This window comes from Arthrobacter sp. 05T444, assembly GCF_056395905.1.
Window position 1 is genome coordinate 1 of sequence record NZ_JBFTKK010000022.1, and the last position, 81,325, is coordinate 81,325.

Sequence of the window (81,325 nt, forward strand, 5' to 3'; positions counted from 1 at the left end):
GGCTGGGCGGCCGATGCGGCGGCTATGGCCTGCTCCAGGTCCTGGACGCTGTGGACCGGCGCCTCACCGACTGCTTCTCCGGTGGCGGGGTCAAGGATGGTCCGGGTTTCGCCGGACTCCGGGGTGATCGAGGCCAGCAGGGCATCGTAGGTTTCCATGGGGTACTCCACTTCGAGTAGGTCAGGGACCGCAGGCCGGTGTGGCCTGTCAGCGCTGCTTCAAGCGTGCTCCGCCGCACGCCGCGGGTCTTGTCTATCCGCGAAGGGCTGTTGTGCGGGAGCGAACGGAACGGGATCATATGGGTGTGATTGCGCTCAGGAACAAGAACTGATCGCTGCAAGACAAGCCGCAGCCGGAGGCGACTGCCATGCTGGATTTCACGGTGCAGCCCTTGCCAGGCCCCGGCACCCATCCCAAGTTTTGCAGCACATTCCCCCAGCACAATCCCAGCACTCATGACCGTTAAGAAGGATCCAATGAGTATTTCGAATCCCGAATCCCGGACCGCGGAACCCGGTTCCCGCCAGGAACACTCCACTGCACTGCGCGCAGGCAGCATCGGAGTCCTGGGCATTCTGTTCTTTGTCCTGTCCGCGCAGGCCCCGCTGACCGGAATCGTCGGAGCAGCACCCCTGGCTGCAGCGCTCGGCAACGGTGCCGGCGCCCCCGGCGCGTACCTCGTCGTCGGCATTGTCATTGTGATCTTCGCCGTCGGCTTTGTGGCCATGAGCCGGAAGGTGCAGACCAACGGCGCCTTTTACGCCTACGTCACGGCAGCGTTCGGACGCAAGGTCGGTGCCGGGGCGGCGTGGCTTGCCCTGCTGGCCTACAGCACGGTGCAGGCGGCAATGTACGGGCTGTACGGTGCCGCGTTCTCGGGCCTGCTGGCATCGGCCGGGGTGACGCTTCCATGGTGGCTGCTCGCTCTGGTCACCATGGCAGGCGTCCAGGTCCTGGGATCGAAGAACATCGAGCTGGGTGCCCGCGTGCTTGCGGTCCTGGTGGGTCTGGAGGTGGCCATCCTGTTGATGTTCGGATTCTCTGTCCTGTTCCACGGCGGCGGTCCCGAGGGGCTGAACATCGGCGCCTCGTTCGCACCGGAAGCCATCGCCAGCGGGGCTCCGGGAGTCGCCATTATGTTCGCGGTGGCCTCCATGTTCGGCTTCGAATCCACGGCCATCTACTCCGCCGAGGCGAAGGACCCGCACCGGACCGTTGCCCGGGCCACTTATCTCTCCGTAGGCATCATCGCCGTCTTCTTCTCCTTCATCACCTGGATGCTGGTCAGTTTCTACGGTCCGTCACGCGTCGCCGAAGCCGCAGGCGCCGCATTGGAGTCAGGCGACGCCACATCGTTCGTGATCGGCCCGATCGTGGAGATGTTCGGGCCATGGGCCGGGGTGACCGCCGGAGTCCTGCTGGTGACATCCCTGTTGGCCGGCATCATTGCGTTCCATAACGGCATCAACCGGTACCTTCACTCGCTGGCGCTCCGCGGCTCGATGCCCGCCGTCGTGGCCCGGACCAACAGGCACCGCGCCCCGGCCACCGCGGCCTGGATCCAGACCGCGGTCGCCGCCCTGCTCGTCGCGCCGTTTGCGCTGCTGGGAATGGACCCCGTCCTGACCCTTTTCTCGTGGTTCAGCGGCCTTGCCGTGGCAGCGCTGCTGGTGCTGTACATGCTGTGCTCACTCGCCGTCGTCGCCTATTTCCGCCGCGAACGGGTGACCGGACAGCACTGGCAGACACTGCTCGCCCCCGGGATCGCGTCCCTCCTCCTGGCCTGGGTGCTCTACCTGGTGGTCAGCAACTTCACGTCCCTCATCGGCGGAAGCGCCGAAACAGCCGTGGGGCTGCTGGTGGCCGTTCCCGTGATTTTCCTGGCCGGAGTGCTGGTGGAAGTCCGAGTGGAGAAGCGGGTCCGGATCCTAGAGCCTCAGCCCGCCGCGTAACGGGGGAGCGGGGGCGGCCGCGGGGACGGCAGCGGCGCGGGCGGATGGCTGGCGCCCGCGCCACCCGAGGCAGCCAGCCAGCAGCAAAAGCGCCACGATGAAGGCCGCCGCCCCCATCACCGCCTCGGGGTCGGTGGGCCAGTGCCCTGTGATGCCCATGAACGCCGGAACCGTGGCTGACGCCTGGCTGGTGAGGACGAGGGACCACCCAATGAGGGGCGTGAGGCGTTCGAACCCCAGCGCCAGTTGAAGGAAGAACAGCATCCACAGGTAGGTCCAGCAGAGCCAGAGAACGGCCAGAAGAGGATCCTCCCCGGACCAGGCCGCGGAGAGCAGGAGGCCGCATGCGCCCACCATCCCGCAGAACCAGCCGAGGCCTTTGGAGCCGAGCCCCAGCAGGAAATCCAGCCCCACATAGACGTACGTCAGGCCGAAGAGGAACATTCCGGCCGCGCCGAGCAGCAGGGGTGTTCCGCCGGCGTCACCACCGCGGCCGCCGGTAATCCCCAGGTACGTGATGCCCAGGATCAGCTGGATGCTGCCGATGACCAGGCTGAACACGGCGGCGTCCCTGCGGGGGAGCAGCTTCAGCGCTGCGAGCCCGTTGATCAGGAGCGCGGCCCCGGAGAGAAGCAGGCAAATATGGGCCATCAGAAGTCCCCCGCCGGGCCGCAACACCAGGCCATTGTTTTCGTTTCATGGAAATTAGATGTCACAATACGGAGGCTAGTCGAAGACCGATTGGCCATGCGCGGCCCGCGCAGTCACAATTGGATATGTTGAAGTTTCAATAAAAGGATGCCGGTCCGGCGTATGCCGGAGACTTCCCGCGCGCGGTTCGACGTAAGGAATCACCATGGATGCACGGCTCGAGGCCATCAGGGATACCGTCCTGGCCAGAAACCCGGGCGAAGCCGAGTTCCACCAGGCGGTGACCGAGGTGTTTGAAAGCCTGGGCCCCGTCCATGACCGGCACCCCGAGTTCCTCGAAGCCGCCATCCTGGAACGGCTCTGCGAGCCCGAGCGGCAGATCATCTTCCGCGTGCCGTGGACCGACGATGCCGGCCGCGTACAGATAAACCGCGGTTTCCGCGTGGAGTTCAACTCCGCGCTTGGCCCCTACAAGGGCGGTCTGCGCTTCCACCCGTCCGTCTATCTCGGCATCGTGAAGTTCCTCGGCTTCGAGCAGATCTTCAAGAACGCCCTCACCGGCATGCCCATCGGCGGCGGCAAGGGCGGCTCCGATTTCGATCCCCGCGGCCGCAGTGATGCCGAAGTGATGCGGTTCTGCCAGTCGTTCATGACCGAGCTGTACCGCCACATCGGCGAGTACACCGACGTGCCGGCGGGCGACATCGGCGTCGGCGGCCGCGAAATCGGTTATCTCTTCGGTCAGTACAAGCGGATCACCAACCGCTATGAATCAGGCGTCCTGACGGGCAAGGGCATCTCCTGGGGAGGCTCGCTGGTCAGGCCCGAAGCCACCGGTTTCGGCACGGTGATCTTCACCGGCGAGATGCTCAAGACCCGGGGAACGTCCTTCGACGGGCAGCGCGTGGTGGTATCCGGCTCCGGCAACGTGGCGATCAACGTGATCGCGAAAGCGCAGGCACTGGGCGCCGCAGTGGTGGCCTGCTCGGATTCCTCCGGCTACATCGTGGATGAGGCGGGAATAGACGTCGGCCTGCTCCGGCAGGTCAAGGAAGTGGAACGCGGACGCCTCAAGGACTACGTGCTGCGCCGTTCCGGCGTTTCCTACGTGGAGGCCGGCTCGGTGTGGGACGTCGACGCCACAGTCGCACTGCCGTGCGCCACGCAGAACGAGCTCGACGGCGATGCTGCCGCGAGGCTGGTCCGCAACGGGCTGCTCGCCGTCGGTGAGGGTGCCAACATGCCCTCAACCCGTGAAGCCGTGGCGGTGTTCCAGGATGCTGGCGTGCTGTTCGGCCCCGGCAAGGCCGCCAACGCGGGCGGCGTGGCCACGTCGGCGTTGGAGATGCAGCAGAACGCGAGCCGTGACTCGTGGTCCTTCGACCATACGGAACAGCGCCTCACGGACATCATGGTGGGCATTCACCACCGCTGCGCCGCGACTGCGGACGAGTACGGACAACCCGGCAATTACGTGCTGGGCGCGAACATTGCAGGCTTCGTCAAAGTGGCTGATGCCATGCTGGCCCAGGGGCTGATCTAGGGCCTGGGCAGGGTCCCGTATGCGGGACCCGACCGCTGAACCCCGTCCGCCGGGCCGGGAGTTCGGTGGGTCAGGCGCCGCGCCGCCAGTCGCTGGGGGATTCGCCGAAGGCGTCCCGGAAGGTGCGGCTAAAATGCGCTGCGTCCAGGAATCCCCAGCGCGCTGCCACTGCGCCCACTGAGGTTCCGGAATGCAGCGGGTCCCTGAGGTCGCGGCGAACCCGTTCAAGCCGCCGGCTCCGGATCCAGCTGGCAACTGTTGTGCCCGACTCGTGGAAGACGTTGTGCAGGTGGCGCGTCGAAATGAAATGGGCCGCCGCAATGCTGGCCGGTGACAGCTGCGGATCCGCGAGGTTCGTGTCGATGTATTCGCGGACCGATGTCGCCAGCACCATCTGGGGCTTCATGCTGTCCGCGGCCAGGTCCAGTTCCGAATGGAGCATCGTTGACACGAGGTCAAGGGTATTGGCGGCCAGCCGGGAACCGCTGGGGCCGCTGAGCGCCTCGAGATTGCCGGCGAGCTGCGCGATGAACGGTCCCACAATACTGGTCAGCCCGTGCCCGGCGGCCAAGCGGACCGCGGAAAGCTGCCCCACGTAGTCCGGCGGCAGGGACAGCGAGTCGTGCGGGAACATGACCACCATCATCCGGGCCTGCTCTTCGAACGCGAGGGTGTAGGGCCGGTTGGTGTCGTAGATGGCCAGGTCCCCGGGGCGCAGCACGGCCTCGCGGTTGTCCTGGATGAGGAGGCCGGTCCCCTCCAGCTGGAGGTTGAGCTTGAAATAGCGCTGGTCCGACTGCGCCAGGAGGGCCGGTGTGCGGTGGACGCTGTGGGACGTGGACGACACCTCCACGATGCACATGCGGTCCAGAACCCTGGACCGCATGCGGCCGCGGAAGGAGTCGGGGCGGTCCGTCTCCGCGGTCAGCGGCACGAAGGACTGCGCCACGAGATGTCGCCAGTGGTCAAACGACGCGGCCACGTTGGAGGTGAGGTCCTGGCCCACCGGGCGGACTGTTGTTGCAGACATTGGATGTTCCTGACGACGGACGGCCACCTGAATTTCGGTCCCCAGACTGTGTCCTGGAACACAGTCATTTCAGGTTAGCGCCGAAATTCCGCCGTGTCATCTTTTTTCGACGCATGTCGAAAAAAGATCAGTTCTTCGCCTCCAGGAGAGTCAGGAACGCCTCCAGCTGTTCGCTCAACCCCGGATCTACCTGCCCTTCGGGGGCCAGGGCGGCGGCGATCTGCGCGCCCAGCAGCATGTTCAGGAGGTGGCCGGCCACCGCCGCGTCGTCGACGGCGGCACTGACGGTTCCGTACTCCCGCGCCTGCGCCAGGTACTCCAGAATCGCCGCGTGCCACTGCTCCATGGACTCCCGGTGGATGGCGGCCTTTTCCGGATCGTTGATGGCTTTTTGCCAAAAGGGAATGACAATCCGCGCTTCACTGACGCGTTCGGAGTCCAGTGGCAGCACCTCAACACAGAAGGCCCGCAGCGCCGGGATGCCGGTCTTGCCTGCGGTCACTTCCCCGATGCGTTCATTGGTCCGGTTGAAGACGTGGCCGAAGGCGAACGTCAGCAGGGTGTCCTTGGTGGGGAAGTACGGTTTCAGGGCGCCGTTCGCGAACCCGGCCTCGAGTGCGATCTCCCTCATGGTGGCGCCTTCAATGCCCAGCCGGGCGATGATCCGCCAGGTCGCATCCACCAGCTCCAGACGCCGTTCATCATGGTCAACAATCTTTGGCACGCTGCCGCTCCCCGGAAATATGTGGCATCTGGCTATTGTGAGCCATCTTACGGACGGTTATTCTCTACAACTATAGAAAATAAAAATCCCGACCGAACCACGGTCCCGGACAAAGGTCGCTCATGACACTCGCACCAGCTGACACAGCCACCCAGTACCGCCTGGCAACGGGCACTGAAATCACCGACGTCCAGGGCATCCTCCGCGCCGGGGGACTTCTTGGTCCGGAGAAGCGCATAGCGTACCTCGGCCCGCTGGATCCGGCCCGGGGCGCGGCTCCGGATACCCAGGACCGGCGCTTCCGCGTCTTCATCCATGATGTGTCCGGCGGACGACCCCTGGATGTCACGGTCTCCGCCACGAGCGGCACGGTGACCGCCGCCGTCGAACTCGACACCGCCGCCACGGGCGAACTGCCCGTCCTGGAAGAGGAGTTTGAAGTCGTTGAGGAACTGCTGGCATCTGACGAGCGCTGGCTGGCCGCGCTTGCGGCCAGGGGCCTTGACGTCGCCAAGGTCCGCGTCGCGCCGCTCTCCGCAGGCGTCTTCGAGTACCCCGATGAAAAAGGACGCCGCATCCTCCGCGGCCTGGCTTTCGTGCAGGAGTTTCCGGAGGACAGCGCCTGGGCGCACCCCGTTGACGGACTGGTTGCCTACGTGGACGTCGTCAGCAAAACCGTGACGCAGGTGCTGGACACCGGAGTGGTCCCCGTTCCGGCAGAGCACGGCAACTTCACCGACCCGGAGCTCACCGGACCGCTTCGCACGTCCCAGAAACCCATCAGCATCACGCAGCCGGAGGGACCCAGCTTTACCGTCGCGGGCGGAAACCATGTTGAGTGGGAAAAGTGGAGCGTCGATGTCGGCTTCGATGTCCGCGAGGGCGTGGTGCTGCACAACATTGCGTTCCAGGATGGCGACCGCAAGCGGCCCATCATCAACCGCGCATCCATTGCCGAGATGGTGGTTCCCTACGGCGACCCGTCGCCCATCCGGTCCTGGCAGAACTACTTCGACACCGGTGAATACCTGGTGGGCCAGTACGCCAATTCGCTCGAACTGGGCTGTGACTGCCTCGGCGACATCACCTACCTCAGCCCCGTGATCAGCGACGCGTTCGGCAACCCGCGCGAAATCCGAAACGGCATCTGCATGCACGAGGAGGACTGGGGCATCCTGGCCAAGCACAGCGACCTTTGGTCAGGCATCAACTACACCCGCCGGAACCGCCGACTGGTCATTTCCTTCTTCACCACCATCGGCAACTACGATTACGGCTTCTACTGGTACCTCTACCTCGACGGCACCATCGAGTTCGAGGCCAAGGCCACCGGCGTCGTTTTCACGAGCGCGTACCCGGAGGGCGGCTCGGACAATATCTCGCAGCTGGCGCCGGGCCTGGGCGCCCCCTTCCACCAGCACCTTTTCAGCGCCCGGCTGGACATGGCAATCGACGGGTTCACCAACAGGGTGGAAGAAGAGGATGTAGTCCGTCAGGCCATCGGGGAGGGCAACGAGCGGGGCAACGCCTTCTCGCGGAGGCGGACCCTGCTGGCCCGGGAGTCCGAAGCCGCCCGTGAAGCTGACGCCCGCAGCGGCCGGACCTGGGTCATTTCCAACCCGGGCTCAAGGAACCGCCTGGGGGAGCCCGTGGGCTACAAGCTCCACACCGAGGCTCAGCCGACCCTCCTGGCTGATCGCGACTCCTCCATCGCCAAGCGTGCGGCATTTGCCACGAAGGACCTGTGGGTGACCCGCTTCGCGGAAGACGAGCGGTACCCCACCGGCGACTTCGTGAACCAGCATGCCGGAGGAGCGGGCCTGCCCGCCTACATTGCCCAGGATCGGGACATCGACGGCCAGGACATTGTTGTCTGGCACACCTTCGGACTTACCCATTTCCCGCGGCCCGAAGACTGGCCGATCATGCCCGTGGATACGGTGGGGTTCAAGCTGCGGCCGGAGGGCTTCTTCGACCGCAGCCCGGTCCTGGACGTTCCCGCTTCAGCCCAGGCAGCCGGCGGCCACTGCCATGGTTAGCAGCTAGCTCATGACACCGATTCAGGCATGGGGCCGGGCAGCCGGGCCCAGGCTCCACTCGCGGATGTGCGCCGCCGTGACGGCCGGCTCCTGCCTCCTCCACTCGCGGATGTGCGCCGCCGTGACGGCCGGCTCCTGCCTCCTCCACCTGTGGCTGGTCGCCGGCAACCACCATGCGCTGTGGCTGAACCTCTCGATGCTGGCCATGGTTGCCGTATGCCTGCCGTGTTCGGTGCACATCTGGCGACACGTCCGCGTCGGCACACTCCACCGCGTCATGGCCTCCGCCCTGGCGATGGCGCTCCTCCACGCTGTCCCGCTCCTCGCCGCGGGACCGGCCAGCCACAGCCACGGAACGGCGGCGGCCGTCGGAGCCGCCGGCATCGCCGGAACCGAGGCCTTTGCGGAAACTGCCGCAGCCCCCTCGGCTTCGCTGGGTGTCATCGCCCTGGAGATTACGACGGCGCTGCTCGCCGCCACCCTCGTCGCCCGGCTGCGCCGTGGTCAGGTCGCATGCGTTTAGGGTGCCAGGCGGTGGTACTGGGAGCCGAAATGGATGAGCGGATCCACGGCCTCGGCCGCTGCAGCATCACTGCCCATGGCCAGGACCTCGCCCACAACGAGCAGGTGCGTGGCGGCCGGATGGGTCGCAACAGTCCGCAGTTCGAAGTAGGCGAGCGCTCCGTTGAGGATCGCCGATCCGGTGGCGGGACCCCGGCGGTAGGGAACCTGGGCGAGCATCCCCTGTAGCGGAATCCCGGGACTGGCCAGCCAGTTCGCGGCGCCCTGATGCTTGCCGGACAGCAGGCTCAGTGCCCACGTTCCCGCCTCCGCCACCGCCTCGCCGATCCGGGACTCCGCATAGAGGCTGACCAGCAGGGTCGGCGGATCGTAGGAGACGGAGAGGAAGGCGCTCACCGTGGCTGCGTAATCGCGGTTCCGCAGGGACGTGGAAACGACGGCCACGCCGGCCGCGATGTCGGCGCTGAGCCTGCGGTACAGATCAATGTCCGCGTCCGACGGCGGCCCGCCGGCCAGGCGATGGGCGTCCAGGTCTCCGGGGGTCTCCATAACGCACATCGTGCCACGCGGCGGCCACGCCTGCACCCGTTCTCTGCAGGGAAGGCTGCTGATCACCAGAGCTGCATCTTTCACCGGCACGAGCACAGTGGGAGCATGCAACCATGAGCGAAAACACAGAACCCAGGCCGGAAAACCCCACTGCGGATCAGCCCAGCACTGAACGGCCAGGCACTGATCAGGCCGGTCCTGACGGCGAGGAAAAGAAGGCACCCGCCGAACGCCATGACGATCACAGCGCACCGTCCACGCACCAAACGCGCACCGTGGGCCAGCGGCGCCGGGATTCAGAAGAGAAGCTCCAGCAGCACCAGAAGGACGCCCGCGACAAGCCGGAACACTGAGCCCGGGCCCACGCTCCGGGCCGGCACGCCACTGCTGTACCTGCCCTGCATCACAAAACCCCTTCCCAAATTTAGCCGTGGCGCAATGCGACGCCCGACCCACTACGACTGAGGCGCGTCCAGCGCAATGGGGACCCTGCATGTGTAAGCCAATATGCCGCCGTCGTTAATCCTCCGTTCACCTTGGACCCCAATACTCGTTACCTGGGACCCCTAACTTCAATGAAGGTACACAACGTACGCAGCTCCCAATCCGAACGTCTCCGGTTCGGATCGCATCAGAAACCCTGGAAGGGGTACACCCAAGTGAAGGCACTCCGCTTCGGCCGCCACGCGGCAATCGCTGTCATCGCCGCTGGCGCACTCGCGCTCACAGCCTGCGGTTCAGACAACGCCACGAATTCCCCGGCAGGCACCCAGTCCGCTGCCGGCACCAAGGTCACCGGCACCCTGACCGGCATCGGCTCCTCCGCGCAGGGCGCGGCCATGGACGTCTGGAAGACCAACTTCGCCACCGCAAACCAGGGCGCCACCGTGCAGTACTCCCCGGACGGTTCCGGCGCAGGCCGCAAGGCCATCATTGACGGCTCGGCGCAGTTCGCCGGTTCCGATGCCTACCTTAAGGACGAGGAACTCACCAAGGCCAAGGACCAGTGCGGCCCGGACGGCGCCATCGAGGTCCCCGTCTACATCTCGCCGATCGCCATCGCCTTCAACGTGCCGGATGTTACGGACCTGAAGCTGGATGCCTCCACCGCGGCCAAGATCTTCCGCGGCGAGATCGCCAAGTGGAATGACCCGGCAATCGCCGCCATGAACCCGGACGCCAAGCTTCCGGACCTCAAGGTCACCCCGGTCAGCCGCTCTGACGACTCCGGCACCACCAAGAACTTCACCGAGTACCTCTCCGCTGCGGCTCCCGACGTCTGGAAAGACAAGGCTGACGGCGTGTGGCCCGCTTCGCTGAAGGGCGAGAACGCCAAGGGCACCTCCGGCGTCGTCAAGACCGTCACCGACACCCCCGGCGCTGTCACCTACGCCGATGACTCCGCTGTCGGCGGCAAGCTGGGCACCGCCGAGATGAAGGTCGGCTCCGAGTTCGTCAAGATCTCCCCGGAAGCCGCCTCCAAGGCTGTGGACCTCGGCAAGGCTGTCGAGGGCCGCGGGGCCAACGACGGTGCCATCAAGCTGGACCGCACCACCACGGAATCCGGCGCCTACCCGGTAGTCCTGGTGTCGTACCACATTCTCTGCAGCACCTACGCCAAGCAGGAAACCGTCGATCTGGTCAAGGCCTTCGAGAAGTACGTACTCTCCGAAGAGGGCCAGAAGGCCGCTGCCGAGTCCGCCAAGTCGGCTCCGCTGTCCTCCACCCTGGCCGAAAAGGCCGTCAAGTCGGTCGAGTCCATCAAGGTCAAGTCGTAAGGTTTGACCCAAACGGCCGAGTTCCCCGCCCCGCCGCAAGGCAGGGCGGGGAACTTAGCCGTGTAATCCGCAGCTTCGAAAAGTTCCGCACTCCCGCAACATCAACACCGAAGGGCCAGGTATGACCACCACCTCCCTGACCAACCCCCAGGGCGCAGGACGTGCCGGGGATAAAGTCTTCTCAGGGGCCGCCTTGGCAGCAGGGTGCCTGATCCTCGCCGTGCTGTTTGGCGTTGCGCTGTTCCTCGTCATCCAGGCCATCCCGGCGTTCACTGCCCCTGCGGAGGACATCCAGGGCGGCCAGGGGTTCTTCGCCTATATCTGGCCGATCGTCGTGGGCACCCTTATCGCCGCCATCATCGCCCTGGTCATCGCCACCCCCGTGGCCATCGGCGTCGCGCTCTTTATCTCGCACTATGCCCCGCGCAGACTGGCCTCGGGACTTGGCTATGTGGTGGACCTCCTGGCCGCCATTCCGTCGGTCATCTACGGCGCATGGGGTGCCGCCTTCCTGGCCAAGGAAATCGCGCCTGCCTACGACTGGCTCGCGAAAAACCTCGGCTGGCTGCCCATCTTCCACGGACCGGCTTCCTCCACAGGCAAGACCATCCTGACGGCGGGAATCGTGCTGTCCGTCATGGTCCTGCCCATCATCACGTCGCTGACCCGCGAGATCTTCCTGCAAACCCCCAAACTGCACGAAGAGGCCGCCCTTGCTTTGGGCGCCACGCGCTGGGAAATGATCAAGATGGCAGTCCTGCCCTTCGCCCGCCCCGGCATCATCAGCGCGGTTATGCTGGGCCTCGGACGCGCCCTCGGCGAGACCATGGCCGTTGCGCTGGTGCTCTCCTCCGGTGCTCTCACCGCCAGCCTGATCCAGTCCGGCAACCAGACCATCGCCGCCGAGATCGCGCTGAACTTCCCCGAAGCGGGAGGCCTGAAAGTCGCCACCCTGATCGCCGCCGGGCTGGTCCTGTTCGTGATCACCCTGGGCGTGAACATGGTTGCCCGCTGGATCATCACCCGGCACAAAGAATTCTCGGGAGCAAACTAAATGACCTCCACCCTGACCCCGGCCCGCAAGCGGTCCGCACTCACCAAGGGCCAGTTGCCAAAATTCGCCCCGTACGCCGTCCTGGCCGTAGCGCTGGTCCTCGGGGCGGCCATCCTCGCGCTGATCGGCTTCAACGCCTTCGGCTGGGGCATCGTCTCCGCCATCCTCTTCGCCGCTGGTCTGGTGGGCTGGAGCGCGGCCGTGGAAGGCTCCCGCAAGGCCAAGGACAAACTCGCCACATGCCTCGTGGTGGGCTCCTTCCTGATCGCGCTGCTCCCGCTCATCTCCGTCATCTGGACCGTCCTGGTCAACGGCATCCCGGGCATCATCACCCCCGGATTCCTCGGCACGTCGATGAACGGCGTCACCGGTGTCTATGACAACAAGGCCGTGGAGGGCGGCGCACCCGTCCTTGGCGGCATCTACCACGCGCTGCTCGGCACGGTGCAGATCACCCTGCTGGCCACGGTCATTTCCGTGCCGGTGGGCCTCCTCACCGCCATCTACCTCGTGGAGTACGGCAACGACCGTTCCGTGGCCCGCGCCATCACCTTCTTCGTAGACGTCATGACCGGCATCCCTTCGATCGTGGCAGGGCTCTTTGCCGCCGCCTTCTTCTTCGCCGTGGTAGGCCCCGGCACCAAAACCGGTGCCGTCGCCGCCGTCGCGCTTTCCGTGCTGATGATCCCCGTGGTGGTCCGCTCCAGCGAGGAAATGCTCAAGATCGTCCCCAACGAGCTCCGCGAGGCCGCCTACGCCCTCGGCGTCCGCAAATGGCGGACCATCCTCAAGGTGGTCATCCCGACGGCGATTTCCGGCATCGCATCCGGCGTCACCCTGGCGATCGCCCGCGTGATCGGCGAGACCGCCCCCATCCTGGTGACTGCAGGATTCGCCACCAGCATCAACAACAACGTGTTCGGCGGCTGGATGGCCTCCCTGCCCACGTTCATCTATACGCAGATCCTGAACCCCACCTCGCCGTCCAACCCGGACCCCTCCTCGCAGCGGGCCTGGGGCGCCGCCCTGGTGCTCATCATCCTGGTGATGCTCCTGAACCTCGGCGCGCGCCTGATTGCCAGGGTCTTCGCCCCGAAGACCGGCCGCTAGGCGGGCCTTCCGGCCATCCCGCCGCGGAGCTTTACCCTGCGAACCGTTCCCCGGCCGGCCGTTTCCCGCCGGGCCGCCGGGACCTAGACTTCAATCCATACCAGCAAGTTAAGGAACATCATGTCCAAGCGCATCGACGTCAAAGACCTGAACGTCTACTACGGCAACTTCCTGGCCGTCGAGGACGTCAGCATCAACATCGAAGCCAAGTCCGTTACGGCGTTCATCGGCCCCTCCGGCTGCGGCAAGTCCACCTTCCTGCGGACGCTCAACCGCATGCACGAGGTCCTTCCGGGTGCCCGCGTCGAGGGCGAAGTCCTGCTCGACGGCGACAACCTGTACGGCCCGGGCGTGGACCCCGTCACGGTGCGCTCCCAGATCGGCATGGTCTTCCAGCGGCCCAACCCGTTCCCCACCATGTCCATCCGGGACAATGTGCTGGCCGGCGTGAAGCTGAACAACCAGAAGATCTCCAAGGGCGAGGCTGATGCCCTCGTGGAACGCTCGCTCCAGGGCGCCAACCTGTGGAACGAAGTCAAGGACCGGCTGGAAAAACCCGGCTCGGGCCTGTCCGGCGGCCAGCAGCAGCGCCTGTGCATCGCCCGTGCCATCGCCGTGGAACCGCAGGTGATCCTCATGGATGAGCCGTGCTCCGCTCTGGATCCGATTTCCACCCTGGCCGTTGAGGACCTTATCAACGAGCTGAAGGACCAGTACACCGTGGTGATCGTGACCCACAACATGCAGCAGGCAGCGCGCGTGTCCGACCGGACGGCGTTCTTCAACATTGCCGGTACCGGCAAGCCGGGCAAGCTCATCGAGTTCGCCGAGACGAGCACCATCTTCAACAACCCCAGCAACAAGGCCACGGAAGACTACGTCTCCGGCCGCTTCGGATAAACCCCTTCGCGCAGCTAAGCGACTTCGCGGCGGCCACGCCGCCCGCTAAACACCCATCGGTTGTTCCGTGACTGGCCAAGTGAACAGTTACGGAGCAGCCGATGCGCGGTTAAGCCCCGGTGAGCGGAGAGAGCGCAAGCGCCAGCACGAATGCTCCGGCTGCCGTGGCAGCGGGGGTCAGGACCCACAGCGAGAGGATCTGCGCCACGAGCCTCCGGTGCGTTCCGGACACGTGCTGGTTTTCCCCTGCACCGAGCACCCCTGACGTGACGGTGTGCGTGGTGGAGATGGGCCAGTGGAGCCCGATAGCTCCGATGAAGAGCAGGATGGCGCTGAAGCCCTGCGCAACCACCCCGCGGAGCGGATCTATCCGAATGAGCTTGTATCCCACCGTGTGGCAGATCCGCCAGCCCCCGAACAGCGTGCCGACGGCGATCATGACCGCCGAGAGCATCACTACCCAGAACGGGACCGAACCGCCGTCGCCGTACCCCGCCGCCAGGGTGGCCAGGAGGAGGACGGCGCTGACACGCTGACCGTCCTGGAGTCCGTGGCCGAACGCGACGGCGCCCGCAGCTATTGACTGGGCAGCGCGGAAACGCTGATTGACGACGCTCGGCTGCGCATACCGGGCTGCCCACGTGACAGGGAAGACCAGCAGGTAGGCGCCAATGAACGCGATGACCGGGGAGAGGGCCAGCGGGAGCACCACCTGGAACAGGAGAGACTGATCCACGCCGCTTACGGAGTTTCCACCCACCAGCACACTCGCGGTTCCGGCGCCGGCCAACCCGCCAACCAGTGCATGGGTGGAGGACGAGGGCACACCCCGCCACCAAAGGAGCAGGCCCCAGATGCAGGCGCTGGCCAGCCCTGCCACGAGGACAGTGAGACCGCTGTCGCCCTGCGGCAGAGTTACCCAGTTTTGGCTGATGGCCACCGCCAGGCCGGCACTCAGCAAGGCGCCCACGAAGTTGAAGACGGCCGCCAGCAGCACCGCGACAGTTGGCGTCAGAGCACGGGTCCGGACGGCCACGGCCACGGAGTTGGAGACGTCCCTGAAGCCGTTAATGAAGGCGAAAGCCGCGGCAAGAACCACCACAAGCCCGAAGATGAACGCCGTCACCTTATGATTCCTTGACGATGATGCTGCCTACCTGGGTGGCGATGCGCCGCATGTCCTTGGTGACATCCACCAGCTGGTTGGCGATGTCCCTGTTCCGGGCATACTGCGCGGACTTCATGTCCTTCAGCATGTCCGCCACCCAGACCCGGTGCGTCCGTTCAGCACGTTTGGCCAGCCGCACGATCTCGATCCAGTAGTCCTCAAGTTCGTCCAGGTCATTCAGCCGGCGCATGGCGTCCGCTGTGAGCTCGGCCTGGCGGCTGATGATCTCCAGCTGATCCGCCGCGCGCTTCGGAAGCCGGTCCAGCTTGTACAGCGCCACCAGTTCAGCGGCGGCGTCCAGCCTCTCCATGGCCTCATTGAGGCACAGGGACAGCCCGTACATGTCCTCGCGCGGGAGCGGGTTTACAAAACTGGTCCGCATGTGGGTCAGCAGGGCGAAGTGCAGTTCGGCGGACTTGGCCTCGTGGTTGTGCATGTCGTCCACGAGCCGGTCATGCTCGCTGGCCGGCGCGCCCAGGATTTCCGCCATGGTGGCACTCGCGAAGACAATCTGCCGGGCCAGCTGCGAAAGGAGGTTCAGCCCCGCGGGCTCCTGGGGAAAAAGGCGCAGCTTCATGAGTACCGGTCTCCGGAGGATCGTCAGGGCGGGGAACCGCGGCCCGTATGACTTGACGCCGGCCCGCAGCTAGTCAGTACTTTACCGGCAGCTGCATCCGGGCATGAAAATGGTGCCGAACCGGATACGCCTCTCGGCGGTAGGCCGCTCTAGGCGGCTAAATGTTGAAGCCCGGGGGTTTCGCGGCTCGGCACCAGTTTCAGTGTTCTACTTTGGCGGGACCAAGTCAACATTGACAGATCCGGTCCGATGGGGTCAGTCCAGCTCGCCCAGCCGCCACGCATTGGCTGCATGTTCAAGATCCTCGGCGGTCTTCACCAGCAGGTGCGAATTCCGCGTCAGCTTGCGTGCGTGGCTCTCGTTGCTGTGGTCCGCACCGTCGGCCAGGGTGGCCTGTCCCAGCGCAACAACCCGGCAGAAGGCGGCCGAACGCTCCAGCGCGACATCGAAGTCGCCGTCGAATGCTCCGGACAAGATGGCATCAGCCATGGTCTTCATTTCGTCGGCCCCTGGCGGCTCAGCGGCTCCCGCCACGACGTTGGAGACCTGGGCCGTGTCCTTGCCTGCCTTGAAGTAGACCGAGATGCGTTCGGGGTCCTGGACCGTCGCCGCGCGTAGGGCGTACAGCCGCCACAGGGCGCCCGGCAGCGAGCGTGCAGGGCTTTCGGCCCACATCTCGGCGATGGCTTCGAGGCCCTGCTCGTCGGCCAGCTTCACGAGGCGGCTGGTGATGACGGGATCGTCGCTGTCGCGGCCGTGGCGCACCAGCGCCTGGGCCGCCAGGTGGGCCGCTTCGGAGACCCGTGCCGGATCCGCACCGCCCGCGAAAGGCTCAAAATCAATGGGCGCAAAAGGCTTCGGTTTGTGGTGCCGCTCCGCCCCGCCCGGACCGCTGGTTCCTGCTTTCTCGCTCATGGTCCCACGCTACTCCTGTGCCGGACGGTAATCGAGCGCGGGGTTTTGGCCCCCCGGGGGCAGCGTCGCGGCCGCAGGCGGGACAGAATTGAAAACGACGGCGGCGGCGGCAGGCCCGTCAGTAAGGCGCCGCGGACTGCGGTACAGTATTAAACGTCCAGAAATGGACTGGAACTGACACGCGTCTTGTGTGCCGCTGGCACGCGCTTCAACGGTCAGTTTGGGCCTTTAGCTCAGTTGGTAGAGCATCGGACTTTTAATCCGTGGGTCGTGGGTTCGAGCCCCACAGGGCCCACTCTTTTAGCGAAGAGTGGAAAGTCCCCGGTTCCCTGGCAACAGGAAACCGGGGACTTTTTGTTTGCCCTCTTTGTGCCTTCTTTCTGCCTTCGGCGGGTGCCTATTCGTGCTTGTGCCGCCGAGTCGCGCAGAATAAGCCCATGACGAAAAGCAACGCGCGGCTGCCGCGGCTTGAGGATGTGGCGGAACTCGCCGGGGTCTCGCACCAGACAGTGTCCCGCGTGATCAACAACCACCCCAACGTCAGCAAGGCCACGCGCGAGCGGGTCGAAGCGGCCGTTGCCGAACTGGGTTACCGGCGCAACACGGCGGCGCGGAGTCTGGTCACCCGACGCTCCCAGACCATCGGCGTCCTGGCCAGCGAGCTCTCCCAGTACGGTCCTGCCAATACGCTGCTGGGGGTTGAACAGGCGGCCCGGAACGCCGGCTACTTCGTCAGTATCGCGGCGCTGAAGTCCGTCAGCCGTGAATCCATTTTCGACGCCGTCAGGCACTTCATGGACCAGTCCGTCGACGGCATCGTGGTGAGCGTGCCCCACTCCGAAACCCTGCTCGCCCTCGCGGAACTGAAGCTCGGTGTACCGGTAGTGGCGGTCGGTTCGCTGGGAAACGACGCCGTGAGCGGCGCCATGGTGGACCAGACGCGGGGGGCCGAACTCGCCGTCGGGCATCTAATTGACCTGGGCCACCGGCGGATCGGGCACGTCGCCGGACCGCAGGACTGGATCGACGGTGTAGCGAGGGCCGAGGCCTGGAGCGCCGCCCTGCGTACCGCGGGCCTTGAGGACGATCTCCTGATGACTGGTGACTGGAGCGCCGGCAGCGGCTACGAGATCGGCAGGAAGCTCGCCGCGGAACGCACCGCCACCGCGATTTTCGTGGGGAACGACCAGATGGCGCTTGGCCTGCTGCGCGCCTTCAATGAGGCCGGAGTCCGCGTGCCCGAGGACGTCTCCGTGGTCGGCTTCGATGACCAGCCCGAGGCGGGCTACTTCACGCCGCCGCTCACCACGGTCCGCCAGGACTTCGAGGAGCTCGGCCGGCGCTGCATGGATCTGATGCTGACCGCTATCGGGGACGGCGACGGCGTAAGCGCCACGGTGGTGGAGCCCGAGTTGGTGGTGCGGCGCAGTACCTCTGCCCCCGCCTGATCGCCGCACTCCAGCCCAATCCGCCCGGCTGATCGCCCCCGTCTGATCCGCCCCGGCAGAAATTTCCGGCGTCCCAAATGCACCCGGGCTGGTAAGCTGATTGTTAGCGCTAACGTCGGGGGTGGGAATGTCACTGGGTTCAGAGATCAGGCGTCCCCCCGTGATGGAGGACGTGGCCAAACTGGCCGGCGTTTCACACCAGACTGTCTCGCGCGTCCTCAACGCCCATCCGAACGTCAGCACGGTAACCCGCGACCGGGTCGAAAAGGCCATCGCAGAGTTGGGCTATCGCCGCAACACGGCAGCGCGCAGCCTGGTCACGAGAAGGTCCCAGACCATCGGCGTTCTGGGCAGTGACATGTCCCATTACGGTCCGGCCAATACGCTCCTGGGGGTGCAGCAGGCAGCGCGGGACAAGGGCTATTTCGTCAGCATGGCCAGCCTTGACGAAGTCACTTCGGCCGCGATCAAGGACGCCCTCGAATACTTCATGATGCAGTCAGTGGACGGCATCGTCGTCATCGTGCCCCACGAGACAATGTTTGAATCGCTGAGCACCATCAGCATGGCTGTCCCGCTGGTGGCTGTGGGCTTCGGCGTTGGCGAGCGGCTGAGCGTCGCCGCGGTGAACCAGCGGATGGGTGCCAGCCTCGCCGTGCAGCACCTGATGGACCTTGGCCATACAGCCATCGCGCATGTTTGCGGGCCGCCGGACTGGATCGACGCAGCCGCCCGCATTGACGGCTGGCGGCGTACTCTGGCCCAGGCAGGGCTGCCCGACTCCGTGCTGATCCGAGGCGACTGGAGCGCCGAAAGCGGTTACCGGGCCGGGCTTGAACTTGCGGCCGCCGGCAACGTCACCGCCGTTTTCGCGGCCAATGACCAGATGGCGCTTGGCGCCCTGCGTGCCTTTAGCGAGGCCGGCCTTCGCGTACCGCTGGACATCAGTGTTGTGGGTTACGACGACCAGCCTGAGGCCGCCTATTTGGTCCCGCCCCTGACCACTGTCAATCAGGGGTTCAAGGAACTCGGAGCCCGCTGCATGCAGATGCTTCTCTTCGATATGGCCAACGGCCATTCCGGTGCGTCGTCAGTCGTGAGCCCAAGGCTTGTGGTTCGCTCCACCACTGCGTCACCGTCCGGACCGTGAGCGTCCGGCTGGATAGGCGCCGCCGATCCAGCTGATCAATTCCCGCCTTTGCTTCCCCAGCGTCAGGCCCGTCGCTCGATTTGCGTTGACGCAGGCCCGTCCCCCCGTTGCGTTGACGCTGGGTGGCAAACGCAGGGCCCGGCAGCGGGGAGCGTGCCGGGCCCTGCGGTGGAACCACCACATCACCAGTGATTCGTACCCTTACCGTGCGGTCAGGAGTCCAGAAGGAAAGTTGCGGCGGCCCTGTCGTTCTTGCCGACTTTGGCTACGGTCAGGACGCCTTGCCGGAGCAACAGATACGAACCGGGCAGGTCGACCGACTCGAATGAGGCTCCTGCCGGATCTGAAAGGCCACCCCGCCGGATGAACGCCGACGACGACCCCGCGGTGGAAGCGATCGCCACCGTTGAGCCCTGGATCCGAAGATAACGCCCCTTGGCCAGGACGGGTTCGATGACGACGGAGTTTTTCTTGGCGTAGCCGGGAGCAATCCGGAACTGGGACGCTCCCAGCGTCGGTGCCGACGAGGCGGTGACGGTTGTTCCGTCATGGACCAGGTAGGCGCCCGGGGCCGATGCGGGTTCCATTCTGACGGGCAGTTCGCCGTCCCCGACGGGAACGCCGAAATCGGGCGTTCCATCTGCGTTCCAGTACAGTCGCTGAACACGTGCATGCCTGTTGGGGTCAAAGAGCGGGTTGCCGATCGGGTCGCGGTAGGACCTGGCGTGGTAAACGAGAACGTCATTGCCTGCTTCATCCACCGTGAAGGAGTTATGACCGGGCCCGTACTGCTTTGACCCGTCGGACGTAGCCAGAACCGGCGTCGGGGCCTTGGTCCAGGAGGCCGCGTTAAGCAGATCGGCGTCTTCATTCGCCGTCAGCAGGCCTATGCAGTAGTTGGCGTCCGTCGCACTGGCGGAGAAGGTGACGAAGATGCGGCCGTTCCGTTTGATCACGGCGGGCCCTTCGTTCACCTTGTATCCCCGGGTTTCCCAGGCCAGGGTTGGCACTGCGATGCGGATCGGAGCGCTGGAGAGAGTGGACGGTGATGACATGGAAGCGATGAAGAGGCTCGAATTCACGCCGGTGTCGCTTTGGGCCCAGATCAGGTACCGCGTGCCGGCGTGCTCGAACGTGGTGGCGTCCAGTGAGAAAGAGTCGGCGTGCGTGTACACCCGGACTGGCGGCTCCCACACCGCAGTGGTCGGGTCCGCGGCGGCGGTAGATATCACGTAGATCCGCACCCGGAAAACGTCGTCGCTGTCGCCGGCGGCGAAGTAAATGTGCCATTTCCCGTCAAAGTGATGCAGCTCCGGTGCCCAGATGTAGCCTCCCATTGTCCCGGTGACAGGCCGTGTCCAGACCACAGCTTCCGGGGAGCCGCCCAGTCCTGAGATGGAGGATGAAGAGCGGAGGACGATCCGGTCGTATTCGGGCACAGAGCCGGTGAAGTAGTACTTGCCATCCGTGTGCTTCATGAGCCACGGGTCCGCCCGTTGCGGAACGATGGGGTTGATGACCGGTGCTGAACCGGCGGGGGCGGCAGCCGCGGCTGGTGCAGTCACCAGAGCGCCGGCGCCGGCGCCGGCGAGCAGCACAGCGGCAGCTGTGGCAGTCCCGGTGCCGAGGAACGAGCGGCGTGAAAACTGCGTGTTGATGGGAACATTCATGCTGAAGGCATCCTTCCTGGGTCCCCTTCGCAGCGTGCGGGCGGCAGCACTAATCGGCAGCCCGCGCGGCGCAGCAGCGAAGGGGTGAAATGGTTATGGAGCTGATGAATTGGTGTGTGAACAAATCCGGACAGCCACGGAGGGCTGGAAATGGCGTGGGACTGCCGCAGTTAGGCTCTTCTGGCGAATAGCCGCTGGAGCAGGATGAAAACGAGGAGCAGGCCTCCGATGACGATCTTGGTCCACCAGGAACTGAGGGTTCCGTCGTAGGCGATGAAGGTCTGGACAATTCCGAGTACGAGCACGCCCACCACAGATCCCAGGACGTAGCCGGTTCCGCCGGTCAGCAGGGTGCCGCCGATGACAACTGCGGCGATGGCGTCGAGTTCCATGCCCTGGGCTGCGAGGCTGTAGCCGGAGAGGCTGTAGAAGGAGAACAGGATTCCGGCGATGGCGGAGCAGAGGCCGCTGAGTGCGTAGACCAGGATTTTGGTCCTTGTGACCGCCAGTCCCATGAGCATCGCGGAGTGTTCGTTGCCCCCGATCGCATACACGGTCCGCCCGAAGCGGGTGTGGTGCAGGACGAAGAAGGCTATGGCCACAATCGCGAGGGCGAGGAGAACGCCGGGGGAGACGAAGAGGTCCCCCGGAAGCGGGATCTGGGCCTGGGCCATGTTCGTGAAGAATTCATCCGTGACCGGGATCGAGTCGAGGCTGATGACGTAGCAGAGGCCACGGGCGAGAAACATGCCGGCCAAGGTGACGATGAAGGGCTGGATGTCGAAGTATTGGATGATCAGCCCCATCAGCAGGCCCAGCCCGCCGCCGATAAGAAGCACCAGGATGATGACGGCGGCCGGATTCCAGCCGTGCTGGAGGAGGGTGGCGCTGACCATCATCGACAGTGCGACGACGGCTCCGACGGAGAGGTCGATGCCGCCGGTCAGGATCACGAACGTCATGCCGACGGCGAGCACGATCAGGAAGGTGTTGTCGATGAAGAGGTTTAGGAACACCTGGCCGGAGAGGAAGCTCGGGTACATCCCGGCGCCCACGGCGAACATGGCGATGAAGAGCCCGAGTGTTGCAAGGGTGGGCGCATAGCGGGCTCCTCCGCGAATGCGGCTGCGGGCGGGGGAGGGCTTCTTGACTGTCGGTGGCGTCAGCGTGGACAGGGGTGACATCAGACGGCGACCTTTTCCTTAGAGCCGAGTTCCTTCGAGTCGGGTTTCTTTGAGCCGGGCTTGGGGCCGGCTTTGAGGTTCCTGAGCAGGTTCCGTGCCTTTGGTGCCTGCAGCAGGCATACGGTGATGACGACGAGGGCTTTGAAGACCAGCGTCACTTCCGGCGGGATACCGAGGGTGTAAACGGTGGTGGTGAGGGTCTGGATGATGAAGGCTCCGACGACGGTTCCCACCAGCGTGTACCGGCCGCCGGCGAGTGAGGTGCCGCCGATGACCACGGCGAGGATGGCGTCCATTTCGATGTAGAGTCCGGCGTTGTTCGCGTCGGCGGCGGTGACGTTGGAGCTGATCATCAGGCCGGCGATTGCGGCGCAGGCGGCGCTGAAGACATAGACGATCCAGATGATGTTCCGTGCGCGGATACCGGCGAGCCGGCTGGCGACGGGATTGATGCCGACGGCTTCGATGAGGGTTCCCAGGGCCGTGCGCCGGGTGAGGACGGCGGCGAGCACAAAGACGGCGGCGGTGATCAGGATGGAGATCGGAAGGGTGAGGAGGTATCCGGCGCCGATGGACTTGTAGGAGTCGTTGGAGACGGAGATGATCTGGCCGCCGGTGATGAGCTGGGCGATGCCGCGTCCGGCGGTCATGAGGACCAGGGTTGCGATGATGGGCTGCACACCGATGGTGGAGACCAAGAAGCCGTTCCAGACCCCCAGTAGGAGCCCGGCGATTACTGCGATGAGAACGGCCGTGGCGGCCGTGACGGGAGAGGCCGGTTCCGGGGAGGCTACGATGTAGGCACAGGATGCTGCGCCGGCGATCGCCACGACGGCGCCGACCGAGAGGTCGATGCCCCGGGTGGCGATGACCAGGGTCATGCCAAGGGCGATAAGGATAGTGGGAGCGCCGTTGCGCATGATGTCGATGATGCTGCCGTAGAGGTGGCCGTCCTGCATTCTCAGGCTCAGGAAGTCCGGCCGGAAGATCTGGTTCAGCAGCAGTAGCAGGGTGAGGGCGATGACCGGCCAGGCAATGCGGTTTTTCATAAGGGATTTCATTGGGCACCTCCGGCGATGACCGTCATGACGTCTTCCACGGAGACGTCGTCATTCTTGATTTCGGCGACCATCGCCCTGTCCTTGATGACCGCGATGCGGTCACTGAGGCGAAGTACTTCTTCCAGTTCCGAGGAGATGAAGAGGATGGACATCCCCTCGTCCGCGAGCTTGTTGACCAGTTTCTGGATCTGGGTTTTCGCGCCGATGTCGATTCCCCTGGTCGGTTCATCGAGGATCAGCAGTTCGGGGGAGGTGACCAGCCAGCGTGCGAGGAGAACTTTTTGCTGGTTTCCGCCGCTGAGGTTGCGGATCAGCGCATCGGGGTTCGCGGGGCGGATGTCCAGGGTTGCGATGTATTCGGCTACCAGTTCATCCTGGACACGGCGGGGGATGCGGCGGGCCCAGCCTTTGCTGGCCTGCATGGCGAGCACCAGGTTGTCGCGCACGGACAGGTCTCCGATGAGGCCTTCCTCTTTGCGGTCCTCGGAGCAGAACCCGATGCGCTTGTCGATGGCGGTGCGGGGGGAGCGCAGTTTCTGGCTGTCTCCCTTGATCTTGAGAGAGCCTTCATCGGCCCTGTCGGCGCCGAAGATGAGCCGGGCAATCTCCGTCCTGCCCGCTCCGAGCAGACCCGCGAGCCCGACGACTTCACCGGGGTAGATGGATAGGTCGACGTTGGAGACCGATCCTTTCCGGCCCAGACCGCTGGTCTCAAGGAAGGGTGGCAGCCCGGCAGCTGAACCGGCCCGCGTCCGGGCCGGGGCGTGGTCCAGTTCGGCGAGGGCTTCCATGTCCTTGCCGATCATCCTGGAGATGAGTTCCATCCGGGAGAGGTCGCGGGTCATGTACTCGCCCACGAGTTTGCCGTTGCGGAGCACGGTCATGCGGTCGGAGATCTCGTAGACCTGCTCGAGGAAGTGGGAGACGAACAGGATGGCCACTCCGCGGTCACGGAGGTCCCGGATGACACGGAAAAGCTGGTTGACCTCATCGGCATCGAGGCTCGATGTTGGTTCATCCAGGATGAGGACCTTGGCGTTGATCTCCACGGACCTGGCAATGGCGATGAGCTGCTGGACCGCTATCGAGTGGGAGGACAACAGGGATCCGGGGTCAACATGGCCCAGATGCAGCTCTGCGAGGACCTCCCTGGTCCGGGAACGGACGCCCTTCCAGTCGATGGTGCCGCGGCGGCGCGGCTCCCGTCCGAGCAGCACGTTTTCTTCAACCGTCAGGTTGGTGCACAGATTGACTTCCTGGTAGACGGTGCTGATGCCGGCCGCCTGGGATTCGGCGGGAGTCGAGAACTGCTGGGGCGCGCCAAGCACCGTTATCGTGCCGGAATCAATGGTGTACACGCCGGTCAAGGCCTTGATCAGGGTGGACTTGCCTGCACCGTTCTCTCCCATGAGGGCGTGCACTTCACCCTGGAACAGGCGGAAGTCGACTCCGTCGAGCGCCTTAACTCCTGGAAATCCAATAGCTATGTCGGTCATCTCGACGACCGGAACGATTTCGTTCATCCTCGCATCTTTTCTGTGCTAGTTCTGCCGAGCGGCGGGCTGCCGTGCGGCGGCGGTGATCCGCCGCCGCACGGTCGTTCAGGGGTGCCCGGACTTAGTAAGGGCGGCTGGCGAGAACCTGCTTCGCCTGCTCCTGGGTGAAGGTCGTTTCCTTGGTCACGACACGCTCCGGAACGCTCTCACCGGCGACAACCTTCTTCGCCAGATCCATGAGCTGGTCACCGAGCATCGGGCTGCATTCGACGATGTAGTTGATCTTGCCGTTGCTCAGGGCCGTCATGCCGTCCTTCACCGCGTCAATGGTGATGATCTTGATGTCCTTGCCCGGGACCTTGCCGGCTGCTTCGATGGCTTCGATGGCGCCTAGGCCCTCATCGTCGTTATGGGCGAAGACAACATCGATCTTCGGGTTGTTCTTCAGGAAGGCCTCCATGACCTGCTTGCCGCCGCTGCGGGTGAAGTCCCCGCTCTGGGAGGCAATGATCTTGAGCTTCGGGTCAGCCTGGATGGCATCGGCGAAACCCTTCTTCCGGTCATTGGCCGGCGCGGATCCGGTCGTGCCCTGGATTTCGACGATGTTCACGGCGCCGGAGGCGGACTTGGAATCGTTGACGAGCCAGTCTCCGGCCTTCTTGCCCTCTTCGACGAAATCAGAACCGATGAACGTCTTGTACAGGGACTTATCGGACGAATCCACCGCGCGGTCGGTGAGAATTACGGGGATTTTCGCGGTCTTGGCTTCCTTCAGCACGGTATCCCACCCCGACTCCACTACGGGGGAGAAGGCGATGACGCTGACCTTCTGCTGAATGTAGGAGCGGATCGCCTTGATCTGGTTCTCCTGCTTCTGCTGCGCGTCGGAGAACTTCAGGTCGATCCCGGCCGTCTTGGCGGACTCCTGAACAGACTTGGTGTTGGCCGTACGCCAGCCGCTTTCGGCACCGACCTGGGCAAAACCCATGGTGACCTTGTCACTGCCCGCGTTGCCGGCAGCACTGCCGGTTCCGCCGCAGGCGGTCAGGGTAAGCATCGATGCGGCGGCAACCGCAATAAGGGACTTCTTAAACACAACATCCTCCCGGAAGCGTTAGTTACATGCAGGCGGGAGAATCTCGAACACCGCCATTGCTGCAAGTGAGCCGATGAGCTCTGCGACTCATTGTGAACGCTAACAAAGAATGCCGTCAAGTAGTCCGGGTCACAATTCGGTGACTTGGCTGCCTCCTCGGCCGGCCGCGCGTCCGGTGGGGGACGAGGGTGAATCCCGGGAGGGGTCCGGGGGGCAGTTCATCCGACAGCAATACTTGTCAAGCCTCTTTACAACCCCGCGAAGATGTCCAATACTTTTCCCGACGCGCATTTTGTTAGCGTTAACAGCTTCTGTCACCCATTCACCGGCGGCCACGCCCGAGGGCGGTATTGCACCCTGCAACCGTCGGCGGCCGCCCCGCCTGAGCTGCGCCGGCTAGCCGGCGGACCGTTCAATGGAGAAAGGCCATCTCTTCCCATGCCATCAAGTTCATCAAGCCCCGCAAAGCGGGCCTGCACCCTGGCGCTAGCCGGATCACTGGCAGCAGCGATGCTGTCACTGGCCCCGGCATTGGGCGCCAACGCAGAGTCCGCAAACCGAACAATCAACGTCAACGCCGCTGAGGCCGGGCCCAAGATCGATCCGGCCATGTACGGGGCATTCTTCGAGGACATCAACCAGGGCGCCGACGGCGGCATCTATGCCGAGCTCGTGCAGAACCGGTCGTTTGAATTCAATTCGGGGGACAACCGCACGTTTACGCCGATGACCGCCTGGGAGGTCCTGAAGCGTGGCAGCGACGGAACTGCCGCCGTCGTCAATGACGACAACCGGCTGAACCAAAACAACAGGAACTACCTGAAAATCGAAGCTACCTCTGCCGGCGCAGGCGCCGGCGCCGGAGTCGGGGTCCGCAACAGCGGCTGGAACGCGGGGCAGAAGCTCGAGGCGCACAAGAAGTACACCTACTCAGTCTGGGCGCGCACGTCCAACCCGGCCGGAACAAACCTGGCTGTAACGTTGGAGACCCCCGAAGGTGCCCGGCTCGATCTCGCGTCGATCAAAGTCAAAGGTGACAAGTGGGCCAAATACGATGTGACGCTGTCGCCCAAATCGTCCACCGGGGCCGGCCGGCTGGCGACAGTGGTGCAAGGGACCGGCACCGTCAGGCTCGACATGGTCTCGCTCTTCCCGAAGGACACCTGGAACGGCAGGGAAAACGGCCTTCGCAGGGACCTCGCCGAAAAGATTGCGGACCTGAAGCCGGGATTCCTGCGCTTCCCCGGCGGCTGCATCGTCAACACGGGGAGTTACGACACGTATTCGGCGCCCAATTACACCCGGGCCCGCACCTACCAGTGGAAAGACACCATCGGTCCGGTGGAACAGCGGCCCGCGAACCGTAACTTCTGGGGCTATAACCAGACGTACGGACTCGGCTACATGGAGTACTTCCAGTGGGCCGAGGATATGGGTGCGGCCCCGGTGCCGGTCGTGCCGGTCGGCGTCACGGGCTGCGGCGATAACAACAGTGCTCCGGACCAGGCAACCCTTGACCGGTACATCCAGGACACCCTGGACCTGATCGAATTCGCCAACGGTGACGCCAGTACCACGTGGGGCGCCAAACGCATTGCCTACGGCCATCCGGCGCCCTACAACCTGGACCGCCTTGAGGTTGGCAACGAAGAGTACAAGCCTGAATTCAAGGAATACTTCGTCCAGTTCCAAGACGCTATCCGCGCGAAGTATCCGAGCATCAAGATCATCAGCAACACCGGCCCGGACGACCAAGGCGCAATCTTCGACGACCTGTCCAAGTTCAACACCGATCGAAAAGTCGACATGGTCGACGAGCACTACTACAACGATCCGTCCTGGTTCCTGAACAACAATCACCGCTACGACTCCTATGACCGCAACAGCTACAAGGTCTGGCTCGGCGAATACGCATCGTTGGGCAATAAGCCGGCCAACGCACTCGCCGAAGCGTCCTACATGACCGGCCTGGAACGCAACGCAGACGTTGTGAAGATGGCCTCGTACGCGCCTCTGATCGCGAATGAGGCCAACACCCAATGGAGCCCGGACATGTTGTTCTTCAACGGAACCTCTGTGCGGACCACCCCCAACTACGAGGTCCAGAAGCTGTTCATGACAAACGTCGGCACCCAGGTGGTGCCCAGCGCGCAGAAGAACCCGGCCTCAACCGTGGTGCCGATTGCAGGGAAGATCGGGCTGTCCACCTGGGCCACCTCCGCCAAATACGACAATGTGAAGGTGACCGGCAGCGACGGGGCCGCGCTGTTCAGCGACGACTTCTCGGGCACGGCCGCCGCCTGGACGGGCAACGGCACCGGCTCCTGGTCGATCCAGGACGGCGCCTACGTCCAGTCAAGCACCACGGCACAGAACACCATGGTCACGGCCGGCAGCCCGGAGTGGAGCAACTACACGCTCAGCACGAAGGCCACAAAGCTGGCCGGTTCCGAGGGGTTCCTCGTCTCCTTCGGCGTCAAGGACACCGGAAACTACTTCTGGTGGAACCTCGGCGGCTGGAACAACTCGAAGTCCGTCGTCGAGAAGGCCGTCAACGGTGCCAAGACCACTGTCATTGAAAAGAACACCGTGATCCAGACCGGCCACGAGTACGACATCCGCATCGAAGTCACCGGGCGCACCGCGAAACTCTACCTGGACAACGTTCTGTGGGGAACGGTGGACAACACCACCGCCGATCCCGTCTACTCGGTGGTCACGAAGGATGAAAAGTCGGGCGACACCATCGTCAAGGTCGTCAACACTTCAACCGACAAAGCGCCGGTAGACATCAACGTGACCGGCGCCGCCAACATCGCAGCCACTGCTGCGGTGACGACACTCACCGAGACTGCCGACGGGCAGACCCTAGCCCCTGCTGCCAGCACTTTCAGCGGTGCAGGTCCGAAGTTCACCTACACCTTCGAGCCCAATTCCGTCACGTTCATCCGCCTGGCTGACGGCAGCTCACGCAAATAAGAGGGGTAACCCGGTCTTGAACCAGGAGGGGCCGGGCCGGCCAGCCGGCCGGCCCGGCCCGGCCCCTCCGCAGCGTTCAAAAAAACGACACCCGGGCCACCTGGCAATTTCCTCCGCGCGGCAACGTATCGGAGATCCAATGACGAATCACGTATCCAGGCGTAATGTCCTCAGGCTCGGAGCGGCTGCGGCGGCGCTTCCGTGGCTTCCATCGCTTGCAGCGGCAACCACGACGGCCGCTGCGCAAGGGCCCATGGCGACCGCCAACGGCCTTGCCTCGGCCATTACCGTGCGTCCCTTCAATCTGTCCGATGTCACCCTCGGCCCCGGAGTGTTTGCCCGGAAGCGCGAGCTGATCCTCAAGTTCGCCCGGGGCTACGACGAGCGGCGCTACATCAACGTATTCCGGGCCAACGCCGGCCTCCAGCCCATTGCCGGCGTAACCCCCTTGCCTGCCGGCGGGGAAGGCCTCGACGGAGAAGCAAACGGAAATCTCAGGGGCCATTTCACCGGCCACCACATGTCCTTGCTGGCCCAGGCCTATGCCAGCACAGCTGAGGACGTGTTCGGGACGGATCGACTTTGCCCAGCGAAGCGTCGGTGAGGCGGCCCTGCGGGACCTTCTCGTCAGCGGCGCGCAAGCGCTCATCATCAGGCTGACCTCCTGAACCGGTCCGCCCTGGCCCGCATTAGTTCCCATCCCGTCAACCGCGGCCTCGCGGCCGCCCTAACGAAAGCATCCTTCATGCCCCTAATGATTCCCAGAGCCCGCACAGGGCCGGCCGTCCTCACGGCGGCCGCCCTTGTGCTTGGCGGCCTCGCCGCAGGCGCTCCCGCCCAAGCCGCCATTGACGACGGCCTCGTCCTCAAATACAACCTGACCGAACCGGCCAGCTCCGTCGCCGAAGACACCTCCGGACATGGCCGCAACGGCGTGATCAGCGGCGATGCCACCAGCCTGGGCAGCGAAGGGCTGCAGCTCGGCGGCACGGACGCCCATGTCCGCCTGCCGAACGACGTTATGCGCGGGCTCGACTCCATCACCGTCTCCACCGACGTGAAGATCGCGCCCGACCAGGCTGCCCCCTACTTCATTTGGGGGCTGGGCAACACCACCAACGGCGCAGGCAACGGCTACCTCTTCACCACCGGAAACTCCTACCGGACCTCCATCGCCAGCGGCAACTGGTCAACGGAGCAGACCACCAGCGCCAACCGGGATCTGGCACGCGGCGCGTGGAAAACCATTACCTATACCCTCAGCGGCGGAACGGCCGTTCTCTACGAAGACGGTACGGAAGTTGCGCGCAAGACCGGCGTCACCATCACCCCGGGAAGCATCGGGGGAGGAACGACGACGGCGAATTACCTTGGCAGGTCCGTCTACACCGGAGACAAGTACCTGAAGGGACAGGTCCGCGACTTCCGCATCTACAACCGTGCCCTCTCGGCAGCCGAAGTACGCGAGCTCGGCTACGTGTCCCCGGAACAGCGGGTGGCCCTCGATCTGCAAAATCTGTCGCTCGGAGACACCAGTGCTGTGACGGCCGACCTGAAGCTGCCCACTGCCGGACCCAACGGCTCGGCTTACACTTGGACCTCCTCCGATCCGGCCTCCGTGTCACCCCAGGGAATTGTGGCCCGCCCGGCCAACGGAACCGGCAACGCCAACGTGACCCTGACCGCCACGGCCACCTCCGGCGCGGCATCGGCGTCGAAGTCGTTCTCCGTCACGGTGCCCGAAGACATCAGCGACGACCAGAAAGTCAGCGAGGCCGCCGCAGGACTGAACGTGTGGGATGCCGACGCGATCCGCGGGAACATCACCCTACCCGCGGCGGGGTTGCTCGGAACCAAGGTGGAGTGGAAGTCGAACCACGACGCCGACATCACTGCCACCGGCGAAGTCAACCGGCCCGCCTACGGCAGCCGGGCGGCAAGCGTTGATCTGCAGGCAACCGTCACTCTCGGCAAGGCGAAGTCCAAGAAGAAGTTCCGTGTCACGGTCCTTCCGCTGCCCAAGACAGAGGCCAAAGAGGGCTACGCCTTCGCGTACTTCACCGGCAACGACATCGCCGGGGAGAACATCTCCATGGCTGCCAGCCGGGGAAATGACGCACTGAAGTGGGACGAACTCAATGGCGGAAAGCCGGTGGTGAAGTCCAGTCTTGGCACAAAGGGCCTGCGCGACCCGTTCGTCATCCGCTCGCCGGAAGGCGACAAGTTCTACATGATCGCCACGGACCTCTCCATCGGCAGTGGAACCTCGTGGGACGCCTCCCAGCGCCAGGGCAGCCAGTACCTGGAAGTCTGGGAGTCAACGGACCTTGTGAACTGGTCCGGGCAGCGGCACGTCAAAGTCTCCCCGGACACCGCGGGAAACACCTGGGCGCCTGAAGCCCATTACGACGAGAAAATCGGAGCCTACGTCGTCTACTGGGCCTCCAAAATCTATGCCGACAACGACCCGGGCCACGCGGGCGGCACCCACAACAAGATGATGTACTCCACCACGCGGGACTTCCGGACCTTCAGCGAGGCCAAAGTCTGGAACGACCCGGGTGACTCCGTCATCGACTCCACTGTTATCAAGGAGGGCGACACCTACTACCGCTTCACCAAGGACGAGGCCCGTGTCTCCGGGTGCCTCGACATCATGCAGGAGAAGTCCACGGATCTGCTGGCCGTCGATCTGCCCGAAACGAACCCGCGCAACTGGTCCCTGATGGCCAACTGCATCGGCAAGAACGCCGGGACCGGCGGCGTTGAAGGGCCGACCGTCTTCAAATCGAACACTGAGGAGAAGTACTACCTGTTCGTGGATGAGTTTGGCGGCCGCGGCTACATCCCGCTGGAGAGCACCAGCCTGGAGAACCCCAACTGGAAGCTCTCGACCAACTACGAGCTGCCGCGGGCTCCGCGCCACGGCACCGTCCTGCCCGTAACCAAATCGGAGTTGGACCGGCTGCACAGCCAGCTGGGTTAAGGCCCCGCGTCTCAGCGCGCCGCATCGCAGCGTCTGACGTTTAGCAGGACAGGGGGCTCCGCCATGCCGGCGGGGTCCCCTGTGCTGTTTTTGCAACGCAGGACCTGGAAATTGGTCACGGCCAATGCTTGACGCGCGATATGTTAGCGTTCACAATCTAAGAGAATCATTTACGTTTTCGACACCGGGCACAGGGGCCAGTACCTCCCGGATGGAGGTTTTAGCATGCAATCTGTTGATGACACCGGTTTCACTGCCGGCAGCGAAAACTATGTGATCGGGGTGGATTACGGCACCTTGTCGGGCCGTGCCGTGGTTGTGCGGGTTCGCGACGGTAAGGAGCTGGGCAGCGGCGTGTTCGACTACCCGCACGCGGTGGTCACGGAGGCGCTTCCGGCGGACGTGGCGGACGTAGCCGATGGAACAGTAACCCGGCTTCCCGGGGAGTGGGCGCTTCAGGTGCCGAACGATTACCGGGATGTGCTCCGGCACGCTGTGCCGGCGGCGATCGAGGATGCGGGAATAGACCCGTCCGCGGTGGTCGGGATCGCGACGGACTTTACAGCGTGCACGATGGTGCCGGTTAAGGCTGACGGCACGCCGCTGAACGAGCTGCCGGGCTTCGCGAACCGGCCGCACGCCTACGTCAAGCTCTGGCGTCACCATGCGGCACAGGGCCAGGCGGACCGCATCAATGCGCTGGCGGCGGAGTTGGGCGAGACATGGCTTCCGCGCTACGGCGGGCTGATCTCGTCCGAGTGGGAGTTCGCCAAGGGCCTGCAGCTGCTGGAAGAGGATCCGGAAGCGTACGCGGAGATGGACCACTGGGTGGAGGCGGCGGACTGGATCGTCTGGCAGCTGTGCGGCAACTATGTCCGCAACGCCTGCACGGCCGGCTACAAGGGCATCTACCAGGACGGCAATTACCCGTCCGAGAAGTTCCTGGCCGCCCTGAATCCGCAGTTCAGGGACTTCGTGTCCGCCAAGCTGGAGCACACCATCGGCCGCCTCGGCGACGCCGCCGGCTTCCTCACCGCCGAGGCCGCTGCCTGGACCGGACTGCCTGAGGGCATCGCGGTGGCCGTCGGCAATGTGGATGCCCACGTCACTGCACCGGCCGCCAAAGCGGTGGAGCCGGGCCAGCTCGTGGCCATCATGGGCACGTCCACGTGCCACGTCATGAACGGGGACGTGCTGCGCGAAGTGCCCGGCATGTGCGGGGTGGTGGACGGCGGCATCGTGGAAGGACTCTGGGGTTACGAGGCCGGCCAGTCCGGTGTGGGCGACATCTTCGGCTGGTTCACCAAGTACGGCGTCCCGCCGGAATACCACCAGGCTGCTGCGGCGGCGGATCTGGGCATCCACGAATACCTGACCGAACTGGCCTCCAAGCAGGCGATCGGCGAGCATGGCCTGATCGCCCTGGACTGGCATTCGGGGAACCGGTCCGTGCTCGTGGACCACGAACTGTCCGGTGTGGTGGTGGGCCAGACGCTGGCGACCCGCCCGGAGGACCTCTACCGGGCGCTGCTGGAGGCCACGGCCTTCGGCACCCGCACCATTGTTGATGCCTTCCGCGACTCGGGCGTGCCGGTGAAGGAATTCATCGTGGCCGGCGGGCTGCTAAAGAACAAACTCTTGATGCAGATCTACGCCGACATCACCGGGCTGCAGCTCTCCACCATCGGCTCCGCCCAGGGCCCGGCCCTCGGCTCTGCCATCCACGCGGCCGTCGCCGCGGGCAAGTACGCGGACATCCGGGCAGCCGCGGCGGCCATGGGCTCGGCACCCGGAGGCGTTTACACTCCCATTCCGGAGAACGTCGCGGCCTACGAGGAACTCTTCCGGGAGTACCGCACTCTGCACGACTACTTCGGCCGGGGAACCAACGAGGTCATGCACCGGCTCAAGGCCCTCCAGCGGAAGGCCGCCAGCCAGCGCAACGACGCCAAGTCCATGCAGGCACGGGCCCTCCTCACCGAAGGAGTCCCCGCGTGAGCGCCCTGCTGGATACCCTGGCCCGCGTCCGGGCCGAGGTCTGCGCACTCCACGCCGAACTCACCCGCTACGAACTGGTGGTCTGGACCGCCGGCAACGTCTCCGGCCGCGTCCCGGGCTATGACCTCATGGTCATCAAGCCCTCCGGGGTCTCCTATGATGACCTGACCCCGGAGCTCATGGTGGTCACGGACCTGTACGGCACTCCTGTCACCAGCCTGTCTGCCGACGCCAACGGCGAACCGGCGCAATGGGAGAACCCTGCCCTCACGCCGTCCTCGGACACGGCTGCGCACGCCTACGTCTACCGGCACATGCCGGAGGTCGGGGGAGTGGTGCACACCCACTCCACCTACGCCACGGCCTGGGCGGCGCGGGGAGAATCCATCCCGTGCGTGCTGACCATGATGGGTGATGAATTCGGCGGCACCATCCCGGTGGGCCCCTTCGCGCTGATCGGCGACGACTCGATCGGCCGCGGCATCGTCGAAACCCTGCAGGCCTCCCATTCGCCCGCGGTCCTGATGCAGAACCACGGCCCGTTCACCATCGGCAAGGACGCCCGGTCCGCGGTCAAGGCCGCCGTCATGTGCGAGGAAGTGGCCCGCACGGTCCACATCTCACGGCAGCTGGGCGAGCCGCTTCCCATCGACCCGGGCCAGATCGAATCCCTCTACGCCCGCTACCAGAACGTCTACGGCCGCTAGGCCCCTTAACCTGGCCGCCAGGCCCCTCAACTTTTCAGGAGAAACACATGTCCGACGCCAACACCACCTCCCTCGAGTCCTACGAGGTCTGGTTCCTCACCGGCAGCCAGCACCTCTACGGCGAAGACGTGCTGAAGCAGGTCGCCGCCCAGTCCCAGGAGATCGCCGCCGCGCTGAACGAGTCCTCCGAGGTCCCGGTCAAGCTGGTCTGGAAGCCTGTGCTGACGGATTCGGATGCCATCCGCCGCACAGCGCTCGAAGCGAACTCTGATGATTCGGTGATCGGCGTGACCGCGTGGATGCACACCTTCTCCCCGGCCAAGATGTGGATCCAGGGCCTGGACCTGCTCCGCAAACCCCTCCTGCACCTGCACACCCAGGCCAACGTGGAACTGCCGTGGGCGGACATTGACTTCGACTTCATGAACCTGAACCAGGCCGCGCACGGCGACCGCGAGTTCGGCTACATCCAGTCCCGCCTCGGCATCCCGCGCAAAACCGTCGTCGGGCACGTGTCCAACCCGGAGGTCGCCCGCCAGGTCGGGGTCTGGCAGCGCGCTTCGGCCGGCTGGGCCGCCGTCCGGACCCTGAAGCTGACCCGCTTCGGTGACAACATGCGCAACGTCGCCGTCACCGAAGGTGACAAGACCGAAGCCGAGCTGCGCTTCGGCGTTTCGGTCAACACGTGGTCCGTCAACGAGCTCGCCGACGCCGTACACGGCGCCGCAGAGGCCGACGTCGACGCCCTGGTCGCCGAGTACGAGCGCCGTTATGACGTGGTTCCGGAACTAAAGGCCGGCGGCGCCCGCCACGAGTCCCTGCGCTACAGCGCCCGCATTGAACTGGGACTGCGGTCCTTCCTGGAGGCCAACGGCTCCGCCGCTTTCACCACCTCCTTCGAGGACCTCGGCGAACTGCGCCAGCTGCCCGGCATGGCCGTGCAGCGGCTCATGGCCGACGGCTACGGCTTCGGCGCCGAGGGCGACTGGAAGACCGCCATCCTGGTCCGCGCCGCCAAGGTCATGGGAGCGGGACTGCCCGGCGGCGCCTCGCTCATGGAGGACTACACCTACCACCTCACCCCTGGCCAGGAGAAGATTCTCGGCGCGCACATGCTCGAGGTCTGCCCCTCCCTGACCGCCACGAAGCCGCGCGTGGAGATCCACCCGCTCGGCATCGGCGGCAAGGAAGACCCCGTCCGCATGGTCTTCGACACCGACGCCGGCCCCGGCGTCGTCGTGGCCCTCTCCGACATGCGCGACCGTTTCCGCCTCGTGGCGAACGCCGTCGACGTCGTGGACCTCGACGAGCCGCTGCCCAACCTGCCCGTCGCCCGCGCCCTCTGGTCACCGAAGCCGGACTTCGCCACCTCCGCCGCCGCGTGGCTGACCGCCGGCGCGGCGCACCACACGGTCCTCTCCACCGCCGTCGGCATGGACGTCTTCGAGGACTTCGCCGAAATAGCCCAAACCGAGCTGCTGACCATCGACGACGGCACCACCATCAAACAGTTCAAGAAGGAACTCGCCTGGAACGCCGCCTACTACAAACTCGCCGGCGGACTCTAGCCCCTCCTGCAGCCTGATTGCGTGCCCGGCCTTACGGGGCCGGGCGCGCAACAAGCTGAACTTTGACCTCCTGCCTGTCCGACCCCCGGCGGAATTCAACCGTCACGGTCTGCCCTGGACTCTTGCTCCTCAGTGCGGCGAGCAGGTCCTCGGGAGACGCGAGCTGGTCGCCGTCGAGCCTGACGAGCACGTCACCCGGGCGGATGCCAGCCTTGGCTGCCGGCCCACCCTCCTGGACCGAGAGCGCCAGCGCGCCCCGGGTGTCCGGCAGGCCCAGCCGGTCGGCGATCTGCTGGGTGATGTCCCCCAGCCCCAGGCCAATGAAGGAGTGATCGGCGGTGCCGTCCTCCCGGAGTTGGTCTGCCACCTTCACCACGGTGGCGGCCGGGATTGCGAAGCCAAGCGCCACCGCCCCGGACGACGGCGGAATGTACGCCTCGCTGATGCCGACCACCTCGCTCCTGCTGTTCACCACGGCGCCGCCGGAGTTGCCGGGGCTAATCGCGGCATCGGTCTGGATCAGGTCCACGAGGGACTGGCTGCTTGACGCCGATCCCGGAATCTCCCGGTGGAGGCCCGAGATGATCCCCGCCGTCGCCGTGTTTTCGAATCCCAGCGGCGAGCCAATAACCACTGCCAGCTCGCCGATCCGGGGCAGTTCTGACTGGAACTTGGCGGCGGGGAGGCCTGTCCGCTTTGCCTCCACCAGTGCTAGATCCGAGATCGCGTCAGTTGCCCGTACGTTTCCGGCCACGCGCTGGCCATCGGCGAAGCCCACTTCCACTGTGCTGTTGCCTCTCACCACGTGCTCGTTGGTGAGTATCAGACCCTCCTGCGAATACACCACGCCGCTTCCCAGTCCGCCGTCGGTGAAGACTGTCACCACGGAAGGCTGGATGTTGCTGACGATCGTGGGAATGTCGGCCGCCCCTTGTGCGGTTGCCTGGCCGGTGCCACCCTTACCCGGCGTTGAACTGCCCGTCGTCGAACTGCCCGTCGTCGAACTGCCCGGGGTCGAACTGACCGGCGTTGAACTGGCCGACGGCCCGCCTGCAACAGCGCCTCCCGAAGCGCCTCCCGAAGCGCTCCCCGAAGCGCTCTCAGATGCGCTGCCTGAGGGGGCGCCTGAAGACTGCGTGGACGACGGCGGCGCCGGATTTGGCCCGGGCCCGGTGCAGCCGCACGCAACGGTTGCGACGACGGCCGCCACGCCGAGGATGCCCGCCGCGCGGGACGCGCTGTGGGGTGTCGCTAGCCCGAGGTTCATCGAACTTCCTCTCGCTGCCGGACCTGTTCGAAAGCTGATTAAAAGCTAATCCCGGCAGGGAGCGGCTGCCAGAGTGGATTAGTTTGCCATTTCCGTCCGGGCTCTTGACGCGCGGTCAAGCAACCCCAAAACTGGTTTCTATAACGTTGTAAAACGAATGCATCAGAAGTGAGGACATCGCCCCGATCATGACCGAGCCCGGCGGCCGCGCCTGGAAGCAGACCATATTCCACCCGTTCGCCCTGACCTCGCGGCATGCCGCAGGCACGGTACTGCAGCTCGCCGTCGAATCCCCACTGTTGAGCGGCGGCAAGACGGCGGACTTCGCCGCGCTCTCCGCTGTGGCGACCTTTGACGCCAAGGCCGGCGAAGCGGTGGTTTTCGCCGTCAACCGTTCGTCGGCCGAGGACCTGACCCTCGACGCCTCGGTGGCCGGGCTGGGCAACGTGCGCCTCATCGAGGCGGTCACCTACGACAATAAGGACCGTACTGGCACGCCACTGCGGACGACTCCACGTCCGTGCTGCCGGGGGAGAACGTCAGTGCAAAGCTCGACGACGGCCGCCTCACCGCTGTCGTGCCGGCGGTGTCCTGGTCAATGATCCGCTTGGCTGTGGAGTCCTGAACTAACCCGCCGCCGGCATGATGCGGACCGGCTCCTGCCGGTCCGCATCATCGGGTTCCACTTTCAGTCCGTAGAGGGCCTCGAGGGCGGCAGTGTAGTCGTCCTGCCGGCCCGCGGCGGCGAGTTCACGCGCCCTGGCCGTGGGCACGTGCAGGAGCTGCCGGACCACCCGCCGCAGCGCGAACTCCACGGCCTCGGCGGTGGCAGTGCAGCCATGCTGGTTCTTCACCCGAGCCATTTCGCTGGCCAGCACCTGCTGCATGTGTCCGCGCAGGGCCACGATGGCCGGATCCATCACCCGCGCCTGCCGCTCCTCCTCGTACCTCAGCGCAGCCTGCCGGACCAGCTCCGCTGCCCGCCGGACACCGTCCGAGTGTTCGCGCGGTGCGGCAAGCCGCACCTCATCGAGCGTGATCAGCTCGATTCCGGGCAGCTCGCCGGTGGCCGGTTCAAAGTCCCGGTTAAGGGCAAGATCGACGACGACGAGACGCTCGTTCGTGCCCTGCCGGAAGAGCCTGAAATCCTCGGTGCCCAGGCGGGTTCCGCGCCCGCTGCAGCCGATAACCACGTCCGCGCCCTGCAGCGCGGCTGTCAGTTGGGACCGTGTCAGTGCCGCAGCGCCGCGGGGCGCGGCAAAGGCCTCAGCGCGTCCGGACCAGGAGAACACAGACACTTTGGCGCATTTTCCGGCCGCCAGCAGCGCCAGGGTGGTCCCGGCGTAGGCCCCCGTGCCGATGACAACCACCGACAGGCCGGATGGGCAGCTTTTTGCCAGCCTTGCGGTGGCCAGGTCCAAGGCCACGGAAACCATCGAGCGCCCGGCGTCTCCCAGCGTTGTCAGGGCCCCGACGTCGCGCGCGGCCCGGGAAGCGGCCTGGAAGAGACGGATGAGGGCGCCGCTGGCAGATTCCGATTCCTGGGCGGACGTGAGTGCCCGGCGCAGTTGGCCCGCGATTTCGCGTTCGCCCACCACCGCAGAGTCCAGGCCCGCTCCTACCGAAAAAAGATGCTCGGTCAGTGCCGCGCCGGCCAGGAAATCCAAGGACTGCGCCAGCTCTTCTTCGGGGATGCCGGAGCAGCGGCTGATCGCTGACTGCACGCGCCGGCGTGCAGCAGACGGCTCCGTGCCGGACGAAATCTCGAAATAGACCTCGAAGCGGTTGCAGGTGGACAGCACTACAGCCCCCGCTACGTGGGCGGGTTCCACAACAGCTGCAGGGGTGATCCGCCGCGGGCCGGAGCCCAGCCGTGCCAGGAAATCCAACCCCGTTCCGCGATGCGAGGCAACCAAGGCAAACAGCCGCCCGTCCGGGGCAGTCCGGCCCCCGACGGGCCCCTCAAGACTTTGCGACACGTCTGCCCCTCTTCCTCAACATTCCTCCGCGACGAGGAGTCCCACCACGAAACCCTGTGGCCAGGCGCCGTTGCCCGGCCACAGAGCTTGGAGACCTTGAAACAGGGTGGGCCCCCCACCTTGGGAAATACCTGCGGGCGGGGCGGTCCGCCGGACTTTCTGCAACGATGTATCCAGACGTATCGCCGTGAGAAGGAGCCTTGGATGGCTGTGACCATGAATGATGTTGCACGTGCAGCGGGGGTTTCCCTGAAGACGGTGTCCAACGTCCTTAATGACTATGAGTTCATCAGGCCCGCAACCAGGCAGAAGGTGCTGGATGCCATCGCCGAGCTTGGCTATGAGGCCAACCTGACGGCCCGGAGCCTCCGGTCAGGAAAATCGCGCATGCTTGGCCTGGTTCTGTCCGACCTTTCAGCGCCGTACTACGCGGAGCTCGCCTCGCGTCTCATGACCGTGGCCTCCGCCCGGGGCTATCGCGTGCTGATTGAGCAGTCGGCCGCTCTCGAGGCCAATGAGCTCAGCGCCCTGCAGGGGCCCTTCCGGCAGCTGACGGACGGACTGCTGTTCACTCCGCTGGCGCTGGAGCCGGACACGGTGGCTGGCCGGCGCGGAAGCAAGCCACTCGTGATGCTCGGCGAGCACATCGACGACGCCCGGTTCGACCTTGTCACGATGAAAAACGTGGGGGCTGCCCAGGCAATCACCGCCCACCTGCTGGCGGGAGGCCGCCGTCGGATAGCAGTGATCGGAGCGGCAGTGGAGGACCACACCGGAAGCCCCGGCCTGCGCCTGACCGGCTACCGGGCGGCGCTCGCCGCCGCCGGGGTGGACTTTGATCCCGCCCTGGTAGTGCAGTCCGAGTGGCGCCGCGACGCCGGCGCGGCGGCGGTGGGCGAGCTGCTGGACAGCGAAATAGGGTTCGACGCCGTCTTCGGCCTGAACGACGCGTTGGCGCTGGGCGCCATGCATGAGCTCCTCGTCCGCGGTGTGAAGGTGCCGCAGGACGTCGCCGTGGCCGGCTTCGACGACATTGATGAGGCCCGGTTCGCGTCGCCGTCTCTCACCACGGTGTCACCGGGCATGGAGGAGATCGCCGAGCGCTCGGTCGGGCTGCTGATCGACCGGATCGAAGGGACGGAGACAGCGGATAGGGGTGTCCACATTGAAGCCGGGTTCGAGCTGAGGATCCGCGCCTCGGCACCCTAGGGGAGGTGCCGGACAGCCCGCGCCTGCGGCCCGGTGACTGGACCCGCCGCGAAACCGGAATCGGAAATCTCGCGGAAATGTCCACGGCTTACGCTGGTCACGCACCGCCGCACGGGTGCATTGTTGCTTAGGTTCATTGTTGCTTAGGTTCACGGTTGCTCAGGCAGTGTTGTGCAGGCGCTGTCGTGTAGGCACAGTTACTGGGGAGCATTTGCCGGGGCGCGCCGCGGTGGTGCCCGTCGTAGAAGGGATTCCGTAATGCACCTGTTGCCCCGCGAGCAGGAGAAGCTCATGATCGTGGTCGCCGCCGACCTCGCGCGTCGCCGCCAGTCGCGCGGACTCAAGCTGAACTTCCCCGAGGCGGTCGCCATCATCAGCTATGAACTGATCGAAGGGGCGCGGGACGGGCGCACCGTGGCCGAGCTCATGAGTTACGGCACCACGCTGCTGGGCCGCGACGACGTCATGGAGGGCGTGCCGGAGATGATCCACGACGTCCAGATCGAAGCCACGTTTCCGGACGGCACCAAGCTCGTCACAGTCCACGATCCCATCCGATAGGGAGCCCCATGATTCCGGGAGAGTATGTCCTGCGGAGAGAACCGCTCACCGTCAATGCGGGACGCGAGGCGGTCGACGTCGCGGTTGTTAATACGGGTGACCGCCCTGTGCAGGTGGGCTCGCACTACCACTTTGCCGAAGCCAACAGCGCCCTGGAGTTTGACCGCCAGGCAGCCTACGGGCGCCGGCTCGACATCCCGGCCGGGACCGCGGCACGGTTCGAGCCCGGCGACAGCAAGACAGTCAGGCTGATCGAGCTTGCCGGCAGCCGCGAGGTGTTCGGGCTGAGTAACGCGGTCAACGGAAGCCTAGGGCCGGCACAGTCAACGGCTGGGGGAGCACAGTGAGTTTCGAGATGTCCCGCAAGCAGTATGCGGACCTGTACGGCCCGACGACGGGCGACGCCATCCGCCTGGCCGACACCGAGCTCTTCCTCGAGATCGAGAAGGACCTCACCAGCTACGGCGAGGAAGTGGTGTTCGGCGGCGGCAAGGTGATCCGCGACGGCATGGGCCAGAACGGCCAGGTGGTGCGGGATGAGGACGTCCCGGACACCGTGATCACCAACGTGGTGGTGCTGGATTACACCGGCATCTACAAGGCGGACGTCGCTCTCAAGGACGGGCATATCTTCAGGATCGGCAAGGCCGGGAACCCGCAGATCGCCGACGGCGTGGACATCGTGATCGGCGCCAGTACGGAGATCATCGCGGGGGAGCGCAAGATCCTCACCGCCGGCGGAGTAGACACGCATATCCACTTCATCTCCGCGGACCAGGTCCCCACGGCGCTGTGCAGCGGCGTGACCACCATGGTGGGTGGCGGCACCGGCCCGGCGGAAGGCACCAAGGCCACCACCGTGACGCCCGGCAAATGGCACATTCAGAGGATGCTGCAGGCGGCCGAGGGCCTCCCCATCAACATCGGCCTCTTGGGCAAGGGGCACGCATCGGCGGTCGAACCGCTGGCCGAACAGATCCGTGCCGGGGCCATCGGCCTGAAGGTCCACGAGGACTGGGGCTCCACCACCTCCTCGATCGACACCTCCCTGAAAGTTGCGGACGACTACGACGTCCAGGTGGCGATCCACACCGACACCCTCAATGAGTGCGGCTTCGTGGAGGACACCATCCGGGCCATCGACGGCCGCGTCATCCACACTTTCCACACCGAGGGCGCCGGCGGCGGCCACGCCCCCGACATCATCAAGATCGCCGGCCTGCCCAACGTCCTGCCCGCCTCCACCAACCCCACGCTGCCGTACACCCGGAACACCATCGAAGAGCACCTGGACATGCTCATGGTGTGCCACCACCTCAACCCGGACATCCCGGAAGACGTGGCGTTCGCGGATTCCCGCATCCGCGCCGAAACCATCGCCGCCGAGGACGTCCTGCAGGACATGGGGATCTTCGCCATAACCTCCTCCGACTCCCAGGCCATGGGCCGTGTGGGTGAGGTGATCACCCGCACCTGGCAGGTGGCGGACAAGATGAAGAAGCAGCGCGGAGTGCTGAGGGACCCCGCCGGCGGCACGCACGGATCCGCAGAAAGCGACAACTTCCGGCTCAAGCGCTACGTGGCGAAGTACACCATTAACGCGGCGATCGCCCAGGGCATGGCGGACTCCATCGGCTCGGTGGAGGAGGGCAAGTTCGCGGACCTGGTGCTCTGGGATCCGGCGTTCTTCGGCGTGAAGCCGGAGCTCGTGCTCAAGGGCGGGCAGATCGCCTACGCGCTGATGGGCGACGCCAACGCCTCCATCCCCACCCCGCAGCCGCGCACGATGCGGCCCATGTTCGCCACCTTCGGCAAGGCGCTGCAGCAGTCCTCCATCACGTTCTTGTCCCAGGCCGCCATCGACGCCGGTGTGCCGCAGGAGCTCGGACTGGAGAAGGTCATCCGGCCTGTCTCGGGGATCCGTTCGCTCACCAAGGCCGACCTCAAGTACAACGATGCGACCCCGGACATCGAGGTGGATCCCGAGACGTACAAGGTGAAAGTCGACGGCGAGGACGTCACGTGCGAACCTTCGGATGTGTTGCCGATGGCCCAGCGCTACTTCCTCTTCTAGGCGCTACCGGTTCAAAGCACTACCGCTGTCAAAGCACTACCGCTGTCAAAGCACTACGGAGAACGACATGATCATCGAGAAGATCCTGGGCAACCTGCACGACCAGGCCCCGGGTACGGATCCGTACTTCGGGCTGCACACGGAGAAGGTGGTGCTGCCCAGCGCCCAGCTGGTCAAGCGCATCCAGCGCGTCATCACCGACCACGGCAAGGAACTGGGCATCCGGCTTCCCGCGGGTTCTGCGGACCTCCGCGACGGGGACGTCCTCTTCGTAGCCGAATCCAACATGATCGTGGTGTCAGTGCTCCCCACCGATGTACTGGTGATCGCGCCACGGACCGTCCACGAAATGGGCGTCGTGGCGCACTCCCTTGGCAACCGGCACCTGCAGGCGCAGTTCTTCGACGCGGCCTCCGAGTATGCGGCCGAGGTCATGGTGTGCCAGTACGACCACACCGTGGAGGACTACCTCAAACACGTCGGAGTCCCCTACGACCGCCAGGAACGCGTCATGCCCGTACCCTTCCGCCATGCCGAACACTCGCACTGAGATCGAGTCCGCCGGTCGAGCGGACTCCGCCGGTCGAGCGGGCTCCGCCGGTCGAGCTTGTCGAGACCAGGTTTCGCTCCCCAACCGCTCCCTAACCCCGCAAGCCCGGCCAGGGAACCCTGCGGTCGTGGCCCCAGGCGCAATCAGCGGGGGCTATCAGCTCGCCCTGCAGCAGCTCACAGACTCCGCGTTGCCCACTGGGGCGTTTGCGCACTCTCTTGGCTTTGAGACCTATATTGAGCGCGGGCTGGTGCATGACGAGGAGACTTTCGGGGTGTGGTTGTCAGCGTTCATCGGGCAGCAGCTGACGTACTCTGACGGGCTGGCCATCCGGTTCCTTTATGAGGGCGGCTCGGTTGAGGAGCTGGATTCCCTGCTCACGGCTCAGCTCCTGCCGCGGCAGCTGCGCGAGGCCAGCATCAAGATGGGCACCCGGCTGCTGGAGATCGGCTCCGAAGTCTTTCCGTCTCCCGAGCTCGTGGCGTACCGGGAGCTGGTGACCGCAGGCCGGGCCGCCGGCCATCAGCCGCTGGCGTTCGCCGTCGTCGCCCGTTCCCTGGGCGTCCCGCTTCCCGAAGCGCTCGCCGCCTACCTGTTCGCCGCGGTCACCTCGCTGACCCAGAATGCGGTGCGAGCCATTCCGCTCGGGCAGAACGCCGGCCAACGGCTGCTGCGGAAAGCGTCCGACGGCGTCGCTGCCGCCGTCGGGCACGTCAGCCACCTTTCGCCGGACGACTTTGGGGCAGTCAGCCCCGGGCTGGAAATTTCGCAGATGCGGCACGAGCGCCAACGTGCCCGCATGTTCATGAGCTAGTAGGAGGACACAATGTCTGAACCCATCAAGATCGGCATCGGCGGCCCGGTTGGCGCCGGCAAGACCCAGCTGGTGGAGCGTCTCACCCGCCACATGAGTCGCGAAATTTCCATGGCCGCGATCACCAACGACATCTACACCATCGAGGACGCCAAGATCCTGGCCGCCAACGGAATCCTTCCGGAGGACCGGATCATCGGAGTCGAAACCGGCGGCTGCCCGCACACCGCCATCCGCGAAGACACCTCCATGAACACCGCAGCCATCGAGGAGCTCAAAAAGCGCCACCCGGACCTCCAGGTCATCTTCGTCGAGTCCGGCGGCGACAACCTTTCCGCCACGTTCAGCCCCGAACTGGTGGACTTCTCGATCTACATCATCGACGTGGCGCAGGGCGAAAAGATCCCCCGCAAGGCCGGGCAGGGCATGATCAAGTCCGACCTCTTCATCATCAACAAAACCGACCTCGCCCCGCACGTCGGCGCCGACCTCACTGTCATGGAGCGGGACTCTCGCGAGTTCAGAGGTGCCAAGCCGTTCTGCTTCACCAACCTGAAAACGGATGAAGGGCTGGACGCCGTCATCGAATGGGTCCGCAGGGACGTCCTGATGCTCGACCTGGCGCAATGAGCGCGACGGCGCGTGGTTCGGCCCCGCTGGTCGAGCCGGTGGGGAGCGAGGCCCGGGGATTTGGACAGGCTCAATCAGCGGAGAGCCCGGTGGGGAGCGAGACCCGGGGATTTGGACAGGCTCAATCAGCGGCCATGGGGGAGCTCGCCTTGCGCATCGAGCAGCGCGCGGGAAAGTCCGTGGCCTCGCATCAGTACCATCGGGGCGCCTTGCGGGTTTTGCGGCCGCACTATCTGGATGAGTCGGGGCAGGTTTGTTATGTGCTCGTGAATCCTGGAGGCGCCTATCTTGGGGCTGATCTTTATGTCATTAACGTAGAGGTGGGCGATGGGGCGAAGCTGCTGCTGACCACCCAGTCCGCCACCAAGATTTACCGGACTCCGGGGTCGTTTGCCGAGCAGCGGATGACCGTCCGGCTGGGGGAGGGGGCGCAGCTGGAGCTCGCTCCTGACCAGGTCATTGCGTACCGGGAGGCCAGCTACCGGCAGAATACGCACATTACGGTCCGGCCGTCGTCGAGTCTGGTGATGGCCGAGGTGGTCACGCCGGGATGGTCCCCGGACGGGGCGTCGTTCCGCTACGAGGAACTGCGGCTGCGCACCGAGATCCACGTCGCAGGCACGCAAGGCACCGACCTTCTGGCGCTGGACAACCTGCTGATCCGGCCGCCCTGCAGCGACGTCACCGGCATGGGGTTCATGGAGGGCTACAGCCACCTGGGTTCGCTCGTGGTGGTGGACGCCCGCGTGGACCAAGCGCTCGCCGACGAACTCCATGCCCTAACGGCCGGCCACGACGCCTACACCGGGGTGTCCCTCACGGTGTCCGTTGGCGGAACTGTGGGCCTGGTCCTGCGGTCGCTGTCCAACAGCACAGAGGAACTCGCCACGCTGCTGGGTGACTGCACGGCGCTGCTGCGGAAACGCTGGTACGGGCAGGCGCGCCTGAACCTGAGGAAGTACTGATGACCACACTGACCCAGTTCGCCGCGCTCTACCGCGAGCGGGAGCGGCTGCCGGTCCGGACGAGGCTGATGATCACCTTCGGTGCGGTGGCCGCACTCCACCTTGCCGCCGTCGTGCTTCTCCTTGTCGGAAGTCTTGGGGTCGGAAGTCTTGGGGTCGGAAGTCTGGGGGCCGGAAGTCTTGGGGCGGGAAGCCTCGGCGCCGGAACAGCGACGGCGGGACAGCCGCTGGCGTTGAGCCTGGTGCTCGCTGCCTACCTGGCGGGCATCAAACACAGTTACGACTGGGACCACATCGCCGCGATCGACAATTCGACGCGCAAGTTCGTGGCCCAGCGGAAGGACCCGGTGAGCGTCGGGTTCGCGTTCAGCCTGGGCCACAGCTCGGTGGTGATCCTGGCCGGCATCCTGGTGGTGGGCGGCGCAGCGATGGTGGGCCAGTTCATGGAGGATGGCACCACCGGGAACCTGGTGCTGGGGCTGGTCGGCAGCGGCGTCTCCGGGCTGTTCCTGCTGGCCATGGGACTTTTCAACGGTTCGGCGTTTGTGCGGGCCGCACAGGCCTACCGGAGTGTTCAGGGTGGCGGGGAAGTGCGGGTCGAGGATCTCGAGGCGAAGGGGTTCGTTGCACGGCTGCTGGCCAAACCCTTGTCCCGTGTCCAGCGGCCGCGGAACATCTACGTGATCGGATTCCTTTTCGGGCTGGGCTTCGATACTGCCACCACCATCGGACTGCTGGTCATGACGACGGCGGCATCCCTGGCCGGAGTTTCCCCGCTGGCCCTCCTGGCGCTCCCGCTGGCGTTCACCGCCGCCATGACGCTGTGCGACACCACGAACGGCGTCGCAATGATGCACATGTACAGGTCGGCCATCCACAATCCGTTGCGGAAACTGGGATTCAACGCCGTGATCACGGGTATTTCGGCGGTGTCCGCCCTGTTCGTCTCCGTCATCATGCTGGGCGGATTCTCCAACGCTGCCTTTGGCCTCGATGACCCGCTGACCACCTGGCTGGGAAAAATCGACCTGGGCGACGCCGGACTGCTCCTCATCGCTTTGCTCCTGGCCGCATGGGGTGTGGCCACGGTGCACGGACGGCTAAAGGGCCGCTCCCCGGCCGCGTAACCTGAACACAGGCGCACCCTATGACGCTGACCGGGGCGGGTGCAAGGATAGGACGCATGGAACTGCACATCACAGGGGACCCCGCTGCCGATAAATTGCTCAGCGATGACGCGTTTGCGCTGCTCACCGGCATGCTGCTTGACCAACAGGTGACCATGGAGTCGGCGTTCGCCGGTCCCGAAAAGATCCGGACGCGCATCGGATCCATGGAGCCCGCTGCGATCGCCGGGTACGACCCCCGGGGCTTCGTGGAGATGTTCAAGGAGCGGCCGGCAGTGCACCGCTTCCCGGGATCCATGGCCGGGCGTGTGCAGGCCCTCGCCGAGACTGTGCACCGCGATTGGAACGGGGACGCCGCAACCATCTGGACGCAGGGTGACCCCGACGGCCAGGAGGTGCTGCGCCGGCTCAAAGCCTTGCCCGGATTCGGCGAGCAAAAGGCCAAGATCTTCCTTGCGCTCCTTGGCAAGCAGTGCGGACTCCAGGCGGAAGGCTGGCGCGAGGCCGCCGGCCACTACGGCCAGAAGGATGCGTTCCTGTCTGTTGCCGACATTGTGGATCCGGAGTCGCTGAGCAAGGTGCGCGCCAGCAAGCAGGCTGCCAAGGCCGCTGCCAAGGCCGCGAAAACCGCCGGGGACTGACGCTTCGTCCTGTACGGCGCCGCCAAGGCGGCGTCAGGCAGCCAGCCTGGCCCGGAGCCCGCCGATAATTACATCCAGGCCGAAGTCGAAGGCGTGCCCGCCCCGTTCCTCCAATGGTCCTGCGTTGCCGAGCGCGCGCTTGAGTGTGGGATAGCCCTCCGCCGGCGGGTCCCAGACAACTTCCGGAGCCGCCAGGTCCAGGGCTGCGCCCAAGGCAAAACTGTCGATCGTGGAGATGGCCGCCACCACGTCCCGTCCCCGGAACCCCGCACTCTCCAGGGCCAGCGCGAGGTCCTCGTAGAGGCCGATGACATCCGGATCCGTGATCGTCTGAAGGACCAACAGCGGGGCCAGCCGGGGGTGGCGGACGAACGCGTCCCGGTAGGTACGGATCAGGACCCGGAGGGCAGCCTCCCAGTCGCTGTGGTCCACCGGCGGATACGGCTCCTCGGTGATGATCCGGTGGCGCAGGAGCTCCAGGATCTCGTCCCTGCCGCTGACGTGGTTATAGATGGAGGATTGGCTGACGCCGATCTTCTTCGCCAGTTTCGGGAAGCTGAAATCGCCGCTCTCATCCACCAGTTCCAGGGCGGCTGTGGTGAGGGCCTCCACGGATATCAGCGGGAGGAGCGGGCGCCCCATGTGTTCTCCTGACTGCAGCTCTTGAAGGTCAAGCCCAGCCTAGTCGGCGGGGCCCCGCGACGTGCGGAGAGCGGCGGAAACGGCGGGGCAGCACCTTTCCCGTTGCTACAGTGCGGTGAATTTCAGCAGCAGTGCGTGTTCGGGGTTGAGGGCGGGCATGGGCAGTCCCACCTCGGCGAGGAAACGCCCGCTGGCCACTGCGCCGTCCGCCATCCAGGCCGGGGGCTGGACCTGCGTGAACGTGTGCGAATAGTCGGCGTCACCCGGAGCCGGGAAGACGGCCTCCACCCGGTACTCCCGGTCCGGCTCCAGACCGGGGATGGAGATCCGGCCGGGCTGTTCAGCGAACGCGGTGCGTGTGCTGACCAGGGCGAACAGCGCCGCCGTCGAACCTTCACCCATGTCTGCGCCGCCGTCGGCCACCACGCCGTGGAGCATGAGCGAGTCATCAGCGACGTCGGCGCGGATCATCCGGCCACTGTGGATCAGGCCGCGGTGTTCCTTGTACAGGCCGATGAAGCGTTTGAGCTCCTCCCGCTCGGCGCCCTGAACGCTGCGGACATCCCATTCCATGCCGAAGTGGGCGAACAGGGCGGTGATGGCGCGGAAGGACAGGTCGTGCGTGCGCGCCGTGGTATGCGAGGTTGTGGGCCCAATGTGTCCGCCCACCAGCTCCGGCGGAACCACCACGCCGGTCCAGCGCTGGATGGTCTGGCGTTCCAGCGCATCGTTGCAGTCCGAGCCCCAGATACGGTCTGTGCGTTCCAGTATCCCTAGGTCCACGCGTGCTCCGCCGGAGGAGCAGCTCTCAATTTCGACGCCCGGATAGGCCTTGCGGAGTTCGTCGAACAGACGGTAGGCGGCCAGGGTCTGCTCGTGGACCGAGGAGCGTCCGCCGTGCCCGTGTTCGAGCAGGTCGCGGTTTTGGTCCCATTTGAGGTAGCTGACGTTGTTTTCACTCAGAAGGGCGTCAATGCGGTCGTAGATGTACTGCCACGCCTCCGGGTTTACGAGGTCGATGACGTGCTGCTGCCGCCATTCAAGTGGCAGGCGGCCGCCGTCCTTGTAGCTCTGGGCGGACGGGCCAACAATCCATTCGGGGTGCGCACGGACAATATCGGAGTCGAGGTTGACCATTTCCGGTTCCACCCAGAGGCCGAACTCCATGCCGCGGGAGGTAACGGCGTTGATCAGTGGCGTGAGGCCGTCGGGCCAGAGTGATTCGTCGACGTACCAGTCGCCCAGGCCGGCGCGGTCGTCACGGCGTCCGCGGAACCAGCCGTCGTCGAGAACAAAACGCTCAACACCAAGCTCCGCGGCGGAGTCAGCCAGTTCCATCAGGGTGGCCAGGTTGTGGTCGAAGTAGACCGCTTCCCAGACGTTCAGCACGACCGGACGAGGCTTGCCGGTGGGCAGGCCGGTGGCTGCGGCGGGCAAAACGTGATGGGGGCGGGACCGGAACCAGTTGTAGAACGCCTCGCTGATGCCGTCCAGGCCGCGGTCCGAGTAAGCGGCGAACAAGGTGGGGGTGGTGTAGCTGCCGCCCGGCTCAAGGACGACCTCGGCGGGGCCCAGGAGCTCCGAACCGCCGATCATGGTGCGGCCGTCCCCGATGCTGTCCGCGAACTGCTCGTGGTTGCCACTCCAGGCCAAATGAGTGGCCCAGACCTGCCCGTGCCGGTTCCCGAAACCGGCGGTTCCGGCGGCGAAGAGTAGGGAGGAGTCGTGCCCGGTGCGGCCGTGCCGGCCCGTGCGGACCCAGGTGCCCTGCTGGATGGGGCGGCGCTGCGGGTGGCGTTCCCGGCACCAGCGCCCGGTCAGATCAAGGATTTCGACGGCTTCGGGCGCCACAGGGAGGACGGTGGCCAGCTCGTCGAGCTGATAAGGCGTGGCGCCATCGTTGGTGAGGGTGTGGCGCAACTCCAGCAGGCCGCCGTCGTGCAGGGTCAGGGCGGACGAAACGGTGAGGCCGGCGTCGGGATCGGACTGGACGATCACCGCGGAGGTCCCCTCGGCATCGGCGCTCACTAGGCGGAGGCGGGCTGAGAAGTCCAAGCCGGAGACGCCGTCGGCGATGCGGTGGCCGCGCAGGGCGGGACGGCCCCGCCAGCCGGCTGAAGCCTGCGGCAGGAGGCCAGCCGGTACAGTGGCGTCGACGGACGACGGCGGGATGGCCGCCGTGAGGATGGCGAGGTCCGGCAGCGTGCTGCCAAGGTCCGCGCCCCAGTGGATGACCTCAGCTTCCCCGCTGTCGAAGCTGATCACTAGGCTGGTTCCGGCGGAACGGAGGTGGAGGGGATTCATGAATGCTGTCCTTCTGTGTGGGAGTAGGGGGGGACGAGTACTGCGGGGGAATTAGACGCCCGCGGCACGCAAGCAATAGAGCTGGTGGCCTACTTGAAGAGGGCGTTGACCTCTCGTTGGCCTCAATCAAGGTGCTGGGGCGTGCTTCGTGGGAAAACTACGCCCTTGGAGGCTTCGACGTCCTGGCAGCCAGCCGGGGCGAGGTACTCGACCCACTTGGCGGAAGCAGCCGGGTTCTTGGTGCGGGCCCAGATCGAGTTGGCAAGTCCGTTGAACGCTTGCCCTCGGGGCCTTCCGGGGTAGGGGCGATGCCGGCCGGCACTGATGATGGTGAGGCGGGTGCCGAGGCCACGGGTCAGGTCCCAGCCGGACACTTTAGCTCCACCTGCCGACAGCGGAACTCTTCTCCGCCCGGGGGTTGATATCGGATTCGACGGCGAACTCGTCGATCGCCGTCAACTCCTCCTGCGTGAACGCCAGGTTGTTGATGGCGGACAGCGTGTCCTCGAGCTGCTGGACGCTGGAAGCACCCACCAGCGCGGACGTGACGGGCGAGCCCTTGGGCTGGTCGCGGAGGATCCAGGCGATGGCCATCTGCGCCAGTGATTGCCCGCGGCCGGCGGCGATCGCGTTGAGCCCTCGGACGCGGTTCAGTTTGTCCTCGGTCAGCGCGGATTCGGACAGGAACCGTTCCTTGGCCGCGCGCGAATCGGCCGGGATGCCGTTCAGGTAGCGGTCCGTCAGCATTCCCTGCGCTAGCGGGGAGAACGCAATGGAGCCGGCACCAACCTGGTCCAGCGCCTCGTACAGGTTGGGGGCGCCGTTCTCGGTCCAGCGGTTCAGCATGGAGTAGCTGGGCTGGTGGATCAGCAGCGGGGTGCCCAGTTCTTTCAGGATCAGCGCCGCCTCGAGGGTCTGTTCCGGGGTGTAGGACGAGATGCCGGCGTAGAGCGCCTTGCCGGAGCGCACGGCCTGGTCCAGGGCGCCCATGGTCTCTTCCATCGGGGTTTCCGGGTCCGGGCGGTGGCTGTAGAAGATGTCCACGTAGTCCAGGCCCATCCGGCCCAGCGACTGGTCGAGGCTGGCCAGCAGGTATTTGCGGGAGCCGAAGTTGCCGTAGGGGCCCGGCCACATGTCGTAGCCGGCCTTGGTCGAGATGATGAGTTCGTCGCGGTACGGGGCGAAGTCGTCCTTGAAGTGACGGCCGAAGTTGGTCTCTGCCGAGCCGTCCGGGGGTCCGTAGTTGTTGGCGAGGTCGAAGTGGGTGACGCCGAGGTCGAAGGCGCGGCGGAGGATGGCGCGCTGTTCATCGAAGCGCTTGTCGTCGCCGAAGTTGTGCCACAGGCCCAGGGAGATGGCGGGAAGTTTGAGGCCGCTGAGTCCGACACGGCGGTAGGGCATGGACTCGTAGCGGTTTCCCGCAGCGGGGTAAGTCATAGGTTCATCCTGTCGGGACCGCTCACGTGCAGGTCCGGGGTCACGGGGTTCTCTGTTGGTTGAGGTGGTTTTCGGCTGCTATTCATCGTGGGATGAGTGGTTCCTGGTCACGGTTTCCAGGGGAAGCTGTTCCCATCGCGGGTTACCATTCCTGCTTTTCCTGGATGGATCCGTACGGGATATCCGGGTGGAGCTGGACCGTGAAGTCCCGGGGGGAGTGCCGGGCAACGAGGATCCCTTTGCCGCCGCAGAGCGGGGCCCGCTCGGCGAGGATGTTCACGGCTTTGTCCAGTTGGTCCTCTAGTTGGCTGCGTTTCTGGACGCGAATGTGGAGGAGGTCTTCATTTGATGCACCGGTGTACATGATGGTCCTGTAGATCGTCGTCGCGCGGGCGGAGGGGCGGAACCGAAAGGGCCCGCCCCTCCGTGGCGTCGAATGGTTATTTGAAGAGGGCGTTGACCTTTTCGTTGGCCTGGGTGAGGGAACTGGCCGGGGCCTTGCCGGAGACCACTGCGTCCATGGCGGGATTCATGATGCCGTCAACTTTGGCAGCCTTGTCCGCGATCGGGAAGAGGAACGTCGTTTCATCCTCCACCTGTTGGGTGAAGGCGGTGACGTCGACGCCCTTGGCTTTGAAAGCCGCGGCAGCCTTGGCGGTGGAGGACTTGATGGCGGGAAAGACGACTCCCTTGGACGCGACGACGTCCTGGCAGGCTGAGGAGGCGAGGTATTCGACCCACTTGGTGGCTCCTGCGGGGTTCTTGGTGCCGGCCCAGATGGAGTCGGCCAGGCCGTTGAACATGGACGCGCGCTTGCCGTCCGGTCCCGTCGGGGTGGGTGCGATGCCGGTCTGGATGCCCTTGTAGCCGGTGTACTGGCCGGTCGTCCAGTCGCCCTGGCTGTTGATGGCGGCCTTGCCGGCGCCAAAGTTGTCCTGCATGCTGGCGCCTACCGTTGTTTCAAGTTTGGGCATGTAGCCCTTGTCCGCCAGCCCGGCCCACCAGGCGATGGTGTCCTGGAACTTAGGGTCGTCGTAGTTGAACTTGGTGCCCCAGGGGTTCTTGTCCGTGTGGGTCCAGCCGGTGGTGGCCGTCAGGAAGCTCCACTGGGTCTGGCCCTGGCCCGAGCCCGAGGACTCCAAACCCAGGCCGTAGACGGCCACATTGTTCTTATCGAAGCCGGCTTCGTCTCCGCGTTTACCGTTCTTGTCAACGGTCAGGTGGGCGATGGTCTTCTCGTAGCTGCCACCATCCTTGGGGTTCCAATCCAGCTTGGCCATCTGCTCGGCCGTGATGCCGGCGGCGTCGGTCATGGCCTTGTTGTAGAAGAGGCCCACGGTGTCCCAGTCCTTGGGAAGGCCGTAGCGCTTGCCGTCCTGGCCCACCCAGAGATCGGCCAGGCCCTTGTTGTAGATCGAGAGATCGACGTGGTCCTTGGCCACGGCGTCGTCGAGGGCCAGCAGCTGCTTCTTGGAGGCAAACTCCGGGTACTTGGACAGGTGGTCGGCGAAGACGTCCGGGGCGTTTCCGGCGACGAATCCGTTGGTCAGGGTGGTCCAGTAGTCACCCCAGCCGCGCTGGGTGATCTTGACCTTGATGTCCGGGTTGGCCTTGGTGAAATCCGCCGCGCACTGCTGGTAAGCGGGCAATTGATTGGCATCCCACAGCCAATAGTTGATTTCGCCCTTGGCCTCGGTGGAGGTGGATCCGCCGCTGCAGGCGGAGAGGGAGATGGCGATGGCTGCGGCGGCAGCGACGGCGCCTAGGGTTTTTTTCATGATGGACCTTTCGAAGAGGGCATGAGGTTGCCCGGAGTGGACTTTGGTGGGGGTGAGCGGTTGGATTGGCGGTCTATTTGATGCCGGAGAATCCGATGGAGTTGACCACCTTTTTGCCGAAGGCGAGGAACAGGATGAGGATGGGCACTGCCGCAACGATGGTGGCGGCCATGAGTCCGGACCAGTCCGGGGCGCCCTGGGGGGACTGGGACTTGAAGACGCTGAGGCCCACGGTGAGGACGCGGATGCTCTCGTCGTTGCCGACCAGCAGTGGCCAGAAGTATTCGTTCCATTGGCCGATGAACGTCAGCAGCGCGAGGGTGGCCATGGGTGCGGCGGCGTTGGGCAGGACGATCTGGAAGAAGATACGCAGGCTCTTGGCCCCGTCGAGCATGGCTGCCTCCTCCACTTCGCGGGACATGCTGAGGAAGAACTGCCGCAGGAAGAAGATGGCGAACGCGGACATGAACAGGAAGGGCAGCGTCAGGCCGGCGAACGTGTTCAGCAGTCCCAGGTTCTTGATCATGAGGAAGTTGGGCAGCGCGGTGAAGATCCCCGGAATCATCATGGTGGCCAGGAACACGGAGAAGACCTTGTCACGCCCGGGCCAGCGGAGCCGGGCGAAGGCGTAGGCGGCAAGTGCGCTGAAAAAGACCTGGGCTGCGGTTGTCACAGTGGAAAAGAGTATCGAGTTGCGCAGGTACAGCCAGAAGTCGATGACTGCCCCGGAACCTCCTTCGGCGATGGCCTCCTCTGTGGTCTGCATTCCAAAGACACGCTTGAACGCGCCCCAGGAGAAGTCCGCCGGCAAAAGGTTCCCGGAGTTGGAGGCCAAGGAGTGGTTGCTGGAGAGGGCCGTCCGGAGCATCCAGAGGAACGGGAAGATGGTGACGATGAGCGCCAGGGCGATGAGGGCCCAAGCGCCGACGCGGCGCCAGTCGAGGGCTTTGCGGGTGGTGAGTGTTTGAGTGGTCATGGCTGGTGTTCCTTAGTCCAGGTCCGATTCGTTGCCTTTGAGGAACTTCATCTGGATGAAGGCCACGAGTGCGAGGATCACGAAGAGAATGACGGACAGGGCGGAGGCGTAGCCGAAGTCCGATTCGCCGAAGGCTTTTTGGTAGATGTACATCTGGATGACGCGGGTGGCGTTGACCGGGCCGCCGCCGGTGGTGACCGCGACGGTGTCGAAGACCTGGAACGATCCGATGACGGTGACCACCAGGACCAGTGCCAGGACCGGGCGCAGGAGCGGCATGGTGATGCTCCAGAACGTCCTGGTGGGCGAGGCGCCGTCCAGGGAGGCCACTTCGTAGACATGGTGGGGGATGGCCTGGAGGCCGGCGAAGATCAGCAGGGCGGTGTAGCCCATGTGGCGCCAGACGTTGACGAACGCGATGGTGGGGATGGCCCATTGCTCGCTGCCGAAGAAGGCGACGCGGGGCAGGCCCAGCCAGCTGATGATTTCGTTGACGATGCCGATCTGGTAGTCGAGCATCCAGAACCACAGCAGGGCGACGATCACGTTGGCCACCAGGAAGGGCAGCAGCAGTGCGCCGCGGACGAACGCGGACTTGGCCACGCGGTGCATCAGCAGCGCCAGGCCGAGGGCGATGACTATCTGGAAGACGATGTTGATTGCGACGTACTGGATGGTCACGGCCATCGCGTTCCAGAAGAGCTCATCCTTGAAGATCGCCGTGTAGTTGTCGACCCCGACCCATTTGGGCTCGCCGAGGATGCTGTACTCGGTGAAGCTCAGGTAGACGCCGCGGATGGTCGGGACCAGACAAAAGGCAACGAGGCCGATCATCGCCGGGAGGATGAACAGCAGTGCGATCCTGACGTCACGCAGTTTGGCCCTGCGACGGCCGCGGTTTGAACGCTGCGGCATCTTATGCGCTGCGGCGGGTGGGTCCTTGGTAATGGTGGTCATCTTTGATCCCTCTCCTGTGAGGCAGGTAACAATTGACCGCTACTCTACGCGCGTAGCTTGGAAAAACGCAACACCTTCCCTGAGAAACAGAGGTTTTTGGCTAATCAAAAAAGCACTATTGACGCGCGTAGATTTCATGGCCATACTTTTTTCATGACTTCTTCAATTGGAATCGTTGGTGCGGGACAGTTCGCAGGCGTATTCGCCAAGCTCTTCGCCGCCCACCCCGGAATCTCAGACATCTATCTCACCGACCTCATCACTGAGCGTGCAGAGGCCCAAAGCAGCAGCGCCGGCGCGTCAGGGACGTTCGACAGCTTCGAGGCAATGCTTGAAAGCGACGTCGACGCCGTAGCGATCTTCACCCAGCGCTGGACCCACGGACCCCTGGTGCTGCAGGCGCTGCGCGCCGGCAAGCACGTCTACTCCGCCGTGCCGATGGCGATCTCCGAAGAGGAGATCGCAGAAATTATCGAAGCGGTCCGCGAGACCGGGCTGACGTACATGATGGGTGAGACCAGCTACTACAACCCGGCAACCGTCTTTGCCCGCAAGAAGAATGCCGAGGGTGCCTTCGGTCGGATCTTCTACGCTGAGGGCGACTACGTCCACGACATGGACCTCGGCTTCTACGACGCCTACCAGTACAGCGGCGGCGAAAACTGGAAGCGCACCGCCAGCTACCCGCCCATGCTCTACCCCACCCACTCCGTGGGCGGGGTGCTCGGAGCAACCGGCTCCCACGCCGTCAGCGTCAGCTGCGTCGGGGTCCGGGATGAGCGCGGCGACGGCGTCTTTGACCGTGAGGTGAGCATGTTCGCCAACGACTTCTCCAACGCCAGCGCACTGTTCGAACTCGCCGGCGGCGGGTCCATGCGCATCAACGAGTTCCGCAGGGTGGGCTACCCTTCCCACCTGCGCGAGAGCCGCTTCCGCTACTTCGGCACCGAGGCAAGCATGGAACAGCTCGCCCTGGTCAGCGTCTGGCAGGACAAGCACGCCGTGACAGACATCAGTGACCAGCTCGAGACCCAGGCAACCATGGACGCGGATGACCCGATGTTGGCCGACGTGGCCCCTGCTCTGCGCGATGCCTTTGTTTCCGGCATGGCATCCGTGCATGACGCGGGACGGCTGCCGGCGGAGTTCCGCGGCCTGGCCAACGGCCACGAGGGCAGCCACCACTTCCTCGTGGACGACTTCGTCACCGCCATCAACACCGGCATACTGCCTCCGGTCAACGCCTGGGAAGCGGCCCGCTACACGCTTCCCGGCATTGTGGCCCACCAGTCGGCCCTGCGCGGCGGCGAACGCCTGCCGGTGCCCGACTTCGGCGACGCTCCGGCAGAGCTGCCCCGCCCGGTACTTCGCGAGTCCGCCAAGTGAAACGCCGATAGCATGGTTGCCATGCCGCACCCGACCTCACAAGCCAAGCCCATCACACGCGACGATGTTGCCCGGCTGGCAGGGGTCAGCAGCGCCGTCGTTAGTTACGTGGTCAACGGCGGGCCCCGGGCCGTTTCCCCTGCGAACGAGGCCAAGGTGCGGCAGGCAATCAGGGCGCTGGGCTACCGGCCCAACGCGGCAGCCAGGGCACTTGCCTTAGGTTCCAGTGAGATGCTCGCCATGATCATCCCCGATGCCCTGAATCCGTTTTTCGCCTCGCTCGCCCGCGCCGTCGAGAACGCCGCGGCCGAGCGGGGCTACACCCTCCTGCTGGCGGACTCTCAGGCTTCGCTGCGGACAGAGCGCCGCCTCATCAAGAACTTCGCCGCCCGGAAGGTGGACGGACTGTTCCTCTGGAGCGAACTGTCCGATCCCGATCTGATGGACCTTGAACAGGCAGACATCCCCGTAGTGCTCCTGAACCACAGCACCGACCTTGCCACAGCAGGCAGTCCCGCCGTCATGAAACACAGCGCGGGAGACCACGACGCCAACTCCGTCGGAGTAGCCTTCCGGGACGGAGCGCGCATGGCGGTTGAGCACCTCATCAGCCACGGCCACGAACGCATCGGGCTGGTCATGGGCAACACTGCTGGCGGCGACCTCGACGCACGCGAGGTCGGGTGGCGCCAGGGCATTCAGGACGCCGGCCTCACCCCGGGCCCGATCGTTCGGGTTCCGTTCACCCGCGAGGGCGGGTACCGCGCCGGGCAGGAGCTGCTGGCCCGCAGCGAGCGGCCGACCGCGGTCTTCGTCAGCTCCGACCAGCAGGCAGTTGCTCTGCTCTGCGCCCTCCAGGAGGGCGGCCTGCGGGTGCCGGAGGACCTCGCGGTGTTCTCCTTCGACGGCTCACCCGAAGCTGAATACACCTGGCCCCGGCTCAGCACAGTCGCCCAGCCCGTCAAGGACATGGCCCAAGCCGCCCTCGATGCCCTCCTGGCGCCGCCCGGAAAAGAAACTCAGACCAATATCTTCCCCGCCGAACTCGTACTGCGCACTTCCTGCGGCTGCCACTGAAACACACGGCTTCAACGCTGCGCTAAGGCGACAACCTGCCGGGGGGCCGGCATCCCCCAGCACTGGGAGAACCCGCCCCTCCGGGGTGCACGTCCGTCCGCAACCGCCCACCGGCGGGTGCGTTTCCTTGCTGACCGGAAGCCACCCGGCAGCCGCCGCGGCCGCCACCTGCGCGCAGCGTACCCCACCGATTACCCACAAAGGCACCCAACGTCATGACTGCTAATCCCGCCCACGAGGATGACATCTTCAGGCCCGCCATCCACTACACGGCCAAAAACACCTGGCTGAACGACCCGAACGGGCTCGTCTACCACGAGGGCATTTATCACCTCTATTACCAGAACAACCCCTTCGGGAACGTTTGGGGCAACATGTCCTGGGGCCACGCCACCTCGGTGGACCTGGTCAACTGGGACGAGCAGCCCGTGGCCATCCTCTGCGACGCCGAAGAGGACATCTTCTCCGGCAGCATCGTCATCGACCAGTACAACACCAGCGGCCTCGGCAACGGGCAGGCCGCCCCGCTGGTGGCAATTTACACCAGCGCCTACAAAGACAGCTCAGCCCGCCGCGGCACACAGGCCCAGTCCCTGGCCTGGAGCTCCGACGGCGGCTACACCTGGACGAAGCACCAGGGCAACCCCGTCCTCGACAGGAACTCCGCAGACTTCCGCGACCCGAAGGTGTTCCGCTATAGCGGGCCCCCGGGCAGCTATTGGGTCATGGTGGCAGTCGAAGCAAACGAGCACAAAGTGGTCATCTATAGCTCCGATAACCTTCGGGACTGGCACTACCTCAGCAGCTTCGGACCCGCCAACGCCACCGGCGGCGTCTGGGAGTGCCCTGACCTTTTCCCCTTGCCACTGGACGGCGACGAAGAGCAGACCAAATGGGTTCTCACCGTGAATCTCAACCCCGGAGGGCCCAATAGCGGATCAGGGGGCCAATACTTTGTCGGCCGCTTCGACGGCGTGGCCTTCACATCCCAAACAACAGTCACCGACGGCAGCAACCAAACGGCCGACCTCGACACCTACCACTGGCTCGATTGGGGGCGTGACTACTACGCGGCCGTCTCCTTCAACGACGCACCCGACGGGCGCCGTCTCATGGTCGGCTGGATGAACAACTGGCAATACGGCGCCGCCATCCCGACCTGGCCATGGCGCAGTTCCATGTCACTCGTACGCGAAATCTCCCTGGTCACACATCAGGGCCAGCCCCGACTGTCCCAACGGGTCGCCGACGAATATCGAACCGGCAACGCACTGTCGGTGAGCACCTGGGCTGATCTTGCAATAGATGAAGGAATGCGCCACCTGCACACCGGAGCGCCGGTAGAGATCATCGAGGTGATCTTCATCCCGGGATCCGCAGAGGAATTCGGACTCATCATTCGAGGCAACGGCACCGACGGCACACGCATCGGCATCCGTCCCTCCGAGAACCGGCTCATCATGGACCGGAAAAGCTCCGGCAACACGGAATTCCATGACGCCTTTGCTTCCACCGATACGGCACCACTGAAACAGGACTCTGACGGCTCATACACTCTCACCCTCTTCATCGACCACTGCTCAGTGGAAGTCTTCGCCCAAAACGGGCTGGTCACCATGACAGGCCTGATATTTCCCGGGCCGGACAGCACCCGTCTGTCGCTATACGCCAAAGGGGGGACCGCCACCGCCCCCTGCCTGAAAGTGACGCGACCCGCGGAGCCACCAGTGCGAATCGAAGAGCCACTGGTCCTGAGTCGGTAGCGCTTAATGACCAATGAGTAGGGCTTCCCATGGGCAATTCCTTAGATGTAATCCATCGCGACCAGAACAGTGCCAAGCAAGATGCCGCGGCCCAATCCGTTGTCAATTTCGAGGCGGCCCGAGTGAGAGATAGCGCCTGAGGCCCGATGCGCGGGCCGACGACTACCTGAGCCACGTACTGCTTCAAGGAGCGCCTAGCCTTCGCCCGCTCAGGTGTGATGAGGTTTTGAAGCGCCGTGTCGATCCCTGGCAGATAGCAGTCCTCGCCAGGAGTGAAGAACAGACGGCACTCAACGATTGTCGAGTCCACCATTCGCTTGTCGAGCCGCTGGTCTCCGATCCCGGTAATGCGCCACGTGTCCGCAGATTGATCCCCTTCCGGACATGTAGTGGCCGTGCAGACGACTTTGGACATTGCGTGCAACGACTTCGGAAAATGACAGCTATTGTGCTCTGCGCCACACGCATCCATAATAAACGAAAGCCTTTCGTTTAGCTGGGCTCCCAAGAAAGGACGGACTAGTGCCGGATACCCAAACCAGACCACCGACGTCGTCCGCGGACGGCGCCCTCAAGCGCAATGCCCTCGGTACGGGCGGCATCGCCTTCCTCGTCATCTCGGCAGCGGCGCCGCTGACCGTCATGGCAGGCGTGGCGCCGGTAGCCATCGGCGTGGGCGGCATCGGCGCCCCGGCCGGCTACCTGCTGGCGGGCATCGTGCTCACCCTCTTTGCCATCGGCTTCATGGCCATGACCCGCCACGTCAAGGCATCCGGCGGATTCTACACCTACATTTCGCTGGCCATGGGCAAGACCGTGGGGCTGGCCTCCGCCATCCTGGCGATCGTCTCCTACAACTGCCTCCAGATCGGTGTGTACGGCCTCTTCGCCGTCCAGACCCACGACATGTTCAAAGTGCTCTTCGGGCTCGAGGTGCCGTGGCCGGCCATCGCGCTGGCCGCCGTCGCAGCCGTGTGGTTCCTCGGCTACCGGGGGATCGACGTAGGGGCTAAGGTACTCGGAGTGCTCCTCGTGGCCGAGACGGGCATCCTCGCCGTGATGGGGGTGGGCATCCTCAGCAGCGGCGGAGCCCACGGGATCAGCGTGGGTTCCTTCAGCCCGGACCAGGCGTTCGGACCTGGCGTCCTGGCGATCCTTGGCATCTGCTTCGCCGCCTTCATGGGCTTTGAGTCCACCGTGCTGTACCGTTCCGAGGCCCGAAACCCGGACAAATCCGTGCCGCGGGCCATGTACATCGCCGTCGGCTTCATGTCCGTTTTCTACGCCTTCATTGTGTGGACCGTGGTCCAGGCGTACGGCGAAGACCGCGCCGTGCAAGCCGCGGGTGAACTGGGCGGCGGGATGTTCTTCCAGACCATCAACCACTACGTGGGCCCGTGGGCGGAAGTGGTCATGTACCTCCTGATCGTCACCAGCGTCTACGCTTCGCAGCTGGCCTTCCACAACGCCATCAACCGCTACGTGTACATGCTGGCCCGCGACGGCGTGTTGCCCGCCTTCCTCGGCCGGACCCACCACCGGTTCCAGTCCCCGCACCGGGCAGGCCAGCTGCAGACCGTCCTGGCCGCGGTGGTCATCACCATCTGCGCCCTGCTCAACGCAGATCCCTACCAGCAGCTGCTGATCTGGGTGAACACGCCGGGAATTTTTGGCATCGTGGGGCTCCAGGGTCTGGTGTCGGTCGCGGCGTTCCTCTACCTGCGCCGGAACCCCGCCGCCGCGACGCACAAGCTGATGGTGCCGCTCAGCCTGGCCTCGGCGATTCTGCTCTTCGGTGTGGTGCTGCTGATCGGCCTGAACATCGAGCTGCTCACGTTCGCCGACGCACTGACCAACACCATCCTGATCCTGGTGACGCCCCTCGTCTTCATTGCCGGGCTCCTGGCCGCCCGCTGGGTGCGCCGCCACCGTCCCGCGATCTTCGCGCAGATTGGAAGCTTCGAAACCCATGAATCCTGATTTGATCATCCTGGCCGATACCATCCACACGATGGATGGCAGTCCCGCCCAAAGTCCTGCGCTGCAGGCGGTGGCAGTCCAGGACGGCGTGATTGCCGCCGTCGGAAGCCGTTCCGACGCCGAAAACTGGCCGGCCGCGGAGGTCATCGACTTCGGTGCCGCCGTGCTGACGCCCGGGCTGGTGGACTGCCACATCCACCCTGTTTTCGGACTGGAACTGACGCGCGGCACCGACCTGTCCGGCGCCGCCGACCTCGCCGGCGTGCGCGCACTGTTGCGTGCCGAAGCGGAAGCAGCCCCCTCGGGGGACTGGGTGCGGGGCTGGGGCCTGGACCCCAATGTGTTCGGATCCGCCGCGGCCCATCGCGAGCTGATTGACGACGTCGTCTCCGGGCGTCCGTGCCTCATCCGCCTCTTCGACGGGCATTCCGCGCTGGCCAGTTCCGGGGCACTCGAACTGGCGGGGATCACCGGACCGCGGGCGTTCGACCAGGCGTCAGAAGTGGTGTGCGACCACAGCGGCAGGCCCACCGGGCTCCTGCTGGAGGCCGCTGCCATCGAACTCGTGGCACAGGTAATGCCGGCGGAGTCCTTCGACGAACGGAAGGCGAGGCTGGCCGAATTCTTCACGCAGTTCGCGCGGTCCGGGCTGACGGGGGCGCACGTGATGGACTGCGGGGAGGGTTCACTGGAGCTTTTCCGGGCACTCGAAGACGACCTGGACGGCGGGCTCCCGCTGCGCCTGCGGATCTCGCCGTGGTGCATGCCCGGCAGCGGCGAGGAAGACTGGCAGCGGCTTGCGGAACAGATCGGACTCGGCGGACGACGCTGGGAGGTGGCAGGCATCAAGCTGTTCGTTGACGGGACGGTGGACAACGGCACCGCGTGGCTGTTCGAGCCCGACGCTTATGGGGCGTCGGTGGCCCCGTTCTGGCCGCGCCCCGAGGAGTACGCGGCCGCGGTGCGGTACTTCGCCGGCCGTGGCATTCCCACGGCCACGCACGCGATCGGCGACGCCGGAGTGGCTGCAGTCCTGGATGCCTTCGAGTCCCTGCCTCCCGGCGGACCGTCCGCCGTGCACCGAATCGAACACCTCGAAACTGTGCCGGACGCCCTCATCGGGAGGTTCTCCCGCTCGGGCCTGGTGGCCAGCATGCAGCCCACCCACTGCACGCACTACTCCCGCGCCGACCACACCGACAACTGGTCCACCCGGCTCGGACCGGAACGGGCCAATAACGCCTGGCGGTGTGCGGACCTCCGCGCGGCGGGAACCACCCTGGGGCTCGGCTCCGACTGGCCCATCGCTCCGTTCGAACCGCTGCCCATCCTGGCGGACGCGCAATTACGACGGCGGTCTGGCCGCCCGGGCGAACAGCCGATCGTTCCGGGCCAGGCCCTCACGGCACTGCAGGCGCTCGAAGGCTACACCTCGCACGCTGCCATGGCTGCGGGGGAGTGGGCGGTCGCCGGGTCAGTCACCGTGGGCAAGCGTGCGGATTTCACTGTGTTCGACGTCGATCCGCTCTCGGTTGCCCCGGATGACCTGGCTGCCGCTCACGTGTTGGCGACGCTCGTGGACGGACGGGTGCAGCACCTGGCGGTGGAGGCGGTCAGGTAGACCGGCAGCGCCGACGCGCTGCCGGCGAAAGGGTGCCCCGGCAGGACGGTCAGCCTTCCGAGTGGGCGCGGACGTCATCCTCCAACGCCGTGCGGAAGCCCAGGTTGCGTGAGACAGCCCTCGCCGTGGCCCGCACGGCGGGAGCCAGGACATTCGCCGGAGTGGTCCCGTCCGGGACGACGATCGAAAGCGCGGCCACCGCGGTGCCCTGTGCATCGAAGATCGGCGCGGCGACGGATACCGTCAACGACGGCGCCGACCGCCGGATCATGGCGATGCCGGTCCGGTGCACGTCGGACAAAGTCCTGCGCAGCTGGCCCTCAGGCATGGCCTCCACCCGGCTCGATGTCCGCCGGAGCTTTGAGGATGCGTTCCTGGAAATTTTCAATGAGTGAAACGCGGGAATGGCGGAACCGCCGGCAACGCGGGGTCACCTAGGGCCGCATATTGTGTCCGGAAGCGGCCGGAAGTGACCCCGCGTTGCCTGAGTTGTCCAGCGGCAGGTCGTCGTTGTCCATGTCAGGCGGCGGGGACTGCAGCAACCTCCGGAAGGTCCGCCAGCAGTTCTTCAACGGTGGGTGGATTGGCGCCTGGCCGGCGGACGGTGATGGCTGCGGCCTTCGAGGCTGTTCGTCCGAGGGTTTCCAGTACGGCCGGGGCCAGGCCGTCCGTTCCGCGGGCCAGCAGTCCGTAGATCAGTGCGGCCATGTAGGAGTCGCCGGCGCCGATGGTGTCGGCGACCACCGACCTGATGGAAGGGATATGCAGCTGTGTGGCCGGGGTTGCCAGCAGGGACCCCTCGGAGCCGCAGGTCACGACGGCCAGTCCTGCGCCCAGTTCGAGAATGCGCTTCGCCGTGTCCTCGAGCTCGAGTCCGGGGTAGAGCCAGTGGGCGTCTTCGTCGCTGAGTTTGACCACGTCGGTCAGCGGAACCAGGTCCTCGAAGATTAGACGGGCCTGGGCCTGGGTGCCGAGGAGAGCAGGCCGGATGTTGGGATCATAAGTGACCATGCATTCACGGTGCGCCTGTTCCAGGAGCGCCTTGACCGCGGCGGCGCCGGGTGCCAGGAAGGTGGCGATCGAGCCGGTGTGGAGCACCTTGGGGAGGAATGCCGGGGCAACCTGCGGGAGCTCCCAGCTGATGTCGAAGTCGTACGTGGCGGAGCCGTCGGCGGCGAGCGTGGCGGTGGCGGAGGCCGTGCGGCCCTGGGATGTGGAACCGGGGAGGAGCTCGACGCCGGCGCGGCTCAGGTGCGCTTGGATCGCTTCGCCGCGGTCGTCGTCGCCGATGGAGGTCAGGAGGGCGGCGCGGACGCCGAGGCGTCCGAGTCCGTAGGCGACGTTTGCCGGCGATCCGCCGGGGTGCTCGATGGTGCCCTCGGGGGAGGTGACGACGTCGACCAGCGCTTCTCCGATGACGATGACATCAGGGGTTGTGGCGGGGGTGCCAGTGGGTTGGGTCTGGGGCATTGGGGGGCCTTTCATGGAGCCGTCCGCGGACCTGGTGCAGGCCCGCGGACGGAGTTGGGGGAGAGTCGGTGGTGCACTTCCGGACTAGGCGGTGGCCGCACCCGTCATGATTGCCACCGCATCGGTCATGCTGTGCGACTGCGGCGTGATGGTGGCCGCGCACTTGCCCAGGCGCTGGATGTGGATCCGGTCGGCCACGTCGAACACGTGGGGCATGTTGTGGCTGATCAGGATGACCGGCAGGCCCCTGTCCCGGAGGTCCCGGACCAGCTGCAGGACCTGGTTTGATTCCCGCACACCCAGGGCTGCTGTCGGCTCGTCGAGCACAACCACCTTGGAGCCAAACGCCGCGGCGCGGGCCACGGCGACAGCCTGGCGCTGGCCGCCGGAGAGGTTTTCCACCGGCACCGTCACGTCCTGGAGCGTGGAGATGCCGAGCCTGGTCAGCTCTTCCTTGGCTTTGCGGCGCATTCCCTTGGTATCGAGGACGCGGAAGATCTTACCCAGCGGTCCGGGAACCCGCTCTTCCCGCCCCAGGAACAGGTTGGAGGCGACGTCGAGTGCCGGTGACACGGCAAGGTTCTGGTAGACCGTTTCAATGCCGTGGACGCGGGCGTCCTGCGGGCGCTTGAAGTGGACCTGCTGGCCGGAAACGAACAACTCGCCCGAGTCAGGGACCTCGGCCCCGGTGAGGCACTTGATGAGCGTGGATTTTCCGGCGCCGTTGTCGCCAATGATCGCCAGGACTTCGCCCGGGTACAGGTCGAGGCTGACGCCGTCCAGGCCCACCACGCGGCCGAAGGTCTTGACGAGGTTCCTGGCCTGCAGGATCGGCTGGCGGACCTCGGTCTTGGCCGGCTGGAATTCTGTGGCGGTCATGATTTCACCTTTCGGATCCACTGGTCGATCGACACAGCGAGGATGATGAGGACGCCCACGGCGAGGGTCTGGTAGAGCACATCGAGGCCCGCCAGCGAGAGGCCGTTGCGGAACACCCCGACGATCAGCGCCCCGAGGAGGGAGCCCCAGATGGAGCCGCGCCCGCCGAAGAGGCTGGTTCCGCCGATGACGACGGCGGTGATGGAGTCGAGGTTCAGGTCCACGCCGGCGTTGGGGCTGGCTGCGTTCGTGCGGCCGATCTGGATCCACGCGCCGACGGCCAGCACGGCCCCGGCTGCGAGGTAAACGCTCATCAGGACCCGGTTCACCGGGATACCGGCCAGGCGGGCGGCTTCCTTGTCATCGCCCACCGCGTAGACGTGCCGGCCCCAGGCGGTCTTGCCGAGGATGAACGCGACCGCGATGTAGAGCAGGAGCATCATGACCACGCCGGTGGAGATCCGCACTGGGCCGACCGGGAACGTGCTGCCCATCCACGTCAGCAGGCCGGGCATGGCCGAGCCGCGGACTGTGGAGCCGCCGGAGTAGAGAAGCGTCACGGCGATGAAGATGTTCAGCGTTCCGAGCGTGACGATGAACGGAGGGAGCCGGAACCTGGTGACCAGGAAACCGTTCAGCGCCCCCGCCGCCAGACCCACGACGAGGCCGAGGAGCAGAGCGAGCGGAGCGGGCGTGCCGCTGCCGACGGCCAGCTGTGCCACCACCATGGAGGAGAGGATCATGACGGCGCCCACCGAGAGATCGATGCCGGCCGTGAGGATGATGAGGGTCTGGGCGATTGCGAGGGTTCCTACCACCGAGACCTGCTGGGTGATCAGGGACAGGTTCTCGACCCGCAGGAACCTCTCATTGAGGAGCCCGAAGACCACCACCGCAACAAGCAGGACAATGGCCGGGCTTAGTGCGGGATAGCGGTGGAGGATGTTGCGGATTCGGCTTAGCGGGGTCTGGCGGTCGAGGAATTCCTCGGCGGGGTCTGCATGCCCTGCGGTGGGCGGGCCTGCGGTCTGTTGCTGGGTCACTGTTGCTCCTGAACTTCAAGGTCCTGCTGGGGCTGGGGCTGGTTCGGCCGGGGCCGGTGCGGCGGCTGCTGCTTCTGCAGTCAATTCTCCTGCTGTGAACCGCGGGAAGATACTGAATTTTCAGCACCTTCCCGCGGTGTGAGGTTCACGCGGGCTACTTGCCCCAGCAGATCTTGGCGGCGTCGGACGTGGTGATGCTCTTGACGCCGTCGGCGGCCTTGTCCGTGACGAGTTCGACGCCGGTGTTATAGAAGTCCAGTCCTTCTGAGTTGGCTGGCTTCTTGCCGGTCTTGGCCAGCTCAACGATGGCCTTGACGCCCAGTTCCGCCATCTTCACCGGGTACTGCTGGGCAGTGGCGCCGATGACGCCGGCCTTGACGTTGTTGACGCCGGAGCAGCCGCCGTCAACGGAGACCACCAGCACGTCCTTTTCCTTGCCGGCGGACTTCAGCGCCTCGAAGGCACCGGCCGCAGCCGGCTCGTTGATGGTGTAGACCACGTTAACGTTCGGATTCTTGGCGAGGAGGGTTTCCATGGCGGTCCGGCCGCCGTCTTCGGCGCCCTGGGTTGCCTGGCTGCCCACGATCTCGTAGTCGCCGCCCTTGCCGCCGGTGTACTTGCCGGTCTTGGCCTCGTCACCGTTCTTCTTCTTGTCCGCGGTGTCGATGCCCAGGCCGGTGAGGAAGCCCTGGTCCCGGTTGTAGTCGACCGAGACAACCTTGTCATCGAACAGGTCCAGCAGCGCGATGGTGGCCTTCTTGCCGGCCAGCTGCGCGGCGGTCCACTTGCCGATCAGTTCACCTGCCGCGAAGTTGTCGGTGGCGAAAGTGATGTCGGCGGCGTCTGCCGGGTCCGGCGGAGTGTCCAGGGCGATGACGAACAGGCCGGCGTCCTTGGCTTTCTTCAGCGCATCCACGACGGAAGGGCCGTTGGGGGTGATGAGGATGCCTTTGTCGCCCTTGGAGATTGCATTTTCGATGGCCTGGATCTGCGTCTCCTCGTCGCCGTCGGCCTTGCCGGCCGCGAGCTTCAGGTCCACACCGTCGGCTTCGGCGGCCTTCTTTGCACCATCCTGCATGGAAACGAAGAACGGGTTCGAGGTGGTCTTAACAATCAGGGACACACCGACCTTCTCGGCCGAAGAGCTTCCGGACGACGAGGTGGATGGGGAACTCCCGCCACAAGCGGTGAGGCTGAGCGTGCCGAGGGTCAGGACTGCACCGATGGCAAGCAGGCGGTGGGCGACTGTCCGCGGGGCTTTGGAACTCAACATTGAATCTCCTGGTTTCGTGGCACTTCTGGTGCCTGACAACGATGTCATGCATCATGTAATCAAGATCACGGGGTACAGTCAAGAGAAATTTCGATGATGAAGGACCAGCCAATGACAACGGTGTCTAATCGTTACCAACCTGAAGCGACAAAGAACCGGCCCACGATGCGCCACGTCGCGGCACTGGCCGGCGTCGGCATCAAAACCGTCTCGCGGGTGATGAACGATGAACCGGGGGTGTCCGAGGCAACCCGCCAGCGCGTACTCGGCGCCTCCCAGCAGCTCAATTACCAGCTGGACATGGCAGCGGGAAGCCTTCGCCGGGCCGGTCGCCAGACCCTTTCCATCGGTCTCCTGCTGCCAAGCGTGTCCAACCCCTTCAGCGGCGAGATTCACCGCGCCCTGGAGGACTCCCTGACCGCCCGAGGCATTGCGGTCTTCGCCGCCAGCCTCGATGACGACCCGGAACGGGAGAAGGCCCTCGTTGCAGCTTTCCTGGGGCGGCGTGTCGACGGCCTGGTCCTGACGCCCATCGCGAAGAGCCAGTCTTACGTCATTCCAGAGCACTCACGCGACCTGCCCATGGTCTTCATCGACCGTGAACCGGTGGGCATTGAGGCGGACGCCGTGGTGACGGACAACGCTGTCGGAGCCGCCACGGCCGCCGGCCACCTGATTGCACACGGCCACAGGAAGCTTGCCTACCTGGGTGACCGCACAGACATCCAGACGGCCCGCGAACGCCGGCGCGGTTTCATTGAGGAACTCGGCCGGGCCGGCATCGCGACGTCCTCCGTTCCGGTGCTCGAAGGCCTCCACAACGAGGAGTCAGCCCGCCAGGCGGCCCTTGAGCTGCTCAGGTCCGACGATCCGCCCACCGCCATCTTCTCCAGCCAGAACCTCATCACGTTCGGTGTCATGCGTGCCCTCAAGGAGCTCGGTGCCAGCAGGAAAGTGGCACTCGTAGGGTTCGACGACTTCACCCTTTCGGACATGATGGATCCCGGCATCACCGTCATTGCCCAACATCCCGAGAGAATCGGGAAGCTCGCCGCAGAGCGGCTCCTGGCCAGGATCGACGGCGATGAACGGGCCCCGCAGACGTACGTTGTTCCGTCGGAGCTCATTGAGCGTGGATCAGGGGAACTCCGCCCACCGCACTGAACCGGGCCGCTCTTTGCCGGTCCGCCCTTGATCCGTCACGATTTCAACCACCCGTACCGAACCTTGAAGAGGAGAAAACCATGACCAAAACGCTGTACGCAGAATTTACCGTCAAGCCCGGAAGCGAAGACCGGGTAGCGGAAATGATGCGCGAACTGACAGACCACGTCCGCCGAGAACCGGGCAACCAACTGTTCCTGCCGTACACCCGGGAAACCAACCCCCGGGAGTACTTCGTCTTCGAGGTGTACGACGACGATGCCGCCTTCCAGGAGCACATCAGCGCCGATTATGGCGCCCGGTTCAACGGGGAACTCGCGGACCACATCGAGGAGGACGGCTCGGTCCTGACCTGGCTGCAGCCGGTCGCGTGAAGACGGGGGTCCCGCCCGAAAGCCGAAGACCCTGAGTCACGGCCCGAACCTGAACCCCAGGGTCACGCGCAAAGGCTGAAGCCTGGAACCACAGCCCGAAGGATGTGCACGGAGGAGTGAGCAAAAACGGCCGGTGCCCGCATCTGATGCGGGCACCGGCCGTTTTGCTTGGAGCGGATCAGGAATCCCAGCCCTTTCTCGAGTGCGGCCGGCGGTGGTTCCTCTGCAGCAGCTTCCCGCCCGGCCGCGGCCGTTGCCGCGGTTCGGCTACCGGCGGTTCTTCTTGACCGTCGGCGCCGGGACAAACATCGACTTGCTCAGCGGCGTGACGGACACGGACTTCAACTGCGCGGTGCCCCCCTCGGCAAACAGCGACACTTGGCTGGCTCCCTGTTCGGGGAAGACCTGGTCGGTGACGGTCCGCAGGCCGTTCTGCGCAAATACCTCCACTGATGACCGGTCAACGTAGATGCGCAGGGTCACGTTGCCGCTGGCATCCAGGCTGACGGGCGCCGAGTCAACCGACGCGAAGAGCGGGTGGAAGGCGGTATTTCCGGAGTTTCGCCGGTCCACGTACACCTCGCCCGCCGCCCTGTCATAGCCGATGACCGTGGAGGAATTGCCGTTGCCCAGCACGGTGATCCCCGCCTTCGCGGCCGTGCCGGGCGCGAGAGTGACGTCGATCCTTTGGACCTGGCCCCAGGCTGCTGGCGGCAGGGCCTGGGTGCCTGGGGTTATGCTCCGTGCCTTCTTTTCGGCGTAGCTCACCCTTGTGCCGAGGGCGTCCACCTGCTGGACGGCCTTCTGGGTCAGGCGGGGTCCGGCGGCGGTCTGCGTGAGGGCAACCTCGCGGGGTAGGGACATGGCGCTCCGCCACGGCGACGTGGGAATGCTGTTGGCGTAGTCCCAGTTGTTCATCCAGCCGAGCATGATGCGCTTGTCCTGCGGCATGTTGCCGAAGGAGACGGACGCGTAGTAGTCCCTGCCGTAGTCCAGCCAGTCATAGGTCTGCAGCCGGGGCGTGGCGGGCCGGGGTGACGCCACGAACTCATCGGCAAGAATGTGGCCCCAGCCGAACCGGTTGTTATCCACCACCCGGATGCTCGCCTGCCGCCCCTTGAACTCAGAGACGTTCCAGGACTCCCAGTCAAGGACTTCGCTGTTGGCGCCCGTGGCGCTGCGGACAACCTTCCCGTCGACCACGAGGTTGACAGTGGTTTCGTCGGAGCGGGGAACGGCAGCCTGGTCGGTGAGCATGACGTGGTCCAGCGTCAGGTGCCCCCAGCCGCCTGTGGCCTGGTCAACGACCCTGAGCTGCGCGGTCTGCCCGGCAAACGCCGAGACGTCCCAGCCTTTCCAGTTGAGGGCGCCGGCGTCGTCACCGGAGAGAGTCCGCACCACGGTGCCGTTCACCAGCAGTTGCACCTCGAGCACTTGTCCTGACCCTGCGTCTCGGTGCCCGCCTCCCACGAGCATGCTCATGAAGTTCCGGGACACAGTGAACGACGGCGATGTCATGGTTCCCTGCCTGTCGTCACCGGGTGCGCCTCCGGTGTCGAACGTGTTGATGCGCTTGGCGCCGATGTAGAAGTCCCCGCCTGCTGTTGAGGGTTGGAACGCGGGGGCCAGATCCGCCGTACCGGTCCAGCCGGCGTCGGCCAGGGTGGTTCCGTCAGGGACCTCGAAGCCGCTGAACAGCAAGTCGCCGGGAGGTGGCGTGTTGTCCAATTTGTCCGAGATACGCGGATGCTGCCCGCCGCCCACAAGGAAGTTGAGGTAATCGCTGTTCACGGTGAACGCCGGTGAGCTCATCGAGCCCAAGGGCCAGTCGCCGTCGTTAAAGGAATTGATGAGGCCGGCGCCGGCAAAGCCGGTGACGGCGTTCTGCCCAGCTAGTGCCCCGCCGGCCGGGGCGTCCGCAAACGGCCCGTTCTTCCAGTTCCCCGGCTCGTTGTTTGCTGTCCAGCCGTTGTAAGTGCCGTCGTTGAAGCCGGCCAGGGACGTCCCGGCCGGCAGCGAGTCGCTGGCCTTGGTTGACTCCGACTTAAAAGTGGTCCCGTCGAAGTTGCCCACGAAGTACTGGCCGGCTGAGCCTCCGGCCACGCCGCCCGGGTTGATGTTGACCACCATGACCCACTTAACCTTTGCGGGATCACCGTCGACCGCCAAGGGAAACAGGTCGGGGCATTCCCAGAGCCCTCCCGTGGCGTTCGCCGGCCCGAACTCGCTGAGGAGCGCCCAGTCCTTGAGGTTGCCGGACTTGTACAGGAGCACCTTGTGCTCGGTGGCCTCGACGGCGGCCATCACCCAGTAGCCGCCGCCGGTTGGGGACTTGTACCAGAAGACCTTGGGGTCGCGGAAGTTCGCGGAGTTGCGGTTGAGTACCGGGTTGGCGCTGTACTTGGTCCAGGTCTGACCTTGGTCCAGGCTGTAGGCGAGCGACTGCGCCTGGAGTCCTCTATACGGCGAGGCATCCTTGTAGGCGCTGGTGAAGACGGCCACCATGGGTGGGTTTGCAGCGGTACCGAAGCCGGATGTGTTGTCCCTGTCCACCACCACGCTTCCGGAGAAAATGTCCTGCTGGTCATCGGTGGGGATGGCCAGCGGCTGCTCCTTCCAATGTGCCAGGTCTGTGGACGTGGCATGGCCCCAGGACATGTTCCCCCACGTGTTTCCCGATGGGTTGTGCTGGTAAAACAGGTGGTAAACGCCGTTGTAGTAGACCATCCCGTTGGGATCGTTCATCCAGTTCTGTTGAGGCGTGAAGTGGATCGCTGGCCTGTACTGCTCGTCTCCAACTGCCTCCGCAGCCGACGCCGGACCCGCCCCGGCCAGTGCCGCGGCCAGGGTGAGTCCCACCAGAGTCAGGGCAGAACATGTCTGCATTATTCGAGATTTTTTGCTGTGCATTTCGCTGGGGTCGCCCTTCATTGCGCGTGCCTTTATCCAAGACAACGTTGTCAGTGTGTGGAACGCTAAATTAAGTCCACGAGACAAGTCAACGGATTTACAAGGACTCCCATTGACACATCGGCGCCCGTTCAAATCTGACACCGTTGTCCACGCGGACTGTTCGGCCGCGGCGCACACCGAGGCGGCCGGTTGTTAGTGTGGGAAGCATGAAACGACGTCTCCTCGCTCTCGCCATGGTTCCCACGCTGCTGCTTCTGGCGGGGTGCGGCCAAGCTCAGGAGGCCGTGCAGAATGCGGCCAGCTCGGCCGCGTCCGGAGTTGCCAACGCCGCGGCAGACCAAGTCAAAAGCCAGATCTGCGCGTTGCTGAAGGACGGCCTCGTCAGCGCCTCGGACAAGGCCGCGCTCACCGGACTCGTGGCCGGTGCCGATACCGCGGGGGTTCCGTCCGAGATCACCGCCCCGTTGAAAGAGATCGCCCAAGCCGGGGACGAAGTGCCCAGCGAATCGGTGAAACAGCTGCAGAAGGCGTGCGCTGCCGGCTGATTCCGCGGTAGCCCCGACCTGTGCTGACGGGCCCGCAGTCGCTTGAGAGCGGCCTGGGGGTGCCGGGCGCCCCGCCCGGCCGTCCGTGGGTGTGGCCCCTGTCCCTCCCCGCCCTGCAATAATCGGAACCAAGCGTTGCCTGGCAGCCGAATAGCGCCGGTCGCAACGGGAGCACTGCAAGTTTTGGCCGATCTAAGCAGACGAGGCGGACATCAATGAAGGCTTCCAGCCAGCAGCAAGCGCCAGGTTCCGGAGTAGCAGCAGATCCATCTGCTGCTACTCCGGCAGCGGGAGTCCATGCGCCCGGCAGTTCCGCTGACGCCGAAGCAGCCGGCTCCGCCCCTGCTGACGCCGAAGCAGCCGCCGCCCCAGCTGGCACCGGTTCCGTGAGCCCCGAGCTGTTGCACTGGCTCGCAGACGCCCACGGCGTGGGGACCACCTATCAGGGCTGGGACGGGCTTCCGCACGAAGTTGCACCCGCAACGTTGATCCGTGTCCTGGCGGCCCTTGGGGTCCAGGCCCACACCGACCAGCTCATCGAGCATGCCCTGGCCGAAGCGGAACTGGCGCCGTGGCGGCGGATGCTGCCTCCCGCCGTCGTGGTTCAGGAAGGGACACCCGTCCAGGTGCCGGTGCACGTCAGGAACGGTTCCGCCGTCCGTGTCAGCGTCATTACCGAGGACGGGCGTGAGCTCGATGCCCCGCAGCAGGACATCTGGATAGAGCCGCGCGATGTCGACGGCGTGACTACCGGCCGCGCAACCTTTGAGATGCCGGCGAACACCGGACAAGGCTGGCACACGCTTCGCGCGGAGTCGGAGGGCAAGGTTGCCGAGGCCACCCTTGTGGTGGTTCCGTCGAGGCTGACCACTGCCGCGCCGCTCGAGGAGCGCCGCGGCTGGGGCCTGGCCACGCAGCTGTATTCGGCGCGGTCCAAGCGGTCCTGGGGTGTGGGCGACTTCGCCGACCTGGCCGAGCTTGCGGCGCTTGCCGGTTCCCGCGGCGCCGACTACGTGCTCGTGAACCCGCTTCACGCGGCTGACCCCGTGCCTCCGGTGGAGCCTTCGCCTTACTCACCGTCCACCCGCCGCTTTTTCAACCCGCTCTACCTCCGTATCGAGTCGATTCCGGAGCTGGCGTACCTGAAGCCGAAGAAGCAGGCTGTGGTCCACGGCCTGATGAAGCAGGCGCGGAAACTGAACAACGACTCCTCGCGGCTGGACCGGGACACGGCGTATGGCGCCAAGCTGGCTGCGCTGGAGTTGCTCTACGGGGTCCGCCGTTCGCCCTCCCGGCAGCGTGCATTCGGGGAATTTTGCCGCGGGGCCGGGACCGGGCTGGATGACTTCGCCCTGTGGTGCGCCATCCGGGAAGATATCGACGCCGGCGATCCGTTCTGGACCGATCCTGCGGCAGCCCTGGGCTCTCCTCTCGTGGAGAAGTTGCGGATCGAACTTTCGGACCGGATCGATTTCCACCGCTGGCTTCAGTGGCTCTGCGATGAACAGCTCGAGTTCGCCCAGGCCGCAGCCAAGCGCGCCGGAATGCGCCTCGGAGTCGTGCATGACCTCGCCGTCGGGGTGGACCTCCAAAGCTCCGACGCCTGGACACTTAAGGGAGTCCTTGCCTCCGGCGTCAGCGTCGGGGCGCCCCCGGACATGTACAACCAGCTGGGGCAGGACTGGCACCAGCCGCCATGGCATCCCACCCGCCTGGCCGAGGCCGGCTACCGGCCCTTCCGCGAGATGCTGGCAACGATTCTGCGGCATTCGGGCGGGATCCGGGTTGACCACATTCTGGGGTTTTTCCGCCTCTGGTGGGTGCCCGCGGGCAACTCTCCGGAGAACGGGGCCTACGTCCGCTTCGACCATGACGCCATGATCGGCGTCCTCGCGCTTGAGGCGCAGCGTGCCGGCGCCGTGGTGATCGGGGAGGACCTGGGCACCTTTGAGCCGTGGGTCCGCGACTACCTTGCCGCCCGCGGCATCCTGGGGACCTCCATTTTGTGGTTTGAGAACGACGGCGATGCTCCGCTCGCACCCGAAAAGTACCGTCTGCAGGCACTCTCCAGCGTGAACACCCATGACCTTCCGCCGACGGCGGGCTACCTCGCCGGCGACCACGTGACGCTTCGCAGCGGGCTGGGGCTGCTGGAGCGGTCAGCGGAGGAGGAGCGCATCGACCACAACGCGACGCTCGAAAAGATGATGCTGCTGCTTCGGCAGCGCGGGCTGCTCCCGGCCGATGGCGCCGGTACGGAGGAGGAACGGATCGAGGCCCTGCACCGCTTGCTGGCGCAGACCCCGTCCGTACTGCTTGGCGTGGCACTCGTGGACGCCGTGGGGGAGCGCAGGGTGCAGAACCAGCCGGGGACAACGTCTGCCCAGTACCCCAACTGGCAGGTTCCGCTGGCCGATTCCGACGGTGACTCCGTGCTGATCGACAGCCTGGACGGGAACGACCGGTTCAACTCCCTCCTGGCGGCGGTAGAGGAATCGATCCGCGGGTAGTCTGCGGCCGGACGGTGGGCCTGCGCGCGAAAGCCGGGCCGCCTCAGCTGGCCGTGATCACGTGCGTGGTGTGGTTGTACCGGAAGGTGACCGGGCCGCCGTCGTGGTTCAAAACGATGTTCGAACCGTTAGGCGCCCCGTCCTGGCCATAGTTCTCGTCCCAGGAACCGTTGATGGCCGCCTTGAACTCATAGGTGCCCGCGGGCATGTCCGCGGTCAGCTTCCAGACGCGGTTAACCGGATCGAATGTCATAAACGCCGACGTGCACGCCGGCTGCCAGTCGTCCGGGCAGCCCATCTCGCTGTTCAGGCTGCCTGCAACAGTGACCGACTGGGGCTGCGGGGCGGCTCCTACCACCACGGTCCGCACGCCGCTGGCCACCTTGAAGCCAGGGCCGCTCATCGTCGCCCGGTAGCTCACTTTGGTACCGTCGGCGAGGTTCAGTGCAGCCACGTCATCAACCACGGTGTAATCGGGGGATGAACCATCATCCGATCCGATGGCCGTCCAGGGACCTCCGGCCACACTCCGTTCGAAGCCCACCACGTGGCTGGCTTTTTCCGGATCGGCGGTGGCAACAACTTCCGCAGTGCCTTGAACGGTGCTTCCTTCCTTGGGCTGCTGGATGGTCAGCACCGGCGCGGGCACGGTGGCGGTGCGCGGGCTGCTGACCGACGTGTGGCCCCCGTTGTCCAGGAGGACTGCCCGATACTTCAACGCCGTCCCGGGTTTGAGCCCCGCAACATCGTGGAAGACCCGGTAAGGCGCAGTGTCATCGGTGCCGATGGACTCCCAGTCCCCGCCAGCCGTTTTCGCCTGGAAGGTGACCTCGTAGAACGACGAGCCGTCGACGTCGGCCGTTACCTGCATCCGGCCATTGTCACCTTGCGACGTGGCACCGGCTGCCGCCGCAGCCGGTGCCTGCAGCGAGATAGCCGGGGCCGCCTTCGAGTGCGGAATGCGGCCGGAGGACTTGTAGACCACGGCGGACAGCGGCGGAACCGTGACGGTCAGCTTGCCTTCAGGCGAGGTTTTGGATTCGGCCGCGGCGTCTCCGTAGACCAGGCTGTAGGCGCGCTTCGCAATGTAGGTGGGGACTGACGCCGTCCGGGGCTGCTCGCTGTTGTTCAGCGCCACCACGTACTCGCGCTGGTCCTTGGCGTCGGTGCGCGAGAACGCGTAGATCCCGGGGCCGTCCGACGCGTAACGGTGCTGGTGGGCACCGTTCCGCAGTGCCGGGTGGTCCTTCGTCAGCTTGGCGAGTTCGCTGATCTTGCCGTACAGCGGGTGCCCGGTGTTGAAGTTGTCGGTGGCGTGGGTAGCATCGGTGCCGAGCAGATCGTCGTCGAGGTAATCGGGCACCTGGCTCGCGAACAGTGTCTGGCGTGCGTCCTGGTCTCCGCCGGGGCCGGTGAAGCCCTGCTCATCGCCGTAGTAGACCACCGGGTTTCCACGCGAGAAGTACATCAGCTCGTGGGCGAGCCCGTCGCGGGCAACACGTTCGGCGTCGTCCGCGTCCGGGTTGTCCGAGCTGATGAAGCTGCCGATCCTGCCCATGTCGTGGTTCCCCAGGAAGGTGGGCAGCTCATACACGTTCGAGTCGGCGTCTGTGTACCAGTCGTCCCCGGCGAAGAACGTCTCCAGCTGCCGGGCATTCTGGCCGCGGGACGCGAAATTGCGGGCAGCCTCCTGGAAAGGAAAGTCCAGCACCGCCTGCATCTTGTCGCGGGTGGTGAACTGGGAGGTGAAGCTCTTGGAAGTGTCAAACACTTCGCCGAACATGAAGAACTCGTCCTTCCCCTGCGCTTTCGCATAGCTGAGGACATCCGGGCCGAACTGTTGCCAGAACTCGTCGTTCACGTGCTTCATGGTGTCGATGCGGAAGCCGTCCACGCCGAAATCCTTGATCCATGTTTCGTAGACCTCCGTCATTCCCTTCACCACGGCGGGGTGCTCGGTGAACAGGTCGTCCAGGCCGAAGAAGTCGCCGTAAGAGGAGTTCTCACCGGCGAAGGTGGTGTCCCCGCGGTTGTGGTAGAGCGTGGGATCGTTGAGCCAGCTCGGCACCTTGAGGTTCTTCTCTGCCGGGTCCAGGACCGGCGTGTAGGGGAAGGACCTCTCAGCGTCAAGCTTGGGGAAGTCCGCCTTGCCGGCGTAATCGCGGTCATCGAACGCCACGCCCGCTGCCGTGCGGTAGGGCGCCTCGTCCTTGGAAACGTAGCCGGTGCGGGCGCCTTCCTTGTAGCCGATGACATCCGCCGTGTGGTTGGTGATGATGTCGAAGTACACCTTCATGCCGCGTGCATGGGCCTCATCGATGAGTTTCTTGAGTTCGGCGTTGGTGCCCAGATGCGGGTCGATCTGGGTGAAGTCCGTGACCCAGTAACCGTGGTAGCCGGCGGAGTTGTCCTCCGGCTGCACGGCCTTGTTCTTGAAGCTTGGTGTCAGCCAGATGGATGTGGTTCCCAGCCCCTGGATGTAGTCGATCTTGTCCAGCAGGCCGGTCAGGTCGCCGCCGTTGTAGAAGCCCTTGCGCTTGGGGTCGAAGCCGGACACCATCGGATCCGGACCGAGTCCGCCGTCGTCGTTGGCCGCGTCACCGTTGCTGAACCTGTCCGCCATGACGAAGTAGAAGTTCTCGTCCGTGACCGGGGCCCGCAGGGCATGAAGGCCCGACGGCGGCCGGTCACCTGATGGCGACCCGGGCCCCTTTGCGCCCGGTGCCGCTTGGGCGGGAAGCGCGGCGGCCGCCAGGAGAACCAGGGCGGATGCTGTGGCCGCGACGGCACGGGGGAGGCCAGACGGGCCCGCGTCTGCACGCGTGCGCAAGAGGAATTGGACAGGGTTGGTGAACATGGCTGAAAACCTTCCGCGAAGCGACTCTGCTTGTCCCGGTCCAGCCGGGTGACCTGCGTGACGACCTGCCCAGGCCTCAGAAGCCATCATTACAACGGTTTATGCACTCCCGTAATAGGAGTGACGAATCCTGTATTGGGTTTGTCGATTCGGTTTAGCTTGCCACAACCAAGGCCGTAGGGGAACCCGCCACCAAGCGGTGGCGCACGTCGCCGGGTAAACCGGATTCGGGGTCAAGCCGGAAAGTTGTCACGTCGTGGGAACGCTCATGGGCGACGTGAAGCCAGCCGTTGCGGACCAAGTGATGTCTGGGCCAATCGCCTCCGCTCGGATAGTCCGCGACAGGGCGAAGTTGCCCCGACGTTGCGTGGACCTCCAGCACACAGATCCGGTTGGAACCGCGAACTCCTACATACACATGGTGCCCGGCGGGGGAGAGGGCGATCTCCGCTGCCGAATCGCCTTCCTGGGCTCCGCCCGCCGTTGCCGGACCTTCGCCGACGAGCTCGAACCGTCCGGTGCCGGACGCGGCCCGCACGGCAAAAACCTCGATGGAGTACTCGGAGACTACGAATACGGTTCCGTCGGCATGCTGCACCAGATGGCGGGGGCCGCTGTCCTTGGGAAGTAGCACCTCGTGATCCAGTGACAGACCAGCCTCGGGGAGGTACTGCCACACCCGAAGCAGGTCGTGACCCAGGTCCGTGGTCATGACCCGGCCGTCGGCGAGCATCAGGCCGGCGTGGGCACGGCTTGGCCGGCCGCCGTCGTAGGGATCCGCAGAAGGTGCCGCTGAGAAGCGGGCGGTGATGGCGCCGTCGTCATCCAGTTCGTAGAGCAGCACCTGCCCGTCGCCCCAGCAGGCAACAACAAGAAACCTGCTGCGGGGATCGACGGCCACATGGCAGGGAGCCTCGCCGGCAGGCCACGGCTCGCCGAAGGCTTCCAGGCCGAACTCGCCGCGTCGGCGATACGCCTGCACCGACTGCACGCTCTCACCGACGGCGTAGACCACGGGCAGGGCGGGATGCGCGGCCAGGAACGACGGCGAATCCGCCTTCGCAGCGGTGCCGCGCCAGATGAGGGTTCCGTCAGGAGCCACCGAGATGGCTCCGATGCCGGCGCCGTTCCCACCGCTGTCAGCAGTGTACGAGCCGGTCCAGATGAGCGGGTGGTCTTCGCTGGGCGTCATGGCTCCATCTTGCCAACGACTGCCCGGTTCCGGGTCAGCTAACATGAAGATTCGCAAGCGTCGAAGTGTGCGCCGCTTTGGAGAGCCAGGGGAGGTGAGAACCATTAGCGCAATGCCAGTCGGGGTTCTCCCTGCCCGCCGCCGTCCGGACCGCCGGGGCTAGCCGATGCGCGGAGTGCCCATCTTTCAACCGAAGGACGCTCCCATGCCGTTTGCGCATCCATCTCTTTCCCGTTCTGCCGTCACCGCCCAGCTTCGCGCCGCAGGCTGTGTCTTCGCCGAGGACGAAGCCGAACTCCTTTTTGCTGCCCCGTTCACCCCAGCGGAGCTGGCCACAGCCGTCGAGCGGCGGGTTGTGGGCTTTCCACTCGAACACATTCTGGGCTGGGCGGAGTTCTGCGGTCTGCGGATTGCAGTGGAGCCCGGGGTCTTCGTTCCTCGCCGCCGCACGGAACTCCTGGTCCGCGAAGCCGCCGCGCTCCTGAGAGCGAAGTCCGCGGTTTCTGTGACCGCGGCAGGGGCAACGCCGGCAAGTTCGAAAGGCAGCCGTTCGGCGCCTTTTGCTGGCGATCGGGGCTCCGGCGAGGGCTCGGTCGTGGTGGACCTTTGCTGCGGCTCGGGAGCTGTAGGCAGGGCGCTGGCGGCACTCGTGACGGGCATCCAGCTGCACGCTTCCGACGTCGACCCTGTTGCGGTGCGCTGTGCGCAGCGAAATGTTGATCCCGTCGGCGGCAGCGTCTATGAAGGCGATCTGTACTCGGCTCTGCCCGCTCGAATTAGAGGGAACATAGACATCCTCGCCGTCAACGCACCCTACGTGCCCACGGAGTCCATCAGCAGCATGCCCCACGAAGCCCGCGCCCACGAGCCGACGGTGTCCCTCGACGGCGGGCCGGACGGAGTCGATATCCAGCGGAAGGTAGCGGCCGCAGCGCGTACATGGCTTAGGCCCGGAGGTCACCTGCTCATCGAAACGAGCCGACGCCAAGCGAAGCTGACTGCAACAGCTGTGGCCCAGGGTGGGTTGACGCCTCGCATTGCCAGGTCTGATGAGTTGGACGCCACCGTGGTTGTAGGACTGCGGCCCCTACTGTAAGCCACCACTATAGGCTGCCTGCTCGCGTAGTCGGCGCTGTGGGTGGCCCTGCTGCCGTGCTTCGGCACCTGCGGCACGGAGACCACAGAATAACCGTCACGCGGGCGGGCAGCGCCCGCAATCACGGCAAACCTTGCTTTCCGCTCTGCCCCCAGTCATACGTCCTGCCGCATAGTCCGTGAACTGCCAACCGATCGAGTGCCTCGAAATCAACACCGCACATGAGCCTCCTGCTACGCACCGCATCTGGCTTGAGCGCACCTGGGCGGGACTGTCCGATAAACGGTGTGTGGGTCCGGCCGGTTTTCATTAGTGAATGGTTCTTTCGAACCGGCCGGCGAAGGTAATCGCGAACGCGTTCAGCGCAGGCTTCCACCTCATCACCCAGCGTGCCCGACCGCCGCCGGTAGGATCAA

At 65.2% G+C, this 81,325-nt stretch carries 67 protein-coding genes, 1 tRNA gene and 3 pseudogenes; 40 read left to right on the top strand and 31 right to left on the bottom strand.

All coding sequences use genetic code 11. The features are described from left to right. A pseudogene (locus AC1DD3_RS17915) lies at positions 1-158 on the bottom strand (aldehyde dehydrogenase family protein); the annotation flags it as partial. A gap of 318 nt (positions 159-476) precedes the next feature. Between AC1DD3_RS17915 and AC1DD3_RS17920 the strand changes: the two are divergent. Further along, the gene (locus tag AC1DD3_RS17920; protein WP_476882196.1) at positions 477-1,952 is read left to right on the top strand and encodes an APC family permease; all 1,476 of its coding nucleotides are present in this window, start codon (positions 477-479) and stop codon (positions 1,950-1,952) included. Here AC1DD3_RS17920 and AC1DD3_RS17925 read toward each other — a convergent pair. Continuing rightward, positions 1,929-2,603, bottom strand: coding sequence for an AmiS/UreI family transporter (locus AC1DD3_RS17925; protein ID WP_476882197.1), 675 nt, complete (start codon positions 2,601-2,603; stop codon positions 1,929-1,931). The genes AC1DD3_RS17920 and AC1DD3_RS17925 overlap by 24 nt on opposite strands. A gap of 205 nt (positions 2,604-2,808) precedes the next feature. Between AC1DD3_RS17925 and gdhA the strand changes: the two genes are divergently transcribed. Next, complete coding sequence (gene gdhA / locus AC1DD3_RS17930; protein ID WP_476882198.1) at positions 2,809-4,146, top strand: NADP-specific glutamate dehydrogenase; 1,338 nt, start codon at positions 2,809-2,811, stop codon at positions 4,144-4,146. Between the two features lie 70 nt (positions 4,147-4,216). On the opposite strand, the gene AC1DD3_RS17935 is transcribed toward gdhA, so the two are convergent. Then, the gene (locus AC1DD3_RS17935; protein WP_230119231.1) at positions 4,217-5,176 is read right to left on the bottom strand and encodes an AraC-like ligand-binding domain-containing protein; all 960 of its coding nucleotides are present in this window, start codon (positions 5,174-5,176) and stop codon (positions 4,217-4,219) included. 127 nt (positions 5,177-5,303) lie between these two features. Beyond that, positions 5,304-5,900, bottom strand: a complete 597-nt coding sequence (locus AC1DD3_RS17940; RefSeq protein ID WP_230119232.1) for a TetR/AcrR family transcriptional regulator — start codon at positions 5,898-5,900, stop codon at positions 5,304-5,306. 122 nt (positions 5,901-6,022) lie between these two features. Here AC1DD3_RS17940 and AC1DD3_RS17945 point away from each other — a divergent pair, with 122 nt between their 5' ends. Together AC1DD3_RS17945 and AC1DD3_RS17950 are read left to right on the top strand one after the other, a co-directional pair. Further along, the gene (locus tag AC1DD3_RS17945) at positions 6,023-7,939 is read left to right on the top strand and encodes a primary-amine oxidase (protein WP_476882199.1); all 1,917 of its coding nucleotides are present in this window, start codon (positions 6,023-6,025) and stop codon (positions 7,937-7,939) included. Between the two features lie 10 nt (positions 7,940-7,949). Beyond that, entirely contained in the window at positions 7,950-8,462 is a 513-nt protein-coding gene (locus AC1DD3_RS17950; RefSeq protein ID WP_476882200.1) for a hypothetical protein, read from the top strand. Here the strand turns inward: AC1DD3_RS17950 and AC1DD3_RS17955 are convergent. Then, positions 8,459-9,010 carry a flavin reductase family protein gene (locus AC1DD3_RS17955; protein WP_230119235.1) on the bottom strand — a complete coding sequence of 184 codons (552 nt, stop codon included), beginning with the start codon at positions 9,008-9,010 and terminating at the stop codon, positions 8,459-8,461. The two genes, AC1DD3_RS17950 and AC1DD3_RS17955, sit on opposite strands and share 4 nt — an antisense overlap. Before the next feature lie 113 nt (positions 9,011-9,123). Here AC1DD3_RS17955 and AC1DD3_RS17960 point away from each other — a divergent pair, with 113 nt between their 5' ends. The 5 genes from AC1DD3_RS17960 to pstB all read left to right on the top strand — a co-directional run bounded on the left by AC1DD3_RS17960 (position 9,124) and on the right by pstB (position 13,852). After that, positions 9,124-9,363 (top strand): hypothetical protein, encoded by a 240-nt coding sequence (locus AC1DD3_RS17960; protein WP_230119236.1) that lies wholly within the window; start codon positions 9,124-9,126, stop codon positions 9,361-9,363. A 306-nt stretch (positions 9,364-9,669) separates the two neighbouring features. Continuing rightward, positions 9,670-10,788 (top strand): phosphate ABC transporter substrate-binding protein PstS, encoded by a 1,119-nt coding sequence (gene pstS / locus AC1DD3_RS17965; RefSeq protein ID WP_230119237.1) that lies wholly within the window; start codon positions 9,670-9,672, stop codon positions 10,786-10,788. A 121-nt stretch (positions 10,789-10,909) separates the two neighbouring features. Beyond that, entirely contained in the window at positions 10,910-11,842 is a 933-nt protein-coding gene (gene pstC, locus AC1DD3_RS17970) for a phosphate ABC transporter permease subunit PstC (RefSeq protein WP_230119238.1), read from the top strand. Next, on the top strand, positions 11,843-12,952 hold the full coding sequence (gene pstA / locus AC1DD3_RS17975; RefSeq protein WP_230119239.1) for a phosphate ABC transporter permease PstA: 1,110 nt from the start codon (positions 11,843-11,845) through the stop codon (positions 12,950-12,952). A 120-nt stretch (positions 12,953-13,072) separates the two neighbouring features. Then, positions 13,073-13,852, top strand: coding sequence for a phosphate ABC transporter ATP-binding protein PstB (pstB, locus tag AC1DD3_RS17980; RefSeq protein ID WP_205655225.1), 780 nt, complete (start codon positions 13,073-13,075; stop codon positions 13,850-13,852). Between the two features lie 109 nt (positions 13,853-13,961). On the opposite strand, the gene AC1DD3_RS17985 is transcribed toward pstB, so the two are convergent. The 3 genes from AC1DD3_RS17985 to AC1DD3_RS17995 all read right to left on the bottom strand — a co-directional run bounded on the left by AC1DD3_RS17985 (position 13,962) and on the right by AC1DD3_RS17995 (position 16,512). After that, on the bottom strand, positions 13,962-14,978 hold the full coding sequence (locus AC1DD3_RS17985; RefSeq protein ID WP_476882201.1) for an inorganic phosphate transporter: 1,017 nt from the start codon (positions 14,976-14,978) through the stop codon (positions 13,962-13,964). 1 nt (position 14,979) lies between these two features. Further along, positions 14,980-15,597, bottom strand: coding sequence for a DUF47 domain-containing protein (locus AC1DD3_RS17990; protein WP_230119241.1), 618 nt, complete (start codon positions 15,595-15,597; stop codon positions 14,980-14,982). Between the two features lie 255 nt (positions 15,598-15,852). Continuing rightward, positions 15,853-16,512 (bottom strand): hypothetical protein, encoded by a 660-nt coding sequence (locus AC1DD3_RS17995; RefSeq protein WP_230119242.1) that lies wholly within the window; start codon positions 16,510-16,512, stop codon positions 15,853-15,855. 222 nt (positions 16,513-16,734) lie between these two features. Between AC1DD3_RS17995 and AC1DD3_RS18000 the strand changes: the two genes are divergently transcribed. The 3 genes from AC1DD3_RS18000 (at position 16,735) to AC1DD3_RS18010 (ending at position 19,110) form a co-directional block, all read left to right on the top strand. Further along, positions 16,735-16,807, top strand: a tRNA-Lys gene (locus AC1DD3_RS18000). A 142-nt stretch (positions 16,808-16,949) separates the two neighbouring features. Continuing rightward, positions 16,950-17,960 (top strand): LacI family DNA-binding transcriptional regulator, encoded by a 1,011-nt coding sequence (locus tag AC1DD3_RS18005; protein ID WP_230119243.1) that lies wholly within the window; start codon positions 16,950-16,952, stop codon positions 17,958-17,960. A gap of 127 nt (positions 17,961-18,087) precedes the next feature. After that, entirely contained in the window at positions 18,088-19,110 is a 1,023-nt protein-coding gene (locus AC1DD3_RS18010; RefSeq protein ID WP_476882202.1) for a LacI family DNA-binding transcriptional regulator, read from the top strand. 212 nt (positions 19,111-19,322) lie between these two features. Here AC1DD3_RS18010 and AC1DD3_RS18015 read toward each other — a convergent pair whose 3' ends face one another. The 5 genes from AC1DD3_RS18015 to AC1DD3_RS18035 form a co-directional block, all read right to left on the bottom strand. Further along, positions 19,323-20,780 carry a family 43 glycosylhydrolase gene (locus tag AC1DD3_RS18015; RefSeq protein ID WP_230119245.1) on the bottom strand — a complete coding sequence of 486 codons (1,458 nt, stop codon included), beginning with the start codon at positions 20,778-20,780 and terminating at the stop codon, positions 19,323-19,325. Between the two features lie 170 nt (positions 20,781-20,950). Beyond that, a complete protein-coding gene (gene yjfF, locus AC1DD3_RS18020; protein WP_230119246.1) occupies positions 20,951-21,964 on the bottom strand; it encodes a galactofuranose ABC transporter, permease protein YjfF in 1,014 nt (337 codons plus the stop codon). Next, positions 21,964-23,013: an ABC transporter permease gene (locus tag AC1DD3_RS18025; RefSeq protein ID WP_230119247.1), complete on the bottom strand. Its 1,050-nt coding sequence runs from the start codon at positions 23,011-23,013 to the stop codon at positions 21,964-21,966. The genes yjfF and AC1DD3_RS18025 overlap by 1 nt, the downstream gene beginning before the upstream one ends. 8 nt (positions 23,014-23,021) lie before the next feature. After that, the gene (locus AC1DD3_RS18030) at positions 23,022-24,548 is read right to left on the bottom strand and encodes a sugar ABC transporter ATP-binding protein (RefSeq protein ID WP_230119248.1); all 1,527 of its coding nucleotides are present in this window, start codon (positions 24,546-24,548) and stop codon (positions 23,022-23,024) included. A 94-nt stretch (positions 24,549-24,642) separates the two neighbouring features. Then, the gene (locus AC1DD3_RS18035) at positions 24,643-25,617 is read right to left on the bottom strand and encodes an ABC transporter substrate-binding protein (protein WP_230119249.1); all 975 of its coding nucleotides are present in this window, start codon (positions 25,615-25,617) and stop codon (positions 24,643-24,645) included. A 438-nt stretch (positions 25,618-26,055) separates the two neighbouring features. Here AC1DD3_RS18035 and AC1DD3_RS18040 point away from each other — a divergent pair, with 438 nt between their 5' ends. From AC1DD3_RS18040 to araA, 6 genes are all read left to right on the top strand, one after another. Beyond that, positions 26,056-28,596 (top strand): alpha-L-arabinofuranosidase C-terminal domain-containing protein, encoded by a 2,541-nt coding sequence (locus AC1DD3_RS18040; protein WP_476882203.1) that lies wholly within the window; start codon positions 26,056-26,058, stop codon positions 28,594-28,596. A 139-nt stretch (positions 28,597-28,735) separates the two neighbouring features. Then, entirely contained in the window at positions 28,736-29,200 is a 465-nt protein-coding gene (locus tag AC1DD3_RS18045; protein ID WP_476882204.1) for a hypothetical protein, read from the top strand. 141 nt (positions 29,201-29,341) lie between these two features. Next, on the top strand, positions 29,342-31,582 hold the full coding sequence (locus AC1DD3_RS18050; RefSeq protein WP_476882205.1) for an immunoglobulin-like domain-containing protein: 2,241 nt from the start codon (positions 29,342-29,344) through the stop codon (positions 31,580-31,582). A gap of 225 nt (positions 31,583-31,807) precedes the next feature. Continuing rightward, a complete protein-coding gene (gene araB / locus AC1DD3_RS18055) occupies positions 31,808-33,580 on the top strand; it encodes a ribulokinase (RefSeq protein WP_476882206.1) in 1,773 nt (590 codons plus the stop codon). After that, positions 33,577-34,287 carry an L-ribulose-5-phosphate 4-epimerase gene (locus tag AC1DD3_RS18060; protein ID WP_230119254.1) on the top strand — a complete coding sequence of 237 codons (711 nt, stop codon included), beginning with the start codon at positions 33,577-33,579 and terminating at the stop codon, positions 34,285-34,287. The genes araB and AC1DD3_RS18060 overlap by 4 nt, the downstream gene beginning before the upstream one ends. Positions 34,288-34,334: 47 nt before the next feature. Continuing rightward, the gene (araA, locus tag AC1DD3_RS18065; protein WP_230119255.1) at positions 34,335-35,855 is read left to right on the top strand and encodes an L-arabinose isomerase; all 1,521 of its coding nucleotides are present in this window, start codon (positions 34,335-34,337) and stop codon (positions 35,853-35,855) included. Positions 35,856-35,886: 31 nt separating this feature from the next. On the opposite strand, the gene AC1DD3_RS18070 is transcribed toward araA, so the two are convergent. After that, a complete protein-coding gene (locus AC1DD3_RS18070) occupies positions 35,887-36,738 on the bottom strand; it encodes a S1C family serine protease (protein WP_476882207.1) in 852 nt (283 codons plus the stop codon). A 13-nt stretch (positions 36,739-36,751) separates the two neighbouring features. Between AC1DD3_RS18070 and AC1DD3_RS18075 the strand changes: the two genes are divergently transcribed. Both AC1DD3_RS18075 and AC1DD3_RS18080 read left to right on the top strand, forming a co-directional pair. Further along, a complete protein-coding gene (locus AC1DD3_RS18075; RefSeq protein WP_476882208.1) occupies positions 36,752-37,171 on the top strand; it encodes a hypothetical protein in 420 nt (139 codons plus the stop codon). A 127-nt stretch (positions 37,172-37,298) separates the two neighbouring features. Then, positions 37,299-37,747, top strand: a pseudogene (locus tag AC1DD3_RS18080) (alpha-L-arabinofuranosidase C-terminal domain-containing protein); the annotation flags it as partial. 1 nt (position 37,748) lies between these two features. Here AC1DD3_RS18080 and AC1DD3_RS18085 read toward each other — a convergent pair. Then, positions 37,749-39,101 carry a glutamyl-tRNA reductase gene (locus AC1DD3_RS18085; protein WP_230119257.1) on the bottom strand — a complete coding sequence of 451 codons (1,353 nt, stop codon included), beginning with the start codon at positions 39,099-39,101 and terminating at the stop codon, positions 37,749-37,751. A gap of 204 nt (positions 39,102-39,305) precedes the next feature. On the opposite strand from AC1DD3_RS18085, the gene AC1DD3_RS18090 reads away from it, so the two are divergent. From AC1DD3_RS18090 to AC1DD3_RS18135, 10 genes are all read left to right on the top strand, one after another. Next, the gene (locus tag AC1DD3_RS18090) at positions 39,306-40,310 is read left to right on the top strand and encodes a LacI family DNA-binding transcriptional regulator (RefSeq protein ID WP_230119258.1); all 1,005 of its coding nucleotides are present in this window, start codon (positions 39,306-39,308) and stop codon (positions 40,308-40,310) included. Between the two features lie 258 nt (positions 40,311-40,568). Next, entirely contained in the window at positions 40,569-40,871 is a 303-nt protein-coding gene (locus AC1DD3_RS18095) for an urease subunit gamma (RefSeq protein ID WP_230119259.1), read from the top strand. An 8-nt stretch (positions 40,872-40,879) separates the two neighbouring features. Beyond that, the gene (locus AC1DD3_RS18100) at positions 40,880-41,218 is read left to right on the top strand and encodes an urease subunit beta (RefSeq protein WP_230119260.1); all 339 of its coding nucleotides are present in this window, start codon (positions 40,880-40,882) and stop codon (positions 41,216-41,218) included. After that, entirely contained in the window at positions 41,215-42,945 is a 1,731-nt protein-coding gene (gene ureC / locus AC1DD3_RS18105) for an urease subunit alpha (RefSeq protein WP_230119261.1), read from the top strand. Before AC1DD3_RS18100 ends, ureC begins: the two co-directional genes overlap by 4 nt. 67 nt (positions 42,946-43,012) lie before the next feature. Next, complete coding sequence (gene ureE, locus AC1DD3_RS18110) at positions 43,013-43,495, top strand: urease accessory protein UreE (protein WP_230119262.1); 483 nt, start codon at positions 43,013-43,015, stop codon at positions 43,493-43,495. A gap of 142 nt (positions 43,496-43,637) precedes the next feature. Continuing rightward, complete coding sequence (locus AC1DD3_RS18115; RefSeq protein ID WP_476882223.1) at positions 43,638-44,309, top strand: urease accessory protein UreF; 672 nt, start codon at positions 43,638-43,640, stop codon at positions 44,307-44,309. A gap of 12 nt (positions 44,310-44,321) precedes the next feature. Next, a complete protein-coding gene (ureG, locus tag AC1DD3_RS18120; protein ID WP_230119263.1) occupies positions 44,322-44,939 on the top strand; it encodes an urease accessory protein UreG in 618 nt (205 codons plus the stop codon). A gap of 134 nt (positions 44,940-45,073) precedes the next feature. Continuing rightward, on the top strand, positions 45,074-45,904 hold the full coding sequence (locus AC1DD3_RS18125) for an urease accessory protein UreD (RefSeq protein WP_476882209.1): 831 nt from the start codon (positions 45,074-45,076) through the stop codon (positions 45,902-45,904). After that, on the top strand, positions 45,904-47,031 hold the full coding sequence (locus AC1DD3_RS18130; RefSeq protein ID WP_476882210.1) for a HoxN/HupN/NixA family nickel/cobalt transporter: 1,128 nt from the start codon (positions 45,904-45,906) through the stop codon (positions 47,029-47,031). The genes AC1DD3_RS18125 and AC1DD3_RS18130 overlap by 1 nt, the downstream gene beginning before the upstream one ends. 56 nt (positions 47,032-47,087) lie before the next feature. Further along, a complete protein-coding gene (locus tag AC1DD3_RS18135; protein WP_230119266.1) occupies positions 47,088-47,672 on the top strand; it encodes an HhH-GPD-type base excision DNA repair protein in 585 nt (194 codons plus the stop codon). Positions 47,673-47,705: 33 nt separating this feature from the next. On the opposite strand, the gene AC1DD3_RS18140 is transcribed toward AC1DD3_RS18135, so the two are convergent. The 8 genes and pseudogenes from AC1DD3_RS18140 to AC1DD3_RS18175 all read right to left on the bottom strand — a co-directional run bounded on the left by AC1DD3_RS18140 (position 47,706) and on the right by AC1DD3_RS18175 (position 55,766). Next, complete coding sequence (locus tag AC1DD3_RS18140) at positions 47,706-48,314, bottom strand: TetR/AcrR family transcriptional regulator (protein WP_476882211.1); 609 nt, start codon at positions 48,312-48,314, stop codon at positions 47,706-47,708. A gap of 105 nt (positions 48,315-48,419) precedes the next feature. After that, entirely contained in the window at positions 48,420-50,618 is a 2,199-nt protein-coding gene (locus AC1DD3_RS18145) for an alpha-galactosidase (protein WP_476882212.1), read from the bottom strand. Positions 50,619-50,767: 149 nt separating this feature from the next. Then, positions 50,768-50,940 (bottom strand): annotated as a pseudogene (locus tag AC1DD3_RS18150) (sugar ABC transporter substrate-binding protein); the annotation flags it as partial. Positions 50,941-50,993: 53 nt separating this feature from the next. Then, positions 50,994-52,055, bottom strand: coding sequence for an L-glyceraldehyde 3-phosphate reductase (gene mgrA / locus AC1DD3_RS18155; protein WP_476882213.1), 1,062 nt, complete (start codon positions 52,053-52,055; stop codon positions 50,994-50,996). 142 nt (positions 52,056-52,197) lie between these two features. After that, the gene (locus AC1DD3_RS18160; RefSeq protein WP_476882214.1) at positions 52,198-52,419 is read right to left on the bottom strand and encodes a hypothetical protein; all 222 of its coding nucleotides are present in this window, start codon (positions 52,417-52,419) and stop codon (positions 52,198-52,200) included. A 76-nt stretch (positions 52,420-52,495) separates the two neighbouring features. Next, positions 52,496-53,833, bottom strand: a complete 1,338-nt coding sequence (locus tag AC1DD3_RS18165; RefSeq protein WP_476882215.1) for an ABC transporter substrate-binding protein — start codon at positions 53,831-53,833, stop codon at positions 52,496-52,498. Positions 53,834-53,906: 73 nt separating this feature from the next. Then, on the bottom strand, positions 53,907-54,809 hold the full coding sequence (locus AC1DD3_RS18170; RefSeq protein WP_230119272.1) for a carbohydrate ABC transporter permease: 903 nt from the start codon (positions 54,807-54,809) through the stop codon (positions 53,907-53,909). A gap of 12 nt (positions 54,810-54,821) precedes the next feature. Continuing rightward, on the bottom strand, positions 54,822-55,766 hold the full coding sequence (locus tag AC1DD3_RS18175; protein ID WP_230119273.1) for a carbohydrate ABC transporter permease: 945 nt from the start codon (positions 55,764-55,766) through the stop codon (positions 54,822-54,824). Positions 55,767-55,919: 153 nt separating this feature from the next. Here AC1DD3_RS18175 and AC1DD3_RS18180 point away from each other — a divergent pair, with 153 nt between their 5' ends. From AC1DD3_RS18180 to AC1DD3_RS18200, 5 genes are all read left to right on the top strand, one after another. Continuing rightward, positions 55,920-57,152 (top strand): Gfo/Idh/MocA family protein, encoded by a 1,233-nt coding sequence (locus AC1DD3_RS18180; RefSeq protein ID WP_476882216.1) that lies wholly within the window; start codon positions 55,920-55,922, stop codon positions 57,150-57,152. 21 nt (positions 57,153-57,173) lie between these two features. Continuing rightward, positions 57,174-58,229: a LacI family DNA-binding transcriptional regulator gene (locus AC1DD3_RS18185; protein WP_230119275.1), complete on the top strand. Its 1,056-nt coding sequence runs from the start codon at positions 57,174-57,176 to the stop codon at positions 58,227-58,229. A gap of 215 nt (positions 58,230-58,444) precedes the next feature. Next, entirely contained in the window at positions 58,445-59,992 is a 1,548-nt protein-coding gene (locus tag AC1DD3_RS18190; RefSeq protein ID WP_230119276.1) for a glycoside hydrolase family 32 protein, read from the top strand. A gap of 522 nt (positions 59,993-60,514) precedes the next feature. Then, positions 60,515-61,972, top strand: a complete 1,458-nt coding sequence (locus AC1DD3_RS18195; RefSeq protein WP_476882217.1) for an APC family permease — start codon at positions 60,515-60,517, stop codon at positions 61,970-61,972. After that, a complete protein-coding gene (locus AC1DD3_RS18200) occupies positions 61,962-63,593 on the top strand; it encodes an amidohydrolase (RefSeq protein WP_476882218.1) in 1,632 nt (543 codons plus the stop codon). Before AC1DD3_RS18195 ends, AC1DD3_RS18200 begins: the two co-directional genes overlap by 11 nt. Positions 63,594-63,642: 49 nt before the next feature. Here the strand turns inward: AC1DD3_RS18200 and AC1DD3_RS18205 are convergent, their stop codons facing one another. From AC1DD3_RS18205 to AC1DD3_RS18225, 5 genes are all read right to left on the bottom strand, one after another. Continuing rightward, positions 63,643-63,921, bottom strand: coding sequence for an IclR family transcriptional regulator C-terminal domain-containing protein (locus AC1DD3_RS18205; protein WP_230119279.1), 279 nt, complete (start codon positions 63,919-63,921; stop codon positions 63,643-63,645). Positions 63,922-64,112: 191 nt separating this feature from the next. Further along, entirely contained in the window at positions 64,113-65,063 is a 951-nt protein-coding gene (locus AC1DD3_RS18210) for a carbohydrate kinase family protein (protein ID WP_476882219.1), read from the bottom strand. Positions 65,064-65,147: 84 nt separating this feature from the next. Continuing rightward, positions 65,148-65,942 (bottom strand): ATP-binding cassette domain-containing protein, encoded by a 795-nt coding sequence (locus tag AC1DD3_RS18215; protein ID WP_230121293.1) that lies wholly within the window; start codon positions 65,940-65,942, stop codon positions 65,148-65,150. Next, a complete protein-coding gene (locus AC1DD3_RS18220) occupies positions 65,939-66,985 on the bottom strand; it encodes an ABC transporter permease (protein WP_230121294.1) in 1,047 nt (348 codons plus the stop codon). The genes AC1DD3_RS18215 and AC1DD3_RS18220 overlap by 4 nt, the downstream gene beginning before the upstream one ends. 154 nt (positions 66,986-67,139) lie before the next feature. Beyond that, the gene (locus AC1DD3_RS18225) at positions 67,140-68,258 is read right to left on the bottom strand and encodes a substrate-binding domain-containing protein (RefSeq protein WP_230121295.1); all 1,119 of its coding nucleotides are present in this window, start codon (positions 68,256-68,258) and stop codon (positions 67,140-67,142) included. Between the two features lie 165 nt (positions 68,259-68,423). On the opposite strand from AC1DD3_RS18225, the gene AC1DD3_RS18230 reads away from it, so the two are divergent. Next, on the top strand, positions 68,424-69,422 hold the full coding sequence (locus tag AC1DD3_RS18230; protein WP_230121303.1) for a LacI family DNA-binding transcriptional regulator: 999 nt from the start codon (positions 68,424-68,426) through the stop codon (positions 69,420-69,422). An 80-nt stretch (positions 69,423-69,502) separates the two neighbouring features. Further along, complete coding sequence (locus AC1DD3_RS18235; RefSeq protein WP_230121296.1) at positions 69,503-69,796, top strand: putative quinol monooxygenase; 294 nt, start codon at positions 69,503-69,505, stop codon at positions 69,794-69,796. A gap of 267 nt (positions 69,797-70,063) precedes the next feature. Here AC1DD3_RS18235 and AC1DD3_RS18240 read toward each other — a convergent pair whose 3' ends face one another. Next, positions 70,064-72,682: a GH32 C-terminal domain-containing protein gene (locus AC1DD3_RS18240; RefSeq protein WP_230121297.1), complete on the bottom strand. Its 2,619-nt coding sequence runs from the start codon at positions 72,680-72,682 to the stop codon at positions 70,064-70,066. Positions 72,683-72,915: 233 nt separating this feature from the next. Between AC1DD3_RS18240 and AC1DD3_RS18245 the strand changes: the two genes are divergently transcribed. Next, the gene (locus AC1DD3_RS18245; protein ID WP_230121298.1) at positions 72,916-73,254 is read left to right on the top strand and encodes a hypothetical protein; all 339 of its coding nucleotides are present in this window, start codon (positions 72,916-72,918) and stop codon (positions 73,252-73,254) included. Positions 73,255-73,469: 215 nt separating this feature from the next. After that, complete coding sequence (malQ, locus tag AC1DD3_RS18250; RefSeq protein ID WP_230121299.1) at positions 73,470-75,764, top strand: 4-alpha-glucanotransferase; 2,295 nt, start codon at positions 73,470-73,472, stop codon at positions 75,762-75,764. Between the two features lie 43 nt (positions 75,765-75,807). Here malQ and AC1DD3_RS18255 read toward each other — a convergent pair whose 3' ends face one another. Together AC1DD3_RS18255 and AC1DD3_RS18260 are read right to left on the bottom strand one after the other, a co-directional pair. Further along, a complete protein-coding gene (locus tag AC1DD3_RS18255) occupies positions 75,808-78,621 on the bottom strand; it encodes an alpha-amylase family glycosyl hydrolase (protein WP_476882220.1) in 2,814 nt (937 codons plus the stop codon). A 154-nt stretch (positions 78,622-78,775) separates the two neighbouring features. Then, positions 78,776-79,813, bottom strand: coding sequence for a lactonase family protein (locus AC1DD3_RS18260; RefSeq protein WP_476882221.1), 1,038 nt, complete (start codon positions 79,811-79,813; stop codon positions 78,776-78,778). Between the two features lie 205 nt (positions 79,814-80,018). Here AC1DD3_RS18260 and AC1DD3_RS18265 point away from each other — a divergent pair, with 205 nt between their 5' ends. After that, positions 80,019-80,909 (top strand): putative protein N(5)-glutamine methyltransferase, encoded by an 891-nt coding sequence (locus AC1DD3_RS18265; protein WP_476882222.1) that lies wholly within the window; start codon positions 80,019-80,021, stop codon positions 80,907-80,909. Positions 80,910-81,325 lie beyond the last annotated feature (416 nt).

Coding starts and splice junctions, on each gene's coding strand:
- AC1DD3_RS17920 (WP_476882196.1), top strand. CDS start 477: ATGAGTATTTCGAATCCCGAATCCCGGACCGCGGAACCCGGTTCCCGC.
- AC1DD3_RS17925 (WP_476882197.1), bottom strand. CDS start 2,603: ATGGCCCATATTTGCCTGCTTCTCTCCGGGGCCGCGCTCCTGATCAAC.
- gdhA (WP_476882198.1), top strand. CDS start 2,809: ATGGATGCACGGCTCGAGGCCATCAGGGATACCGTCCTGGCCAGAAAC.
- AC1DD3_RS17935 (WP_230119231.1), bottom strand. CDS start 5,176: ATGTCTGCAACAACAGTCCGCCCGGTGGGCCAGGACCTCACCTCCAAC.
- AC1DD3_RS17945 (WP_476882199.1), top strand. CDS start 6,023: ATGACACTCGCACCAGCTGACACAGCCACCCAGTACCGCCTGGCAACG.
- AC1DD3_RS17950 (WP_476882200.1), top strand. CDS start 7,950: ATGACACCGATTCAGGCATGGGGCCGGGCAGCCGGGCCCAGGCTCCAC.
- AC1DD3_RS17955 (WP_230119235.1), bottom strand. CDS start 9,010: ATGGAGACCCCCGGAGACCTGGACGCCCATCGCCTGGCCGGCGGGCCG.
- AC1DD3_RS17960 (WP_230119236.1), top strand. CDS start 9,124: ATGAGCGAAAACACAGAACCCAGGCCGGAAAACCCCACTGCGGATCAG.
- pstC (WP_230119238.1), top strand. CDS start 10,910: ATGACCACCACCTCCCTGACCAACCCCCAGGGCGCAGGACGTGCCGGG.
- pstA (WP_230119239.1), top strand. CDS start 11,843: ATGACCTCCACCCTGACCCCGGCCCGCAAGCGGTCCGCACTCACCAAG.
- pstB (WP_205655225.1), top strand. CDS start 13,073: ATGTCCAAGCGCATCGACGTCAAAGACCTGAACGTCTACTACGGCAAC.
- AC1DD3_RS17990 (WP_230119241.1), bottom strand. CDS start 15,597: ATGAAGCTGCGCCTTTTTCCCCAGGAGCCCGCGGGGCTGAACCTCCTT.
- AC1DD3_RS17995 (WP_230119242.1), bottom strand. CDS start 16,512: ATGAGCGAGAAAGCAGGAACCAGCGGTCCGGGCGGGGCGGAGCGGCAC.
- AC1DD3_RS18005 (WP_230119243.1), top strand. CDS start 16,950: ATGACGAAAAGCAACGCGCGGCTGCCGCGGCTTGAGGATGTGGCGGAA.
- AC1DD3_RS18010 (WP_476882202.1), top strand. CDS start 18,088: ATGTCACTGGGTTCAGAGATCAGGCGTCCCCCCGTGATGGAGGACGTG.
- AC1DD3_RS18015 (WP_230119245.1), bottom strand. CDS start 20,780: ATGAATGTTCCCATCAACACGCAGTTTTCACGCCGCTCGTTCCTCGGC.
- yjfF (WP_230119246.1), bottom strand. CDS start 21,964: ATGTCACCCCTGTCCACGCTGACGCCACCGACAGTCAAGAAGCCCTCC.
- AC1DD3_RS18025 (WP_230119247.1), bottom strand. CDS start 23,013: ATGAAAAACCGCATTGCCTGGCCGGTCATCGCCCTCACCCTGCTACTG.
- AC1DD3_RS18030 (WP_230119248.1), bottom strand. CDS start 24,548: ATGAACGAAATCGTTCCGGTCGTCGAGATGACCGACATAGCTATTGGA.
- AC1DD3_RS18040 (WP_476882203.1), top strand. CDS start 26,056: ATGCCATCAAGTTCATCAAGCCCCGCAAAGCGGGCCTGCACCCTGGCG.
- AC1DD3_RS18045 (WP_476882204.1), top strand. CDS start 28,736: ATGACGAATCACGTATCCAGGCGTAATGTCCTCAGGCTCGGAGCGGCT.
- AC1DD3_RS18050 (WP_476882205.1), top strand. CDS start 29,342: ATGCCCCTAATGATTCCCAGAGCCCGCACAGGGCCGGCCGTCCTCACG.
- araB (WP_476882206.1), top strand. CDS start 31,808: ATGCAATCTGTTGATGACACCGGTTTCACTGCCGGCAGCGAAAACTAT.
- araA (WP_230119255.1), top strand. CDS start 34,335: ATGTCCGACGCCAACACCACCTCCCTCGAGTCCTACGAGGTCTGGTTC.
- AC1DD3_RS18075 (WP_476882208.1), top strand. CDS start 36,752: ATGTTGCTGACGATCGTGGGAATGTCGGCCGCCCCTTGTGCGGTTGCC.
- AC1DD3_RS18090 (WP_230119258.1), top strand. CDS start 39,306: ATGGCTGTGACCATGAATGATGTTGCACGTGCAGCGGGGGTTTCCCTG.
- AC1DD3_RS18095 (WP_230119259.1), top strand. CDS start 40,569: ATGCACCTGTTGCCCCGCGAGCAGGAGAAGCTCATGATCGTGGTCGCC.
- AC1DD3_RS18100 (WP_230119260.1), top strand. CDS start 40,880: ATGATTCCGGGAGAGTATGTCCTGCGGAGAGAACCGCTCACCGTCAAT.
- ureE (WP_230119262.1), top strand. CDS start 43,013: ATGATCATCGAGAAGATCCTGGGCAACCTGCACGACCAGGCCCCGGGT.
- ureG (WP_230119263.1), top strand. CDS start 44,322: ATGTCTGAACCCATCAAGATCGGCATCGGCGGCCCGGTTGGCGCCGGC.
- AC1DD3_RS18125 (WP_476882209.1), top strand. CDS start 45,074: ATGGGGGAGCTCGCCTTGCGCATCGAGCAGCGCGCGGGAAAGTCCGTG.
- AC1DD3_RS18130 (WP_476882210.1), top strand. CDS start 45,904: ATGACCACACTGACCCAGTTCGCCGCGCTCTACCGCGAGCGGGAGCGG.
- AC1DD3_RS18135 (WP_230119266.1), top strand. CDS start 47,088: ATGGAACTGCACATCACAGGGGACCCCGCTGCCGATAAATTGCTCAGC.
- AC1DD3_RS18140 (WP_476882211.1), bottom strand. CDS start 48,314: ATGGGGCGCCCGCTCCTCCCGCTGATATCCGTGGAGGCCCTCACCACA.
- AC1DD3_RS18145 (WP_476882212.1), bottom strand. CDS start 50,618: ATGAATCCCCTCCACCTCCGTTCCGCCGGAACCAGCCTAGTGATCAGC.
- mgrA (WP_476882213.1), bottom strand. CDS start 52,055: ATGACTTACCCCGCTGCGGGAAACCGCTACGAGTCCATGCCCTACCGC.
- AC1DD3_RS18160 (WP_476882214.1), bottom strand. CDS start 52,419: ATGTACACCGGTGCATCAAATGAAGACCTCCTCCACATTCGCGTCCAG.
- AC1DD3_RS18165 (WP_476882215.1), bottom strand. CDS start 53,833: ATGAAAAAAACCCTAGGCGCCGTCGCTGCCGCCGCAGCCATCGCCATC.
- AC1DD3_RS18170 (WP_230119272.1), bottom strand. CDS start 54,809: ATGACCACTCAAACACTCACCACCCGCAAAGCCCTCGACTGGCGCCGC.
- AC1DD3_RS18175 (WP_230119273.1), bottom strand. CDS start 55,766: ATGACCACCATTACCAAGGACCCACCCGCCGCAGCGCATAAGATGCCG.
- AC1DD3_RS18180 (WP_476882216.1), top strand. CDS start 55,920: ATGACTTCTTCAATTGGAATCGTTGGTGCGGGACAGTTCGCAGGCGTA.
- AC1DD3_RS18185 (WP_230119275.1), top strand. CDS start 57,174: ATGCCGCACCCGACCTCACAAGCCAAGCCCATCACACGCGACGATGTT.
- AC1DD3_RS18190 (WP_230119276.1), top strand. CDS start 58,445: ATGACTGCTAATCCCGCCCACGAGGATGACATCTTCAGGCCCGCCATC.
- AC1DD3_RS18200 (WP_476882218.1), top strand. CDS start 61,962: ATGAATCCTGATTTGATCATCCTGGCCGATACCATCCACACGATGGAT.
- AC1DD3_RS18205 (WP_230119279.1), bottom strand. CDS start 63,921: ATGCCTGAGGGCCAGCTGCGCAGGACTTTGTCCGACGTGCACCGGACC.
- AC1DD3_RS18210 (WP_476882219.1), bottom strand. CDS start 65,063: ATGCCCCAGACCCAACCCACTGGCACCCCCGCCACAACCCCTGATGTC.
- AC1DD3_RS18215 (WP_230121293.1), bottom strand. CDS start 65,942: ATGACCGCCACAGAATTCCAGCCGGCCAAGACCGAGGTCCGCCAGCCG.
- AC1DD3_RS18225 (WP_230121295.1), bottom strand. CDS start 68,258: ATGTTGAGTTCCAAAGCCCCGCGGACAGTCGCCCACCGCCTGCTTGCC.
- AC1DD3_RS18230 (WP_230121303.1), top strand. CDS start 68,424: ATGCGCCACGTCGCGGCACTGGCCGGCGTCGGCATCAAAACCGTCTCG.
- AC1DD3_RS18235 (WP_230121296.1), top strand. CDS start 69,503: ATGACCAAAACGCTGTACGCAGAATTTACCGTCAAGCCCGGAAGCGAA.
- AC1DD3_RS18240 (WP_230121297.1), bottom strand. CDS start 72,682: ATGCAGACATGTTCTGCCCTGACTCTGGTGGGACTCACCCTGGCCGCG.
- AC1DD3_RS18245 (WP_230121298.1), top strand. CDS start 72,916: ATGAAACGACGTCTCCTCGCTCTCGCCATGGTTCCCACGCTGCTGCTT.
- malQ (WP_230121299.1), top strand. CDS start 73,470: ATGAAGGCTTCCAGCCAGCAGCAAGCGCCAGGTTCCGGAGTAGCAGCA.
- AC1DD3_RS18255 (WP_476882220.1), bottom strand. CDS start 78,621: ATGTTCACCAACCCTGTCCAATTCCTCTTGCGCACGCGTGCAGACGCG.
- AC1DD3_RS18260 (WP_476882221.1), bottom strand. CDS start 79,813: ATGACGCCCAGCGAAGACCACCCGCTCATCTGGACCGGCTCGTACACT.
- AC1DD3_RS18265 (WP_476882222.1), top strand. CDS start 80,019: ATGCCGTTTGCGCATCCATCTCTTTCCCGTTCTGCCGTCACCGCCCAG.